The sequence below is a fragment of the Arthrobacter sp. NPDC093139 genome, from assembly GCF_044754165.1.
Lineage (GTDB): Bacteria > Actinomycetota > Actinomycetes > Actinomycetales > Micrococcaceae > Arthrobacter.
Window position 1 is genome coordinate 1 of the sequence record NZ_JBIVOO010000018.1, and the last position, 87,932, is coordinate 87,932.

General features: G+C 65.0%; 76 protein-coding genes and 1 tRNA gene. 19 read left to right on the forward strand and 58 right to left on the reverse strand.

The window, feature by feature from the left end; translation table 11 throughout:
* Positions 1-91: 91 nt before the first annotated feature.
* The 23 genes from dnaE to dinB form a co-directional block, all read right to left on the reverse strand.
* On the reverse strand, positions 92-3,649 hold the full coding sequence (gene dnaE / locus ACIP90_RS19610; protein WP_400581339.1) for a DNA polymerase III subunit alpha: 3,558 nt from the start codon (positions 3,647-3,649) through the stop codon (positions 92-94).
* A gap of 71 nt (positions 3,650-3,720) precedes the next feature.
* On the reverse strand, positions 3,721-4,647 hold the full coding sequence (locus tag ACIP90_RS19615) for an RluA family pseudouridine synthase (protein ID WP_400581340.1): 927 nt from the start codon (positions 4,645-4,647) through the stop codon (positions 3,721-3,723).
* Entirely contained in the window at positions 4,640-5,233 is a 594-nt protein-coding gene (gene lspA / locus ACIP90_RS19620) for a signal peptidase II (protein ID WP_400581341.1), read from the reverse strand. Before lspA ends, ACIP90_RS19615 begins: the two co-directional genes overlap by 8 nt.
* An 84-nt stretch (positions 5,234-5,317) precedes the next feature.
* Positions 5,318-6,010: a DivIVA domain-containing protein gene (locus ACIP90_RS19625; RefSeq protein ID WP_400581343.1), complete on the reverse strand. Its 693-nt coding sequence runs from the start codon at positions 6,008-6,010 to the stop codon at positions 5,318-5,320.
* 169 nt (positions 6,011-6,179) lie between these two features.
* A complete protein-coding gene (locus ACIP90_RS19630; protein WP_400581344.1) occupies positions 6,180-6,467 on the reverse strand; it encodes a YggT family protein in 288 nt (95 codons plus the stop codon).
* Between the two features lie 146 nt (positions 6,468-6,613).
* Entirely contained in the window at positions 6,614-7,141 is a 528-nt protein-coding gene (locus tag ACIP90_RS19635) for a cell division protein SepF (protein ID WP_205652637.1), read from the reverse strand.
* Between the two features lie 90 nt (positions 7,142-7,231).
* Positions 7,232-7,969, reverse strand: a complete 738-nt coding sequence (locus ACIP90_RS19640) for a YggS family pyridoxal phosphate-dependent enzyme (RefSeq protein ID WP_400581345.1) — start codon at positions 7,967-7,969, stop codon at positions 7,232-7,234.
* Positions 7,962-8,654 carry a polyphenol oxidase family protein gene (locus ACIP90_RS19645; RefSeq protein WP_400581346.1) on the reverse strand — a complete coding sequence of 231 codons (693 nt, stop codon included), beginning with the start codon at positions 8,652-8,654 and terminating at the stop codon, positions 7,962-7,964. The genes ACIP90_RS19640 and ACIP90_RS19645 overlap by 8 nt, the downstream gene beginning before the upstream one ends.
* A gap of 102 nt (positions 8,655-8,756) precedes the next feature.
* Positions 8,757-9,992 (reverse strand): cell division protein FtsZ, encoded by a 1,236-nt coding sequence (ftsZ, locus tag ACIP90_RS19650; RefSeq protein WP_400581347.1) that lies wholly within the window; start codon positions 9,990-9,992, stop codon positions 8,757-8,759.
* Positions 9,993-10,197: 205 nt separating this feature from the next.
* Positions 10,198-11,283, reverse strand: coding sequence for a cell division protein FtsQ/DivIB (locus tag ACIP90_RS19655; protein ID WP_400581348.1), 1,086 nt, complete (start codon positions 11,281-11,283; stop codon positions 10,198-10,200).
* Positions 11,276-12,655, reverse strand: a complete 1,380-nt coding sequence (gene murC, locus ACIP90_RS19660; RefSeq protein ID WP_400581349.1) for a UDP-N-acetylmuramate--L-alanine ligase — start codon at positions 12,653-12,655, stop codon at positions 11,276-11,278. The genes ACIP90_RS19655 and murC overlap by 8 nt, the downstream gene beginning before the upstream one ends.
* Positions 12,652-13,752 (reverse strand): undecaprenyldiphospho-muramoylpentapeptide beta-N-acetylglucosaminyltransferase, encoded by a 1,101-nt coding sequence (gene murG, locus ACIP90_RS19665; RefSeq protein ID WP_400581350.1) that lies wholly within the window; start codon positions 13,750-13,752, stop codon positions 12,652-12,654. The genes murC and murG overlap by 4 nt, the downstream gene beginning before the upstream one ends.
* 10 nt (positions 13,753-13,762) lie before the next feature.
* Positions 13,763-15,160, reverse strand: a complete 1,398-nt coding sequence (gene ftsW / locus ACIP90_RS19670) for a putative lipid II flippase FtsW (RefSeq protein ID WP_400581351.1) — start codon at positions 15,158-15,160, stop codon at positions 13,763-13,765.
* A gap of 2 nt (positions 15,161-15,162) precedes the next feature.
* The gene (gene murD / locus ACIP90_RS19675) at positions 15,163-16,749 is read right to left on the reverse strand and encodes a UDP-N-acetylmuramoyl-L-alanine--D-glutamate ligase (RefSeq protein ID WP_400581352.1); all 1,587 of its coding nucleotides are present in this window, start codon (positions 16,747-16,749) and stop codon (positions 15,163-15,165) included.
* Positions 16,731-17,840 carry a phospho-N-acetylmuramoyl-pentapeptide-transferase gene (gene mraY / locus ACIP90_RS19680; RefSeq protein WP_400581354.1) on the reverse strand — a complete coding sequence of 370 codons (1,110 nt, stop codon included), beginning with the start codon at positions 17,838-17,840 and terminating at the stop codon, positions 16,731-16,733. The genes murD and mraY overlap by 19 nt, the downstream gene beginning before the upstream one ends.
* Complete coding sequence (gene murF / locus ACIP90_RS19685; RefSeq protein WP_400581356.1) at positions 17,837-19,306, reverse strand: UDP-N-acetylmuramoyl-tripeptide--D-alanyl-D-alanine ligase; 1,470 nt, start codon at positions 19,304-19,306, stop codon at positions 17,837-17,839. Before murF ends, mraY begins: the two co-directional genes overlap by 4 nt.
* A 6-nt stretch (positions 19,307-19,312) precedes the next feature.
* The gene (locus ACIP90_RS19690; RefSeq protein ID WP_400581358.1) at positions 19,313-20,992 is read right to left on the reverse strand and encodes a UDP-N-acetylmuramoyl-L-alanyl-D-glutamate--2,6-diaminopimelate ligase; all 1,680 of its coding nucleotides are present in this window, start codon (positions 20,990-20,992) and stop codon (positions 19,313-19,315) included.
* Positions 20,993-21,077: 85 nt separating this feature from the next.
* Entirely contained in the window at positions 21,078-22,880 is a 1,803-nt protein-coding gene (locus ACIP90_RS19695) for a peptidoglycan D,D-transpeptidase FtsI family protein (RefSeq protein ID WP_400581360.1), read from the reverse strand.
* Between the two features lie 47 nt (positions 22,881-22,927).
* On the reverse strand, positions 22,928-23,584 hold the full coding sequence (locus tag ACIP90_RS19700) for a hypothetical protein (protein WP_400581361.1): 657 nt from the start codon (positions 23,582-23,584) through the stop codon (positions 22,928-22,930).
* Positions 23,581-24,579: a 16S rRNA (cytosine(1402)-N(4))-methyltransferase RsmH gene (gene rsmH, locus ACIP90_RS19705; protein ID WP_400581362.1), complete on the reverse strand. Its 999-nt coding sequence runs from the start codon at positions 24,577-24,579 to the stop codon at positions 23,581-23,583. Before rsmH ends, ACIP90_RS19700 begins: the two co-directional genes overlap by 4 nt.
* Positions 24,580-24,746: 167 nt before the next feature.
* Complete coding sequence (gene mraZ / locus ACIP90_RS19710) at positions 24,747-25,175, reverse strand: division/cell wall cluster transcriptional repressor MraZ (RefSeq protein WP_078028973.1); 429 nt, start codon at positions 25,173-25,175, stop codon at positions 24,747-24,749.
* Positions 25,176-25,510: 335 nt separating this feature from the next.
* Positions 25,511-25,882, reverse strand: coding sequence for a DUF3040 domain-containing protein (locus tag ACIP90_RS19715; RefSeq protein WP_400581364.1), 372 nt, complete (start codon positions 25,880-25,882; stop codon positions 25,511-25,513).
* 289 nt (positions 25,883-26,171) lie between these two features.
* On the reverse strand, positions 26,172-27,419 hold the full coding sequence (gene dinB, locus ACIP90_RS19720; protein ID WP_400581366.1) for a DNA polymerase IV: 1,248 nt from the start codon (positions 27,417-27,419) through the stop codon (positions 26,172-26,174).
* 75 nt (positions 27,420-27,494) lie between these two features.
* Between dinB and ACIP90_RS19725 the strand changes: the two genes are divergently transcribed.
* Positions 27,495-28,022, forward strand: a complete 528-nt coding sequence (locus tag ACIP90_RS19725) for a hypothetical protein (protein ID WP_400581368.1) — start codon at positions 27,495-27,497, stop codon at positions 28,020-28,022.
* Positions 28,019-29,113 carry a polyprenyl synthetase family protein gene (locus ACIP90_RS19730; RefSeq protein ID WP_400581370.1) on the forward strand — a complete coding sequence of 365 codons (1,095 nt, stop codon included), beginning with the start codon at positions 28,019-28,021 and terminating at the stop codon, positions 29,111-29,113. Before ACIP90_RS19725 ends, ACIP90_RS19730 begins: the two co-directional genes overlap by 4 nt.
* 136 nt (positions 29,114-29,249) lie before the next feature.
* Here ACIP90_RS19730 and ACIP90_RS19735 read toward each other — a convergent pair whose 3' ends face one another.
* The gene (locus ACIP90_RS19735; protein WP_400581372.1) at positions 29,250-29,603 is read right to left on the reverse strand and encodes an Rv2175c family DNA-binding protein; all 354 of its coding nucleotides are present in this window, start codon (positions 29,601-29,603) and stop codon (positions 29,250-29,252) included.
* Between the two features lie 255 nt (positions 29,604-29,858).
* Between ACIP90_RS19735 and ACIP90_RS19740 the strand changes: the two genes are divergently transcribed.
* Both ACIP90_RS19740 and ACIP90_RS19745 read left to right on the forward strand, forming a co-directional pair.
* Complete coding sequence (locus ACIP90_RS19740; RefSeq protein WP_400581374.1) at positions 29,859-31,178, forward strand: LysM peptidoglycan-binding domain-containing protein; 1,320 nt, start codon at positions 29,859-29,861, stop codon at positions 31,176-31,178.
* 107 nt (positions 31,179-31,285) lie between these two features.
* Positions 31,286-33,481, forward strand: a complete 2,196-nt coding sequence (locus ACIP90_RS19745; RefSeq protein ID WP_400581376.1) for a PASTA domain-containing protein — start codon at positions 31,286-31,288, stop codon at positions 33,479-33,481.
* 60 nt (positions 33,482-33,541) lie between these two features.
* Here ACIP90_RS19745 and ACIP90_RS19750 read toward each other — a convergent pair whose 3' ends face one another.
* Both ACIP90_RS19750 and ACIP90_RS19755 read right to left on the reverse strand, forming a co-directional pair.
* Complete coding sequence (locus ACIP90_RS19750) at positions 33,542-34,933, reverse strand: class II 3-deoxy-7-phosphoheptulonate synthase (protein ID WP_400581378.1); 1,392 nt, start codon at positions 34,931-34,933, stop codon at positions 33,542-33,544.
* A 101-nt stretch (positions 34,934-35,034) separates the two neighbouring features.
* Entirely contained in the window at positions 35,035-35,988 is a 954-nt protein-coding gene (locus ACIP90_RS19755) for a lysophospholipid acyltransferase family protein (RefSeq protein WP_400581380.1), read from the reverse strand.
* A gap of 125 nt (positions 35,989-36,113) precedes the next feature.
* On the opposite strand from ACIP90_RS19755, the gene ACIP90_RS19760 reads away from it, so the two are divergent.
* Genes ACIP90_RS19760 through ACIP90_RS19770 form a run of 3 tightly spaced genes read left to right on the forward strand, consistent with a single transcriptional unit; the run spans position 36,114 to position 38,393 of the window.
* Entirely contained in the window at positions 36,114-36,902 is a 789-nt protein-coding gene (locus ACIP90_RS19760) for an alpha/beta hydrolase (protein WP_400581382.1), read from the forward strand.
* Positions 36,899-37,711, forward strand: coding sequence for an alpha/beta hydrolase (locus ACIP90_RS19765; protein WP_400581384.1), 813 nt, complete (start codon positions 36,899-36,901; stop codon positions 37,709-37,711). The genes ACIP90_RS19760 and ACIP90_RS19765 overlap by 4 nt, the downstream gene beginning before the upstream one ends.
* Positions 37,704-38,393 carry a hypothetical protein gene (locus ACIP90_RS19770; RefSeq protein ID WP_400581386.1) on the forward strand — a complete coding sequence of 230 codons (690 nt, stop codon included), beginning with the start codon at positions 37,704-37,706 and terminating at the stop codon, positions 38,391-38,393. Before ACIP90_RS19765 ends, ACIP90_RS19770 begins: the two co-directional genes overlap by 8 nt.
* Positions 38,394-38,423: 30 nt before the next feature.
* On the opposite strand, the gene ACIP90_RS19775 is transcribed toward ACIP90_RS19770, so the two are convergent.
* Positions 38,424-39,530 (reverse strand): ROK family glucokinase, encoded by a 1,107-nt coding sequence (locus ACIP90_RS19775; RefSeq protein ID WP_400581387.1) that lies wholly within the window; start codon positions 39,528-39,530, stop codon positions 38,424-38,426.
* Between the two features lie 173 nt (positions 39,531-39,703).
* Here ACIP90_RS19775 and ACIP90_RS19780 point away from each other — a divergent pair, with 173 nt between their 5' ends.
* Positions 39,704-41,527: an AMP-dependent synthetase/ligase gene (locus ACIP90_RS19780; protein WP_400581389.1), complete on the forward strand. Its 1,824-nt coding sequence runs from the start codon at positions 39,704-39,706 to the stop codon at positions 41,525-41,527.
* Positions 41,528-41,627: 100 nt separating this feature from the next.
* Here ACIP90_RS19780 and ACIP90_RS19785 read toward each other — a convergent pair whose 3' ends face one another.
* Complete coding sequence (locus ACIP90_RS19785; protein WP_400581390.1) at positions 41,628-42,923, reverse strand: MinD/ParA family protein; 1,296 nt, start codon at positions 42,921-42,923, stop codon at positions 41,628-41,630.
* 247 nt (positions 42,924-43,170) lie between these two features.
* Positions 43,171-46,566, reverse strand: coding sequence for a pyruvate carboxylase (locus tag ACIP90_RS19790; RefSeq protein WP_400581392.1), 3,396 nt, complete (start codon positions 46,564-46,566; stop codon positions 43,171-43,173).
* A 304-nt stretch (positions 46,567-46,870) separates the two neighbouring features.
* On the opposite strand from ACIP90_RS19790, the gene ACIP90_RS19795 reads away from it, so the two are divergent.
* Positions 46,871-47,692, forward strand: coding sequence for a ParA family protein (locus ACIP90_RS19795; RefSeq protein WP_400581394.1), 822 nt, complete (start codon positions 46,871-46,873; stop codon positions 47,690-47,692).
* Between the two features lie 109 nt (positions 47,693-47,801).
* On the opposite strand, the gene ACIP90_RS19800 is transcribed toward ACIP90_RS19795, so the two are convergent.
* From ACIP90_RS19800 to gcvH, 5 genes are all read right to left on the reverse strand, one after another.
* Positions 47,802-48,398: a MerR family transcriptional regulator gene (locus ACIP90_RS19800; RefSeq protein WP_215051712.1), complete on the reverse strand. Its 597-nt coding sequence runs from the start codon at positions 48,396-48,398 to the stop codon at positions 47,802-47,804.
* Positions 48,399-48,650: 252 nt separating this feature from the next.
* The gene (locus ACIP90_RS19805) at positions 48,651-49,154 is read right to left on the reverse strand and encodes a bifunctional nuclease family protein (protein ID WP_205652606.1); all 504 of its coding nucleotides are present in this window, start codon (positions 49,152-49,154) and stop codon (positions 48,651-48,653) included.
* Positions 49,154-49,870, reverse strand: coding sequence for a MerR family transcriptional regulator (locus ACIP90_RS19810; protein WP_400581397.1), 717 nt, complete (start codon positions 49,868-49,870; stop codon positions 49,154-49,156). Before ACIP90_RS19810 ends, ACIP90_RS19805 begins: the two co-directional genes overlap by 1 nt.
* A 22-nt stretch (positions 49,871-49,892) precedes the next feature.
* Complete coding sequence (locus ACIP90_RS19815; RefSeq protein WP_400581399.1) at positions 49,893-50,369, reverse strand: FHA domain-containing protein; 477 nt, start codon at positions 50,367-50,369, stop codon at positions 49,893-49,895.
* A gap of 186 nt (positions 50,370-50,555) precedes the next feature.
* Positions 50,556-50,942 carry a glycine cleavage system protein GcvH gene (gene gcvH, locus ACIP90_RS19820; protein WP_400581401.1) on the reverse strand — a complete coding sequence of 129 codons (387 nt, stop codon included), beginning with the start codon at positions 50,940-50,942 and terminating at the stop codon, positions 50,556-50,558.
* Between the two features lie 162 nt (positions 50,943-51,104).
* Here gcvH and ACIP90_RS19825 point away from each other — a divergent pair, with 162 nt between their 5' ends.
* Positions 51,105-51,977, forward strand: coding sequence for an Fpg/Nei family DNA glycosylase (locus tag ACIP90_RS19825; RefSeq protein WP_400581403.1), 873 nt, complete (start codon positions 51,105-51,107; stop codon positions 51,975-51,977).
* A gap of 192 nt (positions 51,978-52,169) precedes the next feature.
* Here ACIP90_RS19825 and ACIP90_RS19830 read toward each other — a convergent pair.
* From ACIP90_RS19830 to ACIP90_RS19875, 10 genes are all read right to left on the reverse strand, one after another.
* Positions 52,170-52,246 (reverse strand) — tRNA-Pro (locus tag ACIP90_RS19830).
* 139 nt (positions 52,247-52,385) lie between these two features.
* Complete coding sequence (gene der / locus ACIP90_RS19835) at positions 52,386-53,936, reverse strand: ribosome biogenesis GTPase Der (protein WP_400581405.1); 1,551 nt, start codon at positions 53,934-53,936, stop codon at positions 52,386-52,388.
* Between the two features lie 10 nt (positions 53,937-53,946).
* On the reverse strand, positions 53,947-54,630 hold the full coding sequence (locus tag ACIP90_RS19840; RefSeq protein ID WP_400581454.1) for a lysophospholipid acyltransferase family protein: 684 nt from the start codon (positions 54,628-54,630) through the stop codon (positions 53,947-53,949).
* 43 nt (positions 54,631-54,673) lie between these two features.
* A complete protein-coding gene (cmk, locus tag ACIP90_RS19845; protein WP_400581407.1) occupies positions 54,674-55,387 on the reverse strand; it encodes a (d)CMP kinase in 714 nt (237 codons plus the stop codon).
* Positions 55,387-56,496 carry a prephenate dehydrogenase gene (locus ACIP90_RS19850; RefSeq protein WP_400581408.1) on the reverse strand — a complete coding sequence of 370 codons (1,110 nt, stop codon included), beginning with the start codon at positions 56,494-56,496 and terminating at the stop codon, positions 55,387-55,389. The genes cmk and ACIP90_RS19850 overlap by 1 nt, the downstream gene beginning before the upstream one ends.
* A gap of 3 nt (positions 56,497-56,499) precedes the next feature.
* Positions 56,500-57,714, reverse strand: coding sequence for a pseudouridine synthase (locus ACIP90_RS19855; protein ID WP_400581410.1), 1,215 nt, complete (start codon positions 57,712-57,714; stop codon positions 56,500-56,502).
* 105 nt (positions 57,715-57,819) lie between these two features.
* The gene (locus tag ACIP90_RS19860) at positions 57,820-58,482 is read right to left on the reverse strand and encodes an SMC-Scp complex subunit ScpB (protein ID WP_400581412.1); all 663 of its coding nucleotides are present in this window, start codon (positions 58,480-58,482) and stop codon (positions 57,820-57,822) included.
* Positions 58,479-59,255, reverse strand: coding sequence for a segregation and condensation protein A (locus ACIP90_RS19865; RefSeq protein WP_400581455.1), 777 nt, complete (start codon positions 59,253-59,255; stop codon positions 58,479-58,481). Before ACIP90_RS19865 ends, ACIP90_RS19860 begins: the two co-directional genes overlap by 4 nt.
* 143 nt (positions 59,256-59,398) lie before the next feature.
* Complete coding sequence (locus ACIP90_RS19870; RefSeq protein WP_400581414.1) at positions 59,399-60,298, reverse strand: ParA family protein; 900 nt, start codon at positions 60,296-60,298, stop codon at positions 59,399-59,401.
* A gap of 284 nt (positions 60,299-60,582) precedes the next feature.
* Positions 60,583-61,926 (reverse strand): cation:dicarboxylate symporter family transporter, encoded by a 1,344-nt coding sequence (locus ACIP90_RS19875; RefSeq protein ID WP_400581416.1) that lies wholly within the window; start codon positions 61,924-61,926, stop codon positions 60,583-60,585.
* A 139-nt stretch (positions 61,927-62,065) separates the two neighbouring features.
* On the opposite strand from ACIP90_RS19875, the gene ACIP90_RS19880 reads away from it, so the two are divergent.
* The 6 genes from ACIP90_RS19880 (at position 62,066) to ACIP90_RS19905 (ending at position 69,233) form a co-directional block, all read left to right on the forward strand.
* The gene (locus ACIP90_RS19880; RefSeq protein ID WP_400581418.1) at positions 62,066-63,712 is read left to right on the forward strand and encodes an ATP-binding protein; all 1,647 of its coding nucleotides are present in this window, start codon (positions 62,066-62,068) and stop codon (positions 63,710-63,712) included.
* Complete coding sequence (locus ACIP90_RS19885) at positions 63,709-64,422, forward strand: response regulator (protein ID WP_400581420.1); 714 nt, start codon at positions 63,709-63,711, stop codon at positions 64,420-64,422. Before ACIP90_RS19880 ends, ACIP90_RS19885 begins: the two co-directional genes overlap by 4 nt.
* A 511-nt stretch (positions 64,423-64,933) precedes the next feature.
* A complete protein-coding gene (locus tag ACIP90_RS19890) occupies positions 64,934-65,578 on the forward strand; it encodes a GntR family transcriptional regulator (RefSeq protein WP_400581422.1) in 645 nt (214 codons plus the stop codon).
* Between the two features lie 9 nt (positions 65,579-65,587).
* Positions 65,588-67,108, forward strand: coding sequence for an MmgE/PrpD family protein (locus ACIP90_RS19895; RefSeq protein ID WP_400581424.1), 1,521 nt, complete (start codon positions 65,588-65,590; stop codon positions 67,106-67,108).
* Positions 67,109-68,014 (forward strand): methylisocitrate lyase, encoded by a 906-nt coding sequence (gene prpB, locus ACIP90_RS19900; protein WP_400581425.1) that lies wholly within the window; start codon positions 67,109-67,111, stop codon positions 68,012-68,014.
* Positions 68,015-68,081: 67 nt separating this feature from the next.
* The gene (locus ACIP90_RS19905) at positions 68,082-69,233 is read left to right on the forward strand and encodes a bifunctional 2-methylcitrate synthase/citrate synthase (protein ID WP_400581427.1); all 1,152 of its coding nucleotides are present in this window, start codon (positions 68,082-68,084) and stop codon (positions 69,231-69,233) included.
* 120 nt (positions 69,234-69,353) lie between these two features.
* On the opposite strand, the gene ACIP90_RS19910 is transcribed toward ACIP90_RS19905, so the two are convergent.
* The 14 genes from ACIP90_RS19910 to ACIP90_RS19975 form a co-directional block, all read right to left on the reverse strand.
* Entirely contained in the window at positions 69,354-70,286 is a 933-nt protein-coding gene (locus ACIP90_RS19910; protein ID WP_400581429.1) for a hypothetical protein, read from the reverse strand.
* Position 70,287: 1 nt separating this feature from the next.
* Positions 70,288-70,797 carry an RNA polymerase sigma factor gene (locus ACIP90_RS19915; protein WP_400581431.1) on the reverse strand — a complete coding sequence of 170 codons (510 nt, stop codon included), beginning with the start codon at positions 70,795-70,797 and terminating at the stop codon, positions 70,288-70,290.
* 144 nt (positions 70,798-70,941) lie between these two features.
* Positions 70,942-71,454, reverse strand: coding sequence for an 8-oxo-dGTP diphosphatase (locus tag ACIP90_RS19920; protein ID WP_400581433.1), 513 nt, complete (start codon positions 71,452-71,454; stop codon positions 70,942-70,944).
* Positions 71,455-71,479: 25 nt separating this feature from the next.
* The gene (locus ACIP90_RS19925) at positions 71,480-72,571 is read right to left on the reverse strand and encodes a hypothetical protein (RefSeq protein ID WP_400581435.1); all 1,092 of its coding nucleotides are present in this window, start codon (positions 72,569-72,571) and stop codon (positions 71,480-71,482) included.
* 2 nt (positions 72,572-72,573) lie between these two features.
* Positions 72,574-73,044, reverse strand: a complete 471-nt coding sequence (locus ACIP90_RS19930; RefSeq protein ID WP_400581437.1) for an RNA polymerase sigma factor — start codon at positions 73,042-73,044, stop codon at positions 72,574-72,576.
* Between the two features lie 166 nt (positions 73,045-73,210).
* Positions 73,211-74,278: a site-specific tyrosine recombinase XerD gene (xerD, locus tag ACIP90_RS19935; protein WP_400581439.1), complete on the reverse strand. Its 1,068-nt coding sequence runs from the start codon at positions 74,276-74,278 to the stop codon at positions 73,211-73,213.
* Positions 74,278-74,940 carry an NUDIX domain-containing protein gene (locus ACIP90_RS19940; RefSeq protein ID WP_400581441.1) on the reverse strand — a complete coding sequence of 221 codons (663 nt, stop codon included), beginning with the start codon at positions 74,938-74,940 and terminating at the stop codon, positions 74,278-74,280. The genes xerD and ACIP90_RS19940 overlap by 1 nt, the downstream gene beginning before the upstream one ends.
* A 62-nt stretch (positions 74,941-75,002) precedes the next feature.
* The gene (locus ACIP90_RS19945) at positions 75,003-76,793 is read right to left on the reverse strand and encodes a CTP synthase (RefSeq protein WP_400581443.1); all 1,791 of its coding nucleotides are present in this window, start codon (positions 76,791-76,793) and stop codon (positions 75,003-75,005) included.
* A gap of 97 nt (positions 76,794-76,890) precedes the next feature.
* Complete coding sequence (recN, locus tag ACIP90_RS19950; RefSeq protein ID WP_400581444.1) at positions 76,891-78,630, reverse strand: DNA repair protein RecN; 1,740 nt, start codon at positions 78,628-78,630, stop codon at positions 76,891-76,893.
* A 3-nt stretch (positions 78,631-78,633) separates the two neighbouring features.
* Complete coding sequence (locus tag ACIP90_RS19955) at positions 78,634-79,674, reverse strand: NAD kinase (protein WP_400581445.1); 1,041 nt, start codon at positions 79,672-79,674, stop codon at positions 78,634-78,636.
* Between the two features lie 12 nt (positions 79,675-79,686).
* Positions 79,687-80,499: a TlyA family RNA methyltransferase gene (locus ACIP90_RS19960; protein ID WP_400581447.1), complete on the reverse strand. Its 813-nt coding sequence runs from the start codon at positions 80,497-80,499 to the stop codon at positions 79,687-79,689.
* Between the two features lies 1 nt (position 80,500).
* Complete coding sequence (locus ACIP90_RS19965; RefSeq protein ID WP_400581448.1) at positions 80,501-80,812, reverse strand: hypothetical protein; 312 nt, start codon at positions 80,810-80,812, stop codon at positions 80,501-80,503.
* A 9-nt stretch (positions 80,813-80,821) separates the two neighbouring features.
* The gene (locus tag ACIP90_RS19970; protein ID WP_400581449.1) at positions 80,822-81,811 is read right to left on the reverse strand and encodes an HAD-IIA family hydrolase; all 990 of its coding nucleotides are present in this window, start codon (positions 81,809-81,811) and stop codon (positions 80,822-80,824) included.
* A 6-nt stretch (positions 81,812-81,817) separates the two neighbouring features.
* The gene (locus ACIP90_RS19975) at positions 81,818-82,735 is read right to left on the reverse strand and encodes a hypothetical protein (RefSeq protein WP_400581450.1); all 918 of its coding nucleotides are present in this window, start codon (positions 82,733-82,735) and stop codon (positions 81,818-81,820) included.
* Between ACIP90_RS19975 and ACIP90_RS19980 the strand changes: the two genes are divergently transcribed.
* From ACIP90_RS19980 to ACIP90_RS19990, 3 genes are all read left to right on the forward strand, one after another.
* Positions 82,688-83,476 carry a hypothetical protein gene (locus tag ACIP90_RS19980; RefSeq protein WP_400581451.1) on the forward strand — a complete coding sequence of 263 codons (789 nt, stop codon included), beginning with the start codon at positions 82,688-82,690 and terminating at the stop codon, positions 83,474-83,476. The genes ACIP90_RS19975 and ACIP90_RS19980 overlap by 48 nt on opposite strands.
* A gap of 273 nt (positions 83,477-83,749) precedes the next feature.
* A complete protein-coding gene (locus ACIP90_RS19985; RefSeq protein WP_400581452.1) occupies positions 83,750-85,753 on the forward strand; it encodes a cytochrome c oxidase assembly protein in 2,004 nt (667 codons plus the stop codon).
* Positions 85,754-85,834: 81 nt separating this feature from the next.
* Positions 85,835-87,814, forward strand: a complete 1,980-nt coding sequence (locus ACIP90_RS19990) for a multicopper oxidase family protein (RefSeq protein WP_400581453.1) — start codon at positions 85,835-85,837, stop codon at positions 87,812-87,814.
* The last annotated feature ends 118 nt before the right edge of the window (positions 87,815-87,932 follow it).

Genomic DNA, 87,932 nt, shown 5'->3' on the forward strand with positions numbered 1-87,932 from the left:
GTTCGCTCTCGACAAGCACCACACAACACCCGGAGGTCCTCTTATTGCTTCAAGTAAATCCCCGTGTCACCAACCTGCCGGGACAATACACCTAGACGTCCAGGCAGGCGGGCCCCAGCAGCACTTTGAGGTCACCGAAGAGGGACGGGTTCGGATTGACCCTAAGATGCACGGGCAACCCCATGACCTCCACACGGGTGTCGCCCTGCAGGTTGATCCGCACTTCCGAGTTGCCGCGGTGGTTGCGCAGCACATCCCCAAGCTCCGTGACCACGGCCTCCGTGGCCTTGTGTGTGGGCATCGTGATCACGATGGGGCCATTCGTGCCCTCGCTAAGATCCGGGACGGAGAGCTCCATGCAGTTCAGGGTGACGGCGCCGTCGTCGCGCCGTTGCAGGCGGCCCTTGACCACCACGATGAGGTCCTCGGCCAGAACCGAGGCGATGGGGCCGTACACCTGTCCGAAGAACATCACTTCCATGGAACCGCCAAGGTCCTCGATCTCCGCCCGGGCATAGGCGTTGCCGCTGGCCTTGGCGATCCTGCGGCTGAGCGAGGTGATCATGCCGGAAATGGTGACGATTGCGCCGTCGTGGGGGCCGTCCTCGGCGATGATCGAGGTGATGGACTGATCGGCGTGCTGGCTCAGGAGCCCCTCGAGGCCCTGCAGCGGGTGGTCCGAGACGTACAGTCCGAGCATGTCGCGTTCGAACGAGAGTTTGTCTTTCTTCTCCCATTCGGGAAGGTCGGGGATCTCGATGCTCAGGGACGCCTCGGATTCGGCCTCATCGAAGCCGGCAAACAGATCGAACTGGCCGATCGCCTCATTGCGTTTGAGGGTGATGACCGAGTCGATCGCCTCTTCGTGGATCATCGCCAGCGCGCGGCGGTGGTGGCCCAGCGAGTCGAACGCACCTGCCTTGATCAGGGATTCCACGGTGCGCTTGTTGCACACGACAGCCGGGACCTTCATGAGGTAATCCTTGAAGGACGTGTACGCGCCCTCTTTCTCGCGTGTGGCCACCATGGCCTCGACGGCATTGACGCCGACGTTGCGGATGGCGCCCATCCCGAAGCGGATATCGTTGCCCACCGGGGTGAAGTTGAGCGCTGACTCGTTGACGTCGGGCGGGAGCACGGTGATGCCCATGCGCCGGCATTCGTTCAGGTAGATCGCCGATTTGTCCTTGTCGTCTCCGACCGACGTCAGCAATGCCGCCATGTACTCCGGTGCGTAGTGCGCTTTCAGGTAGGCGGTCCAGTAGGAAATCACGCCGTACGCGGCCGAGTGGGCCTTGTTGAAGGCGTAGTCGGAGAACGGCAGCAGGATGTCCCAGAGCGTCTTAACGGCCTCCATCGAGTAGCCGTTGTCCTGCATGCCCTGGGAGAAGCCTGCGAACTGCTTGTCCAGCTCGGATTTCTTTTTCTTGCCCATGGCGCGGCGCAGGATGTCTGCCTGCCCCAGGGAGTAGCCCGCGAGCTTCTGCGCCACGGCCATAACCTGCTCCTGGTACACGATCAGGCCGTAGGTCGTGCCAAGGATCTCCGCCAGCGGTTCGGCCAGTTCCGGGTGGATCGGGACGACTTCCTGGATCTTGTTCTTGCGCAGCGCGTAGTCGGTGTGGGCGTTGGCGCCCATGGGACCTGGCCGGTAGAGGGCGAGCACGGCCGAGATGTCTTCGAAGTTGTCAGGCTTCATGAGCTTGAGCAGGGAGCGCATGGGGCCGCCGTCGAGCTGGAAGACGCCGAGGGTGTCGCCCCGGGCCAACAGCTCGTAGGACGCGGTGTCGTCAAGGGCCAGGGTTTCGAGGTCGAGTTCGATGCCGCGGTTCATCTTGATGTTTTCCAGGGCGTCGGAAATGATCGTCAGGTTCCGCAGGCCGAGGAAGTCCATCTTGATCAGGCCGAGGCCTTCGGACGTCGGGTAGTCGAACTGCGTGATGACCTGCCCGTCCTGGAAACGGCGCATGATCGGGATCACGTCGATGATCGGGTCCGAGGACATGATCACGCCTGCCGCATGCACACCCCATTGCCGCTTCAGGCCTTCGATGCCCAGAGCCGTCTCGAAAACCTTGGCAGCCTCGGGGTCGCTGCTGATCAGCTGACGGAAGTCAGCGGCTTCACTGTAGCGCTTGGCCTCCGGGTTCTGGATGTCGGCCAGCGGAATGTCCTTGGCCATGACAGCCGGCGGCAGCGCCTTGGTCAGCTGCTCGCCCATGCTGAACGGGTAGCCCAGCACGCGGGAGGAGTCCTTAAGCGCCTGCTTGGTCTTGATGGTGCCATAGGTGACAATCATCGCCACACGTTCGTCGCCGTATTTGCGCGTCACATAGTCGATCACCTCGGAGCGGCGCCGGTCATCGAAGTCAACGTCGAAGTCAGGCATGGAGACGCGGTCCGGGTTGAGGAAGCGCTCGAAGATCAGGCCGTGGTGCAGCGGATCGAGGTCGGTGATGCGCATGGCGTAGGCCACCATGGAACCGGCGCCCGAGCCGCGGCCCGGACCGACCCGGATGCCGTTGTTCTTGGCCCAGTTGATGAAGTCGGCCACCACGAGGAAGTAGCCCGGGAAGCCCATGGAGGTAATGACTTCCAGCTCATAGTCCGCCTGCTTGCGGACCTTGTCCGGGATGCCCTGGGGGTAGCGGTAGTGGAGTCCCTTATCGACTTCCTTGACCAGCCAGGATGTTTCGTCCTCTCCCTCCGGGCAGGGGAAGCGGGGCATGTAGTTGGCGCCGGTGTTGAACGAAACCTCGCAGCGCTCGGCGATCAGGAGCGTGTTGTCGCACGCCTCGGGGTGGTCGCGGAACAGGTCACGCATTTCCTGCGGTGACTTCAGGTAGTAGCCGCTGCCGGAGAAGGCGAAGCGGGAGCCGCCGTCGTCGTACGTGGGTTCGAGCAGGGTGGATCCGGACTGGATGGCCAGCAGCGCCTCGTGTGCCTTGGCGTCGTGCTCGTGTGTGTAGTGCAGGTCGTTGGTGGCCACGAGCGGGAGATTGAGTTCCTTGGCAAGGCGCAGCAGGTCACCCGTGACGCGCCGCTCGATGTCGAGGCCGTGGTCCATGAGTTCGCAGAAGTAATTCTCGGCGCCAAAGATGTCGCGGAACTCCGCTGCCGCTTCCAGTGCCTCGCGGTACTGGCCAAGCCGCAGCCTGGTCTGGATTTCACCGGACGGGCAGCCCGTCGTCGCGATGAGCCCTTCGGAGTAAGTGTTCAGCAGTTCGCGGTCCAGCCGGGGCCATTTGCCGAAGACCGAGTCCAGTGAGGCGATCGACGACGCACGGAACAGGTTGCGCATGCCCACGTTGTTGTAACTCAGGAGCGTCATGTGCGTGTAGGAACCACCGCCGGAGACGTCGTCCTTGCGCTGGCTTTCATCGCCCCACCGCACGCGGCTTTTGTCGCCGCGCGCGGTACCGGGGGTCACATAGGCTTCCACACCGATGATGGGCTTGATGCCCTTGTCAGTGGCCTTTTTCCAGAAGTCGAAGGCGCCGAAAAGGTAGCCGTGGTCTGTGGTGGCGAGGGCGGGCATCCCGAGCCGCTCGGTTTCGTCGAACAGCTCACCGAGCCGGGCGGCGCCGTCCAGCATGGAGTACTCGGTGTGGGTGTGGAGATGGACGAACGAGTCATTGCTGGAAGTCACCGAACCATTCTAGTGGTCTCCCCGTGACAATCAGCGCTGACCTGCCGGCGGACTGGCCCCCCGAAGCGGGTTCAGGCCCGGCCGGATTCCAGGACCTGCAGCGCGTAGGCCAGATCCTCCGGATATTCACTGGTGACGGTCACGCGCTCCCCGGTCCTCGGGTGGTCAAAGCCGAGCTGCCGGGCGTGTAGCCACTGCCGGGTCAGGCCAAGGGTTGCGGCGAGACGCGGGTCGGCGCCGTACGTGAGGTCACCGGCACACGGGTGGCGCAGCGCCGCGAAGTGGACCCGGATCTGGTGAGTCCTGCCCGTTTCCAGGTGCACCTCCACCAGGGTGGCCTTTCCGTAGGCCTCGAGGACCTCGTAGTGGGTCACTGACGGCCGGCCGTCTTCGATGACGGCGAAGCGCCAGTCGTGGTCCGGGTGGCGGCCGATCGGCGCGTCGATGGTCCCCTGCAGGGGGTCCGGGAGGCCCTGGACCACGGCGTGATAGACCTTGTCCACGGTGCGTTCCTTGAAAGCACGCTTCAGCGCGGTGTAGGCCGGCTCTGTTTTGGCCACCACCATGACTCCGGACGTGCCAACGTCGAGACGGTGGACAATGCCTGCCCGCTCAGCGAATCCTGACGTGGACACGCGGTATCCGGCGCCTGCCAGCCCTCCGACGACGGTGGGCCCCACCCAGCCCGGAGACGGATGGGCTGCCACCCCTACCGGCTTATCGACGACCACAAAGTCGTCGTCGTCCAGCAGTATCTTCAGGCCTTCCACAACTTCCTCCACAATTTCCAGGGGGTCCCGCCGCTCGGGGACCGTCACGTGGAGCACTGTGCCCGACGCGAGCTTGGCGGACTTACCCACCTTTTTGCCGCCGCTGAGGACATTGCCTTCGGCGATGAGGGTGGCCGCCTGCGACCGGGACACGCCCATCAGCTTGGCCAGCCCGGCATCAACCCGGCTGCCGTCGAGTTCCTCCGGCACGACCACCCGTTCAGACATCCTTGCTTCCGTCCTGCTTGGGTCCTGCGTGACGCGAGTTGGGTCCTGCGTGACGCGAGCCGTCCAGGCCGATGCCGCGCAGCGTGAGTAGGCAGATAAGGACCACAGAGGACACAACCGCCGAGTCCGCGATATTGAAGATCGCGAAATTGGGCAGCTGGATGAAGTCGATGACGTGGCCCATGGCGAAGGAAGGCTCGCGGAACAGCCGGTCCGTCAGGTTGCCAAGGGCCCCGCCGAGCAGGAGGCCCAGTGCCACTGCCCACCACGCGGAACCAAGCCTGCGCAGCTGGAACACGATGGCGACGGAGACAGCCACCATGATGATGGTGAAAACCCACGTCACGTTCTCCCCGATGGAAAATGCGGCGCCCGAATTGCGGATGTAGTACCAGTGCAGCAGCGGCGGCAGCACGGGGATCCGTTCGCCTTCCACCATCGTGCTCGTCACCCACAGCTTGGTGAGCTGGTCGAACACGTACGCGAAGACAGCCAGCCCGGCAAACAGGGAGAGGAGCACCGCCCGACGGGGCCGCGGGCGCGGGGAGGCTGGATGGGCTGCGTCGGCGGCGAGTTCGTCAGTCATGGTGCTTTCATTAGGGAAGCGTTCTTGTTAATCACAAAAGCCGGTGGCCGAGGAACCCTCAGCCACCGGCTTTCAGAATACGTGCTAAACGGTGGCGTTGCTTTCGCCGACCTCAGGCGCTGCGACGGAGCCGCGGGCGTCCAGGTCGCGCAGCTGGCCTTCGATGTAGGCCTTCAGGCGGGAGCGGTAGTCCCGCTCGAAGCCGCGGAGCTGCTCCACCTTGCGTTCGAGGACGGAGCGCTGCTGCTCCAGTGCGCCAAGGATCTTCCGGGACTTCTCCTGGGCGTCGTTGACGAGGCTGCTGGCTTCGATCTGCGCTTCGGCAATGATCTTGTCGCGCTGTTCCTGGCCATCGGCGATGTGGCGGTCGTGCATCTGCTGGGCCATGGCAAGCAGGCCGGCGGCGGAGTCGGATACGTTGCCACCGGCGGCAGCGGGAGCCTGGGTTGCAACAGCAACTGCCTGCTCCGCTTCCTTCTTCTTGGCAAGCTCGGCGGCCTTTGCTTCGGCTTCTGCCTTGGCGCGCGATTCGTCCTTGTCTGCCTTGGCGGGTGCGGGAACCTTCTCAACGACCGGTGCCACTGTTGTAGCCGCCGCGGCGGTTCCGCTGCCAGCTTCGGCGAGCTTCTTGCGAAGTTCGTCGTTTTCCTGGTTCAGGCGGCGCAGTTCAACGACGATCTCGTCCAGGAAGTCATCAACTTCATCCTGGTCGTAGCCTTCGCGGAACTTGGTCGGCTGAAAGCGCTTGTTGACAACGTCTTCTGGCGTCAAAGCCATCTGGTCACCTCGTTGGTCTAGTTAGTCAGTAGGCCTTCCGGCCGTTCAAAACTACGGTACCTAAATATGGTCTGGTTCCTCTAATTCAACACGTTGTGTCAAACCGGAGATTTCAGCGCGATCGGCCACCCGGTCAGGGACGGCCACCGTGCTGCAAGCTGCTGCGAAACTATGCGAAGGACCTGGCGATGGCCATCGCGATGCTGAGGGCGATGAACAACACCAGGAAGCCAAGGTCGAGCGAGACGCCACCCAGCCGCAGCGGCGGGATGACGCGGCGCAGAACTTTCAGCGGTGGGTCGGTGACCGAGTACACCGCATGGGCGGCCACAAGCGCCATGCCCCGGGGGCGCCATTCACGGGCAAACATCTGGACCCAGTCAAACACGAGACGCACGATCAGGGCGACAAACACGAACAGCAGGACGATATAGACGAGCCCGAATACTAGTCCCATGAGCTAACCCATATCTCCATGTTCATTCCGGATGCCGTGGCATCCTGTCAGTCTGACTTCAATGCTGCACCAGTATTTCAGCACAATCACTATTTCAACACGGATTGCCAGGCAGGTGTCCCTGCCTGGCATCCGACGGACCCTGGTTAGCTCTGGTTGAAGAAGCTGGCGGTGGTCTCGCTGGCCTTCTTATCATCGCCGATGACTTCAATGTATGACGGCGACAGCAGGAAGACCTTGTTGGTGACACGCTCAATGCTGCCGCGGAGGCCAAAGACCAGCCCCGCGGAGAAGTCCACGAGCCGCTTGGCGTCAGCCTCGCCCATGTCCGTGACGTTCATGATGACGGGGATGCCGTCCCTGAAGCTTTCACCGATGAGCTTGGCGTCATTGTAGGAGCGCGGGTGGATCGTGGTGATCTGCCGCAGTCCGGTGGTCTCTTCGCGGCTCGAAGCCGCACGTTTAATAGGTGTCACGGGTGCGCGGTATTCCTCTTCGGCGGCGGGTGGCGCTTCACGGACGACCTCGCGGACAGGCGCCGGGGCACGGCGCTCCTCGCGGTCAGGCTCCATTTGGTCCTCATCCTTTTGCTGGGTGGAAAGCTCAGACTCGTAGTGCTCTTCGCCATCGGCGAGCCCAAGATAGATCATTGTCTTGCGCAGAGCGCCGGCCATGGTCGACTCCTAATCGTGTCCGTAAGCGGGCCGCCCAAATAAAGACTGACAGCATTGGAATCCCCGCCATTCACTTCCAATACTCAGACGCTATCGCACCGCCGGGCGCGATCCGAGAATATCCGAACCGATTCTGAGGTGTGTCGCGCCGAAACGGATAGCTGCTTCCAGGTCCTGGCTCATACCTGCGGAAACGGCTACGGCGCCGGGGTGGCCGCTCTTGAGCCGGGCCGAAATGTCAGCAAGTTTTGCGAACGCGCGGTCGGGGTCGGCCCCCAGCGGGGCCACCGCCATGACACCGGCGAGACGGAGGCCTAAGGCTCCTTCCAACCGGTCAGCCAGGAGCGGAACGTCAGCAGGCGCGGCCCCGCCGCGGTGCGCCGCCTCGTCGTCGTCCAGGCTGACCTGGATGAAACAGTCCAGGCTGTCCCGTCCTGACTTCTCCTGCTCTGCGGCCATCGCCTTGGCGAGTGACTCCACGAGTTGCGGACGGTCCACTGAGTGGACGGCGTGAGCATAACGGACCACGCTCTTGGCCTTCTTGCTTTGGAGTTGGCCCACGAAGTGCCACCGCACATCCAGCCCGCTCAGCGACGCCGCCTTCTGGGAGGCCTCCTGGTCCCTGTTCTCCCCGAAATCCGTGACCCCCAATGAGGCCAGCCGGCGGACATCATCGGCGGGATGGTACTTGGACACGACGATAAGCCGCGGCGGGTCGTCGGTCCGGCCGGCAGCCGCGGCGGCGTCTGCAATCCGGCGCTGTACGGCATCCAGCCGCTGCTTCAGCTCACGCGTCCGGGGGTCGGTTTCCGGCGTAGCCTCACTCATGGGACCACACCAGGCCCGCGAACCGTCCTGATTGACGGTCCCGCCGATACGAGTAGAGCGCTTCCGTCTCCAGCGTGCAGGGTCCCCGGTATTCGACCGGGACGCCCAGGGATTCGAGTTGGTTCGCCGCACCGCGCGGCAGATCAAGCGCGGCGGTTCCCCAGCTGGTAGTGGACCAGGCGGACGGCACGAAGGCGGCAACGTCGTCCCGCAGCCCGTCCGGAACTTCATAGCACTGACCGCAGATTGAAGGCCCCAGCCAGGCGCGAACATCACGCGCGCCCGTTGCCTGCATCTGCTCCACCGCCGCGGGGATCACACCTGAGGCCAGGCCCGGGCGCCCGGCGTGGACCACGCCAAGCACCGGCCCGCCTGCGCCTGAGTCACCTACCAGCACCATGGGAATGCAGTCGGCAACCATCACCGCCAACGGCAGCGTGCGGGACACCATCGCATCCGCCGTGGGGGCAACACCCGGCGAGTCCACCAAGGCCACTTCATTGCCATGAACCTGGTTCATGTACTGGAACCGGCGGGGCGCAATGCCGGCAGCAGCGTCCAGATCATCGCGTCGCCGCATGACGGACGGGGCGTCATCGCCCACGTGCAGGGCAAGATTGCCCGCCCCCGTGTTCGTGAACGCCACAGACACCCCGGGCAGGACTTCAGCACGCCACAGAAACAATCAGAACACCGACAACAATCAGAACACCAACAATCAAGAGAGCTTCAGCAAGGGGCGCCGGACGGCAGTGCCGCCCGGCGTCCGCCTGCTGCAGGAAGACGCCTACTTCAGGAAGTCCGGAACGTCCAGGTCATCGGAGCGGCCGCCGGAGAGGTCCGGCTCCACGACCGACGGAAGGTCGACGTCGAACCCCGAGTCTGCGGGGACTGCAGACTGGCGCTGCTGGCCCCAGCTGCCCAGGCCCGCGGCCCCGACTCCGGCGTGCACCGGCTGGACGTGGACCTGCGGCTGGCTGTTCGACGGCCCCGGGCTCGACGGCGCGGACGCCGGAACCGCCGGACGCTGCGGCGCAGCCTGCGGCTGCGACTGGTCCATGGACGGCGATGTGGCCTTGACGTCGTCGAAGCCGGCAGCGATCACAGTTACACGGGCTTCATCCCCGAGGGCGTCGTCGATCACGGCACCGAAGATGATGTTGGCCTCGGGGTGTGCCACCTCCTGGACCAGACGGGCGGCCTCGTTGATCTCGAACAGGCCGAGGTCGGATCCGCCCTGGATCGAGAGCAGCACACCGTGCGCACCGTCGATGGAAGCCTCAAGCAGCGGCGACGCGATGGCAAGTTCGGCCGCTTTGACCGCCCTGTCCTCACCGCGGGCGGACCCGATGCCCATTAGGGCCGATCCGGCGCCCTGCATGACGGACTTGACGTCGGCGAAGTCGAGGTTGATCAGGCCAGGAGTGGTAATCAGGTCGGTGATGCCCTGGACACCGGACAGCAGGACCTGGTCGGCGGAACGGAACGCGTCCAGGACCGAGACGTTGCGGTCGCTGATGGACAGCAGGCGGTCGTTGGGGATCACGATCAGCGTGTCCACTTCGTCACGGAGGGCGTCAATGCCGGCCTCCGCGGAGCCTGCACGGCGGCGTCCTTCGAACGTGAACGGCCGTGTGACCACACCAATGGTCAGGGCACCGAGGGAACGCGCAATGCGTGCCACCACCGGCGCTCCGCCTGTGCCCGTGCCGCCGCCCTCGCCGGCAGTAACGAAGACCATGTCTGCCCCGCGGAGCACTTCCTCGATCTCGTCAGCGTGGTCTTCGGCAGCCTGCTTGCCGACCTCCGGATTGGCTCCGGCACCAAGCCCGCGTGTCAGTTCGCGTCCGACGTCAAGCTTGACGTCGGCATCGCTCATCAGCAGCGCCTGGGCATCGGTGTTGATCGCGATGAATTCGACACCGCGGAGACCCACCTCGATCATGCGGTTGACTGCGTTCACGCCACCGCCGCCGATGCCGACGACCTTGATGACGGCCAAGTAATTCTGCGGAGCTGCCACGTTACGTGTCCCTTGTTCGTGTCCTGTTGCGAAATCTGATGGAGTCGAGCTTGAAGCGCTGAACCTTAACCTTCGAGTTGAAGGTTATAGTTATGTCAAGTAACTCATGTCTGTGACGCTATTTCCTATGCTTCGTACATTCAATAACCGACCCCGCGTGTCGGACTAATCACGGCGAAATACGGCGTGTCAGCCTGTCACGGAATCAGCGCGTCACGGGGTGCCGGGGCACACTGACGTCGTAGACGTTCACCGGGTTGGCCGGGTCCGCGGGAACCTTCAGCAGCGCCTCGAGCACCCGTGCCTTCAACTCCCGCTCCCCCTCGTTGCCCCAGATGATGGTCTGGCCGTCCACCAGCTTCAGTTCAACCGCATCCACCGATTTAGCTGAAGCGTTGGAGAGCTTGGCAAGAACACTGGCCGGAAGGGCGCCCAGTACAGCTGTGGTTGCTTGGAAGAGGTCTTTGCCGATCGCACCGGCACCGCCGTCGATGACCGGCAGCTTCACGTTTGCGGGATCTGCCGTAGCGGTCAGGCGAACGCCCTCCACGTCCACCAGCATGTACTCGGCGCCGCGCTTGACGAGTGCCACCGGAACACGCTCGTGAACCTGGACCACCAGCTCGGAGGGTGGACGGGCCTGGGTGGTCACCGACTTGATCTGGACGAGGGGCTTGAGCAGCCTTTCGACATCCCCGTCGTTCACCTGTGGCAGCGGCGTGCCTTCAAGCGGCTTGAGGGCGGCCTGGACCTGCGCAGGCTTAAGCAGCTTGGTACCGCTCACCGTCACCGTTTTGACGGCCAGCACAGGCGAGTAGACGGCGGCCACGATCAGGCCGGCGACAAGTGCGGCAACAACGCATGCCGCCATAATGGCATTGCGCCTGAGCCGCCTGCCTTTGGGCTCCGGAAAGGCGAGGACGTTGTCCTGGTCTGCGCTGTTCTGGTCTGCCCCGTCCTGGCTGGCACTCTTCCGTCCCGTACGGGTGCTGTCGGGCGATGCCTTCTGTTCCGCGCCTTTGCGCCACGGGCGCTGAGCGGTGGCCAGAACGGCCTGGATCCGGCTCTGCTGCTCCGCCTGGTTATTCGGCGTCCGGTCCCGCCCGGTTGCTTTCCGGGGCTCCGGGGCGCGTTTCCTGGGCTCCGAAGCGGGCGCTGGTGCGCTCTTGGACGCGGTGATCACTCGCGGCTGCGCGTCCTTATGGGTGTCCGGCGTCTTTGCCTGGTCTGCGGACCCGACTGGCTTTCCGGACCCGACGGGCCGGTAGGTGGGGCGGCGGGTACTAGCCACCGAGCGACTCCACGATGAGGGGACCGTATGCTGTCACGTCTCCGGCCCCGGCCGTCAGGATGATGTCGCCTGGCTGCGCAACGGCGGCCATGGCCTCCACGGCTGCCTGCCCTCCTGCGACCAAGCGGCCGCCCTCGCCCAGGTGCCGGGTGATGAGCGCGCTCGTCACTCCGGGGATGGGGTCCTCCCTCGCCGGATAGATGTCCAGCACCAGGGCCGTGTCGGCCATGTTAAGTGCCCCGGCGAATTCCTCGGCAAATTCACGGGTCCTGGAAAAAAGGTGGGGCTGGAACAGGACGTGGACCTTGTGGTCCCCTGCCACCGAGCGTGCGGCGGCGACGGCGGCCCGCACCTCAGTGGGGTGGTGGGCGTAGTCGTCGTACACCCGCACTCCCCTGCCCTCACCTTTGAACTCAAACCGCCGCGACGCGCCCGAGAAACCTGCCAGCGCCGACGCCGCAGACTCCGGCTCCACGCCAAGCTCCAGAGCAACCGCCATCGCGGCAGCGGCGTTGAGCGCATTGTGCCGGCCGGGAACCTGCAGCGACAGCGGAAACTTCCCCGCCGCCGTCGTGACCGCCACGTTGCCGGGGCCGCCGTCGGACAGCCGGATGTCAGCCTCATCGGAGGTGCCGTACAGAACAACACGCGTGTTGCCGCGCTCCGTGGTGCGCCGGGCCAGAGCCAGCGCTCCGGCGTCGTCCGCGCAGGCGACCAGCACGCCGTCTGCCGGCAGCAGCGCAGTGAACAGGTCGAAGGACTCGTACACCGCTTCGGCAGTGCCATAGTGGTCCAGGTGGTCCGGCTCCACGTTCGTGACAACGGCGATCTGCGGGCGGTAGTTCAGGAAGGACCCGTCGGACTCATCGGCTTCGGCCACGAACACCTTGGACGAGCCGTTCGCCGCGTTGACACCGAGCGCCGGAACGTTGGCCCCGATGGCGAATGAAGGGTCCAGGCCCGCGCCCTGGAGCAGCACGGCAATCATCGACGTGGTGGTCGACTTGCCGTGTGTGCCGGCCACGGTGACCACGAGGTCGTCACCCATGGTGGCCGCCAGCGCCTCTGATCGGTGCAGTACCGGCAGGCCCGCGGCCTTGGCCGCTGCGAGTTCGGGGTTGTCAGCCCGGATTGCGGAGCCCGCCACCACTGTCTGGGCGTCCCTGAGGTTCGCCTCGTCGTACCCAACAGCCACTGTGGCTCCGGCTGCGGCGAGGTCTGCCATGACCGGCAGGTCCTTGGCATCCGAACCGCTGACAGGCACGCCCCGGGCGACCATGATCCGGGCGACGGCGGACATGCCAACACCGCCGATGCCGATGAAGTGCACGCGGCCAAGCGCGTCCTGGCGGAGTGTGCCGTTGCTGGTCATGTGGATACCGCTTCCAGTACGAGACCGGCCATGAGCCGGTCGGCATCCCTGATGCCAAGGTTTTCTGAGTTCGCTGCCATCGCTTCGAGCCGGGCCCGGTCGGTCAGGAGCGGAATGAGCCGCGACCTGACCCACTCCGGAGTAAACTCGCGGTCCGCCACCAGCAATGCGCCGCCGGCCCGCACCAGCCCGTCGGCATTGAGAGCTTGCTCGCCGTTGCCGATAGGCAGTGGCACGAAGACTGCAGGAACACCGACGGCGGCGGCCTCGCTGACCGTCGCCGCACCGGCACGGGCAAGCAGAAGGTCCGCGGCGGCATACACCGACTCCATGCCGTCGACATATTCGAGCTGCCGGTAGCCCTCGCCCTGCAGGACGTTCCCGTCACTGTCCTCCACCGTTTTGCCGCGCCCCGTGATGTGGAGGGTCTGGATTCCGGCTTCTGCCAGCGCGTCGAGGGACGCCGCCACCGTTCGGTTGATGCTCTGGGCCCCGGACGATCCGCCCGTCACGATAAGTACCGGCTTTTCGGGCCGCAGCCCCAGCGCCGTGAGGGCACTTTCGCGGGCCGTGGATCTGGCCATGGCGGAGATTTCCCGGCGCATGGGCATCCCTACGTGGCGAGCATGCCGCAGTGGCGTGCCGGCGAATGCCACCGCAACGTGCCTGCTGAAGAGGGCCCCAACCCTGTTCGCGAGGCCGGGACGGGCGTTGGCTTCGTGGATGACGATCGGAATTTTCCGCCGCCAGGCCGCCAGGTACATCGGTGTGCAGACGTAGCCGCCCACTCCCACCAGGACGTCAGCCCCGGCGTCGTCCAGGATGCGCCCGGCCTGCTTTACAGCGCCCGCCAGCCGGCGGGGCAGCCGAAGCAGATCCGCGGAGGGCCGCCGCGGGAACGGGACACGGTCAATGGTGGCCAACTCGAGCCCGGCGGCCGGAACCAGTCTCGTCTCCATGCCGGTGGACGTTCCGACCGCGAGCAGCCTCGCATCGGGGCGGGCCTCGCGGATGGCGGCGGCAATGGCCAGCAGCGGATTGATATGGCCCGCCGTTCCACCGCCGGCGAGGACCACGGACAATGAGTCGGTTTTCATCAGGTGCTGTTTACGCTTTCGTACGGGATTTCTTGCGGCCGCGCTTCCAGGGCGAAGGCAACATTTTCCGGGGCCGGAGGTTGGGTGCCATCTGGACCCGGGCCAAGGACAACACTACGCCGATTGCGCAGAGGGACATGAGCAAGGCGGACCCTCCATAGGAAATGAAGGGCAACGGGACGCCGATGACCGGGACCAGCCCCGTGACCACGGCCATGTTGACCGTGGCCTGGCCCAGAAGCCACACCATGATGGTGCCGGCAAGGACCCGGTGGAACAGGTCCTCCTGGGCAACGACAACTCTGTAGATTGCCGCACCAAGGATGGCGAACAGGAGCAGTACGACGACGGTGCCCACCAGCCCGAGTTCCTCGCCGATGATGGCGAAAATGAAGTCGTTGTGGGCTTCCGGTATCCAGCTGTATTTTTGCCGGCTCTGACCAAGCCCGACGCCGAACCAGCCGCCGGAAGCCAGCCCATAGAGGCCGTTTGTTGACTGGTAGTTGGCGTCGGTGCCGTCCCCGCAGCTCTGCCCCGTCCACCACGAGGTGATGCGGCACATGCGGTTGGAGCTCGTCATGGCCATGACAGCCGTGGCGATGACGCCGCCCACGGCAGCAAAGCCAAAGAGATAGAGGCGTACACCGGCGAAAAACAGCGCGGCGGCCATGACCATCATGATGATCATGCCGGTGCCCAGGTCGTTACCTGCGAGGACGAGGCCGATAATGCCGAGAGCCACCGGCACGACAGGAATGACGGCGTGCTGCCAGCGATGAATCAGCTTCGATTTCTTTGCGAGGACCGTGGCCATCCAGAGTGCCAGGGCGAGCTTGGCAGCCTCCGACGGCTGAAGCGTGAAGAACCCGCCGACTTCGATCCAGTTCTTGTTGCCGTTCACGCTCGTGCCGATCACCAGCACCAGCCCCAGCAGGGCATAGGCGACGATGATGCCCGCCCACGCGAGCCGTTTCAGCCAGACCACATTGATCCGCGACAGCATGAACATCAGGAAGACGCCGATGCCGGCGAACAGCCCCTGCTTGAGGGCGGCCGAGTAGGGCGACTCCCCCGCCGCAATGGCCTCCACGCTGGACGCGGAGAGCACCATCATGATGCCGATCGCCGTCAGGGCAAGGGTGGTTCCGAGAATGAGGTAGTACGTGGAGCCGTTGCGGGATTTGCCGCTTCCTTCCAAGGCAGACCAGAAGCGCCGGTATCCCAGCACGAGTTTGGCCGGCAACGGCGTTCGGGGCGCAGACCTGCCGGAGGATGAGTTGCCAGAGGGCGAGTTACCGGCCGGCCTGTTGCCGGAGGACGAGTTACCGGGGCGCCCGGAGGCAGCCCCGCGGATGGTCTCCGCCGTCCGCGGCCGTGCCGCCGCGGGACGTGTGGGCGTGCTGACCATTCTTACTCCTTGCCGGTCTGAGCCTGCCCTTCCACGAGCTCGCGGACTGCTTCGATGAAGGCGTCGCCACGGTGAGCATAGGAAGAGAACTGATCCATGGACGCAGCCGCCGGGGCCATGAGCACAGTGTCACCGGAGGTGGCGATCTGTGCCGCTGAAGCGACGGCCTGTGCCATTACAGCCTCGCCGGACTCGGATGGGGACGGCGCGGCGTCGTGACCGGTTCCGGCAGACTGCACATTTTCAGTGTCGCCCGTGGCCGGCCGGATGACCGGTACATCCGATGCGTGTCGCCGCAACGACTCTTCCAGGGATGCTGTGTCCTTGCCAATGAGCACCACAGCCTTCAGCCGATCAGCGTGCGCGCTCACGATTTCGTCATAGCTGACGCCCTTGGAGAGGCCTCCGGCGATCCAGACGACAGACTCGAAGGCGGACAGCGACGCGGCAGCGGCGTGCGGATTGGTCGCCTTGGAGTCGTTGATCCAGAGCACGCCGTTCTGCTTGGCCACGGGCTGGATGCGGTGGCTTCCCGGGATGTAGGCCCTCAGCCCGAGTCGCACGTCTTCCGGCCTGAGCCCATATGCCCTCACCAGCGCGGCTGCGGCCAGCGCATTCGCCACCATGTGGCGCGGGGCCACGGGGCCAAGATCAGCCATCGATGCGAGTTCCGCGGCACTGTCCTTGCGTTCCGCGATAAAGGCACGGTCCACCAGCAGGCCCTCGACGACACCCAGCATGCTGATGGCGGGGGTCCCAGTGGTGAACCCGATGGCCCGGCAGCCCTCCACGACGTCTGCATCCTCCACCATGCGCTCGGTTTCGATCTGCTCGGCGTTGTAGATGCAGGCCTTCTGCGTGTGTTCGTAGATCTTGGCCTTGTCAGCCAGGTAGTCCGTGTACGATCCGTGCCAGTCCACGTGGTCCTCGGCGACGTTGAGGCAGACGCTCGCCACAGCGGAAACGGAGTCGCACCAGTGCAGCTGGAAGCTGGACAGCTCCACCGCGAAAACGTCGTACTCGACGGGGTCCCGGAGGGCATCCAGAATGGGCGTGCCCACGTTGCCCACGGCAATGGCTTTCAGCCCGGCCGCCTTCAGCATGGACTCGGTCAGGCCGACCGTCGTCGTCTTTCCGTTGGTTCCGGTGATGGTTAGCCAGTCCGCCGTCTTGCGGCCCTCACGGACGCGCAGCCGCCAGGCGAGCTCCACGTCGCCCCACACCGGGATGTGGGAACGTGAGGCGGCGGCGAGCAGTGCCTGGTCCGGCCGCCAGCCCGGCGATGTGACGATCAGGTCCGGCTTCAGGCCGTCGATCTTCGGCACCGTTCTTACGGCGTCATCACCGAGCAGCACCTCTGCCGCGCCCACGATCCTCAGCGTGTCCGCTTTGGCCTGGGCCGTTTCCGACGTCGAGCCGTCCACCACCACTACACGGGCACCCAGTTCGATGAGGGTGTCCGCCGCGGCGAAGCCTGAAACGCCGATGCCGGTGACCACCACACGCAGCCCTGCCCAGTCGGAGTCCCAGCTGACGAGGTCTTTCAGCCTGGCCGTTCCGGTTTCGATGCTCACAGCAGGACCACCCATTCTGCGTAGAAGATGCCCAGACCCGCAGCGACGAACAGGCCTCCCAGGATCCAGAAGCGGACGACGACCGTGACTTCGGCCCAGCCCTTGAGTTCGAAGTGGTGCTGGAGCGGCGCCATCTTGAAGAAGCGCTTTCCCTTGGTGGCCTTGAAATAGCCCACCTGGATTATGACCGACAGTGTGATGAGCACGAACAGTCCGCCAATGAAGGCCAGCAGCAGTTCGGTGCGTGACAGGATGGCGAAGCCGGCGATGGCGCCGCCGATTGCCAGGGACCCGGTGTCGCCCATGAAGATCTTGGCGGGTGAGGTGTTCCACCAGAGGAAGCCGACCAGCGCCGCGCTCATGATGGCGGCCAGGAGCGCAAGGTCAAGGGGGTCCCGCACGGAGTAGCAGCCGCTTCCGGCCTGGCGGGGCGAACCGCAGGCCTGGTTGCTCTGCCAGATGCCCATCAGCGTATAGGCGCCGAACACCATGACCGAGGCCCCTGCTGCGAGTCCGTCCAGGCCGTCGGTGAGATTGACGCCGTTGGTTGCTGCCGTGACGATCAGGTTTGACCAGACGACGAAGAGAATCGCACCGAGGACTGTGCCGCCGAAGGCCAGGTCCAGCCAGGGAATGTCGCGGACCAGGGAAATCTTGGTGGACGCCGGCGTAAGCCCGTCCGGATCGGGGAAGTAGAGTGCCAGGACGGCGAAGATAATGCCCACCGCGCCCTGCAGGATCAGCTTGGCCTTGGCGTTCAGGCCAAGGCTGCGCTGCCGTGAAATCTTAATGAAGTCATCCAGGAAACCCACCAGGCCCATGCCCACCATCAGGAACAGCAGGAGCAGCGCGGAGACCGATGGTCCGGCCGACCGAGGATTCATCATCCACATGATGAGGTGCGTCAGGCCGTAGCTGATGAGGACAGCCGTGACCACCACGGTTCCGCCCATGGTGGGGGTGCCGCGCTTGGTGTGGTGCGACGTCGGTCCGTCGTCCCGGATGAACTGGCCATAGCTCTTCCGGACCAGTAGACGGATGAACAGCGGGGTGCCGACCAATGCCATCAACAGGGCCAGGCCAGCGCCGATCAATAGTGCAATCACAGCAGCTCGCTCCCTTCATTGGCACTTGCTCGGGATTGTCGGGGTAATGCTATCCGATCGCCTAGATGGCGCAGTCCGACCGAATTCGAGGACTTGAACAGCACCAGGTCGCCGGGTTCCAGCTGGGCTTCGAGCACGTCGTAGGCCTCGTCCGCGGTTTCGGCAAAGATGCATTCCTCGCCCCAGGAGCCTTCCTGGATCGCCGAGACGTACAGCGGACGCGCCTCCCGCCCCACCACCAGCAGGCGTGAGATGTTCAGGCGCACCACCTGGGTGCCCACGGCGATGTGCTCCCGGATGGAGTCGTCGCCCAGTTCCAGCATGGCCCCGAGGACGGCCCAGGTGCGGCGCCCGCGGCCGAGGTCGGCCAGCGTCCGGAGCGCGGCACGCATCGACTCCGGATTCGCGTTGTAGGCGTCGTTAATGATGGTCACGCCGTCCGCCCGCTCGGTGCGTTCCATGCGCCACCGGCTGGCGGCCGACTGGGAGCTGAGGGATGCGCCGATCCGTTCTGCAGGGACGCCGGCGGCGTGCGCTGCGGCCGCCGCGGCGAGCAGGTTGGCGACGTGGTGCTCACCGATGAGCCTGCTGCTTACATGGACGGGTTCCTCCCCCGGCAGTCCGAGGTCGAATTCCGGATGGCCTTCGGCGTTGATGTCCAGGTTCAAAGCCCTGGCAGCCGGGCCGTCTGAAGCGGCGCCCCGGGATGAAAAACCGAACACGGCGGCCTGCGTGCGGCCAGCCATGGCTGCCACCCGCGGGTCGTCCAGGTTCAGGACAGCCGTGCCCGCAGCCGGAAGCGCTTCGACGAGCTCCCCCTTGGCGGTCGCGATGTTCTCCACCCCGCCGAATTCGCCGGCATGGGCCGTGCCCACGCCCAGCACCACGCCGATTTCCGGGCGGACCATTTCGCTGAGATAGCTGATGTGCCCGATGCCGGTGGCGCCCATTTCGATGACGAGGAACCGGGTGTCGAAGCCGGCCTGGAAGACCGTCAGCGGCACACCTACTTCACCGTTGTAGGATCCCTGCGGCGCCACGGTTTCGGCCTCCGCTGACAGGATGCCGGCAAGGAGGTCCTTGGTGGTGGTCTTGCCCGCAGAGCCGGTGATGCCGATGACAGTCAGCTGTTCGCCTGCCGCCTCCCGGCGTGCCCTGATCCGCCGGACCGCTTCGGCTGCCAGTGCCCCCATGGCCAGCACAGCATCCTTTACGACAACAGCCGGGTAGCTATTTCCGGCGGAATCGGTGACTTCGCGTTCGGCCAGTGCCAGCACGGCACCGCGGTCAAAGGCCGCTCCCATGAAGTCGTGCCCGTCCGCGTTTTCGCCGGGCTTGGCCACGTAGAGGGAGCCGCTGCTGACCTCGCGGGAGTCGGTGACTACCGACGTGGGGGTGAGTTCTGGATCGGCAACGAGCAGGCCGCTGGTGATTTCGGCGATTTCCGCCGCAGTAAATGCAATCATGTCGGTCTAGGACTCTATCCGCTCGTCTTCAAGAACGGTGAATCCCCGTGCCGTCAAGGCCTTCCGGAGCTCCACCCTGTCGTCGAGGGCAAGGTTCACACCCTTGACCTCCTGCCACACTTCATGGCCGCGTCCGGCAACGAGGATGGTATCCCTGGCCGATGCCAGTTCAACGGCTCTCCGGATCGCCTCGTCGCGGGGGAAAACTTCCAGGATTTGGCAGTCAAGCCGCTCGGACTCCTTGGCGTCCGTGGCACCGACCAGCACATCCGACCGGATAGCCGCCGCGTCCTCGTCATGCGGGTCGTCGTCGCTGACTATTACGACGTCGGCGAGCCGGGCCGCGATGGCGCCCATGGACGGACGCTTGCCCTGGTCCCGCTGGCCGGTGGCGCCGAAGACCACGATGACGCGCGACGCCGGGTCCGTGGAGCGGACGGCCTCCAGCGCCCGGGCCAGGGCGTCCGGGTTGTGCGCGAAATCGACCACCGCAGCGGGCTCGGCCGATACGAGCTGCATCCTGCCGGGCACGGCCACGGTGAAGGGGTCGCTGGCATCGAGTGCCGCCTGAACTTCCGCCGGATCGGCACCGCCGGCCAGCACCATCGCCAGTGCAAGCGCGGCGTTGGACACGTTGAAGCTGCCGGGGAGACCGGTATGCACCCGGAGCTCCACGCCTGTGCTGCCCCGCAGGGTGAACTCAGTGCCGAGGCCTCGGGGCCGCAGCCCAGTGACGGTCCAGTCCGCGCCGCCGGAACCGGCTGCGGAACCGGCCACGCCGTCTGCGGTGTCAATCGGCAGGGTCGACAGCGTGGTGACCGGCAGATCCGTTTCGGCGGCGAGACGGCGTCCCCATTCGTCGTCGACCGTTACGACGGCGGTGCGGGCGCGCTCCATGGTGAACAGTTCCGCCTTGGTGCGGAAGTAGTCCTCCATGGTGCCGTGCAGGTCAAGGTGGTCCTGGGTCAGGTTGGTGAACCCGACGACGTCGAACACCACGCCGTCCACGCGGCGGAACGAGACCGCATGCGAGGACACTTCCATGGAGGCTGCATCAAGCCCCCGTTCGCGCATGAGGGCGAGCAGGGCGTGCACGTCGGTGGATTCCGGCGTCGTCAGGAGGCTCGGGATCGGGTCCCCGCCGGCCACGATCTCGATGGTGCCGATCAACCCCGTTCTTTTGCCGAGGGCCTGAAGCAGGGAATTGACGAAGTATGTGGTGGTGGTCTTGCCGTTGGTGCCGGTGACGCCGAAAAGCGCTGGTGACGGGCCGCCGTCCGGGGCCTGGCTCCGGTATATCAGCCCTGACAGGCGGCCGACCACCGCCCGGGGCTCATCCACCACAAGCACCGGGACGGAAATATCAGGCGCCAGCGCCAGGAGCCGTGCACCGGCGTCGTCGGTCAGCACAGCAGCGGCGCCGGACTCAATCGCCGTGGCGGCAAAGTCCGCGCCGTGGCGTGCGGAACCCGGCAGCGCCACATAAAGATCGCCGCGCTCCACCGTCCGGGAATTCAGGGAGATCCCGGTAACCTGGACGTTCGCCGCATCTCCTGGCACGGTGAGGCCAATCCACCGGCCGATGACACCCAGCTCTATTGCGGCGACGGCCGAGGGCCGGAACCCGCCGGAGGAAGCCTGCCCGTTCGGGGCATCGGCAGTGCCGGGGGCGTTGTGCTCTGACAAAGTGGATCTCCGTGGGTACTAGTGGACCAACGGGCACGGCAGAACGAAGCCTTCACGTGCACCGCGGTCTTTGAAAGCGGGTTTACTACTTGGCGAACTGCGGCAGCTTGACCGGTTGCCCCTTGGACGGCGGAACGTTGTACGTTCGCAGTGCCTGGCTCATGACCGAACGGAACACGGGACCGTTGGTGATGCCGTAAATGGAACCTTTGGGCCGCTGCAGGACCACCTCAACAATAAACCGCGGATCGTCCATCGGCGCCATTCCCACCATCGAGGCCGTGTAGCCGCAGAAACCTGCCGTGCCATCATCACACGGCGATTGCGACGTTCCGGTCTTGGCACCGACGCGGTAACCGTCGATGGCCGCTTCCTTGATCTGGCCCTCGGTGACGGCACTTTCGAGGATGTCCCGGACCTGCTTGGCCGTCTCCTGGGACACAACCTTCCGGGCAGGCTTCGCCGGGACTTTCTCCTCGGTTCCGTCCGGATTGATGTAGCTGTCGATGAGGCGCGGCTGGAGCATCATTCCGCCATTGGCAATGGACTGGTATGCCCGCACGGTCTGGAGCGTTGACTGGGATACGCCCTGGCCGAAGAGCACCGTGTACTGCTGGCGGCCATCCCACTGATCGGGGGGCGTCAGGATGCCCTTGGCCTCTGCAGGCAAGCCGATTTCGGGAGCCTCGCCTATGCCGAATTTCTTCAGCCAGTCATAACGCTGTTCCTTGGTCAGCCGTTGGCCGGCCATGACCGTTCCGGTGTTCATGGACCATCCAAGGATGCCGGCAAGGGTCCGTTTTTCAGTTCCGTGGGAGAACGAGTCATCGAACTGCTGGCCGTCCACCACGTAGGAAGGCGGGATGACGAAGGTGTCGAGTGGCTTGGCCTTGCCCTCTTCGATGACCGCGGCGGCGGTGATCATTTTCTCGACGGAGCCTGGCTCATAAGCTGCCGTGACTGCCCGGACGCCGCGGTCCTCAGCCGCCACTTTTCCGGGGTCGTTGGGATCAGGTGCATCAGTATCCGCCATGGCAATAATGTTGCCAGTCTTGACGTCGGAGACGATGATGGTGCCCCACTCCGCGCTTAGCTTGTCCGCCTGGCTTTGAATTGCCTGCTGCGCGAAATACTGCAGGTCGGAGTCGAGGGTGAGCTTGACGTCCTTGCCGTCCTGCGCCGGTGTCAGCTGGTCCACGCCCACCGGGATGCGGAGGCCGTCGGCGCCGATCTCGAAGAGTCGCTTCCCGGGTGTTCCCCTGAGAATGGCGTCCTGAGTCTGCTCCAGGCCCGCCTGTCCGGTGTCACCGTTCTCCAGGAATCCGACGATGCCACCGGCGACAGATCCGTTTGGGTAGACGCGTTTGCTGGTTCCTTCGGAGAAGATGCCCGGGATCTGCAGTTTGGACACCCGGTCTTCTACGTCCGGCTTCAGGTCCTTGGCCACGATGTAGTAGGTCTTCTTGCCTGTGACGGCGTTCCGGACGTCGTCGACGTCCATGCCCAGGACGGCGGCCAGTTCCGAGATCCCCTGGTCACGGGAAACCGTGACCAGTTCGTCCTCGCCGTTCACGGTCTCAAGCCGCTTGAAGGACTCCGTCTTGGTGTTGACCACCTGGTCCACTGTGATGTTGTACCGGATCACGCTGTTGGCCAACACCGTCCCGTTGGTGTCCACGATGCTGCCCCGTTCCGCGGGCAGCACGGTGGGCCGCAGCCGGTTGCTCAAAGCAGCTTCGGCCATTCCGCCAACGTCCAGGCCCTGAACCAGGAAGAGCTTTCCGCCCACCACCAGCAGCAATGCCAGCATGATGCTGAGTCCCAGGCGCAACCGCTTGGTAGCGTTCGGGACTTTCTGCCTGCTTGCCTTGCCTTGCGCCACGATCATCCCTTACTGCTTGCCGTGCTGGCTGCCAGCCGCATCCGTTCTGCCAGTTACCGCCCCGGCACCTTTTGCGCCGGAGCCGGGATGGTGCCTCCGTGGAGGACCGCTGCCGGCTTCTGGGCGGCAGGCGCCGCAGCCAGCGGCGCTGCAGCCACCGGCCCTGCCGCAGCCTCTTCCGCAACCGGTTTCCGGCTTTCCAGCGGATCAGCAGTAGCAGCCGGCGGAACGACGTTGAGCTGGCCGGGAACTGCCGGTGCGGCGATTACCGCGCCGGCAGAGTCACCCTTGACAGCAGGCTTGGCCTGGCCGCTGACAGTGAGCGTGGACAGATCTATCTGCCCCTTCCCTGTGGAAGCTACCATTCCCAATTCTGAGGCCTTGGCGGCCAGATTCTGCGGAGCTTCGAAGTTTTGGACCTGCTGTGTCAGATCCTGGTTCTGCTTGGTCAGCCTCGTCTGCTCGCTGCGCAGGCTCACTAACTGGTACTGCGCCGTGGAGACAGAGATGTTCAGCACGAGGACGGCGATCAGTGCCACGGCGAGCAGGCCAAAGCATAGAACCACGAACGGAGCACGGCGTTTCTTGGGAACGGACCGGACCACTGATAGCGGTGTCCGCGCCTTGCGGGCTCCAGACAGCCCGGGGTCGACGTCTCCGGCGCTGTGGCCTGACGCGAGGGTGTAGGTCTTGACAGCTGCGGTGCTCATGCGGCTCTCCTGGCTCTGATGCGTTCCACAGCGCGCAGCCGGGCGGATGCTGCGCGCGAATTCTCCGCGATCTCGACGGCGGTAGGCACCTCGGTGCCTTTGGTAAGGGTCTTGAGTTCGGGCTTGTGTTCTTCGAGCTCCACGGGGAATCCCAGCGGCGCCGATGACTTGGAACGCGCCTGGAAGACGCTTTTTACAATCTTGTCTTCCAGCGAGTGGTAGGACATGACGACTAACCGGCCGCCCAGCGCAAGGGCTTCCACCGCTGCGGGGACTGCACGTTCGAGGACGTCGAGTTCCTCGTTAACCTCGATCCGCAGCGCTTGGAACGTCCGTTTGGCAGGGTGGCCTCCCGACTTGGCGGCGCCGGCAGGGACAACTGCCCGGATCTGCTCCACCAGTTCCCCGGTGGTGGCAAACGGCTTGTCCGCCCGGACCGTGACGATCCTGTTCGCGATGCGGCCGGCGAACTTCTCCTCGCCCCACTTCCGGATGATCCTGACGAGCTCCTCTTCGCTGTAGTTGTTAACGACATCGGCCGCAGTCTGCCCGCGGCTGGTGTCCATCCGCATGTCCAGAGGCGCGTCAAACGAGTACGCAAAGCCGCGCTCCCGCTCATCGAGCTGCAACGAGGAGACACCGAGATCCATCAGCACGCCGTGGACCTCAGAAATTCCGAGGTCCTCGAGGACTTCGGCGATCTCGTCGTAGACGGCATGGACGAGGTCGGTGCGGCCGGAGAACGGCTTCAGCCTCTCGCCGGCCAGGGCGAGTGCCTCTTCATCGCGGTCGATGCCCACAAGATGCAGATCAGGGAAGCGCTGCAACATCGCTTCCGAGTGTCCGCCCATCCCCAGAGTGGCGTCGACAACCACGGGAGTTTCTCCGCGCTGGCGTGCTGCTTCGAATCCCGGGGCCAACAAATTGATGCACCGGTCTTTCAGGACCGGCACATGGCGTTCGGACGTAGGTTTGGCTGGGTCGTGTTCGTTCATGCCTTACGTCCTTCCTGCTTGCCGCGGGGTGTTGTTTCTTAAGTCAGATCCCCATCCGCGCCTATCCCCGTGGCCGCCTGGCTCCGGGGAAGTGAGCCAGGAGGACGGTTGGATGGGCGGCTGGAGATCTCATTCAAGAAACAGATTCGGATGCTGCGCGCCGGTACTCAGAGAATCCCGGCGATGGGGTTGTCAGTTTCGGAGAAGGAGGTTTCCTTCTCCGCCAGGTACACATTCCAAGCCTGGGCATCCCAGATCTCAGCGCGGGTACCGGCGCCGATGACTGCCAGCTCCCTGCCGAGGCCTGCGTACTCCCGAAGGGCAGGAGGGATAGTCACCCGCCCTTGCTTGTCAGGTACCTCGTCCGAGGCTCCGGAGAGAAAGACGCGAATGTAGTCACGAGCCTGCTTGTTGGAGATGGGAGCCTCCCGGATCTGCTCGTGAACCCTCGCGAATTCCTGCTCACTGAAGACGTAGATGCAGCGCTCCTGGCCTCGCGTGAGAACAAGTCCGCCGGCAAGCTCCTCACGGAACTTGGCGGGGAGAATAATCCGTCCCTTTTCGTCCAGCCGCGGCGAGTGTGTCCCCAGGAACACGTCCCCACCGCCCCTCTGCCGTCAGAAGCCGAACAACCCCCCGCGCTGCCACTACCCTCTTACATGCTCCACTTTACTCCACTTCTCACCACAGTCAACGCGGCGCGGGGAATAATCAGGCAATTGGAGAATCAATTTCCTTGGAATTCCGCGGCCTGGCAAAGGGGGTGGAAAGTGGAGGGAAAATGGGCCCAAGGGCGACCGCTCGAGCTGACACCCGGAAAAAGGACGGTTAAACGCCGATGGCCCGCCGGAGCGGGCCATCGTTTAGGCGTGAGGTGGTGGCAAGTGGAGGTGGTGCCAGGTGGAAGTGGTGGGAAGTGGGGCGGCGGAAGTCAGGACTCTCCGCGGCGCCTTTCATCCCAGCGCTCTTCAAGGCTGCTCATGAACGAACTCTTGCCCTTGGACTTCTTTCCCCGGCCACCAGCCTTAGCCTTGCCGCTGGAAGCACTGCGCATGGTGGCGAAGTACACACCCGCTCCCATGACGATGAATCCGAGGACACCCACGAAGATTTGCTGCGTGGAAACCCCCACCAACAGGAGGAGGACTCCCGCGAGCGTCGCGAGTACGCCAATCACAATGTGTCGGGTGGACCATGTGCGGCCAGGATCCGAGCCCATGGAACTGGCGAACTTCGGATCGTCCTCATGCAGTTGCCTCTCGAGTTGCTCGAGCAGCTTCTGTTCGTGCTCCGAGAGCGGCATCACGACCTCCTTAAGTAGGCCAACGTCCGGACTGGTCAGGACCAGCTTTTCCTGCCTCGTCAACGACCGGCATGCTGTACAGGTTCCCGGCACTTCCATCGTTGGCAGGTCCGGGGGTCCAAGCATACGGACGCGGGCGGGTCAGGTGATCCACACATGTCCAGACGTTCGAAATCTTTGTATCTCTAAGGATAGTTTGTCTGGCGGTGTTGTGAAAGACGCTTTCGTGTGCTGCGACGCCGAAAGACGCTGAGAGCTCAAGCAAAAAATCCGGTGCCCGGCCATCAGCTCAGGTCTGCTCCCGCGGCGTCCTCGGAGCGCCCGTTCCGCCGTCCAGCAGCCGGGCCGGAAGGACCGATTTATGGCCGAATTTCTCCGTCACCCGGTCCAGTGCCTGCTCTGCCGACCGCCAGTTGTCATCCCGCCGGTCCAGGCTCAATTGCAGCGACGTCTGCGCGGCAGGATCGAGTTGCTCGGCGCGGACCCCTACAAGCCTGACTGACATGGACCGGCTCCCCAGGGACTCCAGCAGTTGGACGGCTGTGACGTAGATCAATTGCGCACTGTCAACGGGAGTGTGGACTGTCCTGCTCCGGGTTACCGTGGAGAAGTCGGAGTACCGCAGTTTCAAGGCCACAGTCCGCGCCACCATGCCGGACGCCCGCAGACGCGCGGCTGTCCGGTGGGACAGGCGCAACAGCTCTTTGTGGAGAAGTGCGTCATCGGCGGTGTCCACGGCAAACGTTTCCTCCGCCCCGATGCTCTTCTCCAGCCTGACGGGGGTAACTGCCCGTGGATCGATGCCCCACGAGAGGCGGTGGACGTGCTCGCCCGTGGCACCCAGGACCTTCTTGAGTGACGCAACAGGAGTAGCGGCGACGTCAGCGACCGTGCGGATACCCATTCCCGCCAGTACATCCGCCGTCTTGGAGCCGACGCCCCACAGTGCATTTACCGGCAGGCTGTGCAGATATGGCACTGTCTCCTCGGGCCGTATGAGCAGCAGGCCGTCGGGTTTGCAGCGTGTGGAGGCGATCTTGGCAACGAACTTGCTGGCGGCAATGCCCACTGAAGCGGTGATGCCCAGTTCACTGGCCACCCTTCGCCTGATAAGTTCGCCAATGGCCTGTGGCGGGCCCAGCCTGCGGATAGCTCCCCCCACATCAAGAAATGCCTCGTCCACGCTGAGCGGTTCCACAAATTCAGTGATCGATTCGAAGATGGACATGAGCTGCCCGGACACTTCGTAGTAGAGCCTGTGGCGTGGCTCGATGACGATTGCCCGGGGACACAGGCGGCGAGCCACCACCATTGGCATCGCAGACTTCACGCCGAATGTGCGTGCTTCGTACGAGGCGGACAGGACCACGGAGCGGTCGGCCGGAAATCCGACAATCACCGGCCTGCCGCGCAATTCCGGGCGTCCCCGCAGTTCCACGGAAACAAAGAACGCGTCCATATCCACGTGCAGAATACTGCAGCGCCGGAGTTCCCGAAGGCGCGCTTCGAATTGCTCTCTGTCCTGGTCCGGCACCACATCTGCAATCCTATGCCCTGGGGCTGACTAAACTGGAGGCTGGATCCGGCATCAAACCCCAGGAGGAACACACCTGTGAAGGTCATTGGAACCCACATGCCTGCATGCCTCGGCCTGCTCGCTGCTGGCACTGTGATGGTGGTGATGTCCGCCTGCACTGCACCTGCGCCCGCATCAACTACTACTGAAGCTGCCGCACCCACCGCGGTCGTGGCCCAGGCAAGCACGGCGCCGCCCAGCCCGTCGGCATCTCCCGGCACCTCGGCGACGGTAGGCGCCGTCGTCGCAGGGTTCCCGCAGAAACTGCTTCCGCTCATGCCGGGTGCCAAAGTCGCGGCGAGCAGCTTCGACAAGTCCTCCTCCCCCGCCACCGTCGCATTGGTGGGTTCCGTGGCCGCCAAGCCGGCCGCCGTCGTCGCGTTTTATACGAAAGCTCTTGAAGCGCAGGGATTCAAAGCCGTTCCCGGCAACAAGGTTGGCGCGGTGGTCTCGAAGGACTTCGTCCGGGCGGGCAACGAGACCGTGAACATCGCGGTTCCCGAAACGGCCGGAGTGTCCACGTTCACCATCGGGGCCAACGTGGCGCCTGAGTCCGTCAAGTGACGGTGGCCGAACAGCTCCGTGTGGAGCAGGCAGCCTTCGTAGCCGCCGTCGCGGGCAAGCTCACAGACTTCCTGGCCTCGAGGCACTCCGTGATGACGGCGATCTCGCCCGACATCGATCCCATCATGGGGTCGATCTCGAACCTTGTCACCGGAGGCAAGCGGCTGCGGGCCCTCATGTGCTACTGGGGCTGGCGCGGTGCGGGAGGGCCGGCCGACGCCGATGATGTGATCACCGCCGGCGCGGCGCTCGAACTCTTCCAGGCCGCCGCGCTCATCCACGACGACATCATCGACCGGTCCGACACGCGGCGTGGAGGCCCCAGCGTGCACCGCCGGTTCAGTCAGCTGCACGAAAGCCAGGGCTGGGCCCTGGACAGCGAACGCTTCGGCCATGCAGCCGCCATCCTGGCGGGCGACCTCTGCCTGTCCTTCAGTGAGGAAGCATTCACGGATATCGGCCAGCAGGCGGCTTCAGGGAGCCGGGCACGGCTGATCTTCAACCTCATGCGTGCCGAGGTCATGGCGGGGCAGTACCTGGACATCCTGGAAGAGGTGGCCGGGCCGGTGCGGGACCGTGCCGGCGCCGTGAGCCGCGCCCAATCAATCATACGGTTCAAATCGGCAAAGTACTCCACCGAACACCCGCTGGCCTTGGGCGGCGCGCTCGGGGGTGCCTCGGATGACCTTCTGCGCGGATACTCCGCCTTCGCGCTTCCGCTGGGCGAAGCGTTTCAGCTTCGCGACGACGTCCTGGGCGTTTTCGGGGATCCTGTCACAACCGGGAAGCCCGCAGGAGATGATCTCCGCGAAGGCAAGCGGACAGTGCTCGTGGCTTTTGCCCTGGATATGTCCATGCCCGAGGAGTCAGCATTCATCGACGCGAAGCTGGGCAGTCCTGACCTGGGCGAGGAAGACGTGGCGGAGATCCGCAGGATTATTGCGGACTGCGGGGCGCTGCACGCCACCGAAGTCCTTATCGAGGAGTTCGGAGCAGCCGCCTACGGCGCGTTGGAGCTGCTCCCGCTGGACGACCTGCCCAAGACGGCATTGAGGAAACTGGCCGAAGCAACGGTAAGCCGCGCATCTTAGATGCACTTTTGACTGCCTCGACTGGAAATGCGGGGCGGGTTGTTCCGCCCCGCATTTCCTCTCAACACGTCAACGCGCCGAAGATTCTCAGCCGGCTATCTTGCCAGGCCTCGCTTTACCAACCGCGCTTACGCGCTTACCAGGCCAGGGATTGGGCGCGGCGGCGGATTTCAGTCTTGCGGCCGTCGCGCAGGGCGTCGATAGGCCGGCCACGGAGGGACTCGTCGGGCGTGAAGAGCCAGGTGATAAGTTCTTCGTCTGAATAGCCCGCGTCTGACAGCACGACGATGGTGCCCTTAAGGCTTTCCACAACGTGTCCGTCCTTCAGGAAGGCGGCAGGTACAGAACGGATGCGGCGTTCGCCCACGCGGAGGGCGGCCAGCGCTCGCTCATCCAACAACCCATGGACTTTGGTGATGGAAACGTCCAGCAACTGGGCTACGTCGGGCAGGGGCAACCAGTCGCCAACAAGGCTTTCTACAGTACTCACGCGTCAAGGTTGCCATGACGGACGCCTGCACGCCTAGTCGGTTCCCTGGCTCCCCGGCAATTTCCGATGCCCTCGAACCGCGACACACCCAAGCAAACCGACTTCCTCAGCGTGGCCACATTCTTGTGCTATTTGCAAAATCGTGAGAGATTCTCATAGATCACATTTGTAACAGCGATAACTCAAATAACATTAGAATCATTAGTCACACTGGCCTGACCGACAGCATTCGCCGCTGAGAAGAGGATCTTTCCCATGACGACGACCAGCTCGCCCAAGCAGCCCCCCAGGCCCAGCCTGCCTATGATCGCGGCGACGACGGCGACCCTTCCTGCCGTGATGCTGTCCTCCCTGGCGGTTGCGCAGCCCGCCGATGCCGACGCCCGACCCACTGCGATTCCGGCAACGCTGGCCGCAGCCATGGAAGCCCAAGCCGCGGCGGCCAAGGCAGGCGTCATTCCTGCCGCGTCGGTACCGGCAGCCATTCCGTCCGGCCTGCAGCCTGCCCGCGTCACGCCGAGCAGCCACAGAGTTGTGCGCGGAGATACCGTCAGCGGCATCGCCCACCGGTACGGCCTCAGCACCTCGGCAGTTCTTAGGCTGAACAACCTGAAGGTCAACTCGGTGATCTATCCAGGTCAGAAGCTGAAGCTGAAAGGCGCCGCAGCCCCGGCACCGAAGAACGCGGCTGCGTCTGTTGCACCGGCCAGTTCAGGCGCGAAAACCTACACCGTGAAGTCGGGTGACACCCTGGGCGGCATCGCTGCCAGGCATGGCGTGAAGCTGTCCCAAGTTTTGAGCTGGAACCGGCTCTCTCTGTCCTCGATCATTTACCCTGGCCAGAAAATCCGGATCGGCGCCGGCGCCGCAGCGCCTGCTGCTCCGACCCCTGCGGCCACGGCAACGTCCCGCTCCTACACGATCAAGTCCGGCGACACCCTGTCGGGCATCGCAGCACGGCATGGTGTCCGGCTCGCAGATGTGCTGTCCGCCAACCGGCTCAAGGTGACCAGCATCATCTACCCCGGTAACAAACTGGTCATCCCGGGCAAGTCCACAGCCGTCCAGCCGGCCTCCAGCGTCACACCGCTGGTGCCCAGCTCCTTCCTCGGCTATACGTACCCGGCTGCGGTGGTGGCCTCCGCCAATAAGAACAAGGCATTGCTCAACGCGTCGCCGGTGCCCTCGCTGGCGCAGATGAAGTCCATCGTGGCGGATACGGCGCGGCGCATGGGCGTGGATCCGGCATTGGCCCTGGCCTTTGCCTACCAGGAGTCGGGTTTCAACCAGCGCGCCGTGTCCCCTGCCAACGCCATCGGCACCATGCAGGTCATACCTTCTTCGGGCGAATGGGCATCCGACCTCGTGGGCCGCAAGCTCAATCTGCTTGACCCCTATGACAATGCCACTGCGGGTGTTGCCATCATCCGGCAGCTGATCCGCACCAGCAAGAACCTCGACTACGCCATTGCCGGCTACTACCAGGGCCAGTACTCAGTCAGCAAGTACGGCATGTACTCCGACACGAAGACCTACGTGGCGGCGATCAAGGCGCACCGAAAGAACTTCGCTTAGCCTGCCGGGCCTGTCATCCGCGTGATAGAGGGCACTGAGCATAACGATACGGGTCCGGATCGTATTTCGATCCGGACCCGTATCGTTGCAGCGATTAGGATCGTAGAGTGCAGGAAAAGGTGTCGGACAGTCTCGTTGGTTCCCTGGTAGATAACCGTTACCGGGTGAATTCGAGGCTGGCAAGAGGCGGAATGTCCACGGTCTATCTGGCCACGGACCAGCGGCTGGACCGCGACGTAGCGTTAAAGGTCCTTCATCCGCACCTCGCCAGCGACGATAATTTCCTTGACCGTCTCTCGCGCGAAGCCCGCTCAGCCGCAAAACTCTCGCACCCCCATGTCGTGGGCGTCCTGGACCAGGGACACGACGGCCAGACGGCGTACCTCGTCATGGAATACATCAAGGGGCACACTCTCCGTGATGTACTTCATGAAAAAGGCGCCCTGTCTCCGCGGCTTGCCCTCGCCCTCATAGATCCGGTCGTTGAGGGCCTCGGCGCCGCCCACGATGCCGGCCTCATACACCGGGACGTCAAGCCGGAAAACGTGCTGATCGCCGAAAACGGCCGCATCAAAATTGGCGACTTCGGACTGGCCCGCGCCGTAACCACCACCACGAGTACCGGCACGCTCATCGGAACGGTGGCCTACCTCTCCCCGGAGCTGGTACTTGGCAAACCGGCAGATGCCCGAAGCGACATTTACTCCACCGGAATCATGCTCTATGAGATGCTGACCGGCCAACAGCCCTTTGACGGCGAGGTTCCGATCCAGGTTGCCTATCAGCACGTCAATTCGGCAGTTGAGCCACCGTCGCGCCTCGTCCCGGGGCTGGCCGAAGAAATCGACGAGCTGGTGCAGTGGTGCACGGCCAACGACCCGGAAAAGCGACCTGTAGACGGCAACGCCCTGCTCTCGGAACTCAGGCACATCCGCACCAACCTCTCCGACGCGGAGCTCGACCTGCAACCTCCGGCAGCACTCCACGCGGCGGATGCAGCCGGCCCTGCAGGCAGCCCGTCCGCGTCCCCTGCCGGGCGCGGCATGGCGGCGCCCCCGGCGCCGGCCCGCCTGCCATCTGGAGCGCCCATCCCAGGGAACCACACAGAGGTGCTGTCCCACGTGAACGAGGTCTCCGTGAATGAGGCCACGGAGCAATGGCCCGGCGTGCAGCGCCCGACGGAAGTCATCTCCCACACCAGCAACCCCACCACCATATTCCCGGCCCGGCGACTGCCCGAGAAGTACGGATTCGACGAAGACGACGCGGGAGCTGCCGTTCCGGTTGACCACGATCAAAGCGGGCAGACTCAACGGCCCTTGAGCAAGCGCGAACAGCGGAAACAGGACCGCATCGACGAAAGAGCACGCGTCAGAGCTGCCGCAACGCCCCTTCGCACACTGCGCGAAGGCAACGCGCGGCGTCGCGGCGTACTCTGGATCGTCATCCTGGTCATTGCGGCGCTTCTGGCCACTGGTGCCGGCTGGTTCTTTGGGATGGGGCCCGGCTCCCCCGGCACGGTGCCGACTGTGGCCAACAGGACCGTCGCCGAGGCCCAGCGGCTCCTCCAAGCGGCCGGCTTCCAGTCCAGCACCCAGGACGTGTTCGACGACGACGTCCGTGCGGGGCTCGTGGTGGGTTCGGACCCGGAGGCCGGAACGGAGATCCGCAAGTACGAGCAGGTTTCGCTGTTCGTTTCGAAGGGTCCCCAGCTATTCCCGCTTCCGCAACTGCCGGGCAAGTCCCTTGACGCCGCCAAGGAAGCCCTCGGCGGAGCTGAGATGGCCTTGGGTAAAGTCACGGAAAAGTTTGATGAAGAGGCGCCGGCAGGCACTGTCCTCGCCCAGTCCCCGGCCGCGGGAACGCCGGTCAGGCACGGAACACCGGTGAGCCTCACCGTATCCAAGGGCCCGCAGCCCATACCGGTGCCGGACGTCCGCGGACAGGAACAGGCCGCGGCCTTCAGGGCCATCGAGGCAGCCGGACTGGTAGCCGTCGTGGCGGAGAAGACCGTCAATGACCGCAACATTCCGAAGGGTTCCGTGGTCAAACAGGAGCCGGCCTCCGGAACACTGACACGGGGAGGGACTGTCACCCTGACCATCTCCGAGGGCCCGAAACTCGTCAAGGTGCCGAACTACATCGGGGAGCAGGTCGGCGACGCCCGCGAGGCATTGGAGAAGCGCGGATTCGAAGTTCGGGTCAACAACGTCCTCGGCGGATTCTTTGGGACGGTTCGTGACCAGGACCCGGTGGACATTGAGGTTCCCGAAGGATCCGTAGTGACGCTAACCGTCGTTTAAGGCGGGCCTCCGCGGGCCGTGTGTCAGCCTGCGGAGGCCCGGACTGGTGCCTGTTAAAGACTAGTGCCGGGTAAGGGCGCCGGCCACGAGGAATGCCATCTCCAGGGACTGCATGTGGTTCAGGCGCGGGTCGCACACAGACTCGTAACGGTCGAGGAATGCGTCCTGGTCGATTGGGTCGGCACCGCCCAGGCACTCTGCGACGTCGTCCCCTGTCATTTCGACGTGCAGGCCACCCGGAACAGTTCCCAGCGCGTGGTGGACCTCGAAGAAGCCGCGGACTTCGTCGATAACGTCATCGAAGTTGCGGGTCTTATAGCCGTTCGGCGATGTGACGGTATTGCCGTGCATCGGATCGGTGACCCACAGAACCTGGGCACCGGAGGCGGTGACCTTTTCCACGACCGCGGGAAGCTTTTCGCGGATATTGCCCGCACCCATCCGGGTGATGAAAGTCAGGCGGCCGGGCTCGCGGTTGGGATCCAGCTTGTCGATCAGCCGCAGGGCGTCGTCACCAGTGGTGGTGGGGCCAAGCTTCACACCGATCGGGTTCCGGACACGCGAGAGGAAGTCGACATGTGCGTGGTCCAGCTCGCGGGTGCGCTCACCGATCCAGAGGAAGTGGGCGGAGGTGTCGTACGGGAAGCCCGTACGCGAATCGATGCGGGTGAGGGCGCGCTCGTAATCGAGGAGCAGCGCCTCGTGGCTGGCATAGAACTCAACGCGCTTCAGTGCTTCGAAGTCCGCGCCACACGACGCCATGAACTTGATGGCGCGGTCGATGTCCCGAGCCAGGGATTCGTAGCGGGCATGGGCAGGGTTTTCGGTGAAGCCCTTGTTCCACTGGTGCACCAGGCGGAGGTCCGCGAAGCCGCCCTGGGTGAAGGCACGGATCAGGTTCAGCGTGGAGGCGGAGGTGTGGTAAGCCCGGAGCATGCGGCTGGCATCATGCCCCCGGGATTCGGGCGTGAAGTCGTACCCGTTGACGATGTCCCCGCGGTATGCCGGAAGGGTCACGCCGTCGCGCGTCTCCTCGTTCGAGGAGCGGGGCTTGGCGAACTGGCCCGCCATCCGGCCCATCTTGATCACGGGCATGGCGGCACCATAAGTAAGGACCACGGCCATCTGCAGGATGGTCTTGACCCGTGCACTGATCTTGTCTGCAGTGGCGTCGCCGAACGTCTCGGCGCAGTCACCGCCCTGCAGCAGGAACGCCTTGCCCTGTGCAGCGGCTGCAAGCCGGTCACGAAGCTCATCGACCTCGCCGGCGAACACGAGGGGCGGAAGTGCCGAGAGTTCCCGAACAGATGCGTCGAAGACGTCCCTGTCCTGCCAAGTGGGCTGCTGCGAGATGGGAAGTTCCCGCCAGTCGTCCAGTCCCGGATAGTTGGCGGCGCCGCTCTGTGCGGTGCTGGTCAGGGAAGAGGCAGGTTTTGCGGATAGCTCAGTCACACTACTAAGAGTAGTTGCCCGGACAGGCATCGGGACACCCGGGCTGTCATTGACCCGGGCCCGGCGTCATATCTACGGCAGCCGCGAATGCTGAAGGGCGATTAGGCACGGCGGGAGGAACCGGCGTCAGTATCCTCCCCGGGTCCTTGACCCGAACCGTTGCCGGGTTCCCTTCCCGGCAACGCCCCAGGCTCTCCGGCAGGTGCGGGGTACTCCCCCGCCGCGGTTCCCGGCTCGCCCGACCCGGCAGCGCCTCCGTCTGTCTGGCTTTCGGCGGGCAGGCTGCCGCCCGCCTGGCTGTCGGCGGGCAGGCTCTCGCCCGCCTGGCTTTCGGCGGGCAGGCTTTCTGCCGGCTGGCTTTCGACGGACACGGCTGCAGCGGCAGGGCCCTTGCCCGCCAGCCGCAGCTTGACCACAGCGGCGTACTCATCCACATATTCCTGCCCTGAGAGGCGCATGAGCTCGTACATGATTTCGTCGGTCACAGATCGCTGGATCAGCCGGTCGTCAGCCATCTCGTGATACCGGCTGAAGTCAAGGGGTGCCCCGAAGATCATGCCGATGCGTCGAATGTTGGGCAGTCTTTTTCCTATCGGCTGGACCTTGTCCGTGCCGATCATGGCCACCGGAATGACCGGGACTTTGGCTTGCAGCGCCAGCCGTGCCACTCCCACCTTGCCCCGGTAGAGGCGGCCATCCGGGCTCCGGGTCCCCTCTGGATAGATTCCCAGCAGTCCCCCGTGCGTCAGGACATCCATGCCGGCCTCAAGCGAGGCGGCGGAGGCGGCCCCGCCGGAGCGATCCATGGGGAGCTGGTTGGTCAGCCGGAAGAACAAGGCCGTCAGCCGGCCCTTAAGCCCGGTACCCGTGAAGTACTCCGATTTCGCCAGGAAGATGACGGGCCTGGACACCATGAGCGGCATGAAGATCGAGTCCGAAAACGACAGGTGGTTTGACGCGATGATTGCGGGACCCTCGGCAGGCAGGTTGTCCAATCCTTTGACCCACGGCCGGAATAGAGTGCGGAGTACAGGACCCAGGAAGATCCTTTTCATGACCCAATAAAACACGTGTCCAACCCCTCCGGAAGGCAGCTGGCAAGCACTCCCAAGGGCCTGCCGGCACTGCAATGCAACCCTACTCTAGTGAGATTTGCACGGAACAGTGACACGATGGACACATGACAGGAAGCAGCGACCGGATCAGGCCCGCCGCTTTCAGCTACCCGGGCCATGGCCCCAATGCGCGCATTGGAATCGCCATCTGTCACGGCTTCACAGGCAGCCCGCTGAGCATCCTGCCGTGGGCCCAACATCTGGCCGATCGTGGCTTCGCAGTCTCGGTGCCGCTCCTGCCCGGCCACGGAACCGACTGGCAGGACTTGGCGCGCAGCGGCTGGGAGGACTGGCACCGCGCTTTCGACGATGCATTTGTGGAGCTCGCCGCCAGGACCGACGCCTGCTATGTGGCCGGACTGTCCATGGGCGGGGCCATTGCCCTCCTGACGGCTTCCCGCCGTGAAGTGGCGGGGGTGGCAGTGGTCAATCCAGGGCTAAGCTTCTACGATCGGCGCGTCCGGGTCATCGGGCTGCTGAAGTACTTCCAGCGGACTACCGTCCCCATCGAGGAAGAAAATCCGACGGCGTCTCCCACCGAAGACGGCGATTATTCCCGCACACCGCTGGCCGCCGTCCATCAGCTGAAAAGGCTGTTCGGGGCCGCCGCCCGCGGCCTCCCCCGGGTTAAGGCACCGGTCCTGGTCTTCAAGTCGCGGAACGATGCTGTTGTGCCGCCCACGTCCCTGGCGATGATCCGGAAGCGCCTGGCCTCAGGGAGCCTCGAGGTGGTGCCGCTGGAACACAGCGGCCATGTTGCCACCCTGGACGTCGACGCACAGGAAATTTTCGAAGCCTCCGAGAGGTTCTTCCAGGTGCATGCCCCCAGCAACGTATCGACGGAGAAGCAATGAGCATCCTTCCGGACCACAGTCCGTTCAGTAGCGCCTTCTCCGGAGAGGGTCCGAGGGTGGGCGTCGCCCTCGCACACGGGTTCACCGGGAGTCCCCACGCCGTGCGGGCGTGGGCCATGGCGTTTGCCGCCGAGGGCTTCGCCGTGCGCATGCCTCTTCTTCCGGGCCACGGGACCTCATGGCAGGAACTGGCACGCACCCGGTGGACAGACTGGCACGATGCCATGGATAGCGCATATCTGGAACTCGAAGCCGAGTGTGATGTGGTTTTTTCGGCAGGCATCTCCATGGGCGGCGCCCTTGCCCTGCGCATCGCCGCCACACGTCCCCTGGCCGGTACCGTCCTGGTCAACCCCGCGCTGGTCATCGACGATCCCCGCGCGCCATTGGCCGGCATCCTCAAACTCGTACTCAAGAGCACGCCGGCCATCGGCAACGACATCCTCAAGCCGGATGTCAACGAAGGCGCCTATGACCGCACGCCGGTGGCCGCAGCGCACGAGTTGAACAAATTGTTCAGGGCCACCCGGCTGCTGCTGCCGCGGGTGACCGCGCCCGTCCGCGTTTTCCGCTCCACCGTGGACCACGTCGTTTCCGACTCGAGCATCGTTGCGCTCCGCCGTGGCCTGACGCAGGCGCCTCTGGAGCTGACCATGCTGGAGAACAGCTACCATGTAGCCACCCTCGATAACGACGCCGGGCAAATCTTCAGCGGCTCGCTGGACTTCATCCGTGACATCCTTGCGGAGACCCGCCCCGGTCCAGACCAGTCCGCGACAGCCAGCCAGAAGGGCGATCCCAATGAATAGGCCCGATTCAAATTCGTCCGACCCCAGCGCAAACCAGGACGACGCCGTCTGGCTTGACCTGGTGGCCAGGCTCGAAGGAGACACCACCGGCGGCACCGCCAAGCCGACTGCCGGCAACCGCACCGATCCGGGCCTGGGCGCCCCCAACGAAGCGACTGACCCTCACGGCGGGAAAGACCCTCGCGACGGCGTCACGAATCCTCCCGCAGCAGACGGCACCGTGTCCGGCGCTGCCGCCGACACTGCCGCCGGCACTGCCGCCGGGGGGACCGCCAAGCAGTTCAGTGACTTTGATCCACTGGGGCTGGCTCCCCGTGCAGGTGCGCCCATCGAATTGTCAGCGGCGGAACGCGCGGCAGCCCGGCAGCGCGCCGCAGAAACCGCCGGGTCTGACGAAACCGCCACGCCGGAGGGTCCGCGCGACTATGAGGTGGATGACGAGGACGACGCATTTGTGCCCGAGGATCCGCCCAGCCTGGCCGGCATCGATCCGCTGACCATGCTCGCCTGGCTGGGGGCGGTGGGTGCCCCCGTGGCGCTGGTGCTGTCGGCGATGTTCTGGCGCTCGGCTCCGCTGCTGGCGATCCTTGGCATGGTGGTCAGCTTCGTGGGCGCGGTGGTTTACCTCATCATGAAGCTGCCCCAGGAGAAGGACGAAAACGACGACGGCGCCCGCGTCTAGGGGCGCGAGCACCTTAGCGGCCAGCGTGAGTCAGTTGGCCGTGCGGCTGCCGACCCGTGACAGGTCCGCCGCGCCGATGAGTCCGGCATGCGGTCCAAGGTCAGCCAGGGCGATTTCCGCGGCAGGCCGGAATCCTCGGCCCGTGAGGTTCCGGGCAAAGGCCTTCCGGGCAGGCGCCACGAGGAGCTCACCTGCGGCGCAGAGCCCACCGCCGATCACGAATTTCCCGGGATCCAGGGCCGCGGCCAGGTTCGCCAGCCCGAGCCCCAGCCAGTCGCCCACGTCTTCCAGGAGTTCCCTGGAGGCTGCGTCCCCAGAGATGGCCAGTTCCGTGACAGTGGCTCCCGTGATGCGGTCAGCGTGCCCATCGACAGCCTTGAGGAGTTCCTGAGCCACCGGAGAGTTCGCCAGCGCAAGCTCGCGGGCCTCGCGGCCGAGGGCGTTGCCGGACGCGTACTGTTCCCAACAGCCGCGGTTGCCGCATTCGCAGCGGTGGCCGCCGGGCATGATGATCTGGTGGCCAAATTCGCCCGCAACACCAAAGCGGCCCCGCTCGACGCGGCCGTCCATCACCATTGCCCCGCCGATCCCCGTTCCGAGCGTGATGCACACCAGGCGGTTCTGTCCCTGGCCGGCACCAAACCGCCACTCAGCCCAGGCGGCTGCGTCGGCATCGTTGACCAGCATCACGGGGCGGCGAAGCAATCGCTCCAGGTTGTCCCTGAGGGGTTCGTTGCGCCATGCCAGATGGGGGCTGAACAGGACCGTTCCGCCGTCGAGATCCATCCAGCCGGCGGCGCCTATGCCCACCGACCTGATGCGTGCTCCACGGCTGAGCTCCTCGACGAGCTCCACGATCACCCGCTCGACGGCACGGGGATCGCTGCCGGGAGTTGAGCGTCTGGCTTCGTTGAGAATCCGTCCCTCTGCATCAACCACGCCGGCTGCAACTTTGGTACCGCCAATGTCGATGCCTATGGCGAGACCAGTGCCCGCGGGGCGAAGATACTGCCGGAGCGTCCGGTAAGGTGCGCCACCGCCCTGGTGGCCGACCGAACCGCGCCGCCATGCCCGCGGCCGGGACCGTCGCGTGGTGCTGGCGGGTCCGGACTGTTCGCTCGACGGGAAAGGCTGCATAATCCCCCATTCTAGGTGCCCGAGTCGAGCCTATGGCTGCACATGGATTCTTGGCTGGACCTCATCGGTCACGTAAAGTTACTGACGAGTAACCACTAGGTCCCCGGTCCTTGATAGACGGGTACTAAGGTTAGGACTAACCGCAGCGGTCTACGGATATCAGAGGAGCTATTGTGCGCGAATTCAGTGTTCCGCCCCTGGTCAGCGTCCCCCCGGACACCAACATCACGGACCTCCTGGTGCGCCAGGCGGCCAAGGCGTCGAATCCGGCGCTGTTTTCCCGGCTGGATGCCGCCGGTCAGTGGCAGGACATTGTTGCCACTGATTTCCTGGCGGACGTCTCCGCCCTGGCCAAGGGACTTATGGCCAGCGGCGTGGAAGCCGGAGACCGGGTGGGGATTATGTCCCGGACGCGCTATGAGTGGGCGCTGGTCGACTTCGCCGTCTGGTTCGCCGGCGGCGTGTCGGTTCCCATCTACGAGACGTCATCTCCATCCCAGGTCGCGTGGAACCTCGGTGACTCGGGCGCGGTGGCTGCCTTCGGCGAGACGGGCCACCACGAGAACGTCATCAGGCAGGCCGCCACCTCCGAGGGGCTCACCGCCCTCACACATGTCTGGCAGCTCGAAGGCGGCGGCCTCGAGGCCCTCCGGGAGGCCGGAAAGGACATCAGCGACGCCGACCTGGAGTCTCGGCGGCACGCCGCGAAGCTCAACGACACCGCCACGATCATCTACACCTCGGGTACGACGGGGCGCCCCAAGGGCTGCGAACTGACACACGGCAACTTCGTGGAGCTTTCGGAGAACGCCCTCGCTACCTCGCTGCGCCAGATAGTCAACGAGCAGGCCCGAACCATCATGTTCCTCCCGCTGGCGCACGTCTTCGCGCGGTTCATCTCGGTTCTTGCGGTGGCCGCAGGCTCCACCGTGGCCCACACTCCGGACATCAAGCACCTCCTCCCGGATCTGCAGAGCTACAAGCCCACGTTCCTGCTCGCCGTGCCGCGCGTGTTCGAGAAGGTCTACAACTCGGCGCTCACCAAGGCGGAGGACGGCGGCAAGGGCGCGATCTTCCACAAGGCCGCGGACACAGCCATTGCTTATTCCCGGGCCCGCCAGGAAGGCAAGATAGGACTGGGCCTGAAAGTCCGGCACGCCATCTTCGACAAACTCGTTTACGGAAAGCTGCGCGCGGCCATGGGCGGCCAGGTGGCGCACGCTGTCTCCGGCGGCGGGCCGCTGGGTGAGCGGCTTGGCCACTTTTTCCAGGGCATTGGATTGCAGATCCTGGAGGGCTACGGCCTGACCGAGACCACGGCCCCCGTCAGCGTGAACACTCCCGAGCGGATCAAGATCGGCACGGTCGGCGCGCCGCTGCCCGGAAACACCGTGAAAATCGCCGACGACGGTGAGATCCTCGTCAAGGGCGTCTGCGTCATGCGGGGCTACTACAAGCGCGAGGACCTGGCCGCCGAGGCGTTCGCCGACGGATGGTTCCGCACCGGAGACATCGGCCAGCTCGACGCCGACGGCTTCCTCACGATCACCGGCCGCAAGAAGGAAATCATTGTGACCGCCGGGGGCAAGAATGTCGTTCCCGCTTTGCTGGAGGACCAGATCAGGGCAGACGCCCTGGTATCGCAGGTGCTCGTAGTGGGCGACAACCGCCCCTTCATCGGTGCACTGGTCACCCTCGACGAGGAAGCACTTCCCGGGTGGCTGCAGCGCCACAACCTGCCGGCGGAAACCACCGTAGCCGAGGCTGCCGACAACGAGACGGTCAGGGCGGCCGTGCAGGAGCTGATCAACCACGCGAACCAGTCCGTCTCGCAGGCAGAGGCTATCAAGTCGTTCAGGATCGTTCCCAGCGACTTCACCGAAGCCTCCGGCCACCTGACCCCCTCCATGAAGGTCAAGCGGGCCCAGGTTATCAAGGATTTCGAGACGGTGATCGAGGAGATGTACGCCGCGCCCAAACCCGCGCCGACAACCTAACCGTCCCGACCGCATCAAAGGCAAAAGCCCCGCCGGAAACTGAACTTTCAGAAACGGCGGGGCTTTTTGCGCTTGTGCCTGGCCTGCACACCTGGCTGGATCAGGCCTGCTGAAGTTCCTCTATCACCAGGGCCGCCAGCTCCACGGCAGCACTGCGTGTGGCGGGCTTGAGCTGGCTCAGCTGGATGCGCGATCCCTCGGCCAGGTGCCGGTCGTGGGGAATCCGCACTACATTCTTGACCCGGGACAGGAAGTGTTGCTCGATTTCGTCAATGTTCACCAGCGTACGGTCCCCGGCGGCCATGTTGATGACTACGGTTGCTTTGGCCACCAGGTCCTGGCGCCCGTGGGCTTCCAGCCAGGACAGCGTTTCCGAAGCGAGCCTGGCCTCATCGACGCTGCCACCGGACACGAGGACCACGGCGTCGGCCTTTTCGAGGGTGCCTTTCATGACGGAATGGACCATGCCGGTCCCCGAGTCCGTCAGGACGATCGAGTAGTAGCGCCCAAGAATATCGGTGACTGCCCGGTAGTCCGCGTCATCGAAGGCGTGGGCCACCATGGGATCGGTGTCGGAGGCCAAAACATCCAGCCGTGAGCCGTCCCGGGCTGTGTAGTTGGACAACTGCGCGAACGAGTCGACCGTGAACCGGTCCTTGACCAGCTGGCGCGCCGTGAAATCCGCCCGCCCGGGGGAACGGTCTGACAGTGTTCCGCGGTCAGGGTTGGCGTCCATGGCGATCACGCGGTCTTCGCGCAGGTCTGCGAGGACCATCCCCAGCAGGGTGGTGACGGTGGTCTTGCCCACCCCGCCCTTGCGTGAAAGTACAGGGACGTAGCGGGTGCGCTCCCCCAGGCGCATGGCGATTCGGTGCTCCATGGCCCGCTGGATACGGATCCGGTCCGAATCGCCCAGGTTCACATAGCCAAAAGTGACCGTGTACAACCAGCGGCGCCAGCCGGCAACGGGTGCTGCGGCTGCTTTGTTCAGCAGGCGGTCGGCGGTCAGCGCAGCGGCCGGCTCGGGACCCTCGGGGCGTTCACGCCGCCCCCCGTGGTTCTCCGCGTTTACCGCCGCTGCTTCGGCCGTTTCGGTCGTGTCTGATTCTTCTTCAGCTTCGGCTGTGGCTGTGGCTGCCTCGACGGTGTCCAACGCAGCGGTGTCCAATGCAGCCGTGTCTGGCGCGGCTGTCTCTGGCGCGCCTGTCTCTGGGGCGGCTCGGCCCGCTGCATCGACGCCAACCATGCCCACCGTAGCTACCGGCAGACCTGCAGGCACGGCGCCCGGGTGCGGCACCGCCCTGAGTGCCGAGAGCGAGCCGGCCGACGTGCGGTCCTGTGCGTCGGAAACGGTCACAACGCTGATGTCTCCGGACGAGTCTCCAGACGATGCCATGCCGCCAGCTTCGGCCGGAGAAACTCCGCCGGCTTTTTCACCGGCTTCCGCCGGAGCGGCAACCATTGGGGCGCGGTTCGGTGGCGGCCCGGGTTTAGGCGTATCGGTCTGCGTCATGGCTTCCGCTCTTTATGGTTCTGGCTGAAATGGCTGTGGGGGCGGCTTTCGCCGTCCCCACAACCTTTTTCTGGCTTCTACCATACGCGCAGGGCGGGCGTGGACGTCCAGTCAGCTATTCAACAGTCATCTACTCAACAACGAGCAGCAGGTCTCCGCCCTGGACCTGTTCCACAGAGGAAATGGCGATCCGCGTGACTTTGCCGCCCACCGGCGTCGTGATGGATGCTTCCATCTTCATGGCCTCGATGGTGGCAACGGTGTCGCCGGCCTTGACCGTGTCGCCAACCTTGGCCGTCACCGTGACAGCGCCTGCGAAGGGTGCAGCGACCTGTCCCGGCTGCGCCGGGTCGGCCTTCTCGGCTGTCTTGACGTTGCTGACCACAGACTTGTCACGGACCGAGACAGGACGGGACTGGCCGTTGAGCGTGCACATGACGGAGCGCATGCCCTTCTCGTCCGGCTCCGAGACGGCCTCCAGCGAGGCGATGAGCCGGACACCCTTCTCCAGCTGGATCACGTGCTCCTGGCCACGCTGCAGCCCGTAGAGGTAGTCGCGGGTGTCCAGGACGGAAACGTTGCCGTACGTCTCCACGCTCTTCAGGTAGTCCTTGGTGGGGCCGGCGAAGAGCAGGCGGTTCAGCGTCTGCTGCCGGGTCTTCGAATCCCCGCGAAGCGCAGCGCTGTCTTCGGCGCTGAGCTCGGCGTCGCGGACCTTGATCTTGCGGCCCTGCAGCGCCTTGGTGCGGAACGGCTCAGGCCAGCCGCCAGGCGGGTCACCGAGCTCGCCGGACAGGAAGCCAATCACCGAGTCCGGGATGTCGTAGTTCTGCGGGTTCTCATTGAAATCGGCGGGGTCGGCGTTCAGACCCACCAGGTGCAGGGCGAGATCCCCCACCACCTTCGAGGAAGGCGTAACCTTCACGAGGCGACCCAGAATGCGGTCCGCGGCGGTGTACATGTCCTCGATGGCTTCGAACCGTTCGCCCAGGCCGAGTGCCATGGCCTGCTGCCGGAGGTTGGAGAGCTGGCCGCCCGGGATTTCGTGCTGGTAGACCCGGCCTGTGGGTCCCGGCAGTCCGGACTCGAACGGGGCGTAGACCCTCCGCACTGCTTCCCAGTACGGTTCCAGCGAGCTGACGTTGGCGAGGCTGAGCCCGGTGTCCCGCTCCGTGTGCGCCAGCGCCGCGACCAGTGCTGACGCTGAGGGCTGGCTGGTTGTTCCGGCGAGGGAGGCCGATGCGACGTCCACGGCATCCACGCCGGCGTCAACCGCGGCGAGGAGCGTTGCGAGCTGCCCGCCAACAGTGTCGTGGGTGTGGAGGTGGACGGGGAGGTCGAACCTTTCCCGGAGGGCACGGACCAGTTTGGCGGCGGCGGCCGGCCGCAGCAGCCCCGCCATGTCCTTGATGGCGAGGATGTGGGCGCCGGCGTCGACGATCTTCTGCGCCAGCTCCAGGTAGTAGTCCAGCGTGTAGAGGTTTTCCTCCGGGTCGAGCAGGTCACCCGTGTAGCAGAGTGCAACCTCGGCCACGGCGGTGCCGGTGGCACGGACGGCACGGATGGCCGGCGCCATCTGGTTGACGTCGTTCAGGGCATCGAAGATCCGGAAGATGTCGATGCCGGTAGCCGCCGCCTCGTTGACGAACGCCTCGGTCACCTCTTCCGGGTACGGGGTGTAGCCCACGGTGTTCCGGCCACGGAGCAGCATCTGCAGGCAGATGTTCGGCAGTGCCTTCCGCAGCGCCGCCAGACGGTCCCAGGGATCCTCACCCAGGAACCGCAGTGCGACGTCGTAGGTGGCACCGCCCCAGGCCTCGACGGAGAGCAGGCCGGGAAGCAGCGAGGAAACAGCAGGACCGGCAGCCACCAGGTCCCGGGTGCGGACGCGGGTGGCCAGCAGGGACTGGTGGGCATCGCGGAACGTCGTGTCGGTGACCGCGACAGCAGTCTGCTCGCGAAGGGCCCGGGCAAAGCCTTCCGGCCCCAGCTCCTGCAGCCGCTGGCGCGAGCCCGGCTGCAGTTCGCTTTCCCGCACGGCCGGCAGCTTATCGGCCGGGTCAGTGTGGACCGTGAGTTCACCATTGGGCTTGTTGACGGTGACCTCAGCCAGCCATGTCAGCAGCTTGGTGCCGCGGTCGGCCGAGACACGGGCCTTCAGCAGCTGTGGGCGCTCGTCGATAAAGGACGTGGCGACGTCGCCCGCGATGAAGTCGGCGTCGTCGAGCACGGCCTGCAGGAAGGAAATGTTGGTGGACACGCCACGGATGCGGAACTCGGCAAGGGCACGGCGAGCCCTTGCCACAGCGGCCGGATAATCCCTGCCGCGGCAGGTGAGCTTGACGAGCATCGAGTCAAAGTGGGGGCTGATTTCGGCACCCGAGTAAACCGTTCCGCCGTCGAGCCTTACGCCGGCGCCGCCGGCCGAACGGTAGCCGGTGATCTTTCCGACGTCGGGGCGGAAGCCGTTGGCCGGGTCCTCGGTGGTGATGCGGCACTGCAGGGCCGCGCCCTTGAGGAACACGGTCTCCTGGGAAAGGCCCAAGTCGGCCAGGGTTTCGCCGGAGGCAATCCGCATCTGCGCCTGGACGAGGTCGACGTCGGTGACCTCCTCGGTGACCGTGTGCTCCACCTGGATGCGGGGGTTCATTTCGATGAAGACGTGCTGCCCGGCGCGCTCCCCTACGGTGTCCACGAGGAACTCGACGGTTCCTGCGTTGACGTAGTTGAGGGCCTTGGCGAACTTCACGGCGTCGCGGTACAGGGCCTGCCGGATGCCTTCGTCCAGGTTAGGGGCCGGAGCGATCTCGATAACCTTCTGGTGGCGCCGCTGGATGGAACAGTCACGCTCGAAGAGGTGCATGACGTTGCCCTCGGCGTCGGCCAGGATCTGCACCTCGATGTGCCGCGGACGGAGCACGGCCTGCTCAAGGAACATGGTCGGGTCACCGAACGCTGCGTCAGCCTCGCGCATTGCGGACTGCAGCGCCTCGGGCAGCGCTTCGCGGGTATCAACGCGGCGCATGCCGCGTCCGCCGCCGCCGGCCACGGCCTTGGCGAAGATCGGGAAGCCGATCTCGTCGGCAGCGGCGATCAGCTCATCGAGGTCCTTCGAGGGGGCACTGGACTTCAGCACGGGGACGCCGGCCTTGCGGGCAGCCTCCAGCGCGGCGACTTTGTTGCCGGCGAGCTCGAGGACCTCGGCGGGCGGCCCGACGAAGGTGATGCCGGCAGCCTTGGCTGCCCGCGCAAGGTCGGGATTTTCGGAAAGGAAGCCGTAGCCGGGGTAAATGGCATCCGCGCCGGCTTCCTTAGCTACCCGCACCACCTCGTCAACGTCCAGGTAGGCCCGGACGGGGTGGCCTTCCTCGCCAATCAGATACGCCTCGTCGGCTTTCTGGCGGTGGATCGAGTTACGGTCCTCGTTGGGGAACACGGCGACTGTCTTGGCGCCCAGCTCGTAGCCGGCGCGGAACGCGCGGATTGCGATTTCACCGCGGTTGGCCACCAGAATCTTGGAAAACATGCTGCTCCTGCATCATCGCGGGTGTATCGGTAAGTGGTCACAGTGTGTAAGACGCGTGCCGTGAAACACAAATCATTGTGTTGACCGTCACAGAATTATCCGTCATTTCGCAGCCACATTCATTCCCTCCCCGGCCCTGACCCGGAAGAGCCGCCCGGCGAGCCATGCCCGGACCCGATAAGAAGGGATTAGGCGCCGGCTCCACATATGATGAATGGGGCGGCGAAGCCTGTCCCCCTGTTCCGGCAGTACCGGAACATCAACTACCCCAACACGGCAACCGGCGTTAGGTATTGGTTTTCAAGTGCAAGTAGTCAGCATCAGCAGCCTCAAAGGCGGTGTCGGCAAGACATCCGTCACAACCGGATTGGCGTCTGCGGCACTGGCCGCCGGCATCCCCACCCTCGTTGTGGATCTGGATCCCCATGCCGACGCCAGCACTGCCCTGGGAGTGCAGCCGAGTGACAAGCTGGATATCGGCCGGATGCTCAAGAATCCCCGCAAGGCCCGGCTTCCGGAGAATGTCGTTTCCAGCGGGTGGACCGAGCGTGTACAAAGTAACGGCTCGGGTCCCGCCGTCCTGGACGTTGCCGTGGGCTCCGCCTACACCGGCGTGTATGATCGCCCCGACCTCGGCAAGCGGGATCTCCGCCGGCTCTCCGCCGTTTTGGCAGGTGCGGAGAAGTACGAGCTCGTCCTGGTGGACTGCCCTCCGTCCCTGAATGGACTGACCCGCATGGCCTGGTCCGCCAGCACCAAGGTAGCCCTGGTGGCCGAGCCCGGCCTGTTCTCCGTGGCAGGGACTGAGCGCACCATGCGGGCAATCCAGCTGTTCCGCCAGGAATTCGCCCCCAATCTGTCCCCTGCAGGCATCGTCGCCAACCGGGTCCGAAGCGGGTCTTCCGAGCACGCGTTCCGCCTGGCCGAGATGCAGTCGATGTTCGGTGACCTCCTGCTGACGCCCCACATTCCGGAACAGGCAAACTGGCAGCAGATCCAGGGCGCCGCGCATTCCATCCACCACTGGCCCGGCGACTCCGCCAAGTCAGCCGCGGGACTCTTCGACGCACTCCTGGGCAACCTGATGTCGGCCGGCCGGGCGAGCCGCAGCCGCAGCAACCGCTGAGCCACGCGCGCCCGAGAGAGCGAAGGCCGCCCCCCCGACAGGGAGGCGGCCTTCGCTCTTAATCTTCTGGAGCCATAAATCCTCTGGATGCCCAGGAAGGTGTCCGGACTTAGCCGGTCTTGCGGGCGGCCCGGCGCTTGCTCAGCTCATCATCGGGAAAGGTCTGGTCGCTGGCATGTTCGCTGGGCAGGGACGCGAGGCTCCCTTCAACTTCGCGCCATACGCGGCCCACAGCGATGCCGAATACACCCTGTCCGCCCTGGACAAGGTCGATGACCTCATCGGCGGACGTACATTCATACACGCTGGCGCCATCGCTCATAAGGGTGATCTGTGCGAGGTCTTCGACGCCGCGCTCACGCAGGTGTTCCACGGCCGAACGGATCTGCTGGAGGGAAACACCTGTATCAAGCAGCCGCTTGACCACCTTCAGGACCAAAATGTCGCGGAAGCCGTACAGCCGCTGCGAACCGGAGCCGGCGGCGCCGCGGACAGCCGGTTCAACCAGGCCCGTCCGGGCCCAGTAATCCAGTTGGCGGTACGTTATGCCGGCCGCTTTGCAGGCCGTTGGACCGCGGTAGCCTGCGTCCTCGTCCAAGACTGGGAGGTCCTCAGTGAAGAGAAGGCCCTGAGCACCGCTTGCGGGCACAGCTACGCCGGCCGTTGAGGGCTGCTTCAGCTCGCCTGCTTCGCCTTTCGGACTCACGTGGATCCTCCTTGTCATGAGCTCCCCTGGGGAACTTGCTGCAACAGCACTGCACGCATGGGAGTCAAAATGAAACTCATGCATGTAATTCCGCCGGAGTAGCACTTTCCAGTGTGACCTGCGCGGCTGTTGTACGCAATGGGAACTTGGTACCTTCGACGTTAGGCCTGCCAGGGCCCAAGGTCAAAGATGTTCAGGTCATTGAAAGGGCGTGTCGAAACTTTCAGCCTGAACTTTAACCTTAACGTGACCTTAGCCGTCGAAGTCTTCCGGCTCCACGTCATCCAGGAACTCACGGAACTGGCGCAATTCACTTTCTTCGTCCACCGTGGGGCCCTGCTCTGTGTCCTCCCCCTCGTCGTGTTCGGTGATCCGCACTCCGGCCTCATCCATCACAGAATCCGCGCACCAGATCCGGCATTTCGCGCGCAGGGCGATGGCCAGGGCATCCGACGCTCTGGAACTAACGGTGGCGCCGTTATCGAACTGGAGTTGCCCGTAGAAGATGTTGTCTTCCACGGCCACGATGTTCACGCTCACCACCGCATGTCCAAGCGTCTCCACGACATCCACCAAAAGGTCATGCGTCATGGGGCGCGGCGGTACCACGCCCTGCTGCGCCAAGGCGATCGCGCTGGCTTCCGGCGTGCCGATCCAGATGGGCACGTGGCGCTCCCCGTGGATCTCCCTCAGGAGCACCAGGGGCTGGTTGGAGGGCAGCTCGATCCGGACGCCCACAATCTCGACTTCGATCATCAGATCTCCATCCGTGAAATACGGTCCTGGACCAGAGCCCGGTGCAGGGTCAGGCAAAGGTCGCTGATTTCCCGGGCCGCCTCTGCGGCCCTGGCCTGCGAGGCTGCATCCTTCCGGGACGTCAGCGTTGCAACGGCCCTTTCCACCAGCCCGAACTCCCGCTCAGCAGCCGCCTGGAAGGGCCGCAGATGGCGGGGTTCCAGTCCGTGGCCCTCCAGCTGCACGCAGGCGCGCGCCACCTGCAGGGCGTGCTCATCGAACATGCCGTTCAAATGACCGATCAGCCCGAAACTGAGCAACGACTGCAGAAGCTGCACGCTCGCGCCGGACTCCGCCCGCAGCTGTTCCTCGCTGAGCTTGCGCGACTTGTTCTGCAGTTCAGCCGCCAGCTCATCGGAAACGATGCGCGGAGAGACAGTCACGCCGGGCGGAAGGTTGTCCGGACGCTCTCCCCGGTCGATGGCATCAAGATAATCCTTGATCACCTTCAGCGGCAGGTACTGGTCGCGCTGGAGTGACAGGACAAACCGGAGACGCTCGACGTCACTGTCGGAATACTGCCGGTAGCCTGCCGGCGTGCGCCGGGGATTGATAAGTCCTTTTTCCTCAAGGAACCTGATTTTAGACGCCGTCATGCTCGGGAAATCGTCGCTCAACTGAGCGAGGACCTCCCCGATGTTCAGGACCAGGGGCCCACGGCGCTCCGGTTGTGCCATTGCCACAGGCAGCCGCTCCGAATCAGGCGCGTCCTGCTGCGCGGGCAGGGCTCAGGTAGAAGGTGAGTCGGAACTTGCCGATCTGGACTTCGTTTCCGGACTTCAGCTCCACGCTGTCCACGCGGTCATGGTTGACGTACGTGCCGTTGAGGCTGCCGGTGTCCACGACTTCGAAGCTGCGGGGAGTGCGGCGGAATTCGACATGCCGGCGCGAGACGGTCACGTCGTCAAGAAATATGTCTGCATCCGGGTGCCGCCCGGCGGTGGTGACGTCGGAGTCGAGCAAGAAACGGGCGCCCGAGTTGGGGCCGCTGTGTGCTACCAGCAATGCTGAGCCGGCGGGCAAAGCCTCCACGGCCGTCCGCTCCTCCGGAGAAAGCTTGGGCACGATCGTCGGCTCGTCGCGGACCGGAGTGAGGTTGATCGAGGTTGTCTCCGAGGCCCTGCCCACGTCCGTGCCGTAATCACCGCCGGTGTGGTTCTGTTCGCCGCCAACCATGGATTCCTCCTCCTTCGTTGCAGATGTCCCCCTGCAATCAACGCGTACCGTCCGGAAATGCGTGGCACCTCCGGTTTGCCGTGCGCCGGCCGGGCCTTTGGACCCCAAGACTGGAAACCAGCACTGGATACCAGTATTGGATACCGGTATTGGATACAGGGCCCGGCTTAGCGCGAACAGCTAGCTTTAGCCTACCTGTTGTTCGTACTCCGATGCACTGAGCAGGGAGTCCACTGCGTCAGGTTCCGCAAGCTTGACCTCGATGAGCCAGCCCTCTCCGTAGGGATCGGAGTTGATGAGGGCTGAATCGCTGTCCAGGGCCTCGTTCCGGGCCACGATTTCACCGGTTACCGGGGCGTAGATATCGCTGACGCTCTTGGTGGACTCAACCTCGCCAATGACATCATTCGCCGTCACCGCCGTTCCAATTTCGGGCATCTGGGCGTACACGACGTCCCCGAGGGCGTCCTGGGCAAAGTCAGTGATCCCGATCCGGACCACACCGTCGGCGTTCGGCGCGGACACCCATTCGTGTTCCGCGGTGTAGGACAGCTCAGAGGGAATGTTGCTCATCAGGGGCCTTTCATCGGGTCAATCACCAATGTCAACGGAGGCGTAGGGAACAAGCCACCGCTGAAAGTATAGGCACATGGTGCAGGCTCGAGACGGCACCGAAACCACATCATCCGGGCTCGGGCGCTGACACGCCTGCCGCGTTGTGCCACAGTGGGGGGCATGCCAGAACTACCCGAAGTGGCCGGTCTGAGTTCCTTTCTTGGCACGCACCTTGAAGGCACCGTGCTGACGAAGCTTCAGGTCCTCTCCGTGGCCGTACTCAAGACGGCTGATCCCCCCTATACGGCCCTCGAAGGCCGCACTGTCACGGGCGTGCGGCGCTTCGGCAAGTTCGTGAGCATAGACGCCGACGGCCTGCACTTCGTCTTCCATCTCGCCCGGGCCGGTTGGGTGCGCTACACGGAGGCGCCCTCCACGGCTCCGCTCCGGCCCGGCAAGAGCCCCATTGCGGCGAGGTTGGCATTCGCCGGCAACGACGGCCTCCATATCGGCATAGACCTGACCGAAGCAGGCACCAAGAAGAGCCTTGCAGTCTACGTGGTCACCGATCCCCTTGAGGTGCCGGGAATCGCGGCCCTTGGCCCGGATCCGCTGGACCCAGGGTTCAGCCTTGCGATGTTCGCCGGAATCCTGGCCGCCAACCCCCACCAGGTCAAGGGTGTGCTGCGAAGCCAGAGCGTGATTGCCGGGATAGGAAACGCGTACAGCGATGAAATCCTCCATGCGGCAAAGATCTCGCCCTACGCCATGGCCGATTCGTTGGACGAAGAGAGCGTGCGTGCCCTGTACGAGGCCATCCACAGCGTTCTCGGAGCGGCCGTGAAGGAAGCAGCGGGCAAGGCGCCCAGCGACCTGAAGGATACGAAGCGGGGCGGCATGAGAGTCCACGGCCGCACCGGACTGCCGTGCCCGGTCTGCGGTGACACCGTCCGCCAAGTGTCCTTCGCGGACACCGCACTCCAGTACTGCCCCACCTGCCAGACCAAGGGCAAGGTCCTGGCTGACCGCCGAACGTCCCGGTTCCTCAAGTAGCAGCCGCCCGGGTGATCGGGGCAGGAAAAATCTGCTGGACCGTTAGTCGGCGAGGTCGATGTTCAGACCCGCGTTCCGGGCTCCACGCATTTGAAGCCGCGTCTTTGGCGCCAGCTGCGCCCATTGTGCCCGTTAAGCAGAAAAGGCCGCCTCCGGATTTCTCCGAAGACGGCCTCTGACCTGCGGTTTCTTTGGTCGGGCTGACAGGATTTGAACCTGCGACCCCTTGACCCCCAGTCAAGTGCGCTACCAAGCTGCGCTACAGCCCGTCAGTTCTGCCGTTCTCCGCTTCAATGAACTTCAGAAGAATTTCATCTAAGCAGTCCGGCCGAACCACCTCCAAAAGCTTACACGATTCCGGAGGGTGCCCGTGACATTTTCGTCCGCCACAGGCCCGGTGTGTCCTAATTAACGCTTCTTGCCGCGTTTTTCCCGGACACGCATATTGACTTCAATGGGTGTTCCTTCGAAGCCGAACGTTTCACGCAGCCGCCGGGTGATGAACCGGCGGTAACCCGGGTCCAGGAAGCCGGTGGTGAAGAGGACGAACTTCGGCGGGCGGCTGGAGGCCTGCGTGCCGAAGAGGATCCTGGGCTGCTTGCCGCCGCGGACAGGGTGTGGGTGTGCGGCCACGAGCTCGCCCAGGAAGGCGTTGAGCCGGCCGGTCGGGATGCGCTTGTCCCAGTTCTCGAGCGCCAGATCCAGTGCGGGCACGAGGCGGTCCTTGTGCCAGCCGGTCTTAGCCGAGATGTTGACGCGCGGCGCCCATTCAACGTGTGCCAGGTCCTGCTCGATTTCGCGTTCAAGATACCGGCGGCGCTCGTCGTCGAGGAGGTCCCACTTGTTGAACGCGAGCACCAGGGCCCGTCCCGATTCGATGGCCAGCTGCAGGATGCGGACATCCTGCTCGCTCAGCACCTCGTCCACGGCCAGGAGTACGACGGCGACCTCCGCCTTTTCGAGTGCGCTTTGCGTCCGCAGGGAGGCGTAGAAGTCGGCGCCCTGCGCCATGTGCTGGCGCCGCCGGATCCCTGCGGTGTCGACGAAGCGCCAGGTGCGCCCGCCGAGCTCAATGAATTCATCCACCGGGTCCCGGGTGGTGCCGGCGGTGTTGTCCACCACCACGCGCTCCGAGCCGGCGAGCTTGTTCAGCAGGGATGACTTGCCCACATTGGGCCTGCCGATCAGTGCCACCCGGCGGGGGCCGCCGGAGCGCTCGAGTCCCTCAATGGTGGAGAACTCCGGAAGCGTGTCCATGACGTGGTCCAGGAGGTCCGCAACACCGCGGCCGTGAAGGGCCGAGACGGGGTATGGCTCGCCAAAGCCGAGGCCCCACAGGGTGGCGGAGTCCGCTTCCTGCGCAAAGTCATCGACTTTGTTGGCCACCATGATGACGGGCTTCTTGCTCTTGCGCAGCATCTTCATGACGCCTTCGTCCGTGGCGGTTGCGCCCACGGCGGAGTCGACAACGAACAGCACGGCGTCAGCAAGCTCCACGGCCATTTCCGCCTGCTCCGCCACCCGGGCGTGGATACCGCGCGCGTCATGCTCCCACCCACCGGTATCCACAACGGTGAAATTGCGCCCGTTCCAGTGGGCGGAGTACATCACACGGTCGCGGGTCACGCCGGGGGTGTCCTCCACGACAGCCTCGCGGCGGCCCAGGATGCGGTTAACCAGTGTGGACTTGCCCACGTTGGGGCGCCCGATGATCGCCAGGACGGGGTCCAGCTTGACCGGGCCTTCCAGGTCCTCGTCCTCGTAGCGGCCGCTGAGGAGGGCGGCATCTTCCTCGTCGAGTTCGTAGTCATCCAGTCCCGCCCGGAGCGAGGCCGCGCGGAGCTCTGCCTCCTCATCGTCCAGGGCTGCGAGATGCTCAGCCACCTGGTCGGTGCCGGTGGGCGTGTATTCGTCTTCGCCGGCGCCGGAGCGGCCGGAAGTTTGAGTCGTATCGCTCATTGCACTTTCCTTAGTGGTGATCTGCCGGCGACCCGGCTACTGCGTCTGTACGTTCGTGGGGGAAATCCGCGGAAGGTAGGGCCTGCCCGCTGAGATGAATCGTGTCTTGGACGTGGCTCGCCAGGGCAGCGCGGATTTCCTTTGCCGCCCTGTCCATTGAAGCACGCCCGGTCTCGCCGGGATTCCGGCTGATAGTGACCGGTTGGCCAAAGCCGACGTGAAGCCTCCGGCCGGGGCGGGGAACCGTGTCAAGGTGCTCGCCGCCCTGCCGCGTGCCCAGAATGGCCACCGGCACAATGGTGGCCTGCGAGTTCAGGGCGAGCCATGCGACACCGTTGCTGATGCCCGCAGCCTTCCCGCTCCCCCGGCTGCCCTCGGGCAGGATCCCGATGCAGCGGCCGGCATCGAGCAGGGTCTTGCTGACCTGCAGCGCGGCCCGGTCGCCGGAACGGTCCACGGGCAGCTGCCCTGACGCCCGCAGCACGCGTCCCAGGAACCCCTTGAACATCTCCCTTTTGACCAGGATGTGCATGGGACGGGGCGAAGCTCCGAACATGACCGGGCCGTCCAGGTAACTGATGTGGTTACCGGCAAAAATCACCGGGCCATGGGTAGGGACGTTGGAGCGCCCCGTGACGGAGGTCCGGTAGACCACATGGTCCAGCAGCCAGCCCACAGGCCGGCTCCATCCCATGGTCCAGCGCGCAGGAAGTCCGGGTGCCGCATCCTTCGCGGCCTCACTCATGGTTGATCACCTTGGTGACGATCCGCAGTGCTGCGCTCACGGTTTCCTCAAAGTCCAGGTCGGACGAATCGAGGATCACCACGCCGTCGGCTGCCTGCGTGAAATTCACCACGGTCGAGTCCTTGGCGTCCCGTTGGGTCACCTGGGCAGCCAGCTGCTCGGCGGTCTGCGTGCCGCCCAACTGGATCCCGCGCCTCCGTAGCCGCGCCTCTTCGCTGGCGGTGAGCAGCATGCGGACTTCCGCTCCGGGAACGACGACGGTGGTGATGTCCCTGCCTTCCACCACCATGCGGCGGTGGTGCTTGTCGATCAGTGAGCGCTGGCGGCGGATGAGCTCGGTCCGGGCGCCAAGGGTGGTGGCCACGGCGCTGACGGCCGAGGAGATCTCTGGTTCCCGGATGGCTGCCGTGACATCGGTGCCGTCCACCCGCACATACTCCTCATGCGGCGTGGTGCTGATCTCCAGCGGCAGGTCTTCGGCAGCAAGCTCGACGGCGGAGGCGTCATTAAGGTCGGTGCCGCGGTCCAGGCAAAACCAGGTCAGGGCACGGTACATGGCGCCAGTGTCCAAGTAGGCGAGATGGAGGCGGCGGGCCACTTCCTTACTGACGCTGGACTTACCGGATCCCGACGGTCCGTCGATGGCCACCACGAGCGGCTTGCCCAGTCGGAGCGCCGGCATCGTGTCTAGAAGTTCCTGTGTCATTACTGCAATACCCGCCATCCACGGTCGTTGAGGGCTTCAATGAGGAGATCATGCCGGTTGGGCAGGACGGACAGCTCCACCATGCCGACGTTCTGGCCGGACGAGTGGTCCAGCCGCAGGTCCTCGACATTGACGCCGATTTCGCCGATCTCCGTCAGGAGCCGGGCGATCTGCCCGGGCCTGTCATCCACCAGCACGGTGAGCCATGAGTAGGCCTGCGGCGGCCCGCCATGCTTGCCCGGAATCCGTGCCTGTCCGGCGTTGCCTTCGCTCATCAGCTGGGCGAGGTCTAACCGCGCACCCGGTGCTGCCGGGTCTTCCAACGTGGCGATCAGCCGGTTGAGGTCTTCCCTGACGCCGTAAAGAATCTCCACGACTTTCCCGGCATTGGCTCCGAGGATCTGCACCCACAGCGTCGGGTCGCTGGCGGCGATCCGGGTGACGTCACGCAGCCCGTTGCCGGCCAGGGACAGTGCATGCAGGGGTGTGCCCTGCAGACGGCTGGCCAGCAGCGAGGACATCACCTGGGGCAGGTGGGAGACCAGGGCCACGGCTTCGTCGTGTTCCTCAGCAGTGAACTGCGACACGAGGGCGCCCAGATCCGTGGCAATGGCCCTGGCAGTCTGCAGGGCCGCGGCCGAGGTTTCCTCCGACGGACACACCACCCAGGGCATGGACGTGAAGAGCTCGCCGCGGGCAGCAACGGGCCCGGACTTCTCGCGCCCTGCCATGGGGTGGGTACCAACGTACCGGGACAGGTCCACGCCGCGGCGGCGCAGCTCGTTCTGGATGTCTGCCTTGACGCTGGCAATGTCCACCACGGTGGCATCCGGGTAGTCGGACAGCGCACGTTCGACAACGCCTGCCGTCACGTCCGGAGGGGAAGCCACGACAACGAGTTCCGGCTGTTCCCCTTCCAGCGCCGCCAGGGGCAGGCCGGCGCCGATATCCACGGCGACAGCCTGGTTGGTTGGCGACGGATCGGAAAGGTAGACGGCCACGCCGCGGCCGCGGAGGCCAAGGCCGATGCTCGTACCGAGCAGGCCGGTGCCGATAACAACGACCGGTCCGCTCAAGTGCCCGCGGCCGTGATTACGAAATGCCGACATGCCCTAGAGTCCTACGGATGCCAGCAGGTGGCCGACTTCCTGCCTGCCGAGGTTGCGGATGCTTCCCTGGCGCTGGTCGCCCAGGCCTATGGGGCCGACCTTGACACGCACGAGGCGCAGCACGGGGAACCCGACGGCGTCGAACATCCGGCGAACGATGCGGTTCTTGCCGGAGTGCAGCACAACTTCGATCAGCACATGGCCCGGAGTGGAGTCCACGAGACGGAAGGAGTCCACGGAGGCGATGCCGTCTTCGAGTTCAACGCCGGCCTTCAGCTGCGCGCCGATGCCCTGCGGGAAGGGACCCCGGACCTGGACCAAGTACGTCTTGGGTACCTCGTAGGAAGGGTGCGTCAGGCGGTTGGCCAATTCGCCGTCGTTCGTCAGCAGCAGGAGCCCTTCGGTGGCGACGTCAAGCCGGCCCACGTGGAAGAGGCGTTCACCCTGGTTGTTGCGAATGAAGTCGCTGATGCAGGGGCGGCCGTCGGGGTCCTCCATGGTGGACACAACGCCCTTGGGCTTGTTGAAGACCATGTAGACCATGGTTTCGTCCAGCTGGATGCGGAGGCCGTCCACGTGGATGACGGCGGTCTTGGGATCAACGCGGACGCCGAGCTCGGTGACGACTTTGCCGTCGACTTCCACGCGGCCTTCGGCGATCATCTCCTCACACACGCGGCGTGATGCGACGCCTGCGGAGGCCATGACCTTCTGCAGGCGGATGCCGTCGGCATCGTGGACTTCCGACTGGGGAACGTCACCACGGGGGCCGCGCTTCCGGGAAGGCTTGCGGACCGGACCGAGGTTCTGGCCGAAGCGTTCGCTGCCGAAGGCGCGTGACGCGGCCGCCTTGGGTGCGCCTGCACGGGGCTTGGGTTTCAGGGCTCCAGGCGTTCCGGGCGCCTTGCCGGCACCGGGCTTGCGGGCTCCGGCTTTGCGGGCCGACGGCTTGGCGCCGGCCTTCCAGTCCGCGGAAGACCTGCCGGCGGGCGACTCGTCGGGATCGACGAATCGCTCCTCGCGCGGCTTCGGCGCCTTGTGGGGACGGTCGCCGAACGGGCGGTCGCCTCCCTTGGAAAAATCGCGCTGGCCGGCTCCGAAGCCGGCGCCGCGCTGGCCTCCACGGCCGCTTTGCGCTGCGCCACGCGCTGAATCGCGTTCCGGACCTTTACGCCCCGAACTGTTACGTGGTGAACCCTGGCGTCCCGCCTGTGTCATGACCCGTCCTTCGTTATGTTGACCGGCACCGGTTGTCCAAAGACAACACTAGCCAGCCGTGCAGATTAAATCTGCTCTGGTAGATACTGTTCTGCAGGCAGCTGCCTACATTCTTCCGGCGTCGTAAAACTCATCGATTCCATCCAGCCCCGGAAGGTGCTGTGAAATCTGGGGCAGCTCAGCCACCGAGCCGATTCCCATTCGTTCAAGGAAATATGACGTCGTGCGGTACAGGATTGCCCCCGATTCCGGATCTGTTCCGGAATCCTCGATCAGTCCGCGCTGGATCAGCGTCCGCACGACCGAGTCGACATTGACCCCCCGAATTGCAGACACTCTGGCCCTGGAAACGGGCTGCCGGTAGGCAATGACGGCAAGCGTTTCAAGTGCTGCCTGCGTCAGCCTGGCTGTCTGGCCTTCCAGGACGAAAGCACCGACGATGTCAGCGAACTCAGCCCGGGAGTAGATGCGCCAGCCTCCGGCAACATTCCGCAATTCAAAACCCCGGGGGCTGGAAGTGAAGCCAGCGTCACTGGCGATTTCCATATCCGGGGCTTTAACAGTATAGCCGTCATACTCGCGCTGCAGGTCCAGCAGCAGCTGCTCCACCAATTCCACGGTCAGGTTCAGTCCTGCGGCCAGGTCCGTGGCCGACGCCGGTTCGTCCAGCACCATCAGCACGGCCTCCAGGGCGGCCCGCGCTCCGCCCGGAAGCCCGGAGACGTCCGTGCCGTCGCCGGACGAAGGTTCCTGTTGGGACTTACTCACGGCTGATCCTCGTATTCTTCGCTCAATTTGTCGCTGCTCCATTCGCCGGATGCCGTCCACCGCACTGTCAGGTCACCGAGCGGCGCCACCTGGTCGAACGCCACGACCTGGTCGCGGAAGAGCTCCAGCAATGCCAGAAAACGCGCAACCACCACCAGGGTGGATTCGGCATCGGCAATCAGCGCCCTGAATGACAGCGGCCTGCCTTCCCGCAGGCGGAGCCCGATAAGCTCCGCCTGTTCACGAACGCTGACCGGGCTCCCGTGCAGGTGGGCCAGCCCGACTTCGGTGGGTTTCGTGGCCTTGGGCTTCAGGGCAGCTTCGGCCAGTGACGCGAACTGCTGCGGGGTGTGCTTCCAGACGAGTTCAGGCAGCATGGCCGCGAAGTGTTCCTCGAGCGCCACCTGCCGCGGATACCGCCGGGACTCAAGTTCCAGCGTCGCATCCATGAGGGCGGCCACCTGCTTGAACGCCTTGTACTGCAGCAGCCTGGCAAAAAGCAGGTCCCGGGCCTCCAGCAGCGCGATGTCGTCCTCATCCTCGACCTCACCCGCCGGAAGCAGCCGGGCAGCCTTGAGGTCCAGGAGGGTGGCGGCGATGACGAGGAATTCGCTGGCTTCGTCCAGGGCCCACTCCTCCCCCAGCGACTGCAGGTTCCGGATGTACTTGATGAATTCATCGGTCACGGTGGCGAGTGCCACCTCGGTGATATCCATCTGGTGCTTGGCGATCAGCCCCAGCAGCAGGTCAAAGGGGCCAGTGAAGTTCTCCAGCCTGACTTCGAAACCCGGCTTCTTCGCGCCGGGATCGCCGGCGACAGGCGCAGCGCCCCCGTCAAGTGCGGCCCCGCCGTCGTCCGTGCCGGCCGGCTGACCGCGTACCGCGAGCGGAGTTGCCGACTCAGCCACGGCCCAAGCTACGGCGCGCCGCCGCGCGAAATGAGCTCCTTGGCGAGGCGGCGGTAGGCGTCGGCGCCGATGTGGTTACCGGCATAGCTGGTGATTGGTTCAGCGGCGACAGTGGCGTCGGCGAACTTGATGGAGCGCTTGATGACGGTCTCAAAGACTTTGTCACCGAAGGCCTCCACGAGGCGGGTGATGACTTCCCGGCTGTGCAGGGTCCGGGCGTCGTACATGGTGGCAAGGACTCCGTCCACCTGCAGCCGGGGGTTGAGGCGGTCCTGGACCTTGTCAATGGTTTCGACCAGGAGGGCCACGGCCCGCAGCGCGAAGAATTCGCAGATCAGCGGGATGATCACGCCATGGGCAGCCGTGAGCGCGTTCACTGTGAGCAGGCCCAGCGAGGGCTGGCAGTCGATCAGGACGATGTCATAGTCATCCTCGATGTTCTTCAGCGCGCGGTCGAGGACCTGTTCGCGCGCCACCTCATTGACCAGCTGGACCTCCGCGGCGGAGAGGTCAATATTCGCCGGCAGCAGGTCAACGTTTTCAACGCCGGTGGTGTGGATCGCCTCGCGAATGTCCACCTTTCGGTCCATGAGGACGTTGTACACGGTGAGGTCCAGTTCGTGCGGGTTGACGCCAAGCCCCGCGGACAGTGCCCCTTGGGGGTCAAAGTCCACCAGCAGCACGCGGCGGCCGTACTCCGCCAGCGCGGCCGCAAGGTTGATGGTTGACGTGGTTTTGCCCACGCCGCCCTTCTGGTTGACCATTGCAATCACACGGGCCGGTCCATGGGAGGACAGCGGCGCGGGCTCCGGAAATTCGCGGTAGGGGCGGCCTGTGGGACCCATCACGGCGTCTTCCAGGTCGAGTTCCGTGCCTTCCAGAGTTGCTGAACCCTGTTCGCTGCTCACGTATCTATCCACACTTTCGATGACGGTGATTTTTCTGTGCCGCTGAATGCCGGGGCCGCAGGATGTCCGGCGCCATGCTTCTTCCACCCAAGGCTACAGCGCCCGACACGGCATTTCGTGGAACTTGACTTTTGATGGCGTTTGAGCCTTGACCTTTTACTTGAAGTCGAAGGTTAGCCTCCCGCCCATGCAAAACGCCCGCACAGGCTGGCCTGTGCGGGCGTTGCCGGCGCCGGAGCGCCGTTGGTAATGAGCCGGCGTTGTGAAAGCCAGCGCTGTGAAGCCTAGGCGTGGGCCGGAACGGGCTGCTGCGCCGGGGTCTCCTGGACACCGTGGTGGGTGGCAATCATGGTCTGCTCGTCGAAGGGCTCCTCGCCGGACAGAACGCGGCCGACCTGCTGGTTGTCGATCTCCTTGACCCAGGTGCCGATCAGGACCGTGGCCACCGCGTTGCCCGTGAAGTTGGTCAGGGCGCGGGCCTCGGACATGAAGCGGTCGATGCCGACGATCATGCCGACGCCGCCGAGGAGTTCGGGCTTGTGGGCCTGCAGGCCGGCGGCCAGCGTGGCCAGGCCTGCGCCGGTGACACCGGCAGCGCCCTTGGAGGCGATGATCATGAAGATCAGCAGGGAGATCTGGGCGCCGAGGTCCAGCGGGGTTCCCATGGCGTTGGCCACGAACAGGGAGGCCATCGTCAGGTAGATGGCGGTGCCGTCCAGGTTGAAGGAGTAACCGGTGGGAACGGTGACGCCGACGACCGGCTTGGAGACACCCAGGTGCTCGAGCTTGGCAATCAGGCGGGGCAGCGCGGCCTCGGAAGATGAGGTGGAGAAGATGAGGAGGTATTCGCGTGCCAAGTACTTCATCAGCTTGAAGATGTTCACGCCGGCCACCGCCTGCAGGAGTCCACCGAGGATGACCACGATGAAGAGTGCGCAGGTGATGTAGAAGGCGGCCATCAGGGTGAACATGCTCACGATTGCCTGGAAGCCCGTGGCCCCGACGACCGCGGCAATGGCGCCGAAGGCACCGACCGGAGCCAGCCACATGATCATGATAAGGATGCGGAACACCACAGCCTGGCCGTGGCCGATGGCCTTGAGGACAGGGGCACCCTGTGCGCCCATCTTCTGCAGCGCGAAACCGACGAGGATGGCGGCGAAGAGAGTGGGCAGGACCGGAATGTCGCCCGGAATGATCCCCAGGAGGAACGCGACGGTGCTGTCTACCTCGGCCTTCTTATTGGGATCGTAGGGCGCCAGCTTCAGGCCGTCACCCGGGTGGATCAGGTTGCCGACCACGAGGCCGATGCCCAGGGCGAACGTCGACATGAGGACGAAGTAGCCCAGGGCGAGCCCACCGACCTTGCCGACCGTTGCGGCCTTGGCGATGGAGCCGATGCCCAGGACGATCGTGCAGAAGATGATCGGGGCGATCATCATCTTGATGAGCTTGATAAACCCGTCACCGAGCGGCTTCAGTGATTTGCCGACCTCAGGGAACATAAGGCCGACCACTGCGCCCAAGATGACTGCGGCGATGACGGCAATGTAAAGGTAGTGGGATTTGTCCAGTCCTTTGCGCGCGGCCTTGGCCGGTGCAGCCGACTCTCCTCGTTGAGAAGCCATGATGTGTCTCCTTATGGATAATCTGGAAGACGCTTCGCACAGTCTCTGAGCTCTTCGCGTCGGTCCTTTTGTGATTTCCATCATTGGGCACAGAGTGACTTAGCTCACCGTTGCGTTCATATTGGTCATAGGAGGTGTTGTGATCCACCGTTGGAGCATTGCCAGGCGGCTGTTCGTGGCAAATCTGCTGTTCGTGCTGGCGCTCACCGGAGTAGTGGGGACGGCCGCCTTCATCGACGCCCGCGAGCGCACGTATGACGAGACCGGGCGCAGGATGGCGGCCTTGGCTGTTTCTGTTGCCGACAACCCGCTGGTGCTGCAGGCCGCGGCTTCCCCCGATCCCTCTGCCCGGCTCCAGCCGTACGCGCTTCAGGTGATGGAGGACGCCGGTGCCGATTTCATCACCATCATGGCGCCGGACAGGACCCGCTGGACGCACCCCAGGAGCGAGGAGCTTGGCCAGCCGTACATCGGCTCAATCTCCGATGCCCTCGAAGGGCGCGTGTTTACAGAGATCACGGCCGGCACACTGGGCCCGTCGGTACGAACCATTGCCCCGGTCAAGGACGCCCGCGGCTCGGTAAAGGCGCTGGTGGCCGCGGGCGTCACAGTGAGGACCATCGACGTCGCGGTGGCCGGCAGGATTCCGGCACTGCTGGCTATCTCGGGCGCCCTCCTCGCGGCCGGCTCAGTGGCCTCCTGGCTGCTGGGAAGCTATCTGCGGCGGGTGACCCGCGGCTGGGGTCCGGAACAGCTTGCCCAGCTCTTTGCCTACTACGAATCCGTTCTCCACTCGGTCCGCGAAGGTGTCATCCTGATCGACCTCAAGGGACGCGTGGTGATGTACAACGACCAAGCCGCCGAGCTGCTCGGGCTCGAGCCGCGGGACTCGGGCGACGATCCGTCAGACGCTCCGTTCCTTGCCGACCTGCCGCTGACGCCTAGCCTGAAGGACCTGTTTGAATCGGGCCGCACCGCCCACGATGAAATCCACTTGACGGCATCCGGCGTTCTGGTGGTGAACCAGAGCCCTGCCGTGGGCCCGGGCTCCCGCACAGGCCGGCCAGCCGCTGTGTTCGGAACCGTTGCCACGATCCGGGACCGCACCGAAATCGAATCGCTGGGAAGCGAGCTCGAGACCATGCGGACGCTCTCGGGCGCACTCCGCGCCCAAACCCACGAGCATGCCAACCGGCTGCACACCATGGTTTCGCTGCTGGAGCTCGGACGGACCGGCGAAGCGCTCGACTTCGCCACCAAGGATCTTGAGCTGAGCCAGCAGCTGACGGACGACATCATGGACTCCGTGCAGGAACCCGTGCTCAGCGCACTCATCATGGGCAAGGCCGCCGAGGCCCATGAACGCGGCGTGGAGCTTGCAGTGGAGGCGTCCCGGACAACTGGCGTCACGGGCCTTGCCGTCCAGGACCTCGTCACCATTCTTGGCAACCTGCTGGACAACGCCATCGATGCTGCTTCCGACGCCCCGGCCCCGCGGCGTGTGGAGTTGACGGTAGAGTCAGACGGCGGCGGATTGGACATCACGGTCCAGGATTCCGGGAAGGGCATTGAACCGGATGCCATCGACGATGTCTTCCGGTACGGCTTCAGTACCAAGGAGGCCGGACCCTTTGGCCGCGGCCTCGGGCTGGCGCTCGTAAAGCAGGCGGTCCAGCGCCTGGCCGGTACGATGACCATCACCAATTCCAACCGCACGGGCGGCGCACGTTTCCACATCGCGCTTCCCGCGCCGGAACCGCACAGTCTCCTGGAGGAGCAAGCGTGACAGACATCCGGGTCCTCGTCGTCGAAGACGAGCCTATTGCTTCGGCGGCGCATGCCGCCTACGTGGGAAGGGTGGACGGCTTCACCTTGTCCGGCACGGCCCCGGATGGCCAGTCCGCGCTGCGGATGCTTACGGAATTCGCGGCTGCCGGCAGCCCCGTTGAGCTGGTCCTTCTGGACATGAACCTCCCCGACCTGCACGGCCTGGACATTGCCCGCCGCATGCGTTCGTCCGGCCACTTTGCCGACATCATTGCCATCACGGCGGTCAGGGAGCTCTCGATCGTCCGCAACGCTGTCTCCATCGGAGTGGTGCAGTACCTCATCAAGCCGTTTACGTTTGCGACGTTCGCGGACAAGCTTGAGAGCTACAGGCAGTTCCGCGAGCAGTTGGCCGCGCCCGTAGCGGGCTCCACCAAAGTGGGCGCTTCCCAGAGCGACGTCGACCAGGCGTTTGCGAGCCTCAGGGCCCCTTCCGAGCTGCCCCTCCCCAAAGGCCTGGCACCCTCCACCCTTGAGGCCGTCCGCGATTTCATCAGGCAGCAGCCGGGGGCGGTCTCGGCCACCGAGGTCATGACGGCGCTGGGCATGTCCCGTGTCACGGCCCGGCGCTACCTGGAGTACCTTGCCGACGCCGGCACGGTCTCCCGCACGGCCAGGTACGGCGCGCCGGGGCGCCCGGAAAACGAATACCGATGGTCCCGCACCTGACGAGGAAAAGTCTAGAGCCGGGTAGCAAGGGCTCGATCCGGGACCGCTGATCGTGAAGGCAGGACAGCTGGTCGTGACAGCCTCAAGCACCCCAGCGAGGAGCCACTGGCGACACGTTTCAGGCGGCCGTGAATTGTGCCCAGTCGGGAAAGGGACCACGGGCAGACGTGGGTCGAGGCCGGGCTTGTCTGGCTCGGGGTTGTGGGGCCAGCACGCAACCTCAGCGGTTACCGCCATCTCCTGGGCCGTGCGCTCCTGCGGGGAACCGGCCGGCGCCGCCAGCGCCTCGGCAGCGGCAGCGTACCCGGCCGCGAAGTGAACCTTCAACGCGGCCAGCCAGGCTTCCATCCTGCCCACCTCCGCCAGACCGCAGCGACGCGTTGCCTTGAAGCCCGACCCGCTTCTGTTGTATACATTTTCCTCGCTGCAGAGGGAAAAACTGGCGAAATGCTGGGCATATCCCTCATGCATGTATACACTCGAGGCAATCGACCAACGAAGGGAGGGCGGCATGCGCGCCAGCGACCGGGCTTACGCGGCACTGCGTGATGACATCATCGAATGGCGGCTCCTCCCCGGGACGGTCCTCGCCGAAGTCGAGCAGTCGGAGCGCCTTGGCGTCTCGCGCACGCCGCTTCGGGAAGCGTTGAGCCGCCTGACGGCGGAAGGGCTGACGACGACGGCGGGCGGTCGGGGCGTCGTTGTCACCGACATCTCCCTGGACGACATCGATGAACTCTTCGAACTCCGCGAAACCCTCGAAGGCAAGGCGGCTGCCCTGGCCGCTGAGCGGGGCGACGCCGCGGTTTTCCTCAAGCTGCAGGAAGAGCTGCTTGCAGCTCCTGCCCTGATCAGCGGCACGGATCCCGCCCGCCACGACTACTACGGGCTAGTGGGCCGGCTGGACGAAGCCATCGACGCTGCCATCTCCAATTCCTACCTGGCGCAGGCCATGCGCAGCCTGCGCGTGCATCTGGTGCGCGTCCGCAGGCTTGCCGCCGACGACGCCGCCCGGCTCACGGCAGCAGCCACCGAACACGCGGCCATCGCCGAAGCAATAGCCGCCCGAAATCCGCGCCTGGCCCAAGCGGCCACCACCGTGCACCTGCACCGCAGTCTTTCCCACGTCAAAGCCACCCACACATCTCATTCATAAGGAGCCCCCATGGTTAAGGAACACCACGTCCGCGTATACAAGAGCGAGGAAAACCTGCCCCGCGAGGACCAGCTCGCCCACAAGATCGCCGTGGTGGCAGCCGATCCTGTCGGCGTGACTGACGATGTCACGGAGATGGTGATCAACCGGATCATCGACAACGCCTCCGTGGCCGTCGCGTCCCTGAACCGTGCCCCGATCATCGCTGCCCGGGCACAGGCCCTCACCCACGGTCCCTCCGCCAACGGAAAGGGGTCGAAGGTCTTCGGAATCGGCGAGCGGGTTTCGCCGGAGTGGGCGGCATGGGCCAATGGCGTGGCTGTCCGCGAACTGGACTACCACGACACCTTCCTCGCGGCGGACTACTCCCACCCGGGCGACAATATCCCGCCGATCCTGGCTGTGGCCCAGCACGTCGGCTCCAGCGGCGCGGACCTGATCCGCGGCATCGCCACCGGTTACGAGATCCAGGTGAACCTGGTCAAGGCGATCTGCCTGCACAAACACAAGATCGACCACGTGGCGCACCTCGGCCCCTCCGCCGCCGCGGGCATCGGAACCCTGCTGGGCCTCGACGTCGAGACGATCTTCCAGTCGGTGGGCCAGGCCCTGCACACCACCACCGCCACGCGCCAGTCGCGCAAGGGCGAGATCTCCACATGGAAGGCCCACGCCCCCGCGTTCGCCGGCAAGATGGCCGTGGAAGCCGTGGACCGTTCGATGCGCGGCCAGACCTCCCCGGTGCCGATCTATGAAGGCGAAGACGGCGTGATCGCCTGGATGCTGGACGGCCCGGACGCCTCTTACATGGTCCCGCTGCCGACGCCCGGAGAGGCGAAACGCGCCATCCTGGACACCTACACCAAGGAACACTCCGCGGAATACCAGGCCCAGGCCTGGATCGACCTGGCACGGAAGCTGCACAAGGAACACCCCGAGGCGACGGACCCGGCCAACGTGCAGTCGGTGCTGATCAAGACCAGTCACCACACCCACTTCGTGATCGGCTCCGGCGCGAAGGATCCGCAGAAGTACAGCCCCACCGCGTCCCGGGAGACCCTGGACCACTCCATCCCGTACATCTTCACCGTCGCGCTGCAGGACGGTTCCTGGCACCACGTGGACTCCTACGCCCCTGAACGCGCCGCCCGGCCAGACACCGTTGACCTGTGGCAGAAGGTTTCAACTGTGGAGGATCCGGAATGGACCCGCCGCTACCACTCCCTTGACATCAACGAGAAGGCGTTCGGCGGCTCCGTGGAAGTCACCCTGTCCGACGGCACCGTCATCAGGGACGAGATTGCCGTCGCCGATGCACATCCGCTCGGTGCCCGGCCGTTCGCCCGCGAGCAGTATGTCAACAAGTTCCGCACCTTGGCCGCCGGCCTGGTCGAAGAAGCCGAAATCGAACGGTTCCTCGCCGCCGTCCAACGCCTCCCAGAGTTGGCGGCCGGTGAACTGGACCAGCTGAACATCACCGCCGCACCCGGCGTCATTGACTTCGCAGCGGCACCCAAGGGACTGTTCTAGATGCTCTATTCCAAGACCACGCCAGAGGAGAAGCGCCTGCGCTTCCGTGAAATGCTCGCGTCCGGCACCATCCAGCAGTTTCCCGGGGCCTTCAACCCGCTCTCCGCACGGCTGATCGAGGAGAAAGGCTTCGCCGGCATCTACATCTCCGGCGCTGTCCTGGCCAATGACCTCGGGCTGCCGGACATCGGCCTGACCACCCTCACCGAGGTGGCCACGCGCGCCGGCCAGATCGCCCGGATGACCGACCTGCCCTCCATCGTGGACGCCGACACCGGATTCGGCGAACCCATGAACGTCGCCCGCAGCGTCCAGGAACTGGAAAACGCCGGTCTCGCCGGCTGCCACATCGAGGACCAGTTCAACCCCAAGCGCTGCGGCCATCTGGACGGCAAGAATGTCGTGGACCTGGCCACGGCCACCAAACGGATCAGGGCTGCTGCCGATGCCCGGCGTGACCCGAACTTCCTCATCATGGCCCGCACGGACATCCGGGCGGTTGAGGGCCTCGAAGCGGCGCAGGAGCGGGCAAAGGCCCTGGTTGAGGCCGGGGCCGACGCCATCTTCCCGGAAGCCATGGCCACGTTGGAAGAGTTCCAGGCCATCCGGGATGCGGTAGAGGTGCCGATTCTGGCTAACATGACGGAATTCGGCAAAAGTGCGCTCTTCACCGTGGACCAACTGCAGGGAGTGGGCGTGAACATGGTGATTTATCCGGTGACCCTGCTCCGTAGTGCCATGGGCGCTGCTGAGCGTACTCTGGACTCAATCAGGGCTGACGGAACGCAGGAGGCACAGGTAGGGAGCATGCTCACCCGTGCGCGGCTGTATGACCTCGTGGACTACGAGGGCTACAACCGGTTTGATACCGGCGTCTTTAATTTCCGGATCCCCGGAACTGACTGACGCGCAATCCATACCGAACCGCCGGCCGGGGGCCGGTCAACTGAGGCAAGGAACGAAGGAGCTCAGCATGGCTGAAGAAGAGATCAAAAAAGGCCTCGCCGGCGTCGTGGTGGATTACACCGCCGTCTCGAAGGTCAACTCCGATACGAACTCATTGCTGTACCGGGGCTACCCGGTCCAGGAACTCGCGGCACGGTGCAGCTTCGAGGAAGTAGCCTACCTGCTCTGGAACGGAGAACTTCCCACCAGGGAGGAACTGGCAGCCTTTACGGCGCAGGAGCGGGCCGGCCGTCCGCTGGATCCTGTGGTGAAGCAGGTGATCGACGTCCTGCCGGTCACAGCACACCCCATGGATGTCTGCAGGACCGCAGCCTCGGTCATGGGCGCGCGCCACGAACTCGCGGAGGATTCCTCCCGGGAAGCCAACATGACAAAGGCAATCGACCTGTTCGCGGCCATGCCCGCCGTCGTCGCTTACGACCAGCGCCGCCGGCGCGCGGCGGGACGCCCCATCGAACCCGTGGAGCCCCGCGATGACCTCGGCTACTCCGCCAACTTCCTGTGGATGACGTTCGGCGAGGAATCCGTACCGGAGGTTGTGGAGGCCTTCAACGTCTCGATGATCCTCTACGCCGAGCATTCATTCAACGCCTCCACCTTCGCCGGCAGGGTCATCACGTCCACGCTGTCCGATCTGCATTCGGCGGTGACAGGTGCCATCGGCGCACTCAAGGGTCCGCTGCACGGCGGCGCCAACGAGGCCGTCATGCACACCTTCGACGAGATCGGTATCCGGCCGGAGGAATCCCTTGAGGACGCAGCAGCCCGGGCCAAGGCCTGGATGGAACATGCGCTGGCCAACAAGAAGAAGGTAATGGGCTTCGGGCACCGCGTGTACAAGCACGGCGACTCCCGGGTGCCCACCATGAAGGCAGCCCTGGACAAGATGATCGCCCACTACGGCCGGCCAGAGCTGCTGGGCCTGTACAACGGGCTCGAGGCGGCCATGGATGAGGCCAAGGGGATCAAGCCGAACCTCGACTACCCCGCCGGACCCACGTATCACCTCATGGGTTTCGACACCCAGATGTTCACTCCGCTGTTCGTCGCCAGCCGCATCACCGGCTGGACGGCCCACATCATGGAACAGCTCGAATCGAACTCGCTGATCCGTCCGCTGAGCACGTACAACGGCGCCGAGGAACGGCACGTTCCATAGGAATTGCTCCCGGAGGACGTTAGACGGCGGGCCGGTCACCTTCGCGAGGTGGCCGGCCCGCCGTCATCGGAAGCCGTCGTTGCAAGCCGGCGTTGCAAGCCGTCGGCAGAAAGGGGAGCGCTAGTTGAGTGGCCGCAACTCGAGTGAAACAAGCATCCGCTTTATGTCTTGATACTCCTGCGTCTTCATGTAGGCCTTGGCCGCAACAACCGAGTCAAAGGTAAGCGCCGCCTCCCGGCCACTGGCTTCAAGCCACAATGCGTCTCCGAAATGCACGAACGGAACACCATCCGGGGCCAGGATGGTGTTGTCCAGCCCGCAGGTTTCTCTGCCGGGAGCGAGGACGATGTCACTCAACGCCATGGAGCCGTAGACCTTGTCGGACTCGATGACCCTGAACATGAACGCTGAGGGGCCGCGGGGGAACTCCTTGAGTTTCGAGGCCTTCTGCGGAATGTCCAGGACGACGGAGTCGAGAGTGTGGAAGGGCTTGGGTTCCTGGCAAACGGGCCCTCCTGCCCCGTCGTAGACCAGCCGTAGAGTTGCCATCGTTCTGCCGGCGGAATTCTTCACCTGGACAACGTTGAACGCACCCGCGTCGCTCGTCTGTGGGGATTCGGTTATCGTCCAGCCGATGGGATGCTCAAAGGTTGCCTGGCCCGTTCCGTCGGTGAAGGATTTCCAGGCGGGGGCTGGCGGCCGCACCACCGCTGGTGTGGTGGTGGACGGCGCGGGCGCAGGGCTCGTTGCCGCCGGCGTCGGCGCCTCTGACGCTGACGTGGTGGCAGCCGGTAAAGTGGCCGAGGTCAGCGGACCGAGGTTAATGGCCACGAGAACGCCCGCGGCGACAGCCGCCGCGAGCGTCAGCACGCCGGCCAACCGGGCCCGCCTCAGCCTGCGATCCGGGAAGGGCACCACACCGGCAGGAATGCTGTCGCTGGAAGCGGTCTGCTCGGACAGGATCCGGCGGAGTGCCGCTTCCCCGTCCACGGCACCGGACGGGTCATCCCTGAGAGGGTCCGTTGCGGAAATCATCTTCTTGATCGGATCCATGTCAGGCACCCATCCTCTGCTTCATCGATACTGCGCCGGCGGGCATTCTCTTGCGGAACGCGGCACGTGCACGATGCAGGCGCACCTTGGCGGCGGACTCACTGCACTGCAGCATGCCGGCGATCTCCGCTGTGTTGAGGCAGTCCCAATATGCCAGCTGGAGAATCTCCCTGTCCTGGGCACGAAGCCCCGCCATGGCATCCTCAACGGCCACCTGTTCCGACTCCCCGCCGAATTGCACCACGGCCATTGCCCTGAGCTTGTCCTGAAGTGCCCGCTGCCGGTCACGGCTACGGTAAGCATTCCCGATCAGGTTGCGGGCGATGGAGAGCAGCCAGGCGACGTCGGTCCGGTCTTCACGGTCGGATTTCTGCCACACCACCCGGAAGACATCGGCTGCTATTTCCTCTGCCTCTTCCGCGGAGGCCACCCTCCGGCGAACAAATCTTAGGACGGCCGGGTAGCTGTCCTTGTGGACCTCAATAAACGCCAGTTCGCGCTCGGAAAGCACGATGTCCCCCTAAGGTAGTGTCCTGAGCTGCACGCTACCTGTTTAGTTTCCAGCCGGTGGGCAAGAGTTACGCAAACCTCGGAAATTCCTGATCCGGCCATGGTCCCGTTGACGTCGTTCCGGATGTTTGCGGGGCATTCGCGATTAGGGGGTACCCGGGGTTTCAGGGCCCAGGTTGAGGTAGTTCCGCACGTCAAGCACCGTTTCATTGTCGTCGTTCAGAACAATGACGACGTCGATCTTCGCACCGCCCAGCGCGTGCGGAAGCCAGTGGGTGGCATCGTCCCACATGCGCTCCAGCGGCAGGGCGTCGATCCTGAACCAGGCCGGGGCGATCTCCGCGCTTTCCTCGGGCTCCCCCTGCCAGCGGCGCGTGGTGAAGAGCCTCGTGCTCATGTCCCACTCCGGACGGGCGGGAAAAACAAACTCCACCGATCCGGCGTCGAACAGGTCCTCCTCGAGAACCACTACGCCGGCTTCCTCCAGGACCTCCCGGCAGGCAGCCTCGGCATCGGTCTCCCCCGCTTCGACGTGGCCGCCCAGGCCAACGATCTTGCCGGTTCCAAAACCGGTCTTTTTGAGGCCCAGGAGCACCTCGGGCCCGTTCCCCGGGCGCTCCCGAAGAAGGAAGCACAGGGTCACGGGCACCGAAGTCATGCAGTCCAGCCTAGCGGCGCGTCCGCTATCCGTCAGAAATCCGCAGTGACATGATCATGCGTTTGGCCGCGGCGTACTCCGGTGTCCCCATATAGGCACGGGCCTCGTCCATGCCGGTGAACGTCAGGGCACCGCCCCGTTCATAATCTCCGAGGCTCATCTGCACCGCACTGGCAAACATGTAGATGCTCGAACTGGGAGGACCGTTGACCACGTTATAGATCATGCAGGCCTTCCCGTCCTGACCCCCCACCGTGCTTGTCAGCCCGTAGGAAGCCACCACGCCGCCGCCGTCAGGCATGGCACGGAAAGCGAATCTCGGGGTGACCGAATCAGGGATCTGCGGGTTGTAGGGAACGTCCACGGTGGCGAAATCCAGCACGGTATATGGCACAGGATCCTGGCGGCATGCGCCGCCCAGTCCGCCCGCTCCCCCGTACGTCAGTGTCGCCATGAGCTTGCCGGCCTGGTCCTTGACGCTAACGTTCACCATGTCCGGGAACGAGCTCGCGTTGGGTAGGATGCTCCACGTGCCCGGATGGTCGAAACTGACCGCGCCGCCTGGACTTGCATAGGTGCTCCATCCTGCCGGGAGGGGCAAGGGGGCGCTGCCGGTCGGCGTCACAATCGGAGGTGTCGGCTCGGCAGGCATCGGGGTTTCCGCCGGCGGAGCGACGGCTGTAGCTGCCGGGGCCGACTGCGCCGGCCGTGCCGGCGACGGTACAGGCGATGTGGCTGTTGCTGGGGCTGCTGCCGTGGGACCTGCCTTTACGGGTACCGTCCGCGTTGGGGTAGCTGTGGCTGACGTTTCCTGGCTGGCTGCAGGAGCCGGGGCAGAGACAGGCCTTCCCAGGTTCCCGGCCACGACGCCGCCGATGATTACCGCGGCGGCAGCCAGGCCCGCCACGGCCATCCGGAGCGCGGTCCGGCTGCTCCGGCCTGTTGCGGGCCGTGACGCCGCGGCGGAAATAAGTTCTGTTACGGGTGGCCTGGAGTCGTCGGTGACAGGCGGCCATTTGCCGCTTGCCTTGCCGGCGGCGCCTGCACTGCCACCGGGCCCGTCCGGGACCACCACGTTGGGCCGTGCTTTCTTGATGAGTTCTTCGATGCGGTCCATGGCTAGCCTTTCCTGTCCATCATCAGATGCGCCGGAACAACGCGGGCGAACGCCTTGCGCGCCCGGTGGAGCCGCACCCCGGCGGCGGACGCGGAGCAATTGAGCGTTTCAGCGAGTTCGGCCGTGGTCAGTCCATCCCAATAGCTCAGCATGAGGATCTCGCGGTCCTTTTCGTTGAGCAGCATGAGTGCCTCGGTGACGGCTGCGCGCTCTGCATCGTCCCCGTCTTGGACCGACAGCCTGGCCCGAGCCTCCAGTTGCTCGGTAAGCTGCCGGCTCCGCTGCCTGCCCCGGTATTCGTTGCCTATCAGGTTCTTTGCCGTGGCCAGCAGCCAGCCCAGGCCAGGAACATCCGGGGTGCCTTTTTCCCAGGCGACGCGGAACACGTCGGCGGTCAATTCTTCGGCCCTTGCGCCGTCGTTGACGCGGTACGCGATGTAGCGGTACACCCGCCCGAAATACTCTGAGTGCATCAACGCAAACTGATGCTCCCTGGTAGCCAACATGCTGATCCCCCTGCATACGGATGACCGTCATCCGCTAACTGTTAAGTGTCGGCGAAGGGGTGCTTTCTTACACGCACCGGCCGCGGGTTTTGGAAAGGAGGATTTGGTAATCAGCATCCGCCCCGCTCCGGATCTATCCCAGGGCCCTCGGGTGAGCCGCGGCATAGATTTCCCGGAGCGTGTCGGCGGTCACGAGCGTATACACCTGGGTGGTGGTGACGGAGGCGTGGCCCAGAAGTTCCTGCACTACCCGGACGTCAGCCCCGCCCTCGAGCAGGTGGGTGGCGAACGAGTGGCGCAGGGTGTGCGGGGACACGTCCTTGGTGATGTTGGCCTTTTCAGCGGCGGCCTTCAAAATCGTCCAGGCGCTCTGCCTGCTGATCCGCCCGCCGCGGGCATTGAGGAAGAGCGCCGGCGTGCCCTTGCCCTTAGCGGCAAGCAGTGGGCGGCCACGCACCAGGTAAGCGTCCAGGGCCCGGGCGCCATAGGACCCGAGCGGAACCAGCCGCTCCTTCGATCCCTTGCCGAACAGCCGCACTATGGCGGGTCCGTCTTCGGCCGGCTGCACCGAGATGTCATCCACGTCCAGCCCTACGGCCTCGCTGATGCGGGCGCCCGTGGAATAGAGGAATTCAAGGAGGGCACGGTCCCGCAGGCCTGTCGCAGTGTCGGTACCGGCGGCTTCGAGTATCCGGGTGACCTCATCCACGGTAATGGCCTTGGGCAGCCGCTTCCCCGGCAGGGGCGGGTGGACATCGCTGGCGGGATCCGCCGTCGTCATGCCTTCCAATGCCCAGAACTTGTGCAGTCCCCGGACGGCGACGACGGTGCGGGCCGCTGACCGAACACCCAGCGGCGTTCCGCCGTCCGAACCGTCCGACAACGCTTGGGCGAAGCCCGTCACATGGCGGCGCGTCACATCGCCGGGGCGGCTGAGGCCTTCGGCGGCAAGATAGTTGGAGTACCGCGTGAGGTCACGGCGGTAGGCGGACAGAGTGTTGGCCGCCAGTCCCCGCTCCACGCCCATGTGCTGGATGTAGTCGGTCACGGCCCGGTCGATCGCGGTTCTGGGGCGATCGGGACGGGTACGGTCAGGACTCGGGCGCACCTGAGCCTCTTCCCGGGGCTCCGTTTCAGGATCACCAGTTCCAGGATCACCAGGGGCCGGTGGGGTCTCAGCTGCTGCCGTGCCTGCGGTCATCAGCGCTGGCTGGGGTGGGCCGGCCATGGAGCGTCAGCCGGCCGCAGCCCGTCGAAGCCGTCTCCTTTCGCCGCAGCGGCTGCAAGGACTCCGACGACGGCGGAGGGGTTGTGCAGGCGCCCCTCCAGCACCGCAGCCACGGCTTCTTCGAGCGGGATCCAGTGCAGTTCAATCTCGGCTTCCTCGTCGGTGCGGAGGTGAAGCTCGTGGTGCGGCACTTCGGTTAGCCCGCGGGCAAGGTAGATGCGGATGGCTTCGCTGGATGATCCGGGAGAGTTGAAAAAGTCCGCCAGGACGTTCCAGGTGCTCGCCACGAGGTCCGCTTCCTCAGCGAGTTCGCGGGCGGCTCCCACCACAAAGTTCTCGCCCTCGACGTCCAGCAGGCCCGCGGGAATCTCCCAGAGGTCCATGCCGACCGGGTGCCGGTACTGCTTGATCAGCAGCACCTCGCCGTCGTCATTCATGGGCAGTATGGCCACGGCCCCGGGGTGGTCGATGTAGTCCCGGACCAGCGGGTTGCCGTCGTCGGTGAGCTTGAAGCTGTCGCTCACAACGTCCCAGATCCTGCCCTCGTAGACCTTTTCCGTGGACAGCAGACGGCGCGGGCTCGGAGCATCCGAAACCTGCCGTGCAGCAGGGGTGTTTTCAGAAATTCCGGGCATCGCGCCGTCCTCCATCATTGGTGCTGTGGTCTACTCTGCAGTCAGCTCTAGCCGGCAGTGAGCTAGCGGGCAGTGGCCCCGGAGGCAGCCTCGGCAGCGGGCAGCTCCGACGCTGCGGTCTGGGTCACAGGAGCAGCGGAGCCGTTGTCGGCGCTGCCGCCTTGGTGGTCCAGTGCAGCCTTGACCAGCCCGGCAAAAAGCGGGTGCGGGCGTGTGGGCCGGGAGCTGAGCTCAGGATGCGCCTGCGTGGCCACGTAGTACGGGTGTACTTCGCGCGGCAGCTCCACATATTCGACTAGCTTGCCGTCCGGAGATGTGCCGGAGAATACGAGACCCTGGGCCGCGATTTGATCGCGGTACTTGTTGTTGACCTCGTACCGGTGGCGGTGGCGTTCGCTGACGGTGGTGGTGCCGTACGTTTCGGCAATGACCGAGCCCTCGTCCAGCTTGGCTTCGTAGAGTCCAAGGCGCATGGTGCCCCCGAGGTCACCGCGGCCTTCAACGAACTCGAGCTGCTCTTCCATCGTGGCGATGACCGGGTACTTGGAGTCGGGCTCGAACTCGCTGGAGGAAGCACCCTCCAAACCGACCACGTTGCGGGCGTACTCGATAACCATGCACTGCAGGCCGAGGCACAGGCCCAGCACTGGAAGCCTGCTTTCGCGGGCGAACTTCAGGGCCCCCAGCTTGCCTTCGAGGCCGCGGATACCAAACCCGCCGGGAACACAAATGGCGTTCACACCGTCCAGCGAACGGACAGCACCTTCGTGGGTTTCGCACTCGTCGGACGGGACCCAGCGGATCTTGACCTTGGCGTCGTTGGCGAAACCGCCGGCGCGCAGGGCCTCCGTCACGGAGAGGTAGGCGTCCGGAAGGTCGATGTACTTGCCGACGAGGGCAATTTCAACTTCGTGCTTGGGATTGTGGACGGCTTCGAGCAGCTTGTCCCAGCTGGTCCAGTCGACATCCTTGAAGGGCAGGTCGAGCGCCCGGACGATGTAGGAATCCAGGCCCTGGGTGTGCAGGGTCTTGGGGATGTCGTAAATGCTGGGGGCATCGGCGGCGTTGACCACGGCGTCGATGTCGACGTCGCACATGCGGCCGATCTTTTCGCGCATCGCGTCGGGTACTTCACGGTCGGAGCGGACCACAATGGCTTCCGGCTGGATGCCGATGGAGCGCAGGGCCGCCACTGAGTGCTGTGTTGGTTTGGTCTTGAGTTCCTGCGAGGGCCCGATGTACGGGACCAGGGACACGTGCAGGAAGAAGACGTTGGTGCGGCCGATGTCCTGGCGGACCTGGCGGGCGGACTCAAGGAAGGGCTGCGACTCGATGTCGCCAACCGTGCCGCCGATCTCGGTGATGATGACGTCCGGTGCGTTCTTGCCCTCGGCGGGGAGCCGCATACGGCGCTTGATCTCGTCGGTGATGTGCGGGATGACCTGGACGGTGTCGCCGAGGTACTCGCCGCGCCGCTCTTTGGCGATAACCGTTGAGTAGACCTGGCCGGTGGTCACGTTCGCGGAGCCCTCGAGGTTTTCGTCGAGGAAGCGCTCGTAGTGTCCGATGTCGAGGTCGGTCTCGGCGCCGTCGTCTGTGACGAAGACCTCGCCGTGCTGGAAGGGGTTCATCGTGCCCGGATCCACGTTGAGGTAGGGATCGAGCTTCTGCATAGTTACAGACAAACCGCGTGCCCGCAGCAGGTGGCCGAGGCTTGACGCCGTCAGTCCCTTACCGAGCGAGGACGCCACACCGCCGGTGACGAAGATGTGTTTGGTCGTCTTGGACGAGCCCGGGAACCGGGAATTTACACGGGAATTTGATCGCTGCACCACGGAATTCGAGCCTATCATCAATTGAGCCTTCCACGGGTCGGTATCGCGCCCCCAAATGCCTCAGTCTCCCGTGTCCGGCGCCTGTGGGCAAGAGCGAGCCAAGCGCCCAGGCCGCCTAGGCCCGCTGGGGCAGCAACTTCGCGTCGTCCAGCAACTCCTGTGCATGGGCCCGGGCCGTCTCCGAGTCTTCCTGGCCTGCCAGCATCCGTGCCAGTTCCCTGACACGCTCCGGTTCGTCCAGCAGCTGGACGTCGCTGGAGGTGAACCCGGTGGCGGTGGCGCCGTCGGAGCCCCGCACTGACGTTTTGGTGACCCGGATGTGCTGGTCCGCGAAGGCGGCGACCTGGGGCAGGTGGGTGACCACGAGGACCTGGACGTGGCGGGCCAGCATGGCCAGCCGGCGCCCGATTTCGACGGCGGCGCGGCCGCCCACTCCGGCGTCCACTTCGTCGAAGACGAAAGTGGGCACGGGATCGACGGCGGCGAGCACGACTTCGATGGCAAGCATGACCCGCGAAAGCTCACCGCCGGACGCACCCTTGCCAAGCGGCCGGGCGGGTGCACCCGAGTGGGGCTGGAGCAGGAAGGAAATCTCGTCTGCGCCATAGGGGCCCAGCTGGCCGGCAGCCTCAATCTTGATCACCAGGGTGGCGTCCGCCATGGCGAGGGCCTTCAGCTCGGCACTGACCCGCCTGGAGAGTTCCTTGGCGGCCTTGGCCCGGATCTTGCTGATGGCCGCAGCCTGTTTGGTGAGCTCTGCCTCCGCCCTGGCCACCTCCGCGTCCAGGGCCTCAATCCGCGTGGAATCGTCCTGCAGCTCATCGAAGCGGACGCGGGCCTTCTCTGCCCACTCCAGAACCTCGTCGATGCTGGGCGCATACTTGCGGACCAGCTTGGCCAGGGCAGCCCGGCGTTCCTCGATCTCGGCCAGCCGCTCGGGCCCCTCCGAGTCCAGCCCGGCCTGGTAACTTGCCAGTTCCGTGGCGATGTCGTTGAGCAGGAACCCCACTTCCGCGAGGCGTGCAGCGGCGCCTCCGAGCTCTTCGTCATGCTCGGCCACGTGCTCCAGCGTCCGTTTGGCAGTATCCACCAGCGTGGTGGCATCACCGGTTTCGCCGAAGTCTTCGGCAATGAGCGCCTGGTGCGCCGTGGTCGCGGCGATGCGGAGCTCCTCGACGTTTGCCAGCTTCACGGCCTCGGCCTTGAGGGCTTCGTCCTCCCCCGGCTGCGGGTCCACGGCGTCGATCTCCGCCAGGGAGATCTCCAGCGATTCGGCCTCGCGCAGCCGGTCCCGCGCGGCACTGCGGAGCGTTTCCAGCTCCGCCAGGCTGGCCTTCCAGGAGGCGTACAGCTGTTGGAAGCCGCCGAGTGTGGCGGCCAGGGCCTCCCCTGCGAACTTGTCCAGCGCCTCGCGCTGGGCTGTGGCGCCCTTGAGCCTGATCTGGTCCGACTGCCCGTGCACCACCACGAGCGATTCACCGATTTCGGCCAGCACCCCCACCGGGGCGGCCCTGCCGCCGAGGAACGCCCGGCTGCGTCCGTCCGCCCCGAGGCGGCGGGACAGCAGCAGTTCCGCACCGCCGTCGAACTCCTCGATCTCCGCCCCGGCGTCACGGGCGCGCTCCAAGGCGACATGCCCGGAACCGAGCCTGACGACGGCTTCGGCGGAAGCGCTCTTGGCGCCGCTGCGGACGGCCCCGGCGTCGGAGCGCGCACCCAGCAGCAGCCCGACGGCGGTGACCACCATAGTCTTGCCGGCACCGGTCTCGCCGGTGACCACGCTGAGCCCTGGGCCCAGCGGCAGCGTGGCGTCTGTGATGACGCCCAGATCGCGGATTCTCAGTTCTTCAAGCATGGATCACTTCCCGGTCGGAGGATCGGTTTCTTCAGCCTGCCCGGCCAGGACCTGCCCGGCATACCCGGGCGCCGGCGGCGGTGCCATGGGCCGCGGGGTCCGGACAATCGGCACCGGGCCCGTGGTGATGGTCCCGGACTGCGGCACCGGGCCCCGCCAGCCGTGGATAGGCAGTTCGAACTTGCGGACCAGCCGCGCGGAGAACGGCGTCTGGTGGGTGCGGGCCAGGCGGACGGGCGTGGCGGAACGCGTGACCTCCACCCGGGCGCCTGGCGGGAGGTCCACCGATCGGCGGCCGTCGCACCACAGCACACCCTGCGCGTCCGTGCGGTTCAGCACCTCCACAGCCAGCCGGGACCGCGGTGAGACGACCAGGGGCTTGGCGAACAGCGCGTGGGCGCTGATGGGGACGATCAGCAGGGCTTCCACTTCGGGCCATACCACGGGGCCGCCGGCGGAGAATGCATAGGCGGTCGATCCTGTGGGTGTGGCGAGCACCACGCCGTCGCAGCCGAAGGAGGTCAGCGGGCGCTCGTCCACTTCGGTGACCACCTCAAGCATCCGCTCGCGGTTCCCTTTTTCGATAGCCGCCTCATTGAGGGCCCATGTGTGCCAGATTTTTTGTCCGCGGACCCACACCTGGACGTCTATGGTCATGCGCTCTTCCACCGTGTATTCACGGCTGGCGATCCACTCCACGGTCTGTGCGAGGTCAGCCCGTTCGCTTTCGGCCAGGAATCCCACGTGTCCCAGGTTCACGCCGAGGAGGGGAACATCCACTTCCCGGACCAGTTCCGCGGCGCGAAGGATGGTGCCGTCCCCGCCGAGCACCATGACGAGCTCCACATCGGGCAACTGGACATGGTCGTGCAGCACCTCCACAGGATGCTCCAGCTGGCCGAAAAAGCCCTCCATGTCGCCCAGTTCGGATTCCTGCATCACCGGGATGATGCCGCACGCGTGCAGCTGGGCACACGCCTCCCAGGCAGCCTTCAGGGATTCTTCGCGGCCGGTGTGGGCAAGTACCAGTACACGCCTGCTCATCGGTTCCGCTCTCTAGTGGTTTGGCCAGATTGTCCCGAGCAACGCAGCCAGGGCTGCATCCCGCTCTTCGATCTTAGGCAAGTCTTCGGCAATTCTTCGTTTTATCCACAGGAAGTATTCGACATTTCCGTCCTGCCCCGGGAGCGGGCTGGTGGCCAGTCCGCATAGTTCCAGTCCCGCATCGTGGGCAGCCCCAGCTACTTTACCGACTGCCATCCGGCGTTCGCGCTCCGACGTGACAACGCCGGTGCGGCCGAGCCGTTCCTTGCCGATCTCGAACTGCGGTTTGACCATGAGCACGAGGTCGCCGCCGGGGCTGGTGCACGCGGCCAGCGGCGCCACCACGAGGGTCAGCGAGATGAACGACAGGTCCGCTACGGTCAGCTCGGCCGTGCCGCCGATCTGGACCGGGTCCATATAACGGACATTCAGCCCTTCATGGACGCTCACCCGGGGATCGTCCCTGAGCTGCGGGACGAGCTGTCCGTGCCCGACGTCGACCGCCACCACGTGCTCTGCTCCCCGCCTCAAGAGCACATCGGTAAAGCCGCCGGTGGACGCACCGGCGTCAAGGCACCGTTTCCCGGCGACGGCGACGGCGGGAAAAGCGTCGAGCGCACCGGCCAGTTTGTGCCCGGCACGGCTGACGTACGTGTCGGTGGCGTCTTCTGCCACTGTCAGCTCGCGGTCGTCTGCGACCTGCAGCGAGGCTTTCGCGAGGACGTCCCCGGCAGACGTTACTTTGCCGTCGGCAATGAGCCGTGCGGCGTGCGTGCGGGAACGCGCCAGCCCGCGGCTGACGAGGATCTGGTCGAGTCTGGCCATGTCAGGCGGCACCGGGTCCTGCCGCGGCGGCGGACCCGCCGGCGGGCCCGGAAATATCCTCGTTCAGCGCTGCCAGCAGATTGTCATGCATCTCCGCGTAGGCGGCAGGGTGCTCGGACACCGGAAGCCCGGGGACATCCCGGACCCGGTCGAGAATTGCCTGAACTGTGCCGTCCGAGTGCGCGCCGTCCAACTGCGTGCCGTCCGTGTCCGTGCCGTCCGTGTCCGATTCGGCAAAGCCGGCCGGCGGCAGCTCAGGCCACGCAATCTGCGCGGCTGCGTCCAGCTCGGCGTCAGGATTTGGCTCTGTCATTGCACCAGTCTATTGACCGAGCCAGTCAAGCACGGGCGCTGTGGCCGTCTGAGCCTGCGGGCGGGCATTCCACCATGCGGCACAGGCCGCACGCCAGGAATCGAGGCTGTCCTTGTCGCCGCTGATGCGGACACTGTCTCCGTCCACGGAAGCTGAGGCGTCACCGCAGCGGTAAGCGCCGCCGTCGTGCTCCACGGCAGGGTACGGCTGATACAGCCCGGTGAGGTCGTCAATGAGGAAGTCAGGCCGTTCATCCGTACGGGCTGCGAGGATCGTCTCCCGGGTGTCGACGCCGGTGAGGACCGCCACGGTGGCGAAGCCGGCCCGGTTGCCGCCCAGGATGTCCGTGTCCAGCCGGTCGCCGACCACCAGCGGGCGCTCAGCCGCGAGGCGCTTGGCGGCAGCGTGGAACAGTGGGGCCTCCGGTTTGCCCGCGACGCGTGGCGTCTGGCGGGTTGCGGCAGCAACAGCCGCCACGAGGGTGCCGTTGCCCGGCGCAATCCCGCGGGCCTGCGGGATGGACATGTCCGTGTTGGTGGCGACCCACAAGGCGCCGCCGGCCACGACGTACGACGCTTCGGCCAGGTCCTTCCAGCCGATTTCGGGGTTGAAACCCTGCACGACGGCCACCGGCTTGTCCGCAGCACTGTGCACGGGCGTCAGGCCCACGAGCTCGATTTCGTGGGCCAGTGCGGGACTGCCCGTGATGAGGACGGCAGCGCCCGCCGGAAGGAGCGACGCCAGCAACTCAGCTGCCGCCTGCGACGAACTCACCACCTGGTGGTCTTCGGCCGGGGCGCCCAACTCGCGCAGGTGTGCGGCCACCTGCGCCGGGGTCCTGGACGCATTGTTGGTCACGTAACCGAGCCCGACGCCGATGCCGTCCAGGCGCTGCAGCGAATCCACGGCGCCGGGGATGGCATGGGGACCGGCGTACACCACGCCGTCCAGGTCGGACAGCAGCGCGTCGAACCGCGAAATCAGATGCGCGTCAGTCATGCGTTCCTAGTCCTCCGAGCCTTCAGGCCGGCGGACCTCGTGAACTTCAGATTCGTCATGGGCTTCGGCCTCGCCGTGCGCTTCACCGTGTGCTTCCGCCTCGGCGGCACCGTCCTCGACGTCGTCCTCATCCTCCGGTTCGGCGGAGTCGGCGTCGGATTCGGCGTCGTCGGACGAAAAGTAGTCGGTTTCGGCGTCGTCGATGTTCTCGCCCGCCGACGCGCTCTCCGCCCCGGAGGCTGCGGCCTCGGGGCTGACCTCTGCTGCCTGCTGGGCGGCAGTGGCGCGTGCCTGTTCGGGAGCAGCATCGGCTGCCGCCTGGGTTATCAGACGGCGGCGTTCGGCTTCCTCGCGGGCTTCCTCTTCCTCGTCCCAGCCAAGGTCGATGATGTCCGGCTCCTCGGAAACCCCCATCCCCAGGGCTTCCTCTGCCACCAGTGCCTGGCGCTGCCACTTGCCGGCTTCGGCTTCACGGCCGGCGGCCGTCAGTGCGTCTGCGTAGGCGCGGAACAGGCGGGGGCTGTAGGAGAAGGCGCGGTTGATGTCCAGCTGCGGGATCTCAAGCTCGGCCACGGCGGCGTCGAGCTGGCCCAGGTCTGAACGGGCACCGGATGCGACGATCGCCAGCTCCACCTTGCCGGGTGCGTCCAGGTCCTGGGCTTCCTCGGAGCGGACCACGTCCAGGGCCCGGTCCGGGCGTCCGAGTCCGCGTTCGCAGTCAGCCATGACGGGCAGGTGCACGTTGGACCCGCTGATCCGGCGGTAGGTCCGGAACTCACGGAGGGCCTCGCCGTAGTGTCCGGCGGCGTACGCCGTGAGGCCGACAGCTTCGCGGACTGCAGCGAGCCGTCCCCCGCGCCGGCTGGCAGCCAGGGCATGCTGGAAGGCGAGTTCGGGCTCTTCGTCGAGGAGACGGCCGGCCATGACGAGGTGGCGGGCCACCCATTCGGCGCTCTTGGCTTCGAGCGTTTTGATCTGGTGCTGCGTAGCGCGGTCCAGTTCCTTGCCGGTGACGTCCTCATCAATCTCGGGGGAACGCTCGCGGTCCGGGCGGTTCGCGCTGCGCAGGTCCCGTACGTTGGGGACGCGGACCGGACGGTCCTCTGCCCTGTCACGGCCGAACTGGCGCGGACCGGAGTCGCCCCGGTCAAAGCTGCGCGGCGCCCTCTCCTGCCGGTCACCAAACGGTTTGCGGTTCTCGCCGCCGCCGAAGCCGCGTCGGTCTCCCTCGCCGTCACGACGCGGACGATCACCAAACGGCTTACGCTCCCCGCCACCAAAGCTACGGCGATCACCCTCGCCCTCACGACGCGGACGATCACCAAACGGCTTACGCTCCCCGCCACCAAAGCTACGACGATCACCCTCGCCCTCACGACGCGGACGATCACCAAAGGGCTTACGCTCCCCGCCACCAAAGCTACGACGATCGCCCTCGCCCTCACGACGCGGACGATCACCAAACGGCTTACGCTCCCCGCTGGAGCCACGGCGCGGGTCGTCAGCGCCGCGTCCTTCCCTGGACCTGAATCCTCTCGGATCACCGCCGGAGTTGTTGGTCCCCCTGAATGGACCGCCCCGTGCACGGTTGCTGCCCGAATTGTCGCGGTCATGCCCGCTGCGATTGCCGCCGTTGTGCTCAGCCATGGTGGATTCCTCCTGTAGTGAGCCGACCACTGGCGCGATGCGCAGCCGCTCGTATCCGTGTTTTGTTGTCCTGCGCAACCCGATGTGAACCAACTCGGCGTCCGCTTATCTCTTGCAATTCTAGGCGAGGGCAGGTCGAGTCACTAACGTCCGGGCCGCCCGGAGGGGCCGGTGTGTATATCGTCACAGGCCGCCGTCCTGCCGTTCTGCGATCCCATGGCCTTCCCTCCACAGGGTAACTCCAAGGAGGGGTGGCGAGACTGAACACGAAAGAGGCGCCGAGGGGGGATTATGAAGCGGTCAACCGGCAGGGCAGCTGCGGCGGCGATTGTCGTCGTCGGATGCGGCCTTGTGGCCCTTGCCATTGCTTACTACGAACAGGCCGGCTCCGAGGCCGGACTGCTGACCAGGACGGGGCCGGCCGTTATTTGGGGCCTGCCCCTCGTAAAGCTCGTCTTCAATGTGGCCGCCGCGTGCACCATCGGTTCCCTGATGCTTGCGTTGTTTGCCCTGCCTCCGAAGGGAAAGGCCTTCACCCAGGCGCTCATGTTGGCGGGCATCTCCGCCGGATTGTGGACCGCAGCCAGTGTGTCCATGAGCTTCCTCACCTTTCACTCCCTCGCGAACCTGGCCTTGTTTTCCGAGGGGTCCGGAACCGCGTTCATCAGTTTTCTCATGGACCTTGACGCCGGAAGACGGGGAGCATTGAGCATCCTGTTAGCGGCTACGGTGACAGTCCTTTGTTTTATTGCCCATGGGCACCGGGAAGTTTCACTCGCGGCCCTGTTGTCATTTGCGGGGCTCGTTCCACTCGCCTTGAACTCGCATGCGACTGGCAGCGGAAGCCATCCTGACAGCGCCCTTTCCGTAGTGATGCACATGGCCGCTGCCGCAGTCTGGCTGGGCGGACTGCTGGCGCTCGTGGTGTTACGCAAGACCGTGGAGCCGGCAATGATCCCCGCGGTGGTCCGGCGGTATTCCGCTCTGGCGCTGGTTTCCTTCGTGGCCCTGGCGGTATCGGGACTTCTGGCGGGCTGGTCGGGCATCGGCACATTGACGGCGCTTGCCACCCCGTACGGAGCAATACTCGCGGCAAAGAGCGCAGCGTTCGTTGTGTTGGGGATCTTCGGGTTGCTCCACCGCAAGTGGGTCATAACCAAGCTCGAGCAGGCGCCCCACCGGGGAGCCAAGGCCTTCACTGTTCTGGCTGTGACCGAACTCGCCGTTATGGGAGCCTCGTCCGGAATGGCCGCCGCTCTTGCCCGCACACCTCCCCCGACTGTTGCCGAAACGGGCGCGGCAGAACAAACGGCCCAGATTCCTTCAGCTGTCGATGCATTCTCCGCCTGGAGGCCGGACCCGCTGTGGAGCCTCGCCTGTGGATTGGCCATCGTCCTGTACCTGGCGGGACTGCGCAGGCTCCGTTCGCGGGGAGGCAACTGGCCTGCTTACCGGACTGCCCTATGGTTGATCGGCATCGCGGTTCTTTTTGTCGTGACAAACGGTGGGCTCCACGCAGCCCAGGAATACCTCATCAGCGCCCATGTCCTGACCCAGATGAGCATGACGGCTGTTGTGCCCCTGCTGCTGGTGCCGGCGGCACCACTCAGCCTGGCGGAACAGACAATCGCACGACGGAACGACGGAAGCAGCGGCGCCGCTGAGGTCATCGACGCTGTTATCCGGCCAGTCCTGTCGGCTACGGCAGATCCCGTTGTGCCCGCGGTGGGCCTGGCAGCGACGTTGACCCTGTTGTACTACACACCACTGCTGGAGTATTCCTCGACCACCCAGTTCGGGTACGCGGCCATGACGATGCTCGCACTGCTGGCTGGCTGTCTGCTCATCACATCGGTGACCCGTGCCTTCAGCGGCCCTGCAGCGGCGGCACTGACAGGGAGGTTGCTTGCCCTCGGGGGTGCCGCGGCGTTCTACAGCTTTAACGGCTGGGCCCTTGCCCAGCAACCTGACCAGCTGCCGGATGCCCGGAGGGAGCCGTGGCAGATATCCGTGAATCCGGCCTTCGACATCGCATCCGTTGTGGACGCAGAACCCGCCGGCCTCGCCATGTGGTTGATCGGGGCGGGCAGCCTGGGCGCGGCGACCGCCGTCGTGCTTCTTTCAGCGCGCCGCAAGGCGGGCGTTCTTCCAGATGGCCGGGGACGCCATGCGGCGGCAAGGGAGCTGGTGGGAGCCTACGGGCCTGCGGCCGCTGCAAAGCCGGTCTTCGAGTCCCGGCCTGAAGGGTCCCCCCAAGCCGGTCGGGCACTAAACGACGTGCCGCTGGACCCCTAGTCCACACAAGGTTTTCGCAGGGTGGACCAACAACTCTTTATCTAAAGCATTTGGATTTTCGGCATTTCATAGGAGGTAATCATGTCAGTTTCACGCCGTCAGGCATTGCAAATCGGTGGTGTGGGCGTCATCGGAGCCTTGGGGCTGGCAGTCCCGCTCTCCTCCGTTGATGCCAAATCTGCCAGTTTGCTGGACTCCAAAAACATGCCCAGGCCGTACCAGCGAACGCTGCCCATTCCACCGGTGCTCGCTCCTAAAAGCACCACCATTGGCGCCGACGGCAAGAAGGTTCACCTTTATCAGATCGAGCAGACCGCCGGAATGGGCAGCATCGTCCCCGGGCTGAAGACGCCGATCCTGGGGTACAACGGGTTGTTCCCCGGTCCCACCATCAAGGTGAACCGGGGTGAACGAGTCACGCTGGAGATGGACAACCTGTTGCCGCTCTTCCACCCGCAGTGGGGCTATCGGCTGGACACCTCAACCCATCTTCATGGTTCGGCATCCCTGCCCCAGTACGACGGCTACGCCAATGACCTCACCGGGCGCGGACTGTGCAAGGACTACGAGTACCCCAACTTCCAGCCCGCCCGGACGCTCTGGTACCACGACCACGCCGTGCATAACACCGCACAGAGTGTGTACTCAGGCCTTGCCGGCCAGTACCACATTCACGATGAGGTTGAACGCAACCTACTTCCACAGGGAAAGTTCGACGTGCCGCTGACCATCTCTGACGCCATGTTCGCCAAGAACGGTGCACTCGGCTACAACGACAACACCCACTCCGGGCTGTGGGGCGACGTCATCCTGGTCAACGGAGCACCGTGGCCTGTCATGAAGGTCCAGCGCCGCATCTACCGCTTCCGCATCCTCAACGCCTCCATCTCACGCTCCTACCGGTTCCAGCTGGGGGCGGGGGATCCGGTCACCATGGTTGGCACCGACGGCGGCCTCATGCCTGCCGCCCAGCAGGTGACCTCCTGGCGCCAGGCCGGCGCGGAACGCTACGAGATCCTCATCGACTTCTCTAAGTACCCCGTGGGCAAGCGGGTCGAGCTGCGCAACCTGTCGAACAAGAACAACATCGACTATGACTACACCGGCAAAATCATGGCATTCGACGTGACGGGAGATCCGGTGGACACCTCCGGACCAGCCGCCAGGGTGATGCCTACCCTGCTGACCGGCAGCGCCACGATGAACCTGAAGCCGACACAGTCCGTCAAGACCAGGCACATGCGCCTCAAACGGGACCTTGATATTTGGACAATTGACGGAACGACATGGGATGAAGTCATCAAGAGCGGGTACAAGAAGGTCGTAGCCGATCCGGACCTCAACGACATCGAGATCTGGGAATTCGAAAACAGCTCCGGTGGATGGTTCCATCCCCTGCATATCCACCTGGTGGACTTCCAGATCCTTAGCCGCAACGGACGAGCCCCGTTCGCGTACGAACGCGGTCCCAAGGACGTCGTGTACGTGGGTGAGGGTGAGACGGTGCGCCTGCTCATGCAGTTTGGACCGCACCGGGGCCGGTACATGATCCACTGCCACAACCTGCCGCATGAGGACCACGACATGATGGCCCAGTTCAGCGTGGGTTATGACCCCGACGAACCTGATCCCAACGACCCCATCGAAGCGGTCAGGCCGCATCCCATCGAGGAGGTGACGACGGACGACTCAGGGAGCCCGGCGTCCACGGAGACCGCAGCACCCACCACGACAAGCCAGCCCACGCAGACGGCAGCACCAACAACCACTCAGCCGGCGGCACAGGCCGACGTTGTTACGATCACTACTGCCCGGCACCGGCTGAACAAGGACATCGCCTTCGCGGGCACGTCCCAGTACACGGGTGCATCAGCGGGGGCCAGCGTGGTGATCTATGACGTCACTCCGGGGCGCACGGCCTCGCGCCTCGGTGCCGCAGCCATAAACACGCTTGGAAACTGGTCCTGGACGACCAAGCCGGGCCCATCCCGCCAGATAACCATGGTCCGCGTGGACTCCAGCCGTGGAGGCACGGCAACGGCCAACGTACGCACCGACTGAGGGTTAGCCGCTGGGCCGGCGTTGGTTGGGTGTTTAAATGCGGGAGAGCCCCGACCGTGTGGTTGGGGCTCTCGACCGTGTAATGGTTGTCCGGCGGTGACCTACTCTCCCACACCCT

Bases quoted from the DNA above. Each gene is read 5' to 3' on its own strand.
- ACIP90_RS19895 (WP_400581424.1), top strand. From the start codon at position 65,588: ATGGTTAAGGAACACCACGTCCGCGTATACAAGAGCGAGGAAAACCTG.
- ACIP90_RS19615 (WP_400581340.1), bottom strand. From the start codon at position 4,647: ATGTCTGAACGGGTGGTCGTGCCGGAGGAACTCGACGGCAGCCGGGTT.
- ACIP90_RS19815 (WP_400581399.1), bottom strand. From the start codon at position 50,369: ATGGTTGGCGGCGAACAGAACCACACCGGCGGTGATTACGGCACGGAC.
- ACIP90_RS19905 (WP_400581427.1), top strand. From the start codon at position 68,082: ATGGCTGAAGAAGAGATCAAAAAAGGCCTCGCCGGCGTCGTGGTGGAT.
- murD (WP_400581352.1), bottom strand. From the start codon at position 16,749: ATGGGTGGTCCTGCTGTGAGCATCGAAACCGGAACGGCCAGGCTGAAA.
- ACIP90_RS19775 (WP_400581387.1), bottom strand. From the start codon at position 39,530: ATGCAGCCTTTCCCGTCGAGCGAACAGTCCGGACCCGCCAGCACCACG.
- ACIP90_RS19755 (WP_400581380.1), bottom strand. From the start codon at position 35,988: ATGAAAAGGATCTTCCTGGGTCCTGTACTCCGCACTCTATTCCGGCCG.
- ACIP90_RS19910 (WP_400581429.1), bottom strand. From the start codon at position 70,286: ATGGATCCGATCAAGAAGATGATTTCCGCAACGGACCCTCTCAGGGAT.
- ACIP90_RS19640 (WP_400581345.1), bottom strand. From the start codon at position 7,969: ATGAGTGAGGCTACGCCGGAAACCGACCCCCGGACGCGTGAGCTGAAG.
- recN (WP_400581444.1), bottom strand. From the start codon at position 78,630: ATGCTTGAAGAACTGAGAATCCGCGATCTGGGCGTCATCACAGACGCC.
- murC (WP_400581349.1), bottom strand. From the start codon at position 12,655: ATGACCAGCAACGGCACACTCCGCCAGGACGCGCTTGGCCGCGTGCAC.
- ACIP90_RS19965 (WP_400581448.1), bottom strand. From the start codon at position 80,812: ATGACAGAGCCAAATCCTGACGCCGAGCTGGACGCAGCCGCGCAGATT.
- ACIP90_RS19855 (WP_400581410.1), bottom strand. From the start codon at position 57,714: ATGACACAGGCGGGACGCCAGGGTTCACCACGTAACAGTTCGGGGCGT.
- lspA (WP_400581341.1), bottom strand. From the start codon at position 5,233: ATGACTGACGAACTCGCCGCCGACGCAGCCCATCCAGCCTCCCCGCGC.
- ACIP90_RS19805 (WP_205652606.1), bottom strand. From the start codon at position 49,154: ATGATCGAAGTCGAGATTGTGGGCGTCCGGATCGAGCTGCCCTCCAAC.
- ACIP90_RS19875 (WP_400581416.1), bottom strand. From the start codon at position 61,926: ATGGCTTCTCAACGAGGAGAGTCGGCTGCACCGGCCAAGGCCGCGCGC.
- xerD (WP_400581439.1), bottom strand. From the start codon at position 74,278: ATGACCGCAGGCACGGCAGCAGCTGAGACCCCACCGGCCCCTGGTGAT.
- ftsW (WP_400581351.1), bottom strand. From the start codon at position 15,160: ATGGTCAGCACGCCCACACGTCCCGCGGCGGCACGGCCGCGGACGGCG.
- ACIP90_RS19635 (WP_205652637.1), bottom strand. From the start codon at position 7,141: ATGGCCGGCGCTCTGCGCAAGACAATGATCTATCTTGGGCTCGCCGAT.
- ACIP90_RS19760 (WP_400581382.1), top strand. From the start codon at position 36,114: ATGACAGGAAGCAGCGACCGGATCAGGCCCGCCGCTTTCAGCTACCCG.
- ACIP90_RS19625 (WP_400581343.1), bottom strand. From the start codon at position 6,010: ATGGCTTTGACGCCAGAAGACGTTGTCAACAAGCGCTTTCAGCCGACC.
- ACIP90_RS19765 (WP_400581384.1), top strand. From the start codon at position 36,899: ATGAGCATCCTTCCGGACCACAGTCCGTTCAGTAGCGCCTTCTCCGGA.
- ACIP90_RS19785 (WP_400581390.1), bottom strand. From the start codon at position 42,923: ATGGCATCGTCTGGAGACTCGTCCGGAGACATCAGCGTTGTGACCGTT.
- ACIP90_RS19930 (WP_400581437.1), bottom strand. From the start codon at position 73,044: ATGCACTCAGAGTATTTCGGGCGGGTGTACCGCTACATCGCGTACCGC.
- ACIP90_RS19790 (WP_400581392.1), bottom strand. From the start codon at position 46,566: ATGTTTTCCAAGATTCTGGTGGCCAACCGCGGTGAAATCGCAATCCGC.
- ACIP90_RS19770 (WP_400581386.1), top strand. From the start codon at position 37,704: ATGAATAGGCCCGATTCAAATTCGTCCGACCCCAGCGCAAACCAGGAC.
- ACIP90_RS19920 (WP_400581433.1), bottom strand. From the start codon at position 71,454: ATGACTTCGGTGCCCGTGACCCTGTGCTTCCTTCTTCGGGAGCGCCCG.
- ACIP90_RS19890 (WP_400581422.1), top strand. From the start codon at position 64,934: ATGCGCGCCAGCGACCGGGCTTACGCGGCACTGCGTGATGACATCATC.
- ACIP90_RS19850 (WP_400581408.1), bottom strand. From the start codon at position 56,496: ATGTCGGCATTTCGTAATCACGGCCGCGGGCACTTGAGCGGACCGGTC.
- ACIP90_RS19980 (WP_400581451.1), top strand. From the start codon at position 82,688: ATGCTGGAAGGCGAGTTCGGGCTCTTCGTCGAGGAGACGGCCGGCCAT.
- rsmH (WP_400581362.1), bottom strand. From the start codon at position 24,579: ATGAACGAACACGACCCAGCCAAACCTACGTCCGAACGCCATGTGCCG.
- ACIP90_RS19970 (WP_400581449.1), bottom strand. From the start codon at position 81,811: ATGACTGACGCGCATCTGATTTCGCGGTTCGACGCGCTGCTGTCCGAC.
- ACIP90_RS19810 (WP_400581397.1), bottom strand. From the start codon at position 49,870: ATGGCACAACCGGAGCGCCGTGGGCCCCTGGTCCTGAACATCGGGGAG.
- ACIP90_RS19715 (WP_400581364.1), bottom strand. From the start codon at position 25,882: ATGCCGCTCTCGGAGCACGAACAGAAGCTGCTCGAGCAACTCGAGAGG.
- ACIP90_RS19840 (WP_400581454.1), bottom strand. From the start codon at position 54,630: ATGGGATGGAGCCGGCCTGTGGGCTGGCTGCTGGACCATGTGGTCTAC.
- murF (WP_400581356.1), bottom strand. From the start codon at position 19,306: ATGATTGCATTTACTGCGGCGGAAATCGCCGAAATCACCAGCGGCCTG.
- ACIP90_RS19960 (WP_400581447.1), bottom strand. From the start codon at position 80,499: ATGGCCAGACTCGACCAGATCCTCGTCAGCCGCGGGCTGGCGCGTTCC.
- ACIP90_RS19990 (WP_400581453.1), top strand. From the start codon at position 85,835: ATGTCAGTTTCACGCCGTCAGGCATTGCAAATCGGTGGTGTGGGCGTC.
- ACIP90_RS19945 (WP_400581443.1), bottom strand. From the start codon at position 76,793: ATGATAGGCTCGAATTCCGTGGTGCAGCGATCAAATTCCCGTGTAAAT.
- ACIP90_RS19955 (WP_400581445.1), bottom strand. From the start codon at position 79,674: ATGAGCAGGCGTGTACTGGTACTTGCCCACACCGGCCGCGAAGAATCC.
- cmk (WP_400581407.1), bottom strand. From the start codon at position 55,387: ATGACACAGGAACTTCTAGACACGATGCCGGCGCTCCGACTGGGCAAG.
- ACIP90_RS19985 (WP_400581452.1), top strand. From the start codon at position 83,750: ATGAAGCGGTCAACCGGCAGGGCAGCTGCGGCGGCGATTGTCGTCGTC.
- murG (WP_400581350.1), bottom strand. From the start codon at position 13,752: ATGAAAACCGACTCATTGTCCGTGGTCCTCGCCGGCGGTGGAACGGCG.
- der (WP_400581405.1), bottom strand. From the start codon at position 53,936: ATGAGCGATACGACTCAAACTTCCGGCCGCTCCGGCGCCGGCGAAGAC.
- ACIP90_RS19700 (WP_400581361.1), bottom strand. From the start codon at position 23,584: ATGAGCACCGCAGCTGTCAAGACCTACACCCTCGCGTCAGGCCACAGC.
- gcvH (WP_400581401.1), bottom strand. From the start codon at position 50,942: ATGAGCAACATTCCCTCTGAGCTGTCCTACACCGCGGAACACGAATGG.
- ACIP90_RS19740 (WP_400581374.1), top strand. From the start codon at position 29,859: ATGACGACGACCAGCTCGCCCAAGCAGCCCCCCAGGCCCAGCCTGCCT.
- ACIP90_RS19825 (WP_400581403.1), top strand. From the start codon at position 51,105: ATGCCAGAACTACCCGAAGTGGCCGGTCTGAGTTCCTTTCTTGGCACG.
- ACIP90_RS19630 (WP_400581344.1), bottom strand. From the start codon at position 6,467: ATGGGACTAGTATTCGGGCTCGTCTATATCGTCCTGCTGTTCGTGTTT.
- ACIP90_RS19940 (WP_400581441.1), bottom strand. From the start codon at position 74,940: ATGCCCGGAATTTCTGAAAACACCCCTGCTGCACGGCAGGTTTCGGAT.
- ACIP90_RS19695 (WP_400581360.1), bottom strand. From the start codon at position 22,880: ATGATCGTGGCGCAAGGCAAGGCAAGCAGGCAGAAAGTCCCGAACGCT.
- prpB (WP_400581425.1), top strand. From the start codon at position 67,109: ATGCTCTATTCCAAGACCACGCCAGAGGAGAAGCGCCTGCGCTTCCGT.
- ACIP90_RS19925 (WP_400581435.1), bottom strand. From the start codon at position 72,571: ATGGACCGCATCGAAGAACTCATCAAGAAAGCACGGCCCAACGTGGTG.
- ACIP90_RS19975 (WP_400581450.1), bottom strand. From the start codon at position 82,735: ATGGCCGGCCGTCTCCTCGACGAAGAGCCCGAACTCGCCTTCCAGCAT.